Below are 115,343 nucleotides of genomic sequence, written 5' to 3'. Positions count from 1 at the left end.
ACTTAATAAATGCCTATATTCACCATGTACTGGTACAAAAAATTTAGGTTTTAAGAGTGCCTGAATTAATCTAAGCTCTTGCTCACAAGCATGGCCTGAAACATGTATATCCTCTATTGCTTCGTATATTACCTTAGCACCCTTTTCTGTTAAATCATCCACAACACTCGATACAGCCTTTTTATTACCTGGTATTGGCGTTGATGATATGATAACCGTATCTCCCTTTTCTAGTTGAATACTCCTATGATTGCCTGCTGCTATTCTTGTAAGCGCTGCCATAGGTTCTCCCTGGCTTCCAGTCGTGATTATTGTAACTTTATCATTTGGATATTTTTTAACGTCATTTAAATCTATTATCATTTCTTCTGGTATAAATAAATATCCTAGTGACATAGCAACTTCAGATATTCTTTCCATGCTTCTTCCACTAAAAGCAATCTTCCTACCATTTTTTATAGAAGCATTAGCAATCTGCTGCACTCTATGAACACTTGATGCGAAAGTAGCTACTATTACTCTTCCATCTGCCTTAATAAATAGATTATCTAAAGTTTCACCTACAGTCTTTTCCGACATTGTATAACCTGCACGAGTAGCATTAGTACTATCTGCCATTAAAAGCAGTACTCCTTTTTTTCCGAGCTGTGCATATCTCTGCAAATCTATAATTTCTCCATCAATTGGAGTAAAGTCAATTTTAAAATCACCAGTATGAACAATTATTCCTATAGGTGTATGCAAGGCAATTGACACACTATCTGCTATACTATGATTTGTTCTAATAAATTCAATATTGAAATTGCCTGTTTCTATTATATCACCTGGTTTAACCATATTTAATGTGCAATCACTAAGAATATTATGCTCCTCTAATTTACTTTCAATTAACCCTAAAGTTAACTTTGTAGCATAAATAGGAACATTAATTTGCTTCAAAACATAAGGTAATCCACCTATATGATCTTCATGTCCATGAGTTATAAAAAATCCCTTTATCTTATCCTTATTTCTTAGTAAATACGTTATATCAGGAAGTACAAGATCAATTCCAAGAAGTTCTTCATCCGGAAACGACATTCCACAATCTATAATTACTATCTCATCTTCATATTCAAAGACAGTTAAATTTTTTCCTATTTCCCCTAGCCCTCCTAGAGGTATAATCTTTACTTTGCTTTTAATTTTGCTTTTATTTATCATTTTATCTCCTAACTTGTAACTAAGTGCATAAATATATTCTAAGATTCAATTGAAGTTTTTCTAATAGAAATACAACTTCACCTACTTGTATCTTAGACGAATCTGTCCACTTAAGTGGCACAATATTCCTTCAAGATGAAGCTTGTATACGCAAAGATACAATGAACTTTTGAGTACAAAAATAGAACTTAATTATCATTAAATTTTTTAATATTAATTTTTTGTGTTATAAATTTTTCATAATTCCGAAGAGCAATATCATCCTGCTAAAAGTTTTCACTTTTATAAAAGTTATTTTATCTAAGCATTGAATTAATAATAGTTAATTTTGCAAAGATTAAAAATATCTTACAGTAGTTGCACCTTATTTATTTTATAAATATTATGGTTATCATAAAAAAACTTGAATAAATACAAATTCATGACAATAAAACCAAATCTACTATATTCATTCATCTTTTTTTAATATTATTACTTCCGCGTATTTTAACAAAATTACTTCTTTCTTAAATCTTATCATAAATATTACTATATAGTCAATTTTCACTAGTTAAATAATTTATAATTAATGAAATTATTTTCAATCTATTTATTTTCTTCCGCGACTTTATCATATATAATATTTAGAAAATATAAGTGACATAGTTACAAACATAAATTATCCCCCCAAAAAAAAGAGAGAATAAACTAATTTCTAGTCTTTCTCTCTGTGCAATACTTAAGCATAAGATTCACAAAAACCATCAAATATAAATGTCTTATTGCCTGCTTAATACTTCAGATATAAATTTGTCTTTTCCTACTCTATCCATTACCGTTGAAATTCTTTCTCCCTTGTAATGTTCCCTGTAATTTTGTAATAAAAAACCTAATCCTTTTAGCTCTTTTTGCCTTTTTCATTTATTCATATTGTAAAGTTCTTTGTTATCGCAGTAATAAATCCACTGTACATTCTTATTTTGATTTCTAGGTATAGAACCACTCAATTCTACATTTAATAGAAATGTAAAATATTCTTTTAAAAACTAAATTTTAAATTTATCTATTGTTAATCTTAAATCCTCTGCAATTGTAGATAATTTCTCACCTGCGTTTGCAATTTCCTGAATTGTTGCAGATTGCTCTTCCATCGATGCAGCTGTCTCTTCTGTTCCAGCGGCATTCTCTTCAGAAATAGCTGCTAGATTTTGTGTTAATTCAATAATTTTATCTTTATTTTGCGCCATTAAACCTGTAGAATTATTAAGTTTTGCAATTATGTCTTTTATAACATCTATCGCTTCTGCTATTCCTTCAAATTTTCCTTCTGTTGCTTTAACACTACCTGCTTGTTCCTCAACAACCTGATTTGTTTGTTTCATCAAATCAACTGCACTTTGTGATTTTGCCTTTAATTCATTTATTATAGTTTTAATGTCATTTGTAAAGTTATTTGATTGTTCTGCAAGCTTTCTTATCTCATCTGCAACAACTGCAAAACCTTTACCAGCTTCACCTGCTCTTGCTGCTTCTATTGCAGCATTTAAAGCTAAAAGATTTGTCTGTTCTGCAATACTTTGAATCATAGTACTAGCACTTTCAATTTTTTCTGCACTTTCATTATTACTCATTATAATATTATAAACATTACTTGATGCATTACTATTTTCTTGTGTCTTAGTAATAAGTTCTTTCAAAATATAAAAGCCTTCTTCTTTTCGCTTTTCAATTTGAACTGCTGCAACATTTAGTTCTTTTGTATAATTTGAATCTTGCTCCAATAAAGTACCTAATTCTTCTATATTATTTGCTACTACTTCTGTATCTGTAGCTTGATCAGATGCCCCTTTTGCAATTTCATCAATAGTTTTGGCAACTTCCTCCGATGCAGTAGCCGCTTGTTCTGAAGTAGCAGTTAATTCTTCTGATGATGCAGCAATATGCTCTGTTGTATCTGCAGCTTTTTGAATAAAGTCTGCTACATTTTCTCTCATAGTTTTAAGAGATCTTATCATTTCACCAGTTTCATCTTTTCTATTTATGTACTTGTCATTTAGCTGATTATCTTTTGAAAAATCTAAATTTGCAAAATCTTTTACTCTACCTGTAACTGCTATAATAGGCTTTGTTATGCTGCTAGAAACAAAATTAGCTAAGATGCTTACTAATATTAATATTGCTATTGCTGAGATTACTACTACATTCATTATTTCTTTTGCACCAGAATCTAACTCTTTTTGAGTAATAAATGATGCTAATATCCAATCAGTTCCTTCCACTTTATATGGATTTACAAGATATTTTTCTCCATTAATCAAAACTTCAAACGGGTTTGTTTGATCAGTTAAAAGTTTATCTAACCCATCAATGCCAACTTCCTGTACTTTTTTAAAATTATTTTGAGGATTTTTTCCATCGGCCATTATTTCACCTGTATTATGTATAATCATTGAAAATCCTGTTTCCCCAAACTTCATTTGATTTAACATATCACTAATTTTAGATTGCTTCACATCAATGCCTATTGCTCCTATAAATTTTCCATCTTTATCTGTAAATGACCGAGCATTGCTTGTAAGCATTTCAGATTTAAAAATATATGGCTCTGTTCTAATAATCTTTCCATTTTTATTCTCAGCCTCGATATACCAAGGTCTTTTTACTGGATCATAACCTGCAAATGTAGTAGTTTCTGGCCATTGTATATATCTTCCATCCTTAGTCCCTAGATATATATAACTTGTTCCTTCGTGGCTATTTCCATATTGCTCAAATACTTTGTATATTGCTTTTTCAAGTTCTCCATTAGTAGAAGGTTTCATTTGTGTTTCTTCTTTTGTGTCTTTATAAGTAGTTATGCTGTCATCTGCCGTCATTACTAAAGGATTTGTCGCAAGCATATCAAGATTTTTATCTACTTGATCATAGAAAATATTGATTGCCTGAGAAACTGTATTCATTTGTTGTTTTGAATTACTTAAATAATCAATATAATTCTTTTTATTTACTTGATAAACCGCTATTCCACTTATACTTACAACCGTCATTAAAACAACTAATACTGTGGATATTAAAATCCTTCCCTTTATACCGCCCAAAATTTTATTCATAAACATCCCTTCCCTTTTTACAAAAATTCAATTTTTCTATAATATAATTCTACATTCGACTTTATTTTCCTTTTTTAAAAACGTATTTTTTGTGATTATTTAAATATTTTAAACTTTTTAATATACCTATAATATAGTTCTAAAAATGTAATACTTTTGAATAGCTATTTCTTTTGCTGTGTCATAAATCAACTTTGATTGTTGTATTAATGGACCAAATCAATAGCAGATAATATTTCAAATTAATATTTATGTTTACATATCTATCTTTTAAACATAAAGCACATTTAGTGAACAATATATTCTTGATTCACTAAATGTGCCTGCTATCGGTTTTATTCATTTTTATAATCGCCCTTAAATATTTCCTCAAAATTATCCATATATTCTTTATATTCATGTATAGTAAACTCAGGTTTAAACTCTTCCTTAATTCTTTTAGCTTCCTTTGCTTTTTCTTTTAGTAATCTATAGGCTGTTAAAGCCATGATTTTTGCAGTAGCAATATAAGCTATTTCATCATTCGCTACCTTGAAATATTCTGAATATTATTATATTTTCCCTTGAATTTTAGCTAGCTCCTATATTAATGATAATTGATCTAACATACAAAAGCTCAGTGCCACTTATTATAAATTAGATTAACATCCTTATTAAATTATCGCACCCTAGCATATTCTAGGCAGCATACTTCCCTCTAAAGGTGATAATAATCTCTTTCCACCAAATCCATTTTCTATAAATATATTCTGATTAGACTCTTTAACAAATTTGCCTATAATTCTCGCTCCTTTTCCTTGATCAATTGAGCGAATTATATCAAGTACTTTTTTGGCTTCGGTTTCTTTTACAACTAGTACCATTCTTCCCTCACAAGCCATATATAATGGATCTAATCCTAAAAGATTATTTATAGCCTTAACACTTTCACTAATTGGAATTTCCTTTTCTATTAGGTGTATCCCAAGCTTGCAAAGTGATGAAAATTCATGCAATACAGTAGATAATCCGCCTCGAGTTGGATCCCTCATTATTTTTATAGACGGAAACTGTTCCTTAAGTTCTTCTATAAAAGGAAATAGTGGTGCACAATCACTTTTATAGTCTCCTTTAACTTTTAAGTTATATCTCTCTACTGCAATTGTTGTTCCATGCTCGCCAATTCCCCCAGTTACTATAATTTTATCTCCTTCTTCAATAGGTTTTACTTCATATCCGTTAATTATATATCCGATTCCGCTAGTATTAATGAATATTCCATCTACGCTTCCTTTTTCAACTACCTTTGTATCTCCTGTTACTATCTTAGCTCCACATTCTAAACAGGTTTGCCCCATAGACTTAACAATTTCTTCAAGGCTTTGCATTGAAAATCCTTCTTCAATTATAAAACTCGAACTTAAATAACAGGGTTTTGCTCCAGATACAACTAAATCATTAATAGTACCACAAACTGCAAGCTTTCCTATGTTTCCCCCAGAAAAAAACAGTGGCTTTACCACAAAAGAATCTGTGGTGAAAGCCATTTTTCCTTGTACCGCTGTAAATGTTGCTGAGTCTTGCTCTTGTAAAAGAATATTGTTATTAAAATACTTGTAAAAAAGCTGCTCAATTAATATTTTTGTATGCTTTCCTCCATCACCATGAATAAGCTTAATCAGTTCATTCATTTATTCCACTCCCCTATACTTATAAAAAATAGAGCAAGATCCCTCCGTAGATACCATACAAGGTCCTATTGGATGCTCTGGTGTACAACCTTTTCCAAAAAGCTCGCATTTATTAGGTAATTTCTTCCCCAATAAAATTTCACTGCATGCACAAGTTCTAATATAGTTTTTCTCAGAAGTCTTACTTAAATTTATTCCAAATCTTTCAGAAGCATCATACTTTTTATATTTCTCCCTCAAAGTAAATCCAGAATCTTTAATAACTCCTATTCCTCTCCATTCATGTTCGCAATATGTGAATACTTCACTCATTAATTCATTTGCTCTTTTGTTTCCTTCTTGGCTTACACAAGTTTTATATAAATTTTCAAATCTTTTTTCAGTTTTATTTTGTTGTTTCGTCAAAAAATATAAAGCAGTAGCAATATCTAAAGCTTCAAAACCTGCAATTACTGCTGGAATATTATATTCCTCTACAATAAATTTAAAATAATCTGCTCCCTTTACTGCTGCTACATGTCCTGGACACATTAATCCATTTATATTGTGATTAGGCTGCTTAAGTATATAATGGAGTATTGGCTCCATTCTTTTCATTCCTATTAAAAATGAAATATTTCTTATATTTTTTTCCTGTGCTATCTTTACAGCTAAAGCAATTATAGGAGTTGTAGTTTCAAAGCCTACTCCAAGAAAAACTATTTCCTTATCTTTATTTTCTTCTGCAAGTGCTATTGAATCTAAAGGTGAATATAATACGTTAATATCTTTTCCTTTTTCTCTTTGCTTAATTAAATTTTCTCTACTTCCATTTACTCTCATCATATCCCCAAAAGTACTTAAAATCACATTTGAATTCTTAAGTAATTCTATAGCTGCATCTATATAACCTTCTGGAGTGACACAAACTGGACATCCTGGTCCTGACAGTAAATTTATATTACGATTAACCAATTGTCTAATTCCAAGTTTTGAAAGTACTTGAGTATGAGTTCCACAAGCTTCCATGACATTAAACTTTTTGACTGGAGACTTTTGAATTTCGTTAAGAATATTTTTAATCAAGATTTCTTTATTCATACTTTTTCCTCGCTATTAAGTATTGATTGAAATATACTTTGTAATTCTTCAAAATAATCCTTGTCAATCTTTTGAATAGCACAGCCTGCATGAACTAAAACATAATCTCCCACTTTTAGTTCTTCAATAAGCTGAATATTAATTCTACTCTCTAATCCCATAATATCCATTATTGCACTATAGTTATCTATGTTTCTAACTTGTGCTGGAATTGCAAGACACATAAACTTACCTTCCTTCTTTATTCACACTTATAAAAATCGTAAATCAATCTGACAACCTATTTTTCTAACATAGCATCAGTAGATAAACTTAGTAAATACAATATGAGTTCACTTTGCTTCTTGGTCCTATGAAAAATATACATCACAAATTTGAATATATTATTTTTCTTCAATAATTGCATTTGCAACATGGAGCTGGCCAAAAGAAATTCCCTCATCATTAGTTGGGATTTGTTCATTATAAAACACTTTAAATCCTTGCTTAATCAGATTTACATATATTCCTTTTAAAAGATAATGATTTTCAAAAACACCCCCACTAAGAGCAACTTTATCTATATGCTCCTTTTCTCTAAGCTTACAAACTAAATCACATGAAGCTTTAATAAGTGAGTTGTGAAATTTAGACGATATCTTAGAAATCAATTCCTTTTTCTGAATATCCCCCAAGATTCCTTCAATAATGCTTTTGTATTGAATATTAAAAATGCCATTTGCCTCTTTAATATCCCATAAATAACTTTCTTTAATTTTATAATCAATAATATTTTCTAATTCTATTGCTGCCTGTCCGTCATAAGATATACTGTTTCTGATTCCGCATAAGGCTGCTACTGCATCAAATAATCTTCCAACACTTGAAGATAAAAAACAATTTATTTTTAAATCTAAAGCTTGTTTAACTACTTTAATTTTTTCATTATCTACTCCTTGAATTATTTTTTCTGGATCATAACCCAAAGCATATAAATAACTTGAAGCACATCTCCAAGGTTCTTTTATAGCTTGTTCTCCTCCTTGGAGATTTACATATTTCAATTGCCCTGCTCTTTTAAATACGCTTCGATTTCCAACCAAAAATTCGCCACCCCATATTGATCCATCAAGTCCAAATCCAGTACCATCAAATATAATTCCAATTACAGAATCATAAATAGAATGTTCAGCCATGCAGCTAACCATATGAGCATGATGATGCTGTACTTCTATTTTTCTCATTTTCTTTTCCTTTGCATATTTAGTACTTGAGTATGCTGGATGCATATCGTACGCCGATACTTCTTCATTAATATCAAATAAATTGCAAAAATGTTTTAGTACATATTTAAAATTCTTATAACAATTAAATTCTCCTAAATCACCTAAATACTGACTTAAATATGCGTATCCATTTTTAGAAACACAAATAGTACTTTTCTGCTGCCCTCCAACCGCTATAATATCATTTTTAACTCCTGTTTTTAATGAATAAGGTCTATATCCTCTTGCACCACGAATAACCTTTTCTACTTCACCTATGACTTTTACAACAGAATCATCAACCTGTACGTAAATCTTCCTGTCATTCATCAGAAAATAATCTGACACTGTATTTAAATGTTTTAGTGCTTCTTCATTTTTATATTCCATTGGCATACTGCTTATATTTCCACTAGTCATAACCAAAAGATCTAACTTTCCATTAAATAATAGATAATGAAGGGGTGTATACGGAAGCATTACTCCTAGACTATTTTGCTTTGGTGCTATAACCTCTGGCAATATGAAAGGATATCTCTTCTTTAAAATTACAATGGGTCTCTTATTGCTGCTTATTACTTCCCCTTCTTTATCTGATATATAGCAAATCTCTTTGATAACATCAATATCTTTAGCCATCAAAGCTAATGGTTTATCTTTCCTTTGCTTTCTACTTCTAAGCAAGTTAATAGCTTGCTCATTTCTTCCATCACAAACCAGATGAAAGCCTCCAATCCCCTTAATCGCCAATATTTTTCCTTCCTCAATAAGTGAAATAGTTTCTTTAATAGGATCTTCACACTTAACCTGATCTCCACGATTATTTGTTAAAAAGAGCTTCGGCCCACATTTTTCACAGCAATTTGGCTGTGCGTGAAATCTTCTACTGAGTAGATTTTCATATTCCTCTTTGCATTCATCGCACATAGAGAAGTCTTTCATAGTAGTATTCTGCCTGTCATATGGCAAAGCTTTGATAATTGAATACCTAGGTCCACACTGAGTGCAATTTATGAAAGCGTATTTACAACGAAGGTTTCCTTTACTTCGAATATCTTCTAAACATTCATCACAAACTGCTATATCCGGTGAAACAAATCTCATTTCATTCTTTTGTTCAGCGCTTTCCCTAATAACAAATTTTTTATCGATATTTTCTTTAATTATGAATTTGTTTTCATCTAAACACGAAGTGGCACCTAAATGGTTTTTAATTAAAGTGCACTCAACTCTTTCTATTTTTGCAATACTCGGAGGTTTTTTTATAACATTAAGCATAAACTGTTTTATATTTTCCCTCTTACCTAAACAATCAATCAATACAGCACCACCTATATTTTGAACAGATCCATAAATTTCAAAATCTTTTGCTTTTTCGCATACAAAGGGACGGAATCCAACCCCCTGAACAATCCCGTAAATTTTTACTATATATCTCATATATTAAAGACCTTCTCTATTTATATTTTATGATCTATCTCATTAAGTAATTTTCATTCTATATATTGTTTTTTATACAAAAAAGCAAACTCAATATATTGTATAATGCACTACTAGAGTGACAGCCCCTTGTTCTAGTTTTTACCCTGATCCTATCTAACGATGTATTGGGATAATATCGAGTTTCCAATATAGGCTTCTAATTTTCATTTTGTTCGCCTTGAATGCTTTTAAGAATTGCAGTTTGATCCTGTATATCTTCTCTCTGAACATTAATTTTTGTCCATTTTCCAACCAAATTCGAATCAAAATTCTGAAGATGTTCATAAAGATTTTCCTCATTAACATGACTTCTGTGATTTACAATAACAGTGAATGTTTTAACTTTATTAATATTATTAGTTGCACATATATTCTTTAATTCCTCAGAAATCTTACTTAATAAAATAGTATCATGCATATTTTTCACTATCCCTTCATTTATTTTTTGACTGTAAATTAAGTATATATATTTCAATTTCATCTAAAATCTTTTTAGAAATAACTTCTAATTTTTCTTGTAATTCTTCACTCAATCCAAAGCCAATTTCAACATCATTGACCTCAATTCCATAAATTTGCCCTTTAGCATTAGGATAAAAAAGTTTTAATAAATCCAAGAAATTATAACTATGCTGAGAATATCCCTTTTTTTTAGAAACAAAATCATCTAACTTCAAACGAGTAATTTCACCTGGGCTCTTTCCATAACATGCAGCATCTAAAATAAATATATAGTCATCTTCTTTTACACTGGCAATACTGTATTGAACATCGGTTTCTCCATAAATAAGTTTAATATTCTTTTCTAAAAGCTTTGATTCTATCTTTTTTGCCACTTCAATTCCTATACCGTCATCCCTCATTAAAACATTTCCAATCGCAATCACTTTAATGTTAGAACATGTATTTTTCATAATATATATTTCTCTACCTTCCTAAACTATAGACATATTTTCAAACCAAAACCTCTACTATTTCTGTATCACCTGCTGATCCAATCAAATGAGTTGCACAAGATACACACGGATCAAATGACCTAACAATACGACCAATCTCTATAGGCTCTCTAATGTTATTTAACTTAGTTCCAATAAGCGCATTTTCTATAGTTCCAGGAAGATTTGACTCATCTTTAGGTGATAAATTCCATACAGTAGGTGTTATGATATTATAATGATTAATAACATTTTTATCTATCTCAATCCAATGACCAAGTGCGCCTCTAGTAGTATCAGTTAAACCTACCCCATAAGCTTTTTCTGGAATATTATAAGTTTTTTGATTATTCGGCTTTAGTTCTATCCTTTCAATAAGCTTATTCATTATTCCTAGAATCTTTTCTGTTTCCAATACTCTTGCAACATTTCTGTCCATACATGAATGTCCATTCGTGTATTGTCCACTTACTATCAATCTTGCTAAAGGACCTACCTCCATAGGCGACCCTAAATAACGAGGAGCTTTTATAAAAGTGTACGCTTCTAATTTAGATAAATCTACTTCTTCCAACCCTTCGTCCTTTTTATACCACGAATAATGGATTTGCTCTGTGATTTTATCTGGTTCTAAAGGATATTTCACATTATCCTTCATCACTCCTGGTTTAACATAAGTAATCTCAGGATCTTCATATTTATCAAATACTCCATAAGTCATAAAATACGGATAAGATTGTCCTTTTTTAAAATAATCAGAGTAATATTTAGAGATAATCCCTACATCTTCTTTCATTCTATTTTTTACAAAAGATTCTATTTTTCTAATAATACTTTTTACTTTTTCTAGCTTATATGAATCTATATCCACAGTAACTCCGCCTACAAAAATTCCATGGTTATGAGGAGCTTTTCCTCCTAAAAGCGCTAATCCTTCATGAGCTAATCTACTGAATTCAATACTTTTTACATAATCCTCTTCTATCTTTTTATTTATTTTATCTGGTAATCTGTAATCAGTATATTGTTGTTCTTCTATTAGTTTTATGCTTGATATCTTTACATAGCTTGGCATAGACAAAAGGTAAAAATGTCTTAAATGATTTTGTATAAACTCAAAGCCATGTAAAATATCTCTAATATAATTATCATTTAAACTAACTGTTACTTTTAATGCATCTTCCAACGCTAAAGTAGAAGCCATTGAATGAGCTGTAGAGCATATTCCACAAATTCTCTCTGTGAAATATACAGCATCTAAAGGTGACCTTCCTTTTAACATTTTTTCAAATCCCCTAAAAAGTAATCCACTAGCATTTGCTTTAGCAATTGTATTTCCTTCCACTTCTGCTTTTATTTCTAAAAAACCACTGATTCTTGTTACTGGATCTATAGTTATTGTTTTGCCCATAACTCCTCCTAATACTTTACGAAAGGTTCCATTCCATCTGGAAATTGTGAATTTGCGCATCCAATACAATTTGTATTATCGCCAATAGGCCAGTTAACGTATCCATTCCATTTTCTCCTCGGGCAATCAGTTTTTGTGACAGGCCCTTTACATCCTAGTTTAATCATGCAACCTTCTTCACCAAACTTTTGTGCAAATATACCTTTATCAAAAAATCCTCGTCTTGTACAATTATCATGAATTGTAACTCCATAGAAAAGTAATGGTCTTCCATCACTATCTAATGCAGGTACACCATAACCAATCAAATGTGCTAAAGTACCTACTACCCAATCTGGATGGCAAGGACAACCTGGCAGTTTAATAACTTGTCGATTTAAAACTTCCTGTACACTTTTACTTTCTGAAGGGTTTGGTTTTGCAGCCGATATGCCCCCATGAGAAGCGCAAGTTCCTACTGCTACAACATACTTTGCTTTTCCGCCAGCTAATTGTATTGCATCTAACGCTGTGATATTTGTCCCATTATAATTTGCTACAATGTTGTAACGCCCCTTTTCTTTTGTTGAAACTGCCCCATCCACTAATAATATAAACTCTGTATCTAGCGTTTCTAAAAACTTTTCAAAAGCAAGCTGCCCTTCTAATCCCATAAGTGTGTTGTTATAAGTAAAATTCACCATGTCATTTAAAATATCATAAATCCCTGGATTTTCACTATTAAGTAAGGAAATTATATTTCCTGAGCATCCTGTCACTTCAAGCCATATAGCATTCATCTTTTTAGTCTTTTTATCTTTTAGCATTCCTACAACATCGTTTGCAAGTCTCTTTGCCGTATGAATCTTAGCTTTTGTAAGTGGACATACTTTTCCACTAGTCAATTTAATTCCTCCATAATTTATTACTTCTTTCCTCTTATTAAAAAATTAGAACTTTTCGTTTTCTATAGCAATTATCACTAATATAAGCTAAATTATGTACTGGTTTTAGATTCCAAATACGTTCAATCATTTCTACAGCTAAAGTATATGATTATAATAATTTAAAAATGCTATACTCTATTCCCAATCCTTAACTTTATAAGATTTAATTCCTTTCGATAGTACTATTATTTAAATAAATCACTTCGGAATTTCTCCTATAAGAATCAGCAAAACATCACATATATTTTTTAAATTATAATCAATGTTTTGACAAAATTTTATTATTTATTGTGGTTATTTTTACATTTTTATGAAAATTGTATTGTTATATTTTATTTTTATCCAATTTTATTGTATAATATATCCGTAGGATTATATTATGTAAATATGAGAGGAGTTTTTATTATGGTAGAAAAAATGTTTTGTTATCAATGTGAACAAACTGCTGGGGGTAAGGGATGTACTAAAATAGGTGTGTGTGGTAAAACACCTGAGATCGCAGCAATGCAAGATTTATTAATTTATCAATTAAAAGGAATCAGTGTGTACGCAAAAGAACTTTTAAATAAAAATGAAAAGGTTGACACATCAGTCGCCTCTTTTGTTGAAGATTCCCTATTTATGACATTAACTAATGTTAATTTTGATCCCAAAGCTCATCTTATCCAACTTAAAAAGTCCCAAGAAGTTAAGGAAGCTTTAAGAGAAAAGGTTAAATCCGAAAATATCAACTCTCCTGAAGCATTATACAACTTAAGCGATTCTAAAGAATCTATGCTTGAAGACGCTGAAAAAGCTGGAATAATGTACGATAAGAATTTAGACCCAGATATTCGTTCTCTTAGAGAAACTATAAAATATGGTTTAAAAGGTATTGCAGCTTATTCTCATCAAGCTAGATTTATAAAATATACTAGCGACGAAGTAAATGACTTCTATTTTAAAGCTTTAGCAGCTTTAACTGATGATAGTTTAGCTCTTGAAGATTTAATTAAATTATCAATGGAAACAGGTACTATGAGTGTTAAGATTATGGAGGTTCTAGATACAGCTAATAATAATAGCTATAGTTCTCCATCACCTACAAAAGTTAATGTAAATACTAAAAAAGGTCCATTCATAGTAGTTTCTGGACATGATCTAAGAGATCTAGAAATGTTACTTAAGCAAACTGAAGGTAAAGGCATAAATATTTATACTCACGGAGAAATGTTACCTTCACATGGTTATCCTGAATTAAATAAGTATCCTCATTTAGCAGGTAACTTCGGAAGTGCATGGCAAAATCAACAAAAAGAATTCGATAATATACCTGGTTGTATTTTAATGACAACAAACTGCTTAATGAAACCAAAAGATTCTTATATAGATAGAATCTTCTCAACAAGTGTTGTTGGATTTGATGGTATCAAACATATAGAAAAAGATAAAAATGGATATAAAGATTTTTCTGAAATAATAAATAAATCACTTGAACTCGGCGGCTTCACAGAAGACGAAGAAGTTAAAGAAATTTTAGTAGGCTTTGGACATAAGGCAACGTTAAGTCACGCTGAAACAATTATTAATGCAGTTAAAGATGGAAAAATTAAACACTTCTTCTTAATTGGTGGATGTGATGGTGCAAAACCTGGAAGAAATTATTATACAGAGTTTGCTGAAAAGATTCCAAGTGATTGTATTATTCTTACTTTGGCATGCGGAAAATATCGTTTCAACAAGTTACAATTTGGTGAAGTTGCAGGACTTCCAAGATTGCTTGATGTTGGACAATGTAACGATGCTTACTCAGCAGTTAGAATAGCTTTAGCTTTAGCTGATGCATTTAACTGCACAGTTAATGATTTACCTTTATCAATAGTATTGTCTTGGTATGAACAAAAAGCTATATGTGATTTACTAGCATTACTTTCATTAGGCGTAAAAGGAATATATATCGGGCCAAGCTTACCTGCTTTCTTAACTCCTAATGTATTAAATTTCTTAGTTGATAATTTCGATCTTAAACCAATCAGTACTCCTGATGAGGATTTAAAACAAATATTAGGCTAAACTTTAAAGTTGGACAAGTATTTGAGCTATTGCAAAATGCATAAAGCCACTGTATGAAATTAAAAACCATGCAATAAGGGAGATAGATCTCCTTATTGCATGGTTTTTGTCATTCCTATTTTGCTATTAATTTTCCAAAGTCTATACACCTTTCTTCATCTTCACCCTCTGGAGATTCTTGAACTGTTAAACCTTCACTTATTAATATAGCTCCATATGATTCCATTCTCTTTTCCCACTCTGTCATCCATTCACCATTTCCCCATCCCCATGAGCCAAAAAGTGCAACTTTTTTTCCTTGAATGTTTCCTTCTAATGATTTAACAAAAGGCTCCATTTCACTCTCATCTAATTCCTCAGATCCATAAGCAGAACATCCTAAGATAAGTATTTCTTCATTTTTAATATCATCTAGAGATGCGGCTGAAACTTCTACTAATTCAGCTTGTTTAGCTTCTGATTGTACCCCTTCTAAAATTAAGTTTGCCATTTTTTCTGTATTTCCTGTTTGACTAAAATATATAATTTTCATATAACTTCCTCCAATCACTTTTCACTTAAAAATTTATTTTTTATCTATTTCTTGATATAAGTATAACTTTATTAATTTAAATAAAATGTGATTGAAATCAAATCGAGAAAAAATCTGATATACGCAAGTTTGATATCTATATAAAAGTAAATATTCATTATTACATTAATAAGCAATAATAAATATTTATTTTATATATAATTCTTCAAACCTTCTTCATCTATAATAATTATTGTTTTTGTTCCCATTATTTTTATTAAATTTTCATCTTCTAATTTTTTCAATTTCCTGCTTATGGTTTCCCTCGTCACCCCAATATAATTAGCCATATCTTCCCTTGATATAGGTGATTTTACAGAAATATTGCCTCCAACATTTTCTCCATACTTCTCCTTAAGCTCTATAATTAAATAAGCCATTCTTGAATCAACATCATTAGTTGCTAAATTCTGAACAAGATTTTCAACTTTTGATAATCTTTCTCCTACTGTTTCTAATACCTTTATTCCAATCTCAGGATTCTTCATCATTATATCTTTCATTTCCTCCTTAGTAAGAGTACATATTTTAGCATCCTCTATAGCTTTAGAATTAAATCCATATTTAGATGGTTTTATAAGTTCTAATTCCCCAAAGAAATCTCCTTCTGAAAGTATATGTAGTATCTGTTCCTTACCATCCTTAGTATATTTATATAATTTTATTTTTCCTTCATTTATAAAATAAAGTGTATTAGCTATATTACCTTCAGTAAAAATAACATCGCCTTTACTAAATTCTTTATGATTAATTTTATTTACAATCTCCACTAATTCGTCTCTATTTAAATTCTCAAATATTGGAACCTTACTAGCACAAAGTCCTCCTCTGCAATTATTGCAGCAATTACCACAGTGAATACTCATAACAAATCCTCCTACATATAAGATATATCTACAAATATTATCTTACTTTAAGTTGTGTCACTTGTATATTTAATCCTAACTAAAACCACCTAAACAATATCCTCATTAGTATTATTATAATGAAAAACTCATAAAAACTTAATCTTAATATTTTGATTTGAATCATATTTTTATAATTGAGATAGGTATACAATAAAAACATCGAAAGACAACAACATAGAAAATTAATTGAAATATAAAAATAAATAAAAATTATGGAGGTTTTATATTATGGAACAAAACATTATGCTAGGTAAAAATATATTTTGGGTTGGTAAGGTAGATGATAGAGATGTGCCTTTTCATAGATTGACTTTAACTAAAGGAACTACTTATAACAGTTATTTATTAATGACAGAAAAGCCTACAGTAATTGATACTGTTGATATGAGTTTTGGAAGAGAATTTGTACAAAACTTAAATAATAAGATTGAACTTGATAAAATTAAATATATTGTAATTAATCATACAGAACCTGATCATTCTGGTGCCCTTGGAAGCTTAGCAGCCAAAGCAAAAAATGCTGTAATTGTATGCACAGAGCCAGCTGTAAATGAACTTAAAGAGATGTACAGGCTTCATAATAGAGAATTTTTAGTTGTAAGTGATGGTGATACTTTAGATATAGGAGGTAAAATTCTTAAATTTATACAAACACCATATCTTCATACTGAAGAAACTATGATAACTTATTGCGAAGATAATAAAATTTTATTCCCTTGTGATATTTTCAGTACTCATGTAGCCAATTATGAATACTTCAATGACTTAGCTCAAGTAGACATAAAGGAAGACTTTATTACTTATTATAAATTGATAATGCATCCTCACAGAAGATATGTTCAAGAAATGATTGAAAAAATCAAAGATTTAGATATAAAGATGATAGCTCCTTCTCATGGATTTATTATTAGAGATGAAGTCCAAAGCTTTATAGATATCTATGATAATATGAGCAAAAATACAGAGCTAGATAAAAAAGCACTTATTCTATACTCTACTATGACAGGGAATACAAAAAAGATTGCAAATATTTTTAAAGAAAAGTTTGAAGAGCAAAATATAACTTCAGAGCTTATTGATGTAAATAAAGATCCAATGGATAATATAATGAATGCTATTAATGAAGCTGACGCAATCTTCTTTGGCAGCTCAACTAAATATGGTGACATGATTGGCAATATGGAAGAGGTACTAAAAAATCTTAAAACTCTAAACTTAGAAAACAAGCTAGGCGCAGCATTTGGTTCTTATGGCTGGAGTGGAGAGGCTATAGAGGTTATACAAGACTATTTAAATAAAACTAATTTAAAAGCATTAAATACTTCTGATATAATTAAATCTACTGGTATGACTGATATAGAATTACCTCTAAGAATTAGATTTTCATCAAAAGAAGACAACCTAAAGAGCATTGATAGAATAGTTACTTATACTAGTGATTTATTATTTAGTACAATTTAAAATAAGGCACATGAAAAGAAATAAAGTGCCCAAAGTTGCCGTAGATATTTTTCATCTATAATCTCCATCAAAAGGATCTTGTGAGATTAGGCACAAAACATCCTTTCTTTCCTAAGATCCTTTTGATATTAAATATAACATTAATTTGCTTAGCATATGTGTCTCACCAACTATTTAAGCAAACTATTATTAATATTTAAAATTCTTCTAACACTTTCTGACCAAAATTCTTTCCAAAGGCTATGCACTCTTCAAGTTCGTCATCATTTGGCATATATTTAAACTTTAATCCATCTTCAACAACTTTAATTTTAGCCTTTGTTAAATAGTTTGTAAGAATATCTGTTGATTCTCCACCCCATCCATAGCTTCCAAAAGCTGCACCTACTTTCTCATTAAACTTCAATCCAATTAAGTCTTCAATAAGAGGTAATAAAGAAGTTAAAATTCCATTATTAACTGTTGATGATCCTAGTATTATTCCCTTTGATTTAAAAACTTCGGCTAATATATCACTTTTATCTGAAGTAGCGACATTGAATATTTTATATTCTACCCCTGCTTCTCCTAGGCCTTTGCCTATAAATTCAGCCATTTTATGAGTAGCCCCCCACATTGAGTTATATGCAACCACTACGCTTTTATTTGATTTTCCAGCTGCCCACTCATAATATTTTTCCACTATCATCATTGGATCTTTTCTCCAAATGATGCCATGAGCTGGAGCTATCATATCTACAGGTACTCCAAGTTTTTTAAGTTCATCTATTTTTTTTGTAACCAATTTACTAAAAGGAGTAAGTATGTTTGCGTAATATTTAAGAGCTTCCTGATTAACTTCTGTTTCATCTACTTCATCATTAAAAATACTTGAAGATGCATAATGCTGTCCAAATGCATCATTAGAAAATAATATATTTTCTCCAGTAAGATATGTAAACATACTATCAGGCCAGTGAAGCATAGGAGCTTCTATAAATACAAGATTATTTTTACCTATATTTATCTTCTCGCCTGTAGAAACAACCTTAAAATTCCACTCCTTATGATAATGCTTCTGTATTGACTCTAAACCTTTTTTCGAAACAAAAACTGTTGCATTAGGAATATACTCCATTAATGCAGGCAATGCTCCTGAATGATCAGGTTCCCCATGATTCATAACAACATAATCAATCTTTGATATATCAGTTACCTCTCTCAAATTTTCAAGAAACATCTCTGTTAAAGGTTCCCATACAGTGTCTATAAGAACCGTTTTTTCATCTTTAATAAGGTATGAATTATATGTACTTCCTCTATGGGTAGATAATTCATTTCCATGAATATGCCTTACCTTCCAATCAGTGGCTCCAACCCAATATACTCCATCTCTAAGTTCCTTCATGCTAATTCCTCCCATTTGTTAAATTCTATTTCATAAGTTCTATAAAATGTATAATTCAACTCTTAATATACGTAATTTTCTGATAGATTATACTTAGAACTTGCAGTACTAAAATTAAAAAATATAGTATTCTAATGATGCTCACCCTGTGGGTATAAATTCAACAAAATTCAGGTGGAGTTACCCCCCACCTGAAAAGTTTCACTTTATTCTAAAGAGAGCAAAAGGCAACTAGATTTCTAGTTGCCTTTTTTGTTGCTAATAATCTCAATAAATTCATCTATTGAATATTTAGCTGATTCATTAATATTAACTTCTATTTCATTTTCTATAAGACTTTTAATCACCATGAATTTCTTATTGTCACCTAATACGATAGTTCCAACTATATGATTATTACGTATAAGTATTTTATAGTACTTATGTTCATTATCCGATCCTTCAACCAATGAATCTATATCTTGATCTCCTTCAATATATCCCATTGAAAACACAGATATTCCAAAAGCGCTTAATGAAGTCACTGGTGCTGAAGGTTCAAAAATTAAACCTTGATTACATATATTCGCTCCTGCAACTTTACCTTGCTGCATTGCCATACTCCATAATCCATAGACTCTACCGTTAAATTCCGAAACATCTCCTGCGGCAAATATATCTTTCATATTAGTCTGCATTTTGTTATTTACTACTATCCCCTTATTCACCTCTAAATCAGTATTTTGGGCAATTGAAACATTGGGCATAATTCCAGTGGAATAAATAACCATGTCACAAGCGCCTTGCACTCCAGACTTAGTTATAAACCCTTTGACCTTTTCTTCCCCAAATATTTCTTGTACTTGAGTATCCAGCATTACTTCAATATTTTGAGCTTCAATTGATTGCTTTAATTTATCTGACACAAATTCATCTAACTGACGAGGCATCAAACGTGAAGCAAATTCTGCAATAATAACTTTTTTTCCACCTTCAGATAGTATATTAGCAATTTCTAAGTTCTGAACTCCCCCTCCAATAAGAAGTACTCTCTTAACATTATTTAAATACTCTAAAATTTTTAAAGCTCCATCTAATGTTCTTAAGTTAAATACACCTGGCTTATCTATGCCTTTAATTGGGGGCGTAAGATTACTTGCTCCATTTGCTAAAAGCAGTTTAGTATAAGGCACACGGGTTCCATCTTCAAGAATTGCTTCTTTATTTTTTGTATCTATACCTGTAACCTTATTATCACAATAAACCCGAATATTATTATCCGTATACCATTTCTTTTGTTGAATTAAGAGCTTATCTTCCTCCAAATTGCCTAAAAGCCCTTTAGAAATCTTAATTCGATAGTATGGATAAAACTTTTCCTCACCAAATATAACAATTTCACTTTGCTTATCTATTTCTCGTATTGCTTTAGCTGCTGAAATGGCTGCAATACCACTACCAATAATAACTATCTTTTCTTCCAAGAAAAACACCTCTTTTTTGTTCATAAAAAATATATGAATGTCCTAATTAGGTTCCTTTTATTATACCTATCAGCTCGCTATATTATACTCCTAAACTTATGTAATCATATACACAAAACCTATTTCTTTGTAATAGCGACTCTCCACACCTCAGGCCCTTGTTCAATATATTCCCACTCAAATTGCTCCAGAAGTTCAATTATAAACTGATAATAAAGTGGTCTAGGGTCATGATCATTTATAAGTTCCATCTTCTCACCATGAATTAACCCTTCAAAAGTTTTAAAAATCATTGGATGTTTATCCTTTGGTTCATATATTCTAGCATCTATAGTTGCAGTATAATTCGACATAATTAATTCCTCCTAAATTTGTTTATTTGTTACTAAGATTTATTTCACTCTTTAATCTATTATAGCTTTATTTATTCAAATAAAATGTGATTAGAATCAAATAAGATTTTAAATATCTAAAAATACGTTTGCTAATTGTATCCTTTCATTAGTTCCCCACTCAATATATCCCCGTAAACAAAAAAAATATATACATAATTAATTCCTAAATAGGAAAAGTTAATATGGAAATTAATAAACGTTTGAAAGAAAATAATAAACTTGTATTTCTATAAATTTTCTTTCATATATGAAAGTTAAAGGAGTGAAATTTTAGTGAGTGAAAAAATGCTAGAAGAATTAGAAGGTTTCAATGGAAGAGTAAGTTATCATGATTCTGTAGAAGAAATGGTAAAAAGAATAAGAGCAGATAAGTTATCAAATGTATTTGATAGATACGCTTCGCAAGAAAAGATAAGATGCTCATTTTGTCTTAAAGGGGTAAGCTGTCAACTCTGTTCAAATGGTCCTTGTAGAATTAACGAAAATGGTGGCCAGGATAAAGGTGTCTGTGGAATAGACCGTAATGCTATGGCTATGAGAAACTTTCTCTTAAAAAACATAATGGGAGCTGGTACATATAGTCATCATGCTTATGAAGCTTTTAGAACGTTAAAATCTACAGGAGAAGGAAAAACTCCATTTAAAATTACTGATGTGGATAAACTTAAATGGATGTGTGAAAAAGTTGGAATCAATACAAATCAAGAAGTTAACCAAATGGCAATAGATTTAGCAGTATTACTTGAAGATCAACAAAAGATAGATACAGAAGATAAAAATATTATGGTTGAGGCTTTCGCACCTAAGAAGAGAAAAGAAATATGGAAAAAATTATCTATATATCCAGCTGGTACAGTACATGAAGAACAAAACTGTGTAGCTAGCTGCCTTACAAACGTAGATGGAAGTCATGTTTCTTTAGCAATGAAAGCACTTAGACTTGGTATAGCTACAATTTATAATACTCAAATCGGTCTTGAAATGGTTCAAGATATACTATTTGGAACTCCTAAACCACATGAAGTTAACATGGATTTAGGAATTATGGATCCAGATTACGTAAATATAGTATTTAACGGGCATCAACCTTGGCCTGGAGTTGCAACACTTTTAAAAGCACATTCTTCAGACGTTCAAGAAAAAGCAAAAGCTGCTGGTGCAAAAGGTCTTAGAATAGTTGGTTCTATTGAAACAGGTCAAGAATTATTACAAAGATTTGAAATGGATGAAGTTTTTGTAGGACATATGGGAAATTGGATTACTATAGAACCATTATTAGCTACTGGTACTGTGGATGTTTTTGCAATGGAAGAAAACTGTTCTCCACCTGCAATAGATATGTATGCTGAAAAATACCAAGTAACTTTAGTATCTGTAAGTACTATAATTGATTTACCAGGTATTAAACACAAAATTCCTTATGAACCTTCCGAAGTTGATAAAATGGCCGATTCACTAATTGAGCTAGCCATAGAAAACTTTAAAAAAAGAAAAGAGAGAAAAATCGAGCCACTAGTTCCAAAGAAAACTCAAAAGGCTATTGCTGGTTTCTCTACCGAAGCTGTTTTAGGTGCCCTTGGAAACAAACTTGATCCATTAGTAGATGTTATTGCTGCTGGAAAGATAAAAGGAGTTGTAGCTCTTGCAAATTGCTCAACTTTAAGAAATGGACCTCAAGATTCCATGACTATAAATCTTACAAAAGAGCTTATAAAAAGGGATATATTAGTTGTTAGTGGTGGATGCGGAAATCATGCTCTTGAAGTAGCGGGTCTATGTACTGTTGAAGCCGCAAATGAAATGGCTGGAGAAGGCTTAAGAGAAGTATGTAATATGCTAAAAATCCCTCCAGTATTAAGTTTTGGTACTTGTACAGATACAGGAAGAATTTCTATGCTTGTAACTGCTCTTGCAGATCACTTAGATGTTGATGTGTCAGAACTTCCAATAGCTGTTACAGCTCCAGAATGGATGGAACAAAAAGCAACTATAGATGGAATTTTTGCACTAGCTTACGGTACTTATACTCACTTATCTCCTACTCCTTTTATGACTGGCGCTCCTGAATTAGTAGAACTTCTAACAGAAAAAGCAGAAGATGTAACTGGTGGTAAGATAGCCCTAGGTGATAATCCTGTTGAAGTAGCTGAAAATATCGAAGCCCATATTATTGCAAAAAGAAAAGGTATGGGATTAAGCTAATATATTCTACAAATAAAATTCATTAAATTGATAATTAATCCTCAAATCTAAACATAAGTAGAACTTTCTTTGACTATTTAAAATGTTCAAAGAAGGCTCTACTTATTTGGATTTTTGTTACTAATAAAATCTACATTCTAAAATATCACATAAAACATTACTCTTTAGGCGTAAAACTACAATATCCTATTTCATCACATCTATTCTTCATATCATCCCATATTTCATTATCTTTTATTGCTTCTATTGCTGTAGGATACAAAATACAATTTTCCTTAAATATGTGGTCTCTTAAGTTAAATATGATATATTTGGCTGTGTCATCGACTTTTTCTTTTACTTCTTTAAACTCAGGTTTAGAAGCTGTTTCTGCTATTTCTTTTAAAAACTTCTTCTTCTCTCTTAAATCATCATGTTCCATTCTCATTATTCTAGTTGGACCAGTAATTTTTCTCTCTTCCATCTCTGAAAACAAAACTTGCTCTTCTCTTAAATGATGCTTTTCCGCATCCAAAATGTTATCAATAACAGTTTTCAATAAATCAAATTCTTTTGCGCAGCTATCATAATTATCTGATTTTTGAATTCTCGAATTAATCTCCTCAAGTTCTGTTAAAAATTCAAGAATTTTCTCATGCTCAATAATAAATGTATCAACAACATGTCCTGGCCTAATTTTTGTTTTAATTTTATCAAGTTCATCCTTTAAGACTTCCATGTGAATATCACAAAGATGCCTTAAATCTTGTGGGTTCATTCCTTTTTCTATTAAATTTTGTTCTGCAATTGATAACTCAATTGGATTTATATCTGAAACAATTTCTAAAGCTTCTTTTCTTAGTTCATCTGAAACTCCATGCTTATTTAATCTTTCTAAAACATCTGTTAGCTCTTTAATTTTTGTAGTATTCATTTCTAATTCCTCCTACATATCTTTATTATTTATATGTTAATTCTATGAGAATTTCATTTATAAACATGTGATTCAAATCAAAATCAAAAAATATTTAAACAACAATTGAATTATGCTGAAATAACTACACATAAACATTAATTTTTTTCCTATATTTTTTCTATTCTCATACTATTCTCTCCTTTATCTAATTTATATTTTAATATTACCTGTTTGGGTAATATAATTCTTTATATTATATAATCAGTTTATAATCTGTAATGTAAACAAATATACTTTATATTACCTTTTCACTATAAAACAGCCTCTTTAGTTACTAGTTAAGTGATTTATATCACGGCACTATTATCATTTATGTTATAAAGTTATATAAAATAAAGTTTTAGGAGGAATATAGCAATGGAAAAAATAAATGTTAACTATGAAAAAATGTATTACGGATTTCCTGTAATTCTTATAAGCTTTTTTGATAAAAATGGTGTTCCAAACGTAACTACACTTTCATCTTCCTATAGCCTTAAGGATATGGTAGTTCTTGGCTTTAGTAGTAAAGGATATGCAATTAATCAAATCAAAGAAGTTCGTGATTTTGTAATTAATATCCCTGACAGTTCCCTTAGAAAAGAAATTAGCTTTTGCGGAACTAAATCTGGTCATGAAGTTCAAAAGTTTGACGCTACTGAATTAACTTATTCTAAATCTAAAATTATAAATGCACCAATAATTGAAGAATGTCCAATTACTATAGAATGTACTTTAACTGATGTTATAGAAAAAGATGCCTATGCAGGTATTACTAATATTCTTGGAATTATAAAGGGCAGGCTTATTTCAAGGGAATATTTAGATGATGAAAACAGATTAAAGATTTCAAAATTTGATAACCTTTTATATTTTGGGGATGGAATAAACAAAGGATACAGATATATTAAAAATGAGCAATAAGATAAGGAGGGAGCTATATGTCTTATGAAGCTATTTGGTCTAAAAATCAAAGACTAAATGACATAGAAATTATAAAACTTGAAAAGGATGGCTTAGATGTAATTGGAACTATAATTGATAAATATTCGAAGGAAGGTTATGATTCAATAACGCCTAAAGATATGAATAGATTTAAATGGGCTGGCGTTTACGAACAAAAGCCAAGAGAGGGATACTTTATGATGAGAGTTCGTATTAATTCTGGAATAATGACTTCAGAGCAAGCAAAAGTTTTAGCAGAGATTGCTAAAGATTATGGACGTGGAATTGCAAACGTCTCTACAAGAGGAGCTATACAGTTTCACTGGGTTCAGGTAGAAGATTTACCTTCTATTTATGAAAGATTAGAAGCTTGTGGCCTAAGTCCTTTTGAGGCTTGTGACGATTGCCCTAGAACAATAGTTGGAAATCCTCTTGCTGGAATTGATAAAGATGAACTTATGGATACAACTGAACTTGTAGAACAAGTTAATAAATTCTTCTTATTAAACAGGGATTTTTCTAATCTTCCAAGAAAATTTAAAATATCAATATCAGCTAGTATACATAATGCAGCTCATGCACAAATTAATGATCTTGCCTTTACTCCAGCAACAAAAAAAATTAATAATCAGGACGTAATTGGTTTCCACGTATGGGTTGGAGGAGGACTTTCAGCAAGCCCCCATTTAGCACAAAAACTAGATATATTTGTTAAACCAGAAGATGTGCTAAAGGTTGCTGAATGTGTATGTACTATTTTTAGAAATTATGGATATAGGGAAAAACGTACTCGAGCCCGCTTAAAGTTTTTAGTAGCTGACTGGGGAGCAGAAAAATTCAAGAATAAATTATTAGGATTCACTGGGGATATGCCAAGCTCAGGTGATGATAAATTAGCTTCATGGAATGCCTCTTATTATTTTGGAGTACATTCCCAAAATGAAGATAGCAAAAGCTATATTGGTGTTAGTTTACCACTTGGAGAAATTACTTGTGATCAACTTTTAGAACTTGCCCATATTTCAGAAAAATACGGAGATAGAAAAATTAGAACTACACTATCACAAAATTTAATTATTACAGGTATAAGTGATGAAGAAATACCTTCTCTATTAAAAAAAGATGTATTTAAACAACTTTCTCCAAATCCAAGTATTTTTACAGGATACACAGTTTCTTGTACGGGTAAAGAATTCTGCAATTTAGCCATTGTTGAAACAAAAAAACGTGCTAAAGAAGTTATCGAATATCTTGATTCTAAAATCAAACTAGATACACCGTTACGTATCCATTTTACAGGTTGTCCCAATTCTTGTGGACAAAAACATATAGCTGATATTAGCCTTCAAGGTGCACTAATAAAAACTGAAGATAGCTGCGAGGAAGCCTTTACCATATGGCTTGGTGGTACACTAAACAATGGCGGGCAGTTTGCAGAAAATCTAAACTACCGTGTAAAATCTACTGAGGTTCATATAGTTCTTGAGAAAATAATAACTTTCTTTGAAAAAAGTAAGTTAGAGAATGAGACTTTTAATGAATTTATCGCAAGAGTAGGAATTAGTAAAATCACAGAAAACATATAAAAACCTAATTAAAGCAGAACCAGTGAGATATGTTTATGTCCCACTGGTTTAATATTTTATTCTTTCTTTTTTCCAACAGCTGCAAGATATATAATAAATTCTTCATCTCCATCTAACCTCAAAAGAGTGTCTATCATCTTTTGATCATAAATTCCTATAGCACATGCACCTGCTTTGATTGATTCACTGGATAAATAAAGATTTTGGCATACATGGCCAACATCTATTAAAATCTTTTTATGTGCCGTAATATCAAACTTCCATTCTGAACGATATGGAGTCGTGCTCCAAGCAAATAAAACAGCAGCTTTCTTTGCAAAGTTAGGTACAAAAGGCTGGTCTAAAGTAATTTCATCTATTTTATTGTCAATTTCATCCAATTCAAACATGAATAAAAGTTTATGCTCTACTGGTAGATATCTATAAATACCTTTTTGTATCCCATCAACATTCATAATAAATAAATATGTTTCAAAAGAATGCGTTGCCCCACTACAAGGAACTGTTCTTAAAGTTAAACCAGCTTTATTAGTTTCAGTAATTCCTTGAGTAGCCCATAATAGATATGACAATTCTTCAAGATTCATAGACTTTTCAGCATAAAGCCTTGTACTTCTTCTATTACCTATACACTTATAAATATTAGAATTCGTTACAGTTTCTTCACTTACCTTTGGTAAAACAACAATTTTAGATTGTGAATCATAAGATTTTATGCTATCTGGCTGGGGTATGCCTTTCATTTTATCAGTTTTTATATTTTTGAATTCATCAAAATTAGACTTCAAAAAATTTCTCTGCTTTTCACATCTTGTCATAAAAATTCTCCTATCCTATCTTTTGGAAAATATAATATCATAATACTGAAAAATAGTATGTATCATCAGTTACGTTTATTGTTCTATAAGACGCAATTATTTCTATATTGTGATGTTATTTACCAAATCATTTTATACAAAACATTCTTTACTATTTAAATCATATTAGCATCCTCCTAAACAATATCCATAATTAAATTCTTTATAATTTTAAAAGTTTTTTATAAAAATGACTTGCAATATATATCTTTTAGATATATATTGGATATATCTAAAAGATATATTGGAGGAAATAAAAATAATGAATGAACTTTTTATTTTAGGCGAATTAATGGAAGAACCACAAAGTGGTTATGATCTACGTAATGCCTTACAAGCTTCTTTAGGACGTCATCGCAAAGTCAGCTATGGAGTAATTTATCCATTGCTTGAAAAATTAGAGAATGATGGTTTTTTAGAAATAACTAACGTAGAATCACACGGAAAAAATAAGAAAATGGCTACAATTACGGAAAAAGGAAAAGAACGTTTTTTTGAGCTAATGAAAATGCCTGTTCCAAGTGGAGCCCATACTGCTGATATATATTTAATTAAACTTGATGTAATGCAGCACCTTACACTAGACCAACAAATGCAACTATTGGATCAATTCGATCAAGAACAAAGAGAGATAATTGAAGATACGCAATTTGCACTAAAAAAATTAGCTGAGGAAAATTCAAAAGATCACTGGTATGCAAGTAAAAGATTTGAATTACGACTACAGCAGGCAAATGTTGCAATTGATTGGATTAAAGAGTTTAAACATGAACTGAAGAAAGAATGGTGATAAGAATGACAAAAGAAATAAAAGTAGCTTTATTAATGGCTGCTAGTCTCTTTATGGAGATTTTAGATGGAACAATCGTAACAACTGCACTACCTAAAATGGCCCAATATTTTCATACGGGTTCATCAACAATTGCTTTACTCGTTAGTGTGTATTTGATCACAGTTGCGATTTTTATTCCCTTAAGTGGATGGATGGCTAATCAATTTGGGAAAAAGAAAATTTGGATTATTGCTGTCATCCTCTTTACCATTAGTTCCTTAAGCAGTGCACTAGCGCCTAATTTCTCTTTCCTTTTGATAATGAGAATTATACAAGGAATTTCTGGTGCATTGATGACACCTACCGCAAGGCTGATTGTGCTAGAAAAAACACCAGCTTCACAGCTATTAAAAATGATTAGTTACTTAGTTTGGCCTGCACTAATCGCGCCAGCAATAGCACCTTTAGTTGGTGGATTTATTGTTACCTACTGGAACTGGCAATGGATTTTTTTAATTAATGTACCAATAGGTTTAATTACAGCATTAATAGGAGCAAAATTAATTGATACTGATAAAGTAAAAAATAAAACTTCATTTGATCTCATAGGATTTATAGAAATTGCACTTTCATCAGGCATAATTTTAGTTGGAGCAGAAATAGCCACTCACGGAAAAGATTATTGGCTTAGCGCGCTAGGATTAGTAATTTTAGGAATAATACTTGGATTTATAGTTTTCAGGCACTTAAAAAAATCAAATAATCCACTATTTTCACTTGATTCACTAAAAATAACTTCTTTTAGAATATTCCAAACAAGTGGATCTGTTCTATGGCTATGTGTTGGAGCATTACCGTACATATTAACAATTTTTTTACAAACAGTCTTTCAATGGTCAGCAGTAAAAGCCGGAAGTTACGTGTTATTTATTTTTGTTGGAAACATTGGAATTAAACCTTTTACAAATATAATTATTCGTAAATTAGGCTATCGCGGTGCACTATTATCATCATTTGGAATGGTGTTTATTACATCAATTGCTTTAGCATTCATTCAAATTAATACTTTTCCTGCTTGGATAATGTTTCTTGCGCTAGTTTCAGGTGTAGGACGTTCATTAGCCTTAACTGCTTACAATGGACTAAGCTTTTCTGAAATAGCCCCTCAAGATCGGAATAGCGCAAATACTTTGAATGCCGTAGTTTCAACATTAGCACAAGGAATGGGTATATCAATTATTACAGTTGTTGTTAATTTACTACAAATTTTCTTTTCAATTACTATCTCTTATAAATTAGGCTTTGTTTTCCTTGGTCTATTAATGTTATATCCAGTAATTGAAGTAATATTTTTACCCAAAAACATTGGACATGCTACAATTAGTTAATTTTATTTACTTATGCTCTTTCCTTTCAAAAAACTCAAGCGTTCATTAAGCATGCTATTATAAAATAAGCAGTTGGAATGTATATCTTCCAAAAATTGTGTTAATAATTAAGATATGATTTCCTATTTTCAATAAATAAAGAGATAGCTTTATTATCATTTACTGATATGTTTGCTATCTCTTTTTATTGCACTAAAAAAACTAGTTACGTTAATTTACATACTTCTTTATTTGGAAAGTTCATTTTCAAAATCACAGGAAGCAACAACTTTATATCCTAATGATCTTAGATTTTCTAGCAAGATTATTACTCCTGTAATATACTGTTCTTCCTTTATCCCCTCTGCAGGTCCAATATCAAGATAATACTTTGAGTATAGAAAACCGTCTTCTTCTTTAATACTTTTTTCTTCACTAAAATCTTCATTATTTCTCAATTCTATTTCCATTAAATCTGAAATGATTGTCCATCTTTTTTTACTACCCATTGTTATTTTTTCAATTAAGCTCAGTATGACTTCTCTTTCTTCATCAGTATTGATGAAGATTTTACAGTACGAACTTCTATATTTACTCATATTATCACTCCTTCATAACAAAATATTATCTAATATGTACTCAATACAAGTATACATTAATAAATAAGGTACGTAAATATTTTGAAAATAGACTCTAATTATCCATTTAATCAAAAAGAACTTGATTTTAAACCAAGCTCCTTTTAAATAAATATAACTATAATTTATCTATAATTTTTTTCTGAACATATCGAATAACATCGCCTCTGCTTATAACTCCAACTACTTTTCTATCTTTATCTACAACAGGTATCTTTTTAAAATTATGTTTAGACAAGACAGACAAAACTTTTTCCATAGTATCTTCCGGAGAAACACAGTAAATATCTCCTTTTTTTGCAATGCTCATAATATTTTTATTCTTAATTAATTCTATCCCTTCTTCTAATTGTTCCTTTGCTACATAAAACATATAGGAAATCATGTCATACATTTTTCCCACTTTTGGATTTATGCTTCGTATTATATCACCATCACTCACTATACCTACAAGTATTCCTTGGTTGTCCACTATAGGAACTCCACCAATTCTGTTTACAACTAATGTATTCATAACATCTTTTATCGTATTTTCTTTCTTTGCAACAATTACATCGGTAATCATAAAATCTTTTACTTTCATATTTAATTTCCCCTTTTATTAATACTTACTATTCTTTTTATTATATGAATCTAGTTGTCCTATGTCTTAATGGTATTATATAAATATTTAAAGTCAGCTTCAAATAACTTTTTATATTTATATAATAACCCTAGAATAGTTTGACTTTTTTAGTGCCTAAAATCATAAAATTTTATAAACTTTTAGTTTTACCACTTAATGCATCAAAATTAAATTATGAAGATTAGAACTACTACTCTACTCAAACCTCCACAGCCTGCACTTCACTCTTAGAATCTCCAACGTTCTTTTTAGTTCTCATAAATAAAGTGAACATTAATGCTGCGACAACTGCCGCTACCGTAACCATAACAGCATATTGTATCCCTCCTATGCTTGTGCCCTTGAATAATTTGCACTAATTTAGGCACTGTGCTTGCTCTAGCTGAGCCTTGAGACATACCATAATTACAATCCTCCATACTCAGTTACTCTTAGTAAACAGCCATAATAATTAAATAGCTTTTACTATAAATGAGTATTTTTAAGATTGCTATATTAAAATATACTTATGCAATAAATCAAAACCATGTATAAGTTCATTTATCGATCTGAGTATATATGAGTTTCTAGAAATATAAATCATTAATTTCATTGATGTAAACACATTTACTTTATTCTATAAGCAACCCACCTAGAAAATCTTCCTATAATTTCAAATGAAACTATATTGCATAGCAACTCAGTTAGTTTTCCAAACTTCCTATAAAGAAAATTAAAAGCTAAAAATGGAATCCATTGTTTTTTAGATTTAGGCAGTCTCTTCATTATATTTTTAAAAGTATATACTTCTTTATATATCCATAGGTAGCCGTTATATAATTCTTCTGCCGTCATATTCTTTGGTTTGTATACGACATGTGAAGTATTATAATTAGATAAATTATGATCTACTATTCTATTTTCCTTTAATAATGATGAGTATAACTTTGTGCCAGGATACGGAGTCATTATATGAGATGTTACTGTTTCTATTTTATTTTTAACTATCCACTCTAATGTACTCTTAAATATTGACGCATCATCTTCATCTAATCCAAAAACAAAGCTTGCATTTATCATTATTCCTCTTTTATGAATTTCATCAACAAGTTTCTCATATCTGCTTACACTATTTTGAACTTTATGTACACTTTCTATTGACTTACTATTTATACTTTCAAAACCTATAAAAAGGCTTTGGCAACCTGCTTCTTTCATATCATCTAATAATTCAGGCATGTCCACTATATTAGAAGTAACTGCCGCATTCCATTTTAACTTTAGAGGTTTTATTTCCTTTAATAATTCCTTAGTCCATTTAGGATTACCGATAAAGTTATCATCAATAAACATAATGTGTTTTGTTTTTAATACCTTAATATCTTTAATTACATCTTCTATTGGTCTATTAATATAAGTTTTAATGGAGTTAGTGCAGCTATTATAGCAAAAATCACATTTAAAAGGACAGCCTCTGCTTGTACTGATTATATTAGTATATAAATATTTCTTATTATCTATCATGCCATAGTCAGGCGACACTATTTCATTTCCATTAATATTTTCCATATCACAATATATTTTTTTAATTGAATTAGTTTCTATATCCTTAAGAACTTTCTCCCAAACTCTCTCAGCCATTCCTATAATTATTGCATCAAAGCTGTTTACAGCTCCTTCTGGATCTGCTGTTATATGTATACCTCCTGCAATTACTTTTACCCCACGCTTTTGGAATTCCTTTGATATTTCTACTGCCCTATTCATAACATCTACAGTAACAGTTATTGCAACTAAATCAACATTTTCATCAAAATCTATCTTCTCAACATTTTCATTTTCAATAATAACCTTATGTTCTTTAGGCGTAAGATTTGCTATTGTTAATAATGCTAATGAAGGAGACATTCTCGTCTTTAATTTTGTATCCATGGGCCTTGGTAGCATTGCAGGTTGAATTAATTTAATCTTCATATTGCCTCCTTAACTAAAATCCACTTAACATCTAATCAATTTATTACTATGGCATCTTTTTTCAAAAATATTAGCAAAGACTGCACTCACACTAGTTGAAAAAATGACTAATAATGCAAATAGTATGATTCCTGGAGCGTCGTCTCCATCTGCCATGAGAAATAAGAGTGGCATGGCTATCACATATAAAAGACTGATTGTAATTCCACAGCATCTTATATTCTTTAAAGTCTTTACAGATAATTCCGACAAGGCTTCGTTCTTATTAGCATAGCCTATAAATTTTATAGTCTGATAAAGTGCAAATAAGAATGGTGTCACCGCCCCATACAAGCCGATAAAACCAAGATATTGCAAATAGGCTGATACCAAGATTACTCGCGATAATCCTGTTGTTACCATAGGTAATAAAAATATAAACAAAGTAAGAATCGAACCTCCAATAAAAACAGCTACATTTAAGAAAATTTTTGAACTTCGTTTCATAAAAAAACCTCCTGTATTCCTTATCTTTTGTACAAAAATCGTTAATATTTGTATCTCACTTTTAACTTTTATATATCATTTCTAAATTCTAAAATATCACCTGGTTGACAGTCTAGAGCTTTGCATATTGCATCTAAAGTTGAAAATCTAATAGCTTTTGCCTTGCCATTTTTAAGTATAGAAAGATTAGCCATTGTTATTCCAACTCTCTCAGTAAGCTCGGTCACACTCATTTTCCTTTTAGCTAGCATAACATCAATATTTATTATAATCGCCATATTATTCTCCTCCTGTATTCCTCATTCTGTACATCGAGATTATTAATCTTGATGTCTTACACTGTTAAATCATTTTCTGATTTTATGTCTATGGCTTCTTTTAAAAGCCTTTGAAGAACAGCGGCAAAGACTGCGATTACTAACGAAGCAAAAATAGGTACCATTCCAATTATTATGAGACCTGGGGCATCGTCTTTCTCTGCTACAAAATAAACAAATGGAAGTACTACCACATATAATGTAGATATTATAATTGCACAGTATTTTATATACTTTAACGCCTTTACAGATAACTCAGAAAACGCTATGTTTTTATCAATATACCCTAAAAGTTTTAAAGCCTGATACAGGGCTGCAAAGAACGGCAAAACTGATACAACCATACCTGTTAAAATTGGATATATGATATTTGCATAGTCTGGATTTACTGGATTATTAGTTAACCTAATTGCTCCAAATATGCACAAAGCAAGAACTGGAACTGCAATAAGAATAACAGCGATCTTTAAAAAGATTGTTGAACATCGTTTCATAAAAAGCACCTCACTTTTAAATTATACATATAAGATACCACACTCTTTATCGTTTATCAATAAATTTTTATTATATTTCATTGTCTATTTATTTAAAAACAAGAAAAAGCCAGTCTGCCAAATTAAGGTTAATTGAAGGAAGATATGCCACCTTGTAAGACTAAAATTTATATCTATACTAGATACAATAAGGTTTTCGACATTCCAAATTTTTATTATCTTCTATGCAAAAAAGAACTGCCAACTGACAGCTCTTAAATCAAAATTTTATTTTTCTTATATATTCTTAATAAACTTGGCTGGAACTCCAGCATAAACTGTATTATCTGGAACATCTTTAGTAACAACCGAACCTGCTCCAACAACAGAATTTTCTCCAATCGTCACTCCTGGGCAAACTGTTACTCCAGCTCCAAGCCACACATTACGTTTAATTTTTACGCTTCTAAGAATGACTCCGCGTCTATTTTTAGGATCTAATGAGTGATTAACTGATAATATTTTTACATCAGGTCCAATAAGAACATTGTCTTCCAATTCAATCCCTCCTAAATCAACAAACATGCACGATTTATTAATAAATATATCTTTTCCTAATCTAATATTAACTCCAAAATCTGTGTTAAATGGCGTTAACACTTGTACAGAACTGTCAATTTCCTTACCAGTAATATTGGTTAAAATATTTCTGACTTCTTCAGGTGTTTTATATCCTGTATTTAATTCAGATGTCAACCTTAAAGTATTCTCGACTACTTCATTGATTTCAGTAAATATAGTATCCTTATTTGAAATAAACTCACTTTTTTGTATTTTCTCTAATAATTCTTTATTCATTGTTTCCTCCTTAAAACTTATTCTATTCTTTAGGAAATTATAACTGTGTGGAAAAAATCTCCGACTCCACAGTCGCCTGCAATTTTTTATTGTACGAGAACTTAATTTTAATAGAATCCATTCATTTTTATTTAGAACATATTTTTTTCTTATCCAATAAGCTCTAATATTATAAAATTCATTATACATGCTAAAGTTAACTCTAGCGCAAGTACTTTTGTTACTAATTTTGAAGAACCCAATTTATAATTGTTAATTATCCTTATAAATTAGTCTTCCTTAAATATACCTGATTTATATGCAAGTGATTTATTGATAATTTATGCCACTTACTTCATGGGTACTTCCTAAACAAAAAAAGTGCTATATCTTATGATATTTAGCACTTTTTCTATAACATCTTCTTATTTATATATAAATTATTTCTACTCCTGAAAAACTAACATCTCCAACTAACGTTAATGTATTTGTCGATCTCTCATTGTTTCTATTTTTTTCATCAACAGAACCTAAAAATACATTAGTCTTATTATCAACCTTCCAAGTTCTTGGTATATATAACTCTACTCCTGAAAAAGAAGCATTAACTCTTACTATAGCATTTTCGCTGCTCATAACTGCATTATCAAAATACACCTTCATAGCTCCAAATGAACAGTTAAGATCAGCTTGTTCAAATTCATTTGTATTTATATATTTAATACAAGCTCCAAATGAATTTCTAAATATAATATTACCTTGATCTTCTATGTCAATTTTTTCGAATTTATAATCCTCATGAACATGATTATGATGAATCCAGTTAACATGTTTATGAAAAATCATGGAAAGGCCGATGCTACCAAATAGTGCTGATATAAGCACAGTCCAAGGGGTAATAGCTGTAATTCCTAATTGTCTAGCATAGATTATACAAATAAATGCAATTGGAAATAGAATACCTGAAAAGTTAAGATGAGGTATACTTTTTGCTATGATCACTACTAAAAAAACTGTTAATATTAAACTAAATGCATTTATATCTGGGAAGTATCCAAGTTTACTTATAACCATAAAAATACCTGCTAGTATAAATAAAATTCCCCAGAAGACTCTTTCTTTTTTCATCATTATTTCCTCTTTTCTAATAATTTAATTTTTAATGGCTTGTAATAATATCTTGAAACATACACCTGTTTGTGAGTATTTTGAAATTCAACTCTGCTTGATGATGATATGCTTTTTGTTATGGAGTAAATATGATTTGTATTTAGTATTGTTGATTTTGAAACTCTCATAAAATATCCTGGCAATAATTCTTCAAGTTCATATAGCTTATACTTTACGTTATATATATTATTAATGGTATGTGCACAAATACCACTTTCTTCAGTTTCAAAAAACAAAATTTCTTTCAGTGAAAGATAATACTCTGTTTCTCCTTTGTAAAACGTTATATGCTTTTTTTCTGATAACATCTCACCAAGCATAATTTGAATATTTCTAACCTCTTCATTTAATTCATTACATTTAATAATAACTTCATTTTCTTTAATTTCATTATCAAGTTCAACCCGTATTTTCATATTTTCACTCCCCACATCTTTATTATATTGGCTGACTTTTACCTTGTAAACACGATAGCAGTAAGTGGTTAGTTATCACTTGTAAGTGGTATATTTTTATATGTTTTGTGCATAGTCTTTGATTTTTCTAAGCTTCACTTATTATTTGTCTAGAATAATCTTTAGAAAAAATAACTCTTTTATGCCTTTTCTTCTTAATTTTCATAAAAACTATTGTTTAGGGAATTCTATATTAAGAAAATTTAAAGATGAAAGGAAGATTATAATGACTCCAATTACAATAGGTGCAGATGCACCAGATTTTAAAGCAAAAGATAATAAAAAGCAGGATATAAAGTTATCTGATTTTAAAGGAAAAAAAGTACTTCTTTCTTGGCATCCTATAGCTTGGACACCAGTATGTACAGATCAAATGCGAGCATTAGAGACTAATTTCGAAAAATTTCAAAATCTCAACACTGTTCCACTTGGATTTAGTGTAGATTCTCAGCCTTGCAAAGAAGCATGGGCAACAGTTCTTCAAATTAAGAACGTTAGTCTTCCATCAGACTTTTGGCCTCATGGTAAAATAGCTTGTGACTATGGAATATTTGATGAAACTAAGGGAATATCAGCACGTGCCAACATAATCATAAATGAAGAAGGCAAAGTGCAATGGATAAAAGTTTATCCATCAGAACAACTTCCAGATATAAATGAAGTTTTACAAGTTTTATCTAATAACCAATAACAAATTAATTGAGCAATTAAATGATTTGTTATTGGTTCAGTAATGTCGTAATTGCATTCATGTATTATTCTTTAGCATATTGTCTAAGCATGAATTGTAAAATTGTACATACTTAAAAATCCAAGGTTAATGAACCTTGGATTTTTTATTATATGAATTTATATACAAACTCTTTACTTGAAAAATTAATTTTACTTAAAATTATTTATCTTTGTTTAAATTACGCCAATCACCATCATATCCATTGCTGCCAAGCCACTTATAAGTTTTCACTATTTCATTATTCTTTATTTGGTATATTGAAAGTCCGCCTTGATGTGGTACGCAATATACATTTTTAGTATTTTTACCAACCATGTATCCACAGAATTCAACATCATGAGAGCCTGTAAGGCTAAACACATATACATCCTCTACTGGCAGATTCCATTTATCGCTGGCTATGAACTTTTTAATATTCCCTTCAAGATATCTTTTGGTCAGCTTAGCTCCATAAGCATCATTCATTTTTGAAATATAATTACTGTCTTCTTTTAATATTAAATTTCTTGCTTCCTCAGCTTCCTTGGATGGCTTAATCCAAGTTCCATCTTCATCTAATTCATATCCATCAATTACAGTACCATGTGCCATAGCTCCATCTTGATAAAAATAATGCCAAGTATCATAATAATTATCTTGCACCCATCCGGTTTTCATGTATCCATTTGAATCAAAATAATACGTCTTTCCATTAATGTCTCTCCATCCCTTAGCATATGAATTTCCTTCCGAATACCACCATCCATTATTATCTTGTCTCCATTCAGCACTGGCTCCAATTGGACTTAAAACTAATACTGAAATTGCTACTAACGCACCAGATATTAACTTTCTCATTTTATTTCCCCCATATTTATTCATAACACGATTTTATGTTATTTATTATATTTATAAAATATTACTAATCATATTTTATGAATATAGAGTGAAATTTATGAGCTTAAACGGCTATTAAGATAATTACCATTACTTCACTTTGATTTCACATTCCTTTCTCTAAGATTGGCATTATTCCAGCATATTCTTAAGAATATATATGGTTTAGAATATATATTCCAGTATTCTTTAGAATATCTATTCTAAAGAATACTTATTTTTTTGCAACATATGTATGTTGCAATTTACAATGAACATTTCACGATTATGGCTAAAATTCTCGCAATATTTTTAGAATTATGATGAAGAATTATTTTTGCAATATATATATTATAAAAATCTTTATCAAAAAACTTTCTTAGCTTTAAACGTTAGCTGGCTCATCTATTTGAATTGAGTTTAGAATTTTCATAAATTCATCACCCATTATGGTTTCTTTGAAAATAAGATGTGATGATATTTTGCCTAAAGCCTCCATATTAGCCTTCAAAAGATTTCTTGCCTTTTCATAGGATTTACTAATTATATCCATGACCTCACGATCAACTTCAGCAGATATTTCATCTGAACAATTTCTTACTGGTCTACCATCAAGATATCTATTTTGAATTGATTCAAGTCCTATCATTCCAAATTTCTCTGACATTCCATACATTGTTACCATTTGCCTTGCAATACTAGTAGCTCTTTCAATATCATTTGAAGCACCTGTAGTTATTTCATTAAACACAAGTTCTTCAGCTGCTCTTCCTGCAAGCAGAACAACTATTTGTTCTAATAATTCATCTTTAGACATGAGGTACTTTTCTTCCTCTGGCATCTGCATAGTATATCCGAGTGCACCCATTGTTCTTGGCACAATCGTAATCTTATGAACTGGTTGAGTCTTTTTCTGAAGTGCCGAAGCTAATGCATGTCCAACTTCATGAAATGCAACAAGACTTTTCTCATTCTCAGTCATTAATCTATCTTTTTTCTCCTTACCTGCAATTATAGTTTCGACAGCTTCAAATAAATCATCCTGCCTAACCTTATCTCTTCCCATTTTTACAGCTCTTAAAGCAGCCTCATTAACCATGTTTGCAAGGTCTGCTCCAACGGCACCCGCAGTGGCAAGTGCTATCTCCTTTAGATTTACACTTTCATCCATTATTATATTCTTGGAGTGAACCTTTAAGATATTTTCTCTTCCCTTAAGGTCTGGTTTATCTACTATAACTCTACGATCAAAACGTCCAGGTCTTAATAGCGCCTTATCAAGGACTTCTGGTCTATTAGTGGCTGCAAGAATAACAACTCCCTTTGAAGAATCGAATCCATCCATTTCAGCAAGCAACTGGTTTAAAGTCTGCTCTCTTTCATCATTTCCACTCATATTACCTTCTCTACTCTTACCGATTGCATCAATTTCATCAATGAAAATAATACATGGTGCTTGTTTTTCCGCTTGCGAAAACAGATCTCTAACTCTTGAAGCACCGACACCTACAAACATCTCTACAAATCCTGAACCAGAAAGTGAGAAAAATGGAACCTTTGCTTCTCCTGCTACAGCTTTAGCAAGTAATGTCTTACCTGTACCTGGAGGTCCTACAAGAAGTGCGCCCTTAGGCAGCTTAGCTCCTATCTTTGTATATCTTTCCGGTTTATGAAGAAAATCAACTATCTCCTTAAGAGATTCTTTAGCTTCTTCCTGACCTGCTACATCTTTAAATGATACTCCTGTAGTCTTTTCAACATATACCTTAGCATTACTTTTTCCGAAGGACATGAATCCTCCACCACCACCCATTTTTTTGCTCATAGATTTCATAAACATATTACCTAGCAAATAGAATATAATAAAAGGTAAAATCCATGAAAGCGCAAAACTTATTATTGGAGATTCGGTATTTTTAACTGGTGTAGTAAACTTTACATCTGAACTATACAGTTTGTCTACAAGTTGAGGATAGTCTAAGTTACCAGTATAATATAATTTTTTATTTGCAACTGAAGCCTCCTCCTCACTTTTTGGTGTTATAACAAGCTTATCAGTATAAATTTCAACTGATTCGATTTGCTTATCATTTACCATTTTAAGAAAATCACTATAATCAATTTGTTTATAGTTTGACTGTGAAACAAAATAGATAACTATATTTATTATCAATGTTACAATAATCGCTGCTGAGATAAACTTGGGTAAGCCTTTTTTATTTTGAAACATAAAATTTCCTCCTTTAATATTAGCAAATTACAGCCTTAACTAAATGGCCTGTATTGTATAACTTTAATATGATTCATACAATATAATCTATTATTCTCTCTCACTGCTTCCCATGAATAAAAATACAAGGTGAAGCAAATTTGCAACAGCTGTTAATGCAGAAGCAACATAAGTCATAGCTGCTGCATTTAGCACTTTTTTTGCAGGAGCTATTTCATTGAAACTAAGTATCCCTTGGGATTCTAACTCTGATATTGCTCTTTTACTTGCATTAAATTCTACTGGTAAAGTTACAAAATAAAATGCTACCGCTCCGGTAAAAAACACTATACCTAGTTGTGCAAGCAAAGGAATTTGAAATATTAATCCAAAAATCGCCATATATGGTCCCGCCATAGAACCTATATTTGCAATTGGTACAAGTCCACTTCTTAAAGAAAGTGGTGCATATTGTACTTTATGTTGTATTGCATGTCCTGTTTCATGGGCTGCAACACCTATAGCTGCAACAGAATTGCTGTAATATACTGATTCAGATAATCTTACTACCTTTTTTCCAGGATCATAGTGATCTGTTAAACTACCTGCTGTCGGAAGTACAGCTACATCATAAAGTCCATTTCTATCAAGAATCCTCCTTGCAACATCTGCACCAGTAAATCCTCTAGCATTGCCATAATTGCTATTTTTATCAAAGGTTCCTTTTACTTTAAATTGACAATAAAGCGAAAAAGCCAATGCCGGTAAAACTAAAATAATATAATAAATGTCCATTTTTATCCCTCCAATATAATAATTTTATGATTTTAATTAAACAAAAAAGACCTTTGATCTGATTCAGTAATAACTAAATCTTATCAAAGGTCTTGCTTTCCATTTGGAGTATAGAACCAGGCAGTTTTAATTGCCGGTTGTTGGCTCTATAGCTTATAAGCTACTCCCCTAAGTTATATGAAGTATATCATACCTTATTATATGGTGTCAATACATATCAATTCAAAATTTTCTATTTTGTTTTAATTTTCACTACATTCCGACATTTTATAAATCCAAATAATTATCTAGGCACTAGAGAAAGTGTTCAATCCTCAATAAATAGGCTCATAGTTTTATAACATTAATTAATCACAATATATACTACTAACTTATTTTATTGATGCCTCATAGATCTTCTTAATTGATTTGGATATTGTTTCATTAAATTCTTCTTCAGTTTGCTGAGCAGTCAATCCTTGAGATAAAGCTCTTGAAAAGCTAGCGATTAGCCCATTATTACGTGCTAGTCTTTCATTTGCTTCAGTTTGACTATAGCCTCCTGACAAAGCAACTACTCTGACAACATGAGGATCATCTATTAAGTCACTATAGAAATTATCCTGAGTTGGTATTGAGAGCTTAAGCATTACTTTTGTTTCTTTATCAAGTTTTGATAATTGCTCTAAAATTTCAAGTTTTAAAAGTTTTTCAGATTCTTCCTTATCCGTGCTATGGATGTCAACTTCTGGTTCAATAATAGGAATAAGACCTGCTTCTACAATTTGTTTACCAATTTCAAATTGCTGATCAACCAATATTTTAATTCCGTGAGCATTTGCTTCTTTAATAACTGAGCGCATTTTTGTTCCAAAAATATTTTTTTCTACTGCTTGCTTTAAAAGGTCATTCAAATTATTTATTGGTTTCATGAGTTGGACACCATTTTCAATTTCAGTTAATCCTTTATCAACTTTTAGAAAAGGTACAATATTCTTTTGCTTCCAAAGATAATCAGAAGTATATTCATTATCAATAGTACGATACATTGTATCTTCAAATAATATAGCCCCCAAAATATATTCTGAAGTAAATGCTGGACTCTTTATTATTCGTTTTCTCATTTCGTGTACTAAATCAAACATCTCTTCCTCATTAGAATAACTATTTTCTTGAACCCCATATTCAAGTAATGCTTTTGGAGTACTTCCACCACTTTGGTCTAGAGCCCCAATAAATCCTTTACCTGTATGTATCCGATTCATTTGATTTTCATTCATCTAATTCTCCTCCTTCTCTTTGTCTTATATTGAAATCATATCTTACTTTTTATTATAGTATCTTTCTATATTAATTATGCGTTTGCTAATGTCATAAATTTAGGTACCCTTCTAATAATTATCACCTTTCGTTATGATCCTTATCTTTTACTTACTACGGCACACTCGAAAACCTTGATCCGGAGCCTTACCACTTGCATCATACTTACCTCTAAACGCTGATTCTCCACAAGTAACATCGCCAATCCAGCCTCCGCCTTTAGTTACTTTTACAGATACACTACTAATATCCAAGCCTTTATACCCGTCCCAGCACCATTCTCTTACATTACCAGACATATCGTATAGTCCTAATTCGTTAGGTTTCTTCATACCTATAGATTTTGTTTTGTTATTATTATTTTGTATTTCAGGCCAATTCCAATTCCCTGTTAAATACTTATCTCCAGCATTTCTACAATACCAGGCAACTTCATCTGCATTATTGCTTCCGCTGTATATATAATTCTTACTCATCTGACCTCCACTTGCAGCATATTCCCATTCCTCCTCTGTTGGCAAGCGATAACCATTAGCTCCTTCATTAGCCGTTACTGTCCATTTTATATCATCATTATTATTCTTATTATCATGATCCTTTTTATCTTTGTCTATATTGTAATACGGCTTCAATCCCTCTTTTAAACTCCTTTTATTGCAGTATTCAATAGAATCATACCAGCTCACCATTTCTACAGGTAAATTATTGCCTTTAAATTGTGATGGATTGCTTCCCATGATTTCACTCCACTCCTTTTGAGTAACTTCATACTTACCTATATAAAAATCCGATAACTTTATGTTTTTTCCATAATAATTTGACTTTGTATTTACAAAATCTCCACCTTTGACCAATATAAGATTATCACTTATTTCTTTTGAACAAGCACTAACAAAAACCATTATTATCATTAAAAGAAATATTAATAATTTTCTCATTAATATACCTCCTTCAAATTCATATAAAATTTATGTGAGATAATATCTCAAAGTTAATTTTCCTAACTGAATGTTTAGGGCCGTTCATCTTTCGAGAAACGACCCCTGAAATATTAAGACTTATTAATCAAGCCTTAAAGGTAATATTTAAGCAATATACAGGTAAGTATTTTCAATCTATAAATCTGCTAACTATAATTCTAATCAGCCTTAAAAATGAGTAAAAATTTTTTAATAATTTCAAATCGCTTAAGTATAAATCATCTCTATATTTGTAGACAATCTATTCCCATACTGTTACATTAGCACTTCCACTACTTTGATATCCTTCTGTTGCTATCATCTGATAAGCCCAACTAGAGCCTAAAGCCATTCCTTTACTTCCCCATGCATCAGCGTGATTTTTCATAGTAATGGTATTATTAGTACCAATTGATCTCTTAGATTGTCTAACACTCCAGAACTGTTGAAAAGTTGTAACTCCATCGATAGAAGGTGCATTAGTTCTAGTAGCAGTATATATATCGTATGTGCCTCCATCACTAGTTACAGTACCCTTGTAATTTCCAGTTGGTCTATAAGTTCCCCAGTCATCAACGACGTAATATTCTATAAGTGAGTTCCTTGTCCATCCATATAATGATAAATAACCATTACCTGAAGGTGCAAATTGACCAGCATTATAGTTTATTACCCTAGTGTATGATCCAGCATTCCAGCCTTTACCAACAACAAAGTTGCCGCAGTTACTCCAATTAACGCTATAATTACCGCCAGATCCATTGACAGCGTTTACTGTTCCACCACCGTCTGTCCAATTTTGCCAGTAGTCTGTTGCTGCTGCATATGCGTTTACGTTTACAACAGAAAGTGCAAGAGTGCAACACATTAATGACGCTAAAAATAATTTTAATCCTCTTTTTTTCATTTTCATTTCCCCCTTTTGATTGTAACCTTTAAGTTACATTACACCATAAAATAGTTTTATTTCTTCTACTTTCCTGTATACTACTTGAATATTACCGTTTCTTTTAATCACTCACTTTCACTTTTTTATAATGTGCTGACATTTCCAGTGTTTACCCCAATGATATTTTGTTGATAAGTTAATTAAGATTTGATAATAATAAAATTAATTTTTCTGAAAAGAACTCTGAATTATTAGAATAATTTTAAAGTTAATTTGAATCGGTTACATAATTATTTTATCTAATTTACATCTAATTAAAAACATAACAAATTATAGAATTTATACAAATTTTTATATATATTTCATTTTATCGCTTGCATCAATTAGCATAATATAAGACATATCCATTTAAATCTAATAATCTCATGTAGAAATATTTATATCTAAATTGAAATAACTTAGCAAATCTCTTAAAAAGACTAAAAATTTAATATAAGTTACAGTAACTATAAATAAAGCTCAGAGAACTTCTATCATTCCCCTGAGCTTTATTAAAAATTTAATTCGCTTTATTATCGTTATTTATAAATTCATATATAGAATAATTAATTATTTTTAGGATTAACTAATAAACTGAATACTTTTGTATAAATTACGCATAACTAATTTCAGAAGATATTAAAATAATTAATTTAATTTGGTAAAACACTTAAATACGCTCCTTTAGAGGAGCCTATTTTCATCAATAAACTTCGTTTTTAAGATACCATAAAAAGGAGAGTCTTTTATGAAAAAATCTACTATAGTGCTTTTTATATTTTTATTATTGTCATTTGCTAATTTAACACAAAGTGCCAGTGCAGCTTCCATAGTTTTAAATCAAGGTATTTATAATGTAAGGGATACTAACCTAACAATAGGATCTCCTATGACGGCTAAAATTAGTGATCCTAACGGAAGAGTTATCATTTTCGTAATTGACAATAATCAATACATAAGAGAGCTTACAAGGCTAGATTCTCAATCAAAAGAACATACTCTGAAGCCTTTTGACTATGGATATTCAGTTATAATTTTTGGAAATACTTCTGTCACGTTTTCTTAAAAAGTTTTCGTAATTCCTATTACAAATCTTTTCTACAATAGGAATATAGGCATATTATGATTTTAGAACAAAAAGCAGTAGTTAAAATTCCTAATCTACTGCTTTCAAATAATACTCACTCAGCATAGTATACTTAAATAATATATCTTATAATTTTACTAACCCATAATTTATATTAAAATTTCTTAAAAACTTCTTTTTTTTGCACCACAAACTGGACACTTCTCTACATTATCTCCAATTTCAGTGAACCCACAGATTGGACATATATAAATTGATTCTTCTCCTATATCTTTCCCATTTTTTGCAACATCTTGGGCCTCTTGAAATAACTTAGCATGAATCTTTTCGGCTTCTAGTGCAAAATTAAATGATCTATGAGCATCTTTCTCTTCCTGAAAATTAGCAGTTTCTAAATATACTGGATACATCTGTTCAACTTCATGTATTTCACCATTAATTGCACCTTGAAGATTTTCAACTATGTTTGTATGACCAAATATTGCTCCAGCTGTAACTGTGCTATCTCCAACTTGATTCTTTAATACGTTAAAATGGTTTTTAGCATGACACCATTCTGCATAAGCAATTCCTTTAAAAAGTCTGCCTATATTAGGATACCCATCTTTTTTAGCACTCTCTGCCCAAATAGTATATCTCATATGAGCCATACTTTCTCCTCCGTATGCTGACCGTAAAAAATCTGCAGTCATTGCATTTTTAACTGACATTATTACATACATCCTTTTATCTAAATATATCAACATTATCTAGTATATTAATTATTTCTAATAATAATTACTCTATATGAATTATGAAAAAGCTTTTGTAAATAATATAAAAGGTGTGAGCTCAATATACAAACTGAATTTACAACAAAAGAGCATACTGTAATATGGAGCTTAAAATACTACAAAAAAATTTCACATATTTATTTTTAAGTTAAAACCATATTAAAAGTTATAATTTATATTGCTTTTTGTATCAACTTTCTATATATTGGGAATAAAATGCAAATTTAACTTTAATTGATCTGAAAGGAGATTAAAAAATGTCTACTAGAAAGCATTTATTTAAATTTTTATTGATAACATTTATAGCACTTATATGTAATTTATCAATATGGTATTTTATGGACTCAGAAAGAGCTTTAGAATTTTTAGGCGGATATATTATTGAGCTAAGTCTTAGTGTTGATAACTTATTTCTTTTTCTTCTTATATTTTCAAGTTTTGGAATTAGTCCAAATCATCAGAAAAGAGTTCTAAGCTATGGGATTTTTGGTGCTATCATATTAAGATTTATATTTGTTATTTTAGGTATTGCTGTTATAAACACCTTTAAGTGGATCTTATATCTATTTGGCATACTTCTTATTATAAGTGGAATAAAGATTATGATTAACAAAGAAGATGATGTATCTTTTGAAAATAGTAAATTAATAAAACTACTAAAAAAAATAGTGCCTGTAACTAAAGAACTTCATGGTGAAAAATTTTTTGTAAGAATAGATAAGGTTCTTCATGCCACCCCTTTATTTGCATTGCTATTTTTAATTGAGGGTTCAGATTTACTATTTGCAATAGACTCAATACCAGCTATATTTGCAATAACAACTAACCCATTTATTATATATTCTTCAAATATTCTAGCTATACTAGGACTTAGAAATTTATACTTTATTCTTGAAAAACTTCATAGTACTTTTGAGTATGTTAAATATGGAGTTGGTGTAATACTTATATTTACAGGCATAAAACTTGCAATTTCATTTAAGTATCACATCTCCGTAGGAATTTCGATTATTATAATTGTCTCTATCCTTCTAATAAGTGTAATTTCATCTATAATTATAAGTAAGATAAAACAGTAATCCATAATTATTAAGGTTTTTTAATTAGAATTTTAAATGTAATTTACTATGACAAGATGATATAAAGATATTGTTATTCTGCAATATCCTTATATCATCTTTTTCATAAACAAAGAAATTACGCCGCGTCCATTTAAGGATAGCACTCTGAACTCTTCTTACTTCGTAAAACCGCTGAATTAACTGAATTTTGTTATCGGAAACCTTTATACTTTCTTAGAAGAACAAAATCGCATGAGACTGTCTAAATGAAGATTTTTTGCACATCTACCTTCTTAAGCGTATGTGAGAAAAATCTAGCAGGCCAATAGATTTATTTTTTATTCTTTTACAGTTCTTTTCAAGCCCACTTGAATATAAATTCCTAGAGAATAAAAAAATGCAGCCAATTTAATGACTGCACTTAATGGGATCTAAAGTAAAAATTGAAGATAATTCAACTTTTACAAATACATTTTATCATATTTATCTATAAATTTTAAGAAATAAATAAAGCAGTAGTAAAATTTCTTCTACATACTGCTTTTAGTTTCATTCTATTGGCCAATTGCTCCCATTAATGCTACAACATCATCTTCACTTGGTAGCCAAACACCACCTTCTTTAGTTAATGTTATTGTTATTGTCTGTGGTTCTTGTTTTAATATACCAGACGCCATACTGCCTCCGATAAGCTTAAAAGATTCTGTATATATCTGTTGTTTAGTCATTGAAGGATTTTCAGTAACTTTTTTCATTATTTCACTCTGACCATTTTCAGTGATTTTCTGCATATCAAATCCTTTTATTTTAACTTGAACTTTAGCTGTGTTCTTATCTGTTGATGAAGAGACTACTTCATATTCTATTTTAGTTAATCCTGTAATAATATCCTTCTTAAATGAAGTTTTTATATCATCTGTTAGAATACTTTCATCCAAACCTGAATTTTCAAAACCTCTCATCATTCCATCATCAAAACTATTTCTAAATTCAGTATAATCTTTTTCCTTCATCCCTATCTTATCCATATTCGTTTTATCATCTTTTAAAAGTAGGTCTAAAAATATCTTAGCACTTTCTTCTGGAGTCGCTTTCGTTCCGCAACCTACTAGCATAATTGTTGCCATCATAACGGCTAACAATAATACAGAAATTCTTTTGAGTTTTTTCATTATTATCCCCCTAAAATGTAGTATTTAATTTGATATAGTAACACATTAATTACCATATCTTTAATATTTTATTATACTTTTCAATTAATTTCAACATTTATTTCATATTAATTCAATGTTTAGAAATATGTGTAAACAATTACTATCAAATAGAAAGAGACAAACTAGGCGTTCCTACCTAGAATGCCTTAAGTAGCTTCATCAATTAATTTTCTGCTGGCCTTAGTCATATTGTTTAACATTTATTAACTGTATCTAATATATTAAAAGTAAATGAGGTGTTTATGATGCCAAATAATGAAAATGAACTATTTTATATCATTGGCGCTATACTTACTATATTAGTAAACGTGCCAGAGATCATAAGACAAATAAACATTAATTTAAAATTCAATGAATCTATAAAGCACCATAAAATACTATGATTAAAATGCAAGAAAAGCATTTAGAATAATTCTAAATGCTTTTCACTTTCTAAAATGAATCTATCTATAATTACAACATTTTCTTAGTTAATTACAGAAACATTCATTTTTACTACCTAATATTTCATAATAAAAAGCATTACTTCTAAATTAAAGTAATGCTAAAGAGACATATTTTCTAATTCACAATTAATAGATATATTAATTGTTATCTTTTTCTTGATGATATTGGGTAATTATAATCTTGAGTAAAATGATATCTGCCTGGATTTTCTGGTTGATTTACTGAATTTTTTTCTTCTTCTTCAAGTTCTGCTGCCATATTTTGTCTTAAATGTTTTTCATAATATATTTTTTCTTTATCAGTTAAATTCTTCATACTTATATCACCTCCATTTTTATTGTTTTCTTTTGCGAGATTAATATACGCCAGTATAAACTAATAAACTGCATTAAAATAGACACCTACAAATTATATGTAAGTGTCTATTTTATTTACAATTAGAATTAAGTGCAAATTACTATCAAAAAATAAATTAACTATGTTTCTAGTATTATTTAAATCTTATACTTTAATTTCTTTTTTATCTCATCGTTAATCTATTATCTTTGATGTATATTTGCATTATTTCTCCTATATATAGTCATTTTAAATAACCTATATTCTAAATTTAGTTATAATCTTTCTCAATTCCTCAGACATTTGAGATAGAAGTTTACTAGATGATGCGATTTCTTCAACAGATGCTAATTGTTCTTCAGCAGCTGCTGATATTGTTTGAGTCTCATCAGCTATCTTACTACTTATATTTTTAATATTATTTACTGAATCAACAGATTCTTTAGTTCCAACAGTTATTTCAGTGATAAAATCTGATATTTCGTGAATCTGACTAGATATTTCTATTATCATTTGAAGGATTTCCTGAAAACTTGTTCCTGCAACATCAACAATATTTGCTCCTGTTTTAACTTCTTTTGAGTTTTCATTCATAACTGTAACTGCACTAGTTGTTTTATTTTGTACGTCATTAATAATTCCAGCTATTTCTTTAGTTGCCTCTTGTGATTGTTCTGCTAACTTTCTAATTTCTTCTGCTACTACACTAAAACCTTTCCCGGCTTCCCCAGCCCTTGCAGATTCTATTGCCGCATTTAATGCTAGAAGATTTGTTTGTTCTGATATACCTTGGATTGTATCAAGTATTTGTCCAATTTTCACTGATTTCTCTTCAAGCTCGCTTATAATGAGAGATGTTTCACTAGTCTTTTTCTCTATTATTTCCATTTGGTTCATTGCCTTCTCTACTGCATCTTCACCAGCATTTGCTGATATTTTTGCCTTATCTGTTAAAGATGAAACAGATTTTGTATTTTCAGATACTACATTTATCTTATTAGATATGTTTTCAACCACTTTGTTTGTACTATTAGCAAAAGAAAATTGCTCATCTGCTCCATGTGCCATTGTTGTTACTGCAGATGCAACTAGATTTGATGCATCTGCTGACTGTTCAGCACTTGCTGTTAGCTCTTCAGATGATAATACCAACTGTTCGGATGTATTGCCTAACTGTTTTATTAGTTCAACAATGTTTTGGGTCATCTTGTCTAACGCATTACTTACAACACCAAATTCACTCTTATCATTAAGACTTTCTTCTTTTATCTTTATAGAAAAATCACCTTGAGATAAAGCACCTATAAATGCTACAAAATCATTTAATCGCTTTGTGATACGTTTTGTTATTAATATTCCTAATAAAATTATTAATATTGAAGCTATAGCAACAATGCTTGAAAAGATTATTACTGCAATTTTAAAATTTGCTTTATCTTCTGCCTTTATTTTCTCAGCAATTTGTCTATTATGTTCTCCAAGTTCAACTAAATCAGCTAAGAAAGCATCAGCATATGATTCAACATTTTTTTCATAATATTCGTAAGCTTCTTGATTTTTGTTTTCACCAGCTAAATCTAGTGCAACTTTTCTACCTTCTCTATATTTAGCTAAATTACTATCAATCTGACTAACCTTGCCAGCCTCAAAATCATCTAATTTCATTTTTTTATAAAGCGCCATATAATTGTTAAATTCTTCAGCACGAGCATTTATATCTTTTGTTAAATTACTATTTTCATTTTTATCAGTAGTTACCATAATTCTAAAAATGTCAGCTGAGATAGCTCTTGCATGTACTCTAGACTCACTAAGCCATTCACTAGATAGCAGTCTTTCGCTATACATAACCTCCATACTTTTACTAGACGTTTGTAAAAAATAGTAACCGGTTATTCCAACTGCAAATAATCCTACTAAAGAGCAAATTATAAGCATTGCTAATTTTTTACCTACCTTTAAATTGTTAAGCCACGTCATTTTATTATCCCCCTTATCTTCATACTAGAATCTTAAATATAATTTCATTATTACAATATATTTATTATAATGATCAATTAAAAATAAAAGACCAACAAAAACTTAATATATTTATGGATTACTAAGTTTTAATTGGTCGGTTGCACAACTAGCTCCAAATTCTCAAAGTGCCCAGATATAGAGAATTTTTCATTGCTTCCAATTGTTCTATTTTTTATAAATACACTTACCTAATATATAGAAATATTATCATATTCATGTAAAAAAATCAATAATCGATAACATAATTGTCGAAATCAATTCCAGTAATTGCCTAAATTATTATCTAAACGTACTTTTTTAGATAGCTCTTAGTTAAATTAGTCTTATCATTATACCAATAAAACTCTATACTAATCTAGTAATAATTGATTATATTGAGTTCAAATAATATTCTAAATAATGGAACTTTAATTAATAAACATCCACTTCTATCCTGATAGAGAAAGGTAAATTATCTGTCAATATTTAAAAGGCTAATGCTATTTTAATTTAACAGCATTAACCTCTAAATTTTTTAGCATCATAATCATCTTTTTAATCGTGTACTAAATACTAATCCGTAATAAAACGATACCTCTATGTTAAAACATTATGCATTTCGCTTTTATTTTATAATATGTTACCTCATCTATTTTTGCGGCTTAGTTGATGTAATGAATTTCTTGTAATTTTCTAAACGCTTCTTATATTCCTCTGATTTCCTTAAGTTCATAGTTGTTTCAACTGTCTTTTTAATATCATCAGCATGAATAAATTTTCCTGATAATGTATCATGAGCATGGCTTAATTGTTCTTCTGGAAACTCAAATCTTACTTTACCTTCAACTATCTTAACTTCGCCTTCAATACCACATAAGCAGCATACAGCATGTGTAGATTCTCTATCTAAGAAGAAATTTCTGCTATGGCAATGCGGACATACACCTTCTTCACCCTTATAAGAGGAATTTTCAATATCTTTTGCAGCTTCTGCAATATTCTTTCCTATTTCATGAACTCTTGCAACTTTTTCATCATCTACGATTATTGCAGTAGACCATGGGAAAACTTCATTATTTATAACTTTCCACATAGGAGTTAATGCTTGAATTGCTGAATCACATTGGAATGCTGTAACCCAATCTGAGCCTCCAATTCCTATATAAGAAATCACTTTATCTTTTAAAATTTTTGGATCTGGAGCGTTACCTCCTGTTTCCTCTGCAATCTTAGTAGCTACAACATTATTCCCTCTATCCATTCTTGGTCCAAAACGATCTCTAATTGTTAAAAATGCACTTGGAGCCCCTTTACAAAAAATAGGGTTTGCAAAAATTATTCCATCTGCATCTAGCATTTTGTCTAATAACCAATCAAAGTCATCTTTTAAGACACACTTATTTCCTTTTCCTGTCATAAGTGAATTAACACAAGCTGTACAGCCTGTACAAGGCTTTATATCCAAATCTAATAAACGAACAAATTCAACTTCTGCCCCCATTTCCTTTGCTGCTATTAAAGCTTCTTTGCACATAGCATCATTATTTCCATCTTTTCTTCCACCTGAAATACCTAGAATTTTCATATTTTATACCTCCAATTATTTCGTTAGTATAAAATCTATACATAACGCTCATTCATTAATATTCTAGCATTGGATTATTACATAAAAAATTGAGTATTATATTTTGTTAACTGTAAATTTCTATTTATTTTCTAATAAATAATAAAGCTTCATAAAAGCCAGTTAAACTTTAACAGTAAAAATATTAATTTTTTACACTTATACTTTTTATTTCACTTTACTATATGTTATAATTCTTTCCTGATAGTGCTGTAAATTCATTAATCATATATAGACTAAGTTAAAATTTATACATTATCATTTATGGAGGTATTTTATGAATATAAATCAGGAACTTATAACTTTTAAAACTTCATCTCCTATGGAATTTTCTGTACTATCAATTGAAAACCTAGAACGCTACTGGCATAAAAGCCTAGAGCTAATATATATATTAGCTGGCAGCGTTCAAGTTCAGTGCCGTAATATGCAGTATACTTTACATGAAGATGATCTTATTCTTATAAATATGTTTGATGTGCATTCCTTATATGGGAGAAAATGTGAAGTATTATCACTAAAAATTGATATTTCTGCATTGGACCCTGAAATTTCTCGTTTTGCCCAAAATAGATTTGATTGTAATTCATCTATAGAAGCTGATAAAAAGAAATTTATACAACTAAAGCATCTTCTCGCCTTAATCGTAAGATCTAATGTTAACCCAGAAGATAATGTTGAACTCTTAAACAAATCATATATTTATAAATTGTTATACATACTAACTAGCACTTTTAAAGTAGAGGAATCTGCAAATTCAAATGATATAAATAAAAATTCAGAAAGAATAAAAAATATATTAAATTATATAAGCGAAAATTATAGAAATAAAATTTCCTTAAATACTTTATCGGATGAGTTTTATCTATCTATGCCATATATCTCAAAAATTTTCAAAGATTTTATAGGAATTAGTTTTAGTGAATACTTAATAGAAATAAGACTTTCTCATGCAATGAAAGATTTAGCTGACTCTAACTTAACAATTGAATACATTGCTGAAAAAAATGGTTTTTCTAATACGCGTTCCTTTGTTTCTTCTTTCAAAAGTAAATATTCATGTCTTCCAAGCTCATATCGAAAAAACATGGATATATATGATATTGACACAAAAAAGAATATGACGGAAAGTGTGAATTACTTTGTTTTACGCCATAATACTTCATTTAACCGTTTAGTGGATTATTTAAAACATGACGTTATTGTTCCAGAAGAAAATAAACGGAATACTACAATACGCGAAGTGAATCCAATTGATACTTCAATAAAGGGCGTACCGTTAAAGCATACATTTAAAACTCTTACTTGTATTGGGAAAGCAAAACATATTTTAATTTCTGAAAATCAAGATATACTCCGTGAAATGCAAAAAGACATCGAATTTAGATACATCCGTTTTCATGGATTATTAGATGATGAAATGATGTTTTACTCTGAAAATCAAAATGGTGAACCTGAGCTATGCTTCACTTATATTGATTTAGTAATAGATTTTCTTCTTTCAATAAAACTAAAACCTTTTATGGAACTTTCATTTATGCCAAAGCAACTGGCACTGAATCCTTCTCGCACAATGTTTTTTATTAATTCGATTATCAGCCTTCCTAAATGTATGGAAAAGTGGACTTATGTTATTGAAGAGCTTGCCAAACATTTTATTTATCGATATGGTAAAGAAGAAGTTGAATCTTGGCCATTTTTCTTATGGAATGAGCCAGATTTAATAAAAATGTTTGGCTTTGAAAATAACAATGACTTTCTTATTCTTTTTAAGGAAACATTTACTGCATTAAAGAATATTGATCCTTGCATTAGTTTTGGAAGTTCACCTGTTTTCTCTACCACATTGGCAGGTTCAAATGACTGGATGGATACTTTTATGAATTTCTGCAAATCAAATAGTTGTACACCTGATTTTCTAACTATGCATTTTTATCCCATGAGCTTTCAAGATGGCGATGCTACTGCTATTTCAAAAAAACTTCATTTAGAAATGCAAAGATATCTTGTATATACGGAATCTGAAAATTCTTTAAAAGAAAATATTCATTACATTAGAAAAAGAATTAAAGAAAAAGATTGGAAGACTGAAAAATTATACTTAATAGGTTGGAATTCTTCAATTTCTAATAATGAGCTAATAAATGATACCGCCTACAAAGCAGCTTATATTGCAAAAAATATATTAGAAAATTATGATAATCTTGAAAGTTTTGGGTATTGGCAAATATCCGATTTTACAGAAGAAGTAAAGATGAAAAACGAATTGTACCACGGTGGACAAGGTATTTTCACCTACAACGGAATAAAAAAATCTCATTATTATGTTTTTGAAATGCTCAATAAACTTAGTGATATATTACTTGAAAAAGGCGATGGTTTCTTTATAACGACAAATGGATCCTCGATTCAAATAGCCTTATACAATTACCAGCATTATTCAAAGCTATATGCAACAGGTGAAGTGTTTGATATGACTTTTACCAATCGATATACACCATTTCCTAAAACAAATATATTAAAAGTAATTCTTCCACTCATAAATCTTTCTGAAGTTTGTTATGAGATAACTGAAACTATCGTTAATAAAGATTATGGAAGCTCTTTTGATAAATGGCTTGAGTTAGGCGGATTGCCACTACAAAATAAAAATTATATTGATTATCTAAAATCTGTATCACTTCCGAGAATTCAAAAGAAAATTCTCCATACTAAAAATAATTCACTAACAATAACTGCTGAACTAGAACCACACGAAGTACGATTAATAGAACTAAAACCTATTTATATGAATATTAATTAATTATTTTTTCTTTAATTCAAGCCTATCTCTTAAAAAGTGGTTTTATAAACCTAAGGCACAAAAATCCTAAGTAGAATTAAAAATCTAATTCTGCTTAGGATTAATTTATAATCTTATCCCCTTATCTCTTATAACATTCTGCTCTAAAACAATTATATAAATCTCATTTTTCTCTCCGACTTCTATATACTTCTCCAATTCATTCTCAAATGATTTGAAACAAATGTCAAAGCTCCTCTTCACATTTTTTTATACATTCTTATAGAATCCTTCTAACATAGGCTATTGTTTACTAAAATCCCCCCACTCTTCATAATCCCATACATCTGTTGCAATATCTCTATAGAACTCCGGTTCATGGCATACTAAAATTATGCCTCCTTCATATTCTTTTAAAGCACGCTTTAATTCATTTTTAGCATGAATATCTAAGTGGTTTGTTGGTTCATCTAACACTAATACATTTGTAGGTTCATTAATAAGCTTGCATAATCTAACCTTGGCTTGTTCCCCTCCACTTAATATATTAATGGGGCTATCTATATGCTGTCTTGTCAACCCACACCTAGCAAGCTCTTTTCTTACTTCTGTTTGAGTTAAGTCAGGAAAATCACTCCAAACATCATATAAAACTGAAGTAGTAGTGTCCTCTTCAACTTCCTGCTCAAAATATCCTATTTTTCTATGCTCACTTAAGATAACTTTGCCACTAATGGGCTTTAGCACCCCAAGTAAGGTTTTTAGCAAAGTTGTCTTTCCTAAACCATTTGCTCCCGTTATTGCAATTTTTTGTCCTCGTTTCATTTTTAAGTTTAAAGATCTGCTTAAAGGTTTATTATATCCAATAATTAAGTTGCTTGCTTCAAAGACTATACTTTCTTGCATTGCCACACTTTTGAAATTAAAATGAGGTTTTATAACTTCCTTTTTTATTTCTATCCTTTCAATTTTATCAAGTTTCTTTTCTCTTGATTTAGCTTGCTTTGAAGTTGAGGCTCTTGCTTTATTTTTTCTTATATAATCCTCAAGCTTTGTAATTTCGTTTTGCTGCTCTTTATATTCAATTAATCTCTGCTCTTTTCGTATTTCATATAGTTTAATAAAATAATTATAATTCCCTTCATATCTTGTTAATGTTTTATGCTCAAGATGATAAACTACATTTATAACATTATTCAAAAAACTATTATCATGAGATATTAATATAAATGCATTTTCATAATTTAGTAAATAATCTTTAAGCCACTCAATATGCTCTTCATCTAAATGATTAGTCGGCTCGTCCAGCAGCAAAATATCTGGCTTTTGTAAAAGTAATTTAGCAAGTAAAATTTTAGTTCTTTGCCCTCCACTTAAAGCTGAAACATCTTTATCTAAAAGCTCATTAATCCCAAGCCCCGCTGCAGTCGCTTGTATTTGGGAATTTATGCTATAAAAATTGTTTTTGTCTAAGATTTCTTGCATGATCATAATCTTATTTAAAGTTTTATTCATTTCTTTCTCATTCATATTTCCTAGATCAATATATAAACTATTAATTTTATTTTCTATATCAAATAAATTTATAAATGCTTCTTTTAAAAAGTTTAATGCAGTAATTCCTTCTTTTAAGTCAACCAGTTGATCCATATATCCAATGCTAAATTTATTATTCCACTTAATAGTACCTTCATCGGGCAGTATTTGATCTGTGATTATTTTCATAAAAGTCGATTTTCCTTCACCATTAGCACCAATAAGACCAATATGATCTCCTTTTAATAACCTAAAAGATACATTGCTAAATAATATTCTATCGCCAAATGAATGGCTCATGTTTTCAATTGTTAAAATACTCATATTATACATCTCCTTGTGTTCTCATAATGAATGATATCATCATGTAATATAAAGACCAAGTTCACAAATAAATCTGTAATGTTTACAATCACGACATGGAGGAGATGAAATATTAAATTTCAAAACAATTTATAAATTTACATATATTCAAAGAAAACAATTTTTCTTTGAATATATGTTTATATCAAACTATTTTTCTAGAAAAATATATAAATATTTATAGTAAATATGCAGTTTTATAGGATTTTTATATCACTCCAATATAAAAAAAGGCATATTTTCCATAGTAATGACCGTGAAAAATATGTCTTTTCTTTTATATTAAGTAGAATTTTTTTGTTTCCTTATTATTCTTCTAATACTACTTTCAGTTAAAAAATACTGTTCACATAAAATTTTAACAGACATTCCAGATGAATATTTATTAAAAATTTCTTTATCTCTTGCACTAAGGTATCTTTTAGTTTCAGTATTTTCTCCCCATGATTTTTTATTTTCATTTTTTCTTGGTATATAGATATATCCGCCATCTGTATATTTTTGAATTAGTTCAATTATATTATATGGCAGTATATTTTGTGCTTTTTCATATTTCATAATTTCTTCGCTCCACTCTACATTTAATATCTAAATGAAGATGCAAAGACCTATTATAATATGAAAAACTTAATGTTGATATATTGGCTCCAGGCAAAAGTTTTTCACATATTATAATCTTTGCATGGAGCTAACTACTATTGTTAGAAACATCGTAAATTCACTTCCTTTTTATTCTATAATATTATATCACAATAACTTGTGTCAATTTTGACGCTTTGAGCTTCAAATGTAATCCGTATTCCTAAATCATAAGAAGATACTTCATTATAATTTATTTAGATTTGCTATCCTCTGGCACGCTAGTAGGATCTTCTATTAATGTTGTAAAATAATAATTATGCGTATGTCCATCATCATAACTTGTTTTTCCACTTAATAAGTGAACATGTTTTTTACCATTAAGATAAAGTGCCGGGCCAGTAGTATCATTTATTTCATGATAATGATCAGTAGAGGTATCTATAAATGACATTACTTTATGAACATGGGATTGTCCATATCTTATTGACGGTCCAGTAACACCTGCCATACGATGGCTATGTTCCATTCCTTCATCGTCCTTTACATAATCCACACTTGACTGAAATTCATGATTATGAGTCTCTTTTTTATTAGCTTGATTCTGATTTTGATTATTATAACTACCGTAGTTGTTATAATTGTTTTCCATTAAAACTTCCTCCAAATAAATTAAAATACTCCATATTATATTCATTTGGTTTTTGAAGGTGAAAATCATAACTTTTACTTAATAAATTTAATTCTCTTATCATATCCTTGTAGTAAAAATTAATTACTTTTGTATTACCAAACAATCTACCTCAACTTACTAAAAACATTATCGATATCTTTAGTTATTTTAATATCTATAAATCCATTATCCATCATACTTTTTAGTATTTCCATTGCTTTTTCGTGGGATAATCCCTTTCTGTATGGTCTCTCCTCAGTAAGTGCTTGATAGATATCAAGGCAACCCATAAGGCGTGAATTAAAGTCTATTTCTTTATCCATCATACCAAGAGGATATCCTCTTCCATTTAACTTTTCATGATGATTCGAAGCCCACTCAGTAATGTCCTCAAATCCTTTTATTTCTTGAAGTGCTAATCTAGTGTACTCTGGATGTTTCATTATAATTTTAAATTCCTCATCAGAAAGTTTGTCAGGCTTGTCTAACACATCATTTGGGACTGCTAGTTTACCAATATCGTGAAGATCTGCTGCAATAATTAACTTCATCTTTTCTTCTTGCTCTAAGTTATAGAAATCTGACATAATAGCAGCCTTTTCTGATAGACCTTGCGAATGCCTTTGAGTATAGCTGGATTTAGAGTCAATAATTTTTGACAACACATTAGTTATACTATGAATTTCTTCAAAAGATAATTCCAGACTATACTTTGGAATTTCTTTCTCTAATTCTATACTAATATAATTATTTTTTAAATTCTCCCAGAACTCCTCATCCTCAGCAACTTTAAAAAATGCTTTTACAATTCTTGGAGAAAATGATACGTTTTCTTGATGTCTTACAAATTCACAAACTTTATTTTGCATATCACGATTATTATTTTGTAAATCAAAACTCTTTTCTAAAGCGTCTGCGATTGCTATAATTTGCGACATCAAAGGAATCTCTTCTCCCCTTAAGTTAAAGAATCCCGTACCATCATACCTTTCATGATGGTACTTTATTATATTTTTCACATTAGTAAGCAATGGATAGTTTTTAATATTACTTTCTCCAATTGTACAATGTTCTTTTACACCTTCTAATAATGCTGCATTTTTTAATTCTTTTGTAGCCAATTTTTCATGCAGGCTATATTCACTTAATCCATTGTCATGTAGCATTGCAAGCGCAGCTACATCATGGAGTTCTTCAGAACTTAGCCCCATCTCTTTAGCGATGCTAATTGAAATATATGCAGTTCTTTTTCCATGGTTGGATGCCATTCCGAGAATATCCATTTCCACAAAGTCCAAAGCAAACGAAACGGCCATTAAAAATTCATTTAATCTAAATAACATAATTCTCCTCCTTGTTACATCAAACTTATCTTTTGTATAAAAAAAAACGAAAATAGTATAAAAATATTTTATACTATTTTCGGTACTTTTACCACAAAATTAGTTCCTTTACCAATTATGCTATCTACTGTTATATTTCCACCATGTGCTCCAACTATAGACTTAGAAATCGTAAGTCCTATCCCTGCTCCACCCGTTAATTTATTTCTTGACTCATCTGCCCTATAAAATCTCTCAAACACATAAGGTAAATCATCCTGTGATATTCCTATCCCTGTATCCTTAACGCTTAGCTCAATGTAACTATTATCTTCAGATATATTAACCTCCACTTTACCACCTTTTTGAGTATATTTTAAGGCGTTAGATATTAGATTAACTACAACTTGGCTTATTTTATCTTTATCTAGATATGCAACAATGTCTTTCTCATGAAAAATTAAAGATACGCCTTTATTTAAAAATTCATTTTCGAAGTTTAGAACTATATTTTTAACAGCCTCACCAATATTAAACTCCGTCTTATTTAAAACGAGATTTTCACTTTCATACTGTGCTAACTTTTCCAAATCTCCTACAAGACGCTTAAGTCTTAGTATCTCTTCATGGCAGCTTATAAGCCTCTCTGGAGTTGGCTCCCATACTCCATCTATCAATGCTTCCATATGACTTTGAAGAGTAGAAAGTGGAGTTCTAAGTTCATGGGAAACGTCTCTTGTTAATCTTTGCCTTAATTTTTCCTGTTCATTAAGAGAATATCCAAGACTATTAATAGTTGCAGTTAGTTTGTCTATCTCCTCAACATTTGATTTCTTCTCAATCTTTTGACTATAATCCCCTTTTGAAATCATCTCTGCTATATTTATAACCTTCAAAATTGGTCTGCTTAATCCTTCAGCCATTATCAATCCCAGTATTAATGCACATAATAAAGAAGCTGCTCCAACACCTATAAGTATTTTATTTAGTGTTTTTGAATACATTATGTCATTTTCATCATAATAGAAAGGGCCATAATGACCTATACTTATAGTTCCTACTTTATTAGAATTATTTATTATTGGGTATTCATCCTTAGAATATTCGCTTTCCCAGGTTGGAAAAATCTTTTCCATTGTACTAATCAAACGATTTTTAACTTCTTCACATTTAATATTATTGTAAGTTTCAGCATCCCATATTACTTTATTTGATGCATCTTTTACGGTAATAAATAGTCCATTTTCAATTGCACCAGCACCAATACTTTGAATTGCCTCAACATTAAAATTTGCACTATTGCTATACTCACGACTTATAGCTGCAACAATAATTTTATTGTCTCTTTCACGTTCTTGAATAACATAATTTTTAAATTGATTCACAAGAAAGAAGTGTGAAAGGATACTAATTAGTGCCACACAAATCATGGTTATAAATATGTATGAAAGTGAGAGCCTATTTCTAAGATTTCTCTTCATTAAATTCTCCTCCAAACCTATAGCCTGTTCCATGGACAGTAATTATATACTGTGGATCCTTAGGATTGGTTTCAATCTTTTGTCTTATATTTTTAACGTGAGTATCTACATTACGATCATATCCATCATAATCATCTCCAAGTGCCGTGCTTATTAGCTCTTCCCTTGTAAAAGTCTTATTAGGATACTTAAGTAAGGTCATCAATATTTTATATTGCCTTGAGGTAAGCGCTATATGCTCTCCATTTTTCCGTATTTCTTTCTTTAACATATCTATTACCAAATCATTTTCATTAAACGAAATTTCATTAGATAAAGGTACAACTTCTTCATTAAGTCTTCTAAATATAGCATATATTCTTGCTATAAGTTCTCTTGGACTAAAAGGTTTAGTTATGTAATCATCAGCACCCATATGTAATCCTGAAATTATACTCTTTTCATCAATTTTTGCTGTAAGCATTATAATTGGTACTCTAGATCTTTTTCTAACTATGCTGCAGATTTCTTCACCTGTCATATCTGGCAGCATTAGATCTAGAACTATTAAATCTGGATTAATCCTTTCAAACGTCTCCAATGCTTGATTACCATCATATGCTTCAAATACAATTGCACCTTCCTTCTCCAGATATGATTTTATAACTTCAACTATCTTATTCTCATCATCTACTATAAGAACCTTTTTCTCTTCCAGCATATTTTATCCCCTACCTAACTTAAATATCATAACTTATCCAGTCAATATATCCTTACTATATACTGCTTTTACTTAAGAGTATCGTATGTAATTTAGTTATTTGAAACGCTGCTGTTGTACCAAATACAATAATTACAACTTATGCTCCAGAAATTACAAATAAACTATTCTTAGATTCAATTCCTAGTTTATAATTTACTTTTATTTAACTATGATAACTTATCTCTATTTCTATATCAAATTAAGATTATATCCAGGCATACTTACATTCTGCCAAGATATAACCTTAATTCATAATCTCCCTATTAACAATAAATAAGAATTTCTATATTTTATCTTTTATTATATTTTCTACTTCTCTTAAATACTCCTTGCGGGTTTCATCCGGAACATAAGGAACTGCGCCAAAAAATCTATGACCAATAACTTTTATACCACAGAAATTAAATATCCCTATATCTGTAGTCTGTTCCATAGAGTTATGCATCCCATTTTCAGCATAAATTTCATTAGGAGTACCTGTTGTACAAAATATTAATGCTCTTTTTTCAGTTAATAGCCCTTTTGGAGCCCCATCTACATATTCATATCCAAATCCATAAGAAAATACTCTGTCAACATACCCTTTTAATACTGCTGGAAGACCTGCCCACCAAACAGGATATACAAACGTAATGACATCAGCCCATTTAACATGGTCTTGTTCTGTTTTTATATCTTCAGGTATGTTTCCACTTTGTAAAGCCTCGAAATCAGATGGTTTGAGAATAGGATCAAATCCTATTTCATAAAGATTTCTAACAGTCACATTATCCCCTTTTTCTTTTGATGCATTTTCTATACTATCAACTATTCCTCTGCAAAAGCTTTTTGGGTTTGGATGAGCAAATACAACTAAATGATTCATAATTAATTCCTCCTTAAATTTAAATACATTCTATTTTCCCTTGAAAAAATAAATATATTCTCTCTCTATTTCATGCCTATTAAGCATCTATTTAAATAGATATTTACGAAGAAATTTAATTATGTCTGTATTAGGAGAATTAATTATTTCTTACTGCTTGATTTAGTGCATCATTTACAGCCATTATAATTCCCTTACTTGTCATTGTCGCACCCGATACTGCATCCACCTCTGTAGATTGTTTTTCTATAATTTCACTCGGAATTACTGCTAAAGCTTCCTTTCCTTTTGTTTCATTATTAGATACAATCTCTACATTTGTGATTTTATCATCTTTTACTGTAACTGCTACTTTTAAATTTGGACTTTTACCTTGTCCAATTCCATCATAAGTTCCATCATTATATTTCCCTTGATTATTAGCTGTTGATGAAACATTTATTTCTGCTTGACTTAAAGCATTATTTACTGCTTCCATGATTCCTTTACTTGTCATTGTAGCTCCTGATACTACATCAACGCTTGTGGATTGTGTATCTATGATTTCCTTAGGTACTGTATTTAAGGCTTCTTTTCCTTTTGTTTCATTGTTAGATACTATTTCAACATTTGCGATTTTATCATCTTTTACTGTAACTGCAACTTTTAAATCTGGATTTTTACCTTGTCCAACACCTGTATATGTTCCATCATTATATTTCTTTTGCTTAACATCTTTGATTTCTGCTTGACTTAATGCATCATTTACTGCTTCCATAATTCCCTTACTTGTCATTGTAGCTCCTGAAACTACATCAACATCTGTAGATTGTTTTTCTAAAATTTTGCTCGGGATAGTATTTATTGCTTCTTTACCTTTTGTTTCATTATTAGATACTATTTCTACATTCGTGATTTTGTCGTCTTTTATAGTAACTGCAACTTTTAAATCTGGATTCTTACCTTTTCCTACACCTGTATATGTGCCATCTTTATATTTCTTTTGCTCAGATTTATTAATATCAGAACTACTTGCAGCTGTATTATTTGATGAATGATTAGTCATTCCGTCATTCATAACACCACCTAAAGCATTCACCCCTGTAAATGCAGCAATTGCAATTGCACTAGGAAGTAATGGATTGACATCTTCACCTAAAATATTTACTTTAGTATTTTTTCTAGGACAAACATCTATGCACTTAAAACAATTTATACATTCTCCACTGCTCACCTTATCCATTTCATAAAGCTTTATTCCCATTGAACAATTATTTGTACATATTCTACAAGGTCCACACTTATCTCTAAGTTTCTTTATTTTTAGAATTCTAGCCTTCGATAAGATTGAAAAGACAGCTCCAAGTGGGCAAAGATATCTACAGAAAAATCTTTCTATAAAAACTGCTCCAATTGCTATTATTGAAAGTATTATAAATCCTCCTGTATAACCTGCTATAGCACCCGAAATATTATCAAGCTGTGCAAATGCATCCCAAGGACTATAACTATCAAACGCTGTACTACCACTTGTCCAAATAACTACTATTATAAATAGTAAAATAACATATTTTAAATATTTTAATATGGAATCTACTTTTTCATTTACTTTGAATTTTGTTTTAAATACTTTTTTTGATATCATGTAGATAAAATCATTAATAGCTCCAAAGGTACAAAGCCATCCACAAAAGAATCTCCCAAGTACTATGGTTATAATAAAAATTGTAATCATTGCTAATAATTGAGGCCATACTGATATTACATCAAAATTTCCTTTAAGAACCATTGAGTATAGCTTTTTAAATTGATTAAAAATCACTGCAACTAATTCTGGCATTAAAATTAAAAATATAATTTGAGAAATTAATCTCAATCCTTGTAACTTTGATATTGCTTTTTTCATCGTCTCTCTCCCATTCTACTATTCATGTTAATAAATTTGTTTTTCTCTTATAGGCTATCCTTGTAATTAAATTCTGTATTGGTTATCTTAAAATTATTTTTTATTCCTGAGGTTGCATATACTTCTTTATTTTTAGTAATAAAAATAGCATCAATTCCTTTTAAAGATTCTATTAGTTTAATACTCTTTTCAAGCCCCATAATATAAACCCCTGTAGATAGTCCATCCCCATCAATGGAGTGATCAGAAATTATTGTTGAACTTATAATCTCACTTTCAGAAGGATATCCTGTTTTAGGATCAATTATATGGTGATATATTTTTCCTTCCTTCGTAAAATACCTTTCATAATTCCCTGATGTAACTACAGATTTATTTTCCACTCTAATAACTCCAATATGTTCTCCACGAGTATCAATAGGATTTTGAATACCTACGTTCCATAAGGTTTTATCAGGCTTTGTGCCCAAGGCATAAATATTTCCTCCAAGATCAATTAAAGCGCTCTTAATCCTATTATTTTTAAAAACTTTCTTTACTTCATCTGCAGCATATCCTTTAGCTATCCCGCCAACATCAATTGCTTGGTTCGGATGTTTTAAACCTATTGAAAGATTTTTTTCATCAAGAATTATATCCTCGTAATTAACGAGCTTAAGATTATTTGTAATTTCACTTTTACTTGGTATTCTAGGATTATCACTTCCTATACGCCATAGACTTACTATAGGCTTTATAGTTGGATCAAAAGTCCCTTCTGATAATCTGCTGTATTCCACTGCTTTTTTTATTACAAAGTAAGTATCTGTGCTTACCTCTTGACTTGATACTCCAGCATTTTTATTTATCATGGAGATCTCGCTAAATTCTTTAAATACAGACATCTTATTTTCTATAACATTAAGTCTATCTATAGCTTCTTGAATGGCTCTTTCTCCATTTCTTCCATCTACTCTTAATCTTATTATTGTACCAAGTCCATAAAATTCTCTTACAATAGTATCTTCATTTTCTTTCTTATTTTTATTAACTACATAAGCTGCAATAACTATTATAAGAACTACAATAACAATTCCTAAGAATAAATTTTGCTGAATTAATCTAATCAATTTTTAATAACCTCCATAATATAAGATTTTAATTTTTTAAAACCATTTAATTCTTTGAGTTTTCCTTCCATCTATACTTACAACTTCTGAACGTATTCTAACATTTATTTGTGTGAATTTTATGGGGATAGAAAACTTTAAAACAACATACATTGTTTCATTAAGACTAGTTACCATAAACAAAAAGAACCACCACATAAGGATGCATAGGCATCTTTATGTAAGTGGTATCATGGTTGGTATAGTATTTAGCATTTTTATGTTTATGTTACTTTCCTAGTAATTCATCAACTAATGCTCTATTGTTTTCTACGCAATGGCCACATCCAGTTCCTACTTCAGTTTTTTCTTGAACTTCTTCAAATGATTTTGCACCATTAGCAATGGCATTCTTTATATCTTGTACCTTAACATTTTTGCATCCGCATATTACTTTATCATCATCCATTATATCGTCTCCTTTAACTGTTTTTAGATTTAAATATGAGATCTTTTAACAATTGTTAGTTTTAACACTTTCATCTTTATTATGTATGCTAATATTGAAATTCAAAGCATGTTTAACTCGAAGTTCAATATGCATATCTTTGGCGCAAAAGCTTTGATTAATAAAATTTCACGAATTCAGCAGCTGGCTTTCTATATCCTCTAATTTTATCACTACTCTTGTCCATTTTTCCCATAGTAATCATTAAAACTGGAACTTCATTCTCTGGTATATTTAATAACTTACCAACCTTCTCGTTCTCAAAATAGATCATCGGGCATGTGTCCCAGCCTTTATTTTTAGCTAATAACATAAATAGCATTGCTGACAATGAGGCATTTCTTATAGCTTCGTCATGCTTAAATTCTTCTCCCCATCCCTCATAAAGACTATTGATAGTACTAATCATGATTTCATATTCAGTTTTACCAAGCATTCCAAGCATCATTGAGCCTTCATAAATTTTATCCGCTGATAAGTATGCATTTTTATCACCTGTAACAATTATAGTTGCCGAAGCAGTTTTTATTTTGTATTGTTTAAATGACGCATCATAAACTTTCCCCATAAGCTCTTTATCTTCTACAACATAATATCTAGCATGTTGCAAATTAAAAGCAGAAGGTGCCAATGAAAGTTCTCTAAATATATCATTAAAATCTTCTCTAGGTATTGTAATATTTTCAATAAATTTATTAGCTGATCTTCTTTCTCTTACAATTTTCAAAAAATCATTCATTATTAATCCCTCTTTTTATTCTTATACTATTTATAAAGTTCAACTAATCTCCCTCTGAAGATTAGCGGAACTTATACCCACAAGGCTCAACTTATCTATGGTCGTACCACTGTCCCCCCATTTAAAGAAGTGGTTGGTTACAGTTGCTAGACATCAGATAAAATCTTATCAAAGTTTTCCTGATAATCAATGTATATACTACTAATTATTACCTTGCTAATAATTGAGCAACTAATTCTTTATTACTTTCTATGCAATTACCACAACCAGTACCAACTTTCGTAATAGCTTGCACTTCTTCAAATGAATTTGCACCATTCTTAATTGCATTAGCTAAATCTTGTACTGTAACTTTAAAGCATCCACACACTATTTGATTTTCATTAATTTTCTTATCTAATAATAACTTATTAACTAAATCTTTGTTACCATTTACGCATCTGCCACAGCCTGTGCCAACTTTTGTAATAGCTTGCACTTCTTCAAATGAATTTGCACCATTTTTAATAGCATTTTCTAAATCTTGTTGAGTAACTTTGAAACATCCACATACTATTTTATTATTCTCTGCTTTATCTCCACATGTACATTTTTTTATCTTTGAAATTATTGATTTTATCATCTTTTTTATTCCCTCCATTATTTTAAATCATCATTTGTATTTTATATATTAATTTTCTTTCTTCATTTCTAAAATCAAAATATGAGATGTCTCTTTGGCTTTGATTAAAATATCTTCCTCAACTATTTCTATTCCATCTCTATCATTTAACTCAATATCATTTATTATAGAGTCGCCTTCTATTTGAACCAAATATGCCTGTCTTCTTTCATTAACTTTAAAATTAATTTCTTTTCCTTTATCAAGTTCTAAAGAATAAATATTTATATCCTGATTTATTTTTATTGGTGCATTTCCATTTTTACTTGAAACCATATGAAGCAACTTATTTTGTCTATCACTCCACTCAAATGTATAGTCTCCATAATTAGGCTTATAATCTTCCTTATCTGGGAATATCCATATCTGTAAAAATCTCAATTTATCTTTTCCTAAATTATGTTCACTATGGTATACCCCTGTGCCAGCACTCATGTATTGAACATGACCACGAGTTATTGTATTTTTATTTCCCATGCTGTCTCCATGTGTAAGTTCACCATTAACTACATATGATATTATTTCCATATTTCTATGTGGATGAGTATCAAATCCAGTGTTAGGTTCAACTAAATCATCATTTATAACTCTTAAAACGCCAAACTTTATATTATGTGGATTATAGTATTCTGCAAATGAAAAATGAAATTTGCTTCTTAACCATCCTAAATTACTACTGCCCATATTTCCACTATCAATTCTTCTTAACATTTTTTATCTACCTCCTTCAAATTTTAAATCATATTTCCAAAATATAATTTATGAATAAGTAATATATAAGAGTTAATAGTTAAAAAGTATTATTAACAAACTCGAAGAGTTTTATCCTCAACTCTTACTTCTTCACTCTTGTCTTAACTCCCTTACCCAATATAACTACTAATTAGTTAATTACTAATTAGTACTATTTATTTAAAAATTAAGGTGTAATTATACACCTGATAATTTCTTTAAGGTATTTATTAAATTCTTCTTTTCTTCAACACTTAAAGCGCTAAAAATTTCACTTAAATTATCTACATGCTTAGGGAAGAGTTCGCTCATAAGCTTTCTTCCTTTTTCAGAGATGCTTATCAAACTTGCACGTCTATCCTTAGGATCAGGACGTCTCTCAATTAAATTATCCTTAGCTAAGTTATCTATAACAACAGTCATATTTCCACCAGTTGAAAGAGTTTTTTCTAATATTTCACTGACTCTTAAGTCTCCTTTATGATACAGTACTTCAAGTACTCCAAATTGCGGAAAAGTTAATCCTCCCTCTTTTATAATTTTAAGTTCTCTTTTATTAACGCTTTGTATGCATCGGCTTAATGCTATTACAGCTTTTAAATTTAAATCATTTAATTCTCCATAAGTAACTTTATTCTTATCCATGGGTATAATATTATTACTAATTAGTAATAATGTCAAGACATCATATCAAAATAGTTTTCCAAAAAACACATAAAAGCCTCATTAGTTTTACCCAAATCAAAAAAAGCCATCTAAAATTCAAATATTTTAAGACAGCTTTTTTAACTTATAAATTATATATTTTAAGTAACAGACTTATCCTAGTATCTATAGTACAGTTCTACACTTCATGAAGACACTTATTAGTAGGGCTTTCTATCCAGATTCCCTCGTAATTATATCTTGAGCCATGACAAGGACAGTCCCATGTTAAATCATCAGCATTCCATTTAACTTCGCAGCCTAAATGAGCACACTTGGTTGATACTGTATATACTTTACCTTCATTGTCCTTATAAACTCCAGTCTTTTTACCCTTATATTCTATGATGCCTCCATGGCCATTTTCAATGCTATTTAAGGTTTCCTCTGGAAGATTCACCCTTTCTGCAATAAAGTTTTTTGCAGTTATAACAAGGTCCTTTGCAGCATTTTTCATAGATGCTGACATATCAAATCTTCTTGGTGAGAATATTTCAGAGAAGTCATTTTCATTTCCAAGAATCATATCACTTATTATCATTGCTGCAACCATTGAAGTAGTCATTCCCCATTTTTTAAACCCTGTTTCAACATACATATTAGGAGTTTTAGATGAGTACTGACCTATGTAAGGGATATTGTCTAAAGTCATACAATCTTGAGTTGACCAATGATATTTTTCTGTTGCGTTTGGATAAAATTCTTTGGCAGCTTTTCTTAATTCTTCGTATGCTCCACCTTCTTCGTTCTCCCCAGTTCTTCTTACTGCACCACTAAATAATAATAAGTTCTTATAATTTCTAAATGAATATCCTGTTTTATCAATACCTTTATACATTCCATTAACATCTTGCGCATTTTCTAAGGCTATAGCATATGCTCTTTCTTGATGCATTCTCATAAAATAGTAACCTGGAGTATTTAAGAATGGGTAATGTGATGCAACAACTATTTTATTTGCTTTAATTTTCTTATCATTCTTTGTAACTACAGTATTATCTTCAGTAATATCAAGAGCTACTGTATTTTCATAAATAGTTAGTTGTTCAGAAATTGGTCTTAAGAATTTTAGCGGATTAAACTGCGCTTGATTCTTAAATTTTAACGCCTTTTTAGCGCCTACAGGAATGCTTACTTCATCTACCAGTTCTGCATCAATTCCTAATCTTTTTGCTGCCTCATATTCATCTTCTAGACTTTGGATGTTATCTAAAGTATACAAGTATGCATCTTTATGTTCAAAATCACAATCAATTTTTTCTGCATCAATTATTTCCTTGTATCTCTTTATTGCAAGTTCATTAGCTCTAGCATATTGACTGGCACTTTCTTCACCAAATTCCTTAATGATACTATCATAAATTAAATCATGCTGAGATGTTATTTTAGCAGTTGTATTTTTAGTAACTCCTCCTGCTATACTTCTAGCATCAATTACAACAACCTCTCTCCCACTTTTATTTAACATATATGCTGTGAGCAGTCCTGCCATTCCTGCCCCTATTATAAGAACGTCACATTGAATATCTTGATTCAGAGTTTCTCTTTTTCTAAAATTAACCTCAGAACTCCATACACTTTCCATGTAAATCACCTCATGCTTAGTATTCCTTTTTTTTAGATACTATACACAGATTTCTATTAGTTCCTACAATTAATTTCAAACTTAAAATATTATTTATAATAAAAAACAGACTGCCAATTATTTATATCAGCAGCCTGCTTAAAATCTATTTTAAGTTTTGCATTTCAGTTAATAATTTATCTAATTCTCCTGATGCAGATGTTATTGTATTTGTATCTATTGGGTTTGCCTTTGCAGATGATTGTATTGCTCCCATAGGTACTTCGATTCTTTCGTAAAGTTTAGCATCTTTTTGTTTTACAATATCTTCACTAGTACTCCAGTACTTTTCTAATCTTGCAGCATATTTTGTAACTTTTTCTTCATTTACAGGTGATGTAAATTTCTTAATTTTAGCTAAAGCTGTTTTCATATCTTGAGGAGCTGTTGAGAAAGCAATAGATTTTTGTAATTGCTCTATTGTCTTATCTAAATCATCGATTGAAGCAGTTAATGATTTTGCATCAAGTGGATTTACTTTTACTCCTGCATTAATAGCTCCTAATGGTGATTCAACTTTTTCATAAAGGTCTTTGTTGATTTCTTTTATTCCATCTTCAATTGGTTTCCAATTCTCTTCTAATTTTTCAGATGTCTTAATAGCTTTGTCCTCTTCTTTGTTATTTAATTCCGAGTTCATTTCTTTTAACGCACTTCTCATATTATCAAGACCAGTTGCAGTTGCATCATTCTTTTGTAATTTCACTAATTCTGCATCTAGTTTGTCTATTGATTCATTTAAAACTTTTGTATCTAGAGGTTTTACCTTAGATGCTGCCTCAATAACTTCTAGTGGATCCTCAATCTTAACATATAAATCTAAATACTTGTCCTTTAAATCTTCTTCAAATTTATCTTCAAATTCCTTCCAAGAATTCTCTAATTTCGTACCACCTTCACTAACTTTATCTTCCTCTTTATTAGACACTTGAGTTTTCATATCTTTAAGAATATTTCTCATATTGTTACTTGCATCATTCATAGTAAATGTCTTTATTTCTTGTGATGATGTTTGTGTAGTACTTTCAGCTGGCTTAGCCTGCTCAGTTTTTTGCACTCCACACCCTGTTACTGTTATTGCTGTTCCTAATACTGCTGCTAATAATACGTTTCTTACTGATTTCATAAATAAATCCTCCTGCTAATTTCTTTTTCATATTTTTTCTTTTGTTTTAATTTCTTTTTAATTTGTTATGTAATGTCACTACTACTGCTATAACAACTAATAATACTTGAGGCACTACTCCTTGCCAAGTTGGATATACTGCAAGTGCAGATATTGTTGGCAACGCATCACTAGTAGTTGCTGATAATAATCCAGCTAGTTGAAGGCCATTGATTCCCATTCCTGTAAATTTGAAGCCTAAATAAAATACTAAAAGACTAGATACTAAGAAAAATGGCTTCATTGGAATACGTAAACCTATCTTTAGCATTAAAACAGCTATTATTATAAGTATTGCAAATCCTAATGCTATTCCTAAGAATAAATCACTTAACTTAATTGAAGATGCCATTCCAATGTAGAAAAGAACAACTTCAGTTCCTTCTCTAAATACTGCTAAAAACGCTAAAAATCCTAAAGAAAATAAGCTTCCATTAGCTAATGACTTATAACTTTTGTCCTGTATACTGTGATTACGTGAAGATACTTCCGATTTACTGTGTAACCAATAACTTACGTAAATAAGCATTACAGCTGCAAATACACCTGTCCATCCTGATATTAAGAAATTATTATTCCCAAATGTTCCTGATGTAAATAAAAGTTTAACCAAAACAGCTAGTACAATACTTACTATGCTTCCAATTACTACTCCACCATATATCCATGTTTTCTTATCTTCTTGGTCTGATTTCTTCAGAAAACCTAGTAAAGCAATTACAACCAAAAGCGCTTCTAAACCTTCTCGAAGTATAATTGTAATTACATCTACTATACCGTATGATGTATTTCCATCTAATAAAGATAAATATCCATGCATTCTATCAATAACTTTTATTGCTTTATCCTTTTGAATTGGATCTACTGTAAGATAAGCTTTTGCACTAACCATATCTCTTTCAGCATCATCATATACAGTCTTTGATTTTGTTAAAACTACTCCTTCTATATCAAGCCAAGATGAACTAAAAGTGTCCATAGTTTTAACTGCTTCATCATCATTTCCGCTTTCAATCTGACTCTTTGCTTTTTCTAAAAGTGAAACTAAATCTTTTATAGTTGCTGTTTCCCCTTTACTTTTTGTTTCTTGGATATTACTTTTTCCCTCTATAAATTCTTTATTAGTTTTTTCTAAATCTTCTAAAGCATTTATAATCTTATCTTTTTGAACTGGGTCTTGAGAAAGTAAAAACTTTACCATTCCCATTTTACCTTCAATATCTCCATAAGCTTGTTTCGATTTCTCCTTTACTCCATCTTCAAGATCAATCCAAGCTTCATTATATTCCTCATAAAAATCTTTTCCCTTAGAAAAATCATCTGCTTTTACAGCTTCAAGTGATTTTTCAATAAACTCATTGCTCTTAGACAAATCTGCCTTCGCATCTGCTGCGAGCACTTTGATTTCAAACATAGGTAGCATCAAAAATACCGCCAGTAACAATGTAAATAACTTACGCAACGATTATCACTTCCTTCTCTTTTGTAATTTTTATTATATGTAAAATATTTCTTATGAAATATAGGGTAATCCTCTATAATTTTTAATTTTCCATATAATCTTAGAAAAGATATTTAATATTAAAATTAAATCCACCTTAACTTTATTGAAAATATTTATCAATTAAACTCGATTATCATTATAAATTATGTCGAAAAATAATGCAAGATATTTATAAAATAAAAATATAAGGACAAAAAAGAAGTCTATACCTCTTGTGGGTAAAAACTTCAATGCTATTATACTAGAGTTTTCTTTTAGAACTCTAGTATAAAACTAAATTTATTCTTATTCCATATAATCAGCTTTTTTAAATATTTTGAGCAAGCGTAAATAGTGATTTGCTTCACGTAACGTATGATCTCCTAACAATGGTATTATTATAGATTTAATCTTACATTCCACTAATCCTTGAGTTCCTTGTGCCTTAAAATTCCTTATTGCCTTGGTCGCTTCTAGACTTTCATCTGTAACTTTAGAAATTGGTATTGATTGATTAATAGCTTCTCTTGCTTCTCTAGTCAATATATCAAACTGATGACCAAAGTTATTTGCTGTATTTATTAGCTCATCTTCAGTTGGATCTAGTAATCCTCGTATAAATTTTGAATGTTCAGCCATAATTCTATTCCAAAAAGCCTCTTGTTCATACGCCTCTCTCTCTATATTAATTTCTTCACGATTTTGTAACCTTTTAACTAAAGTAAAATAAAGTTTTGCTTCTCTCATAATATGATCAATGAGCAAAGGATAGTTAACTGTAAACACCTTACATGATAAAACATCCGATAATAGTCTAGATTTAAACCTTATTAAACCAGCTGTCAATTCCAATGCTCTATTGTTAATGGCAAATACTTTTTTCTCGAGTTCCTCATGATTATGTCTGCTAAAAGAATTACTCATTAATTCAGCTTCCACTTTAGTAAGATCAGTTGCAATTTTCACTCCTGTAAAATATGCTGACGCTTTTTCAGCTTCAAGTGTAAAAGGAGTTACTACTTCACCAGATTGTAGTACATCATCACTTACAACACCTTCTGAAGCAGTGATTACATCATATAAAAGATTGTCGAAGCCCATTCTAAAAGCATCTGCTTCTTCTATATAATTTGAATTCTTTGGTGTAAAGCCTATTTCCAAGAAAAATGAATGTTCCTTCATAATTCTCGCAAAGAAAAGATGTAATTCCAAGGATTGTCGTATAAAATTACCAGTTGATAACACGTTAATTTCTCCCATACAATAATTTAATATCAATTGTATTATATTATTTTTCTCTGCTAACTGTTACTTTCTATAATACTTTTTGAATTGAAAATTGTTTGGACATAATGAATTTAACTATAATCAATTGGAAGATGGTTTTAATAAAATAATCATGAAAATATATTTACGATTGGTCTTTATAAAATAAATAGAGCTATGATAATCTTCCATAACTCTATTATAGATTTCTATTGATTATGTTTTACATTGATTGTTGCTTAATTTAATATTAAGCTCTTTTCTTAATTTCTTCTTCACTTTCAACATCTAACGAATCATCTTTCTTAGCTGATGCTATATCACATACTTGACCAAAGTATGCAAACTTTACTCCAAAAAGATAAATCAGTAATCCCATAAGGGCTAAGTATAAAACAATATATATCGGTCCTAAGAACGCTGCTGGAACTGAATTATACACAGTTAATGTTCCAAAGAATATGAAGATTGCGCCAGCTACCCATTTTATATATATATCTGGTATATGTTTACACATCCATGCTCCCCCTAAAATTCCTATGCCATCTGCAATAAGCATTCCAACTGTGGTTCCCATTAAAATAAAAAGTGGCTGCTGATTTTCTGCCGCTATAGTTATTGTCATAAGCTGAGTCTTATCTCCCATTTCTGCTAAGAAAAATGCAATAGCTACTGTAACAATCGGACCAAATTTTACTTTCTTATTTTCTTCATCGTCTAATTTATCTCCACGTATTGTCCAAAGACCAAAGGCTAAAAAAGATACTGCTGCTATAATTTTCACTAAATCCATTGGAATTACAGAGCTTAAGTAACTTCCCACTGCAACTGCTAATGCATGATTTAAAATAGTTGCAATTAGTACTCCAAGTAATACTTGTTTAGCTTTGTACTTACTTACCATTGCCAGAAGCTGCGTCTTATCACCCATCTCTGCAACTACCACTAGTAATAATGCCTTAATAAATGATGCCATTTTTAATACCTCCAAATTATATTACTTATTAAACCTAGCTCTCCTTCTTTGTGTACTTTTTTATCAACTCAAACTTGATTTAGGTTACTTCTTTGATCCCTAGCTTAGATTGTCCAAAAGCATACTCCCAACCATAAGAATCACTGATACTATTTATTAAATAAAAAAATAAAGACCTTCAGCACAATAATGTGTTCTGATATAAGAATTTTTAATGAGCTAGATAAAAACTCTTATATCAAAACACAAATATTGCGCTAAAAGTCTCACTTAACTAAGATTAGTTACGATAAAGCCAGACCTAAGGTCAGTATGTTGACTTCATCACCTTTTTAAAGGCAGCTACTCCCTCTTAACTTTAAATCAAATTTTCATTAAGCTCATTTTACAGCAAGTCCCACTGACTGTCAATAAATCCATAATATAATTCGATTACTCATTTTATAAAAGTAATTAATATTTTTGGCACATATGCAACCAAGGTATTCTAATTCTTACTAAATTTATAGCAAATAGCAATTGACAAAAATGATTTTCATTATTAATATATACCTATACCCCCTAGGGTATAAAATTCAAAAAAAATTATTCGAGGAGGATGCTAATATGCGTCAATGTATGGATGTTCCAAAAATTCAAACTAGAATTAAAAAAATAGAAGGCCAGCTTAGAGGTATTTCAGAAATGATAAATAAAGATGTTCCTTGTGAAGATATTTTAATACAAATTAATGCAGCTAAAAGTGCATTACATAAAGTTGGTCAGGTAGTTTTAGAAGGACATTTACAACACTGCGTTCGTGATGGGATTGAACATGGTGATGCAGATAAAACAATCGCTGAATTTGCTAAAGCAGTAGAACATTTTTCAAGGATGGGATAGGTGGTAAAATGAATAAACTAAAATATTTTTTTGAAGATGAAGATAAACGCACTATGTTGTTTCTAATGTTATCCGCTTTCTCACTACTTATTAGCTTTTTACATATTTGGAGCTTTAAAATTGATATAGCTTGGGTGGCTATTATTTTATGTGGCTTACCTATTGTAAAAGGTGCCATTGAAGGACTTATAACTGAATTTGATATTAAAGCAGACGTTTTAGTTGCCATTGCACTGGTTGCATCTGTTTTAATTGGTGAAACTTTTGCTGCGGGTGAAGTTGCTTTTATTATGACATTAGGTGCCTTATTAGAGGAGCGTACTGTTGCAAAAGCACGTGCAGGTATTGAAAAATTAGTAAATCTTACGCCTCCGACAGCTAGAGTCATTCGTGATGGCATAGAAAATATCATCCCAGCTGAAGAAGTTAAAATTTCTGATATTCTTCGTGTACTCCCTGGTGAAACTATTGCTGTTGATGGTCTCATTATTTCTGGACAAACATCTATTAACCAAGCTGTAATGACAGGTGAATCTCTACCAGTTGACAAAGGTGTAGGTGATGAAGTGTTCAGCGGAACAGTTAACCAATTTGGTGCATTTGATATGAAAGCAACAAAAGTTGATGAAGATAGTTCCCTTAAGAGAATGATCAAACTTGTTGAATCTGCTGATGCAAGCAAAGCTAAAATTGTTGGAATGGCAGATAAATGGGCTACCTGGATAGTTGTAATTGCCCTTGTATCAGCGGCTGGTACTTGGTTTGTTACCGGAGAAATTATTCGTGCTGTTACGATACTTGTTGTATTTTGTCCTTGTGCTTTAGTTCTTGCAACCCCTACTGCTATTATGGCTGGTATAGGAAATGCTACAAAGCATGGTATTCTTATTCGTGAAGGTGACGCACTTGAAAGATTAGCAAAAGTAAAGAGAATTGCATTTGATAAAACTGGTACTTTAACATATGGAAAACCTGCTGTTGTAGCAATTGAAAGTTTTAATGAAAATATTAGTTCAGAAAAACTACTAGAGATAACAGCTTCTGCAGAACTTCGTTCTGAGCATCCATTAGGTAAGTCTATTCTTTCACATTTTAAGACTACATCAGGCTCGACTCTTGAAGATCCTCAAGAATTTGAACTTATTGCAGGTCGTGGTGTTAAATCAATAGTTACAGGTAATACGATTCTTGCTGGGAATACTGAACTATTAACTGAAAATTCTATAGAAATACCAAAAAAAATATTAGACAAGTCATCAACTTTTATAAAAGAAGGATGTACAGTTATCTATGTGGCTGTTAACTCACAAACTTCTGGTTTCATAGTTTTATCAGATACATTACGTAAGGATTCTAAATCCATGATTGAAAAACTGAACTCAATCAATGTAGAAAGTATCTTATTAACTGGTGACAATCCCCAAGCTGCTTCTCATATTGCGAAAAACGTTGGCATTACTGATATTCATTCTGAATGTTTACCAGAGGATAAATTGTCTGCAATCGAAGAATATCAAAATAATAACGAAATGATATGCATGATTGGAGATGGAATTAATGATGCTCCAGCACTTAAAAAAGCATATGTAGGTATTGCAATGGGTGGTATTGGAAGTGATATTGCTGTTGATGCAGCAGATATTGCTCTTGTTAGTGATGATATAAAATCTATTCCTCATTTGCTTAGTCTGTCACAAAAAACCATGACTACAATCAAATGGAATTTATCTCTTTCTATGTTGCTAAACTTTATAGCTATAATACTTGCAATGACAGGTATATTAAATCCAATACTTGGAGCATTAGTTCACAACTTAGGCTCAGTTGCAGTTATTATAAATTCTGCATTGCTATTAAACTTTAAAAGTGAATAGAAGATTTATATATTCTATTCTTGGTTTATAAAGTCAAACAAATCGAAATTAAAGTAATAATTTCGATTTATTTGACTTTTTCACTCATTATTATGAAAAAAAGCAACTCAGCTGTAATTCTGCCCCCGTAAAGTAGTGTAATTATCTAATACTACTAATAATCCACGATCCTTGTCCGTATTCTTTACAGAAAGAACGTGAATATTTTAAGATTATAGAATTCTCTCAAATGCTATTCTTTTATTCCCGTCTTCTAAATAAATTATTCCACAATACTGGAATTTGTTTTTCTTAAGCAGCTTTTGCATAGATATGTTTTCTTCGTGTGTATCTACTTTTATGCTATGTATTCCTCTATTTAAACAAAGCTCTTCCACGTTTTTAATAATTTCAGATGATAATCCTAATCCTTTATAAGTATTATCTACCGCTATTCTATGAATGACTGCATATTGATTATTAGTAATCCAGCCCCCTTCATAAATAGAATCATATGTTTTTTCTCCGTCAAAAGAAACCGCTGCCGTAGCAACGATATTATTATCTTTTGATAATATATAACTATGTTTATTATTAATATCGTTTCTTATTGTTTCAGGATTAGGATAATTATTCTGCCATTGATTAATTCCTTGTTCTTTAAAGTAACCTTGTGCCTGTTTAATAATTCTCATTATATCATTGATATCTCTTTCAACTGCTTTTCTAAATTTCATTTATATTTTTCCTTTCTTTATACAAACAAATTGATTAATCTTTCAATAAATATGGTTTATTCTCTTCTTTTAATGATAAATTCATATACTTATAATATTATCTTAATTTAGAATGCTTGTGTAATTTCAAGAAATTACAGAATAATTTAATAAACTCATCTTTCTTATTATTGAAGCCTAAGTCTGTGATTTTTGTAAAGTTACATCCCTTATAATATAATGCTTTTACTATTTTGTGAAGCGGTGAATCCTTTGAATAATTACTCATTGTGTATCCACCAATACCATTTTTAAGAGTTATATATTCAAAATCAATATATGGATGATAAAACAAACTAGCTAATGTTGCTTCATTTAAATTATTTATTCTATCAAGCATCTTATTAATACCGTCTTTCTCTTCCACATATCCTAAAGGTGTAGGGATATACAAAGTTCTGTGATTTCTAGGACTTTTAACTATTCTTTCCCCCCAGATACCTACAAATGATTCATAAACTATATCAAAATATTGTTCAAAAATACTTTGTTGAAATGCAGTAGCTGCATAGTGAGGTGTCTCAAAAAACTTAGCAGGCAGTTCCAATTTCTTTGCCGTATTAATAGCCGCTTCAACTCTTTTTCTTATACTTTTTTCATCATTATTCCTTTCTGCATTAAACTCAGTACCATCTGCGCTTACTTCATCACCATACTGATGAGTATAACCATGTAAACCAATTATTCCATTCCTATTCAGTAAATACTCCATTGTAAATAAAAAGTCAGCATTTGGCATACTATAGTCTTTTGATATATCATTGTCAATTCCATTTGGTGGATCAATAAATCTTGGTATCCATGCTATATGAAATTGTATGCCAGTTGAAAACATATAATCTGCAACTACTCTAAGTTTCTCTAAATTATCAGAATCCAAATACCTGCCGCCCGCTGTTATGTCTTCCAATCGAATTAAAGCAACTCTTCCATAAATATTTTTACAGCTCTTATACTCATTCCTATCCCAGTAAAGTGAAATACTACTCCTACTATAATCCCATCTAGATCTTATATTTAATAATCTGCACATATCAAATAACGATATATATAATACGCTACCAATCATAGTAAATTTATAATCATCAATATCATAATCTATATATATCAGCGATTTTTCTTTAATGATTATAGTCACTTTACTTTCCTTGATATTAATTCTACCTCCTATTTGGTTTATAAATTCTAGCATAGGTACAAAATAGCGATTAATATTTCTATATATAGGAATATTAAAATTCATCAGCTTACCTTCAAAATTTATCTTAAAATTGTTTTCTATTAAAAATAACTCTTTATCATAAACCATTTTATCTACTTCTTACAATAATATTACTTCATACATCTAAAGTATGTCTACAAACTTATAATGCCACCTATAAAATCTTTTAACGATAATTGGCAAAGAATATATTTTTTCTACTTTCACATAATAAATTTGATATATTTAAATTTTATAATATTATAATTGCGAAAGGGGTTCCTGAATTGAAAAAGTTTATTTCAATACTTTCCATTTTTTTATTTCTGTCATTTAGCATTAACACTGCTACTGCAGTAGCTCAAATAAATCAACCACGAACTTTTAAAGAAGGATTTTATAACCTAAGAGACCTAGGCCTTATGGAAAACGTCTCCTATAGCGTTCAAAATTTATCTGAATACAGAGGATTTATAGTTGTATTTGATTCTGAGCAGAAAATACAACAAGCTATATCCTTAGATTCACGCTCTCAAAAGTTTCCACTAAAACCCATTAGAAACAGTGATAGAATTGTAATATTAGGTCAAGGTGCATTAACTTTTTCTTAAAGAAAATATACCATTAATTAATTAATGGTATATTTTATCTAAATACTGTCCATAATTAAGATGCAATTTCATATAACAAAAAAGAGATAGCTCAATTATCTACCTAGTTTAAACGCTATCTCTATTTTTTATATATTCTTATTTTAAGTGTAAATTCATATATTATGGCCAATTATTTCTTTGTTTAGATCTTATATAAATTTATGGAAGTCAATTATTGAATTTTCAATATTTTTTGCTATCGGCAATTTAATAAAAAACGTGGTTCCTATACCTAATTCTGTTTTGAACCATATTTGCCCCTTATGAATGTTAGTAACAGTATGATATGCCATAAATAACCCTAACCCTGTACCACCACTTCTTCTAAATGAAAAAGGTTCAAATAGAGTCTCACTTAAATCTTCTGGTATACCTCCTGCTGTATCTTTAATTTGAATTATTATGAAATCTTCATATTTTTCTGTTAAAACCTTAATTTCTCCGCCATCATCCATTATTTGTACGGCATTATTTATAATATTTTCAATTGCTCTCTTTAGTAGCTTTTCAGACATATTTATGTGTTCATCTAAATTATTGTTGAGTGATAACTTAATTTTTTTATGTTCGCAAATAGGCTCAAAGGAACCTACAATCCTTTCTATTATTGGCATAACCTCCTGAGGTATAAGTTTTTCTGGCTTAAATATACTCAAAAGCTCTATAATCATATCATTCATCTCATCAGCTTGCGTTATTATTCTACTTAAATAATTATCAATCTTTGCTTTCTCAGAAGTTATCATTCCTAATTGCCCTAAGCCTCTAATTACTGACAATGGATTTTTAAGATCATGAACTGCTGTTGCAATTAACTCACTTGTTGCTTGTAAATTTATATGCTCTGCCGGAGATTTATTGTTATTATTATTTACATACATAATTGTTGATTCAATTGAATTTACACAAGCTATCAGTATATGAAGTCTTTCTGGCCGTGCATACTTAACCGGTACACTTATATCCATTGCACCAATAATTTTGTTATCATACTTTATAGGAACACCAATACATGCACATCCACCATAAACAGTCCCATAATGTTCTACTCCATAAACTAGAACTGGTTCTCCCGTTGCTAATGCTGTACCTGCACCATTATTTCCTATATTCTTTTCTGACCAACTTGCTCCAATACATAGTCCTGCTTTTTTTCCTCCAAGCTCTTCCGGGGTACCTCTATAATCAACAATCCATCCATCTTTATCTGATAAAGCTACAATATGAGGTATTCCAGTTAGACTCATAGATAAAGAATCCATATATAACCTTGAAACTTCAATAAGTTGTGAATTTTCTTTTATCTTTTTTTTTAAGTCTTTATCTGATAAGAATTTAAATTTTATTCTTTCAGGGTTTATCCCTAATTCACTACATCGTTTCCATGATTCCAATGTAATCTGTCTTGCAGTAGGATTATTATTTATAATTGATATAAAACTCTCCCACTCTTCTAAGCTATCATTTGTTTCCTGTAGACATTCCATTCCTACACCACCCTAATATTTGTTTTTTTGCATTTTAAATACCCACATTTATAATATTCGACATTTGGACTCATATTCCTCTTTTCCCATATAATTACTAGAAATTATAACTTTGAATTATACAGAAATTAGCTAAATAAAAAGTTGAATACATCTTTTTTACCCAATCTATCTTTTATAGTTATTCTCCAATTAACACTATAGATATAATTATACACTATTATGAGATAATATATATTAATTAATATTTATTATATAGTATATTAAGCAATAATAAATCTAAATTAGCAACTGCATTCTCTAACTATATCAGCTTGAAATGTTATGATAATATATATCTAATAAAGGTAGAATCTATTGACATTGATTTATTAAAATGTTAATCTAATTTTATTCAATTAAATTATGTTATATATTATTTAAATCAATTTTAATATGGAGGTTTGTTATGAGTTTAATCGGTCTAACTAAAGGTACAGATTTAGAAGAAAAAATTAATGAAATGTGGAAAGCTGAAGCAATAGGTGCTGCAACTTATCAAGCTTTTGCAATAGTAGCTCAAGAGAAAGGGTTACCTGAATTAGCAGAGGAATTAAAAAAAATTTCTGCTGATGAAGCTCGCCATGGTGGCTTATATGCAGCACTAAATGGTCATACAAATGAAAATTTGCATGATGCTTTAAGCACAATGTCTAGTGGTGAAATTTCTGCTGGTGAAAAAATAAAAGAATTATCTAAAGTTCTTGATAAATTAGGTCTTACAGAAGCTGCTCAGGCTGTACATACTGCCGGTGAAGATGAGTGTAGACATGGTAAGATTTTAAAAGAGTTAGTTGAAAAGTTTTTATAGCTTACACAATAAGGTAGTAAAGTTTTATGCTTCTCTACCTTATTTTTTCTTATACTATAAATCTTAGCATTATAATAAGCTTGATTCTCTATACATGTACATCATACTTTTCAATAATACTATCTTAACAAATCTTCTTAACTCAACCTTTCCCTCAATTCTCTTTCACTAAAAATTCATATTAACTAGGCTTTTTCCATGATCATTTGAAATTTTTACACTTGTATCAAAAAATCTCATTTTCGCTATTAACCGGTATCGTTGAATTAGATGTAATATTCATAATAAAAAAGTAAAAGATTCAATTTAAACCTTATTATTTTTAATAAATCACTTTAATCTTGTTAAAGTTTAACTACAAACTTATTTATAAATTTCATGCGGTATGTATGAAAACGAATAAATTTTATAAATATAGAAAGCCTATGAGTGTATAGTTAAACTAAACATATGGAGGCTTAAAATGAATGTATTAAAAAAGATGAAGTTAATTATTATAATCATTCTATTGTTATCAAATATAATTCCACATAATACATATGCTTTACAAAACTCCACTACTCCACCAAAACTTAAAGTAGCTGTATTTATAAATAATTTTGAAGATTTATTTCTTTATGAGATTAAGAAAAACTTAGAAGATATTCAAATTGAGAATGGAGACAAAGTTCAATTTACTTTTTTTGATGCAAAAGAAAATCAGGGTATTCAAAATGATAGCATTGAAAACGCACTTAATGAAGATTTTAACCTTTTTGTAATACGTCCTGTTAGTAAAAACATAAGCGATATTGAAGGTACTTTTAATAAAATACAACAAAAGAATATTCCATTAATTATTTTATACGAAAAAATTCCATCGATAGTAAACCTACTTAGACCTTACCGCAACAGATCTATTATTATTAATACAGATCTTGTTCAATCTGGAATACTAGAAGGAAAAATCCTTGCTAATGCTTGGAATGCAAATAAAGAAGTATTAGATAAAAATAAAGATAATATAATGCAATATATTCTTATAAAAGGTCCATCTGATAGTAATATAACAGCTATAAGAAACAAGTATTCAATTCAAGCAATAAATGAATCCGGAATAAAAACTCAGGAAATTTCATCGGTTACCTGCGATTTTTTAGAAGAATGTGCGAGAACTTCTGTGGAATCGCTGTTTTTAAACTACAGTAATAAAATTGAAGCAATAATTGCTAATAGTGATTCCATGGCAATAGGCGCTGTTAAAGGACTTCAGAAATATGGATATAATAAAGGAGATTCATCTAAGTATATTCCAGTTGTTGGAGTTGACGCCTTACCAGAAGCCCAGGATTTAATTGCACAAGGATTTATGACAGGTACTGTTAGGCAAGATCCACGCGAACATGCAAACGCGATTTATTCTATAGGAATGAATTTAGTTTCTGGCACTCCTCCTCTCAACGGTACAAATTATAAATTTGATGAAACTGGAATTGCAATTGAGCTTCCCTATTTTGAATATGTTAAATAATTATAAAGTTTTAACTATAACATTTAATATGTAAAATCTTTATCAGTATCCTACAATATTATAAAATTATATTTTTCATAAGTCCCTGCATAGGGACTTAATTTTTCGATTACTTTTACTAATTCATGGCATTTTCATTTCACTAATCTCAAATACGTGCTATAGTTTAGTATCTAATTCTTAATTAAGTGTATTCGCTTTTCTCTATAAATACTTATAATAAAAAAAACTATTATGATTAGTGCTGTTAATGTAATTTCTAAAGACCTATTTACTATCAACATCTCATTTATGGAGTCAAATAATATATGAAAGCTAACTTCCCAAAGTGAATAATATTTGAATAACCTTGCCACATTCAGTAAATCCAACATTTTTATATGCCTTGTTAGAAGAAGAATTTCTCAAATCTGCATAAAGAACAGGAGTTTTATGTTCATTAAGAATGATCTTACATAGTTCAGATACAACTTTTGCTCCAAATCCCTTACCTCTCATATCTGGTAAAGTATACACTCCATTAATTCTAACATTTCGCTGTGAACGATGCGCGATATTTGCCATGGAAATTATTTTGTCATCTATACCCCAAATATATAAGTTTTTACTTTCAATATATATTTTTGCAGTTTCTAATTGTTCTTCTGGCGTAGTTTTTTTTCCAAAACAATCATAGACAAATCCAGATAAAAATTCTGAAATAACAGTAATATCATTTATGGTAGCTTGTCCAAGGTAACCTTTACTCTGCTTTCCTTCAATTACAAATGGGCATTGAAATGACTCCATTTGCAAAGAAATAGAATAATTTTTATGCTTAACTTTAGAATAATGCTCAGCTAACAAAATTGCGATATCTGGTTTAGCTACAAAAGTCAGCATATTCACATCTCTATATAATTCAGCAAAATCATTTTTCAATTCTTCAACATCATCATTTGTAATATTATTTTCTGTCCATACCCAAGCTGGATATTTAAGAGCTGACTGTCCAATTATTATACTTCTATTCTTATTTGTAAACAAATATGGAGATTCACTTTCTCTTATTAAGTGTAGTAAATTAAACTGAACTTCATCATCAATAAATGGTTTAGAATCCAATATGCTATCTTTTCCAAAAAATTTAATTAACATTAATATATCCTCCATAAAATTCTTATAAATTTCCGCCTAATTTTAATTATCCATCATATATTACTTATAATATTTTTTAATTTAATACTGTTTAATACTCGCTGCTAATGAGCAAAGCAATATGAACTCTGATAAAAACTAGTATACAATGACTTGTAACTCATTAATAAACCTATCTAAAAAGATATTCACCTTATTTTTATCTGATTGGTTTCCATATAAATTAACGCTAAGTGTCGCCACATTATCAAATGTTGATACCGCTAACTGAAAATATGGATTATATTTGATTGAGCCTGTCATATAAGCCTCAATAATTTCAATATTACCGAAAGCAAACTTTTTCTTATCAATTACTCCTATATTTGTGAACGCAATAGGTGGATTCACAAATTTTTTCTCAACTATGCCCCTTGCGATCTTATAAGGAAAAATATCAAAGACTTTTTCTAGCATAACTATACTTTTAACGCAAGCTATATCAGATTTTTGTTTATTCATTACTTGTTTTACTTTATAAAGTGTTTCTTCGAATGTTTTACCGGTTTCCTCTCCTATATTACAGGTAAGATTTGTACATAAATTGCAGAAACTTTCTCCCTTATGATTGGGCAGATATTTTCTCAAAGCTACAGTACAAGGTATAGTCACGCATTTCCCAAACAATTGAAAGAGAACTCGTATATATGCAGTAAGCATAATATCATTCACTGTAGCCTCATGCTCTTTAGCGTAAGTTTTAATCATGCAAAATCTTTCTTTATTAATAGTACGAATTTCAATAAATGGATTACTAAGATCCACCATCTAATTGAAATTTCACATTATCATATGTGAATATATTAAATTTACTAAGCATGATTCTTAATTTATCTGTAACTGAAAAATTCTTAAGTATTTGTCTGATTTTTCGATTTCTTTCAGACATAATTTGATAACATTGATTATTTTCTATATTTAAATAAATATCGCTAAACATATATAAATATTCTTTAAACCCAGCAGCATCGCATAGCATATGATTCATTAATATACACAATGTATCATTTTCCTTACCCCGAATTAATTTTATATTCAATTGTGGACCATTAAGCGCATCTATTTCTTGATAAATATACTGGTAATGCATTTATCTCTATTTTGTATTTCTATAAATTCAACTATATCATTTGCAGTATAACTTCTCATTTCCCAATATGGCCTTCCTTGGGATTCATTATATCTACACCTAATCAAAGGAAAGATGTTAATAGAAATATCAACAGCCTTCTTCAACCGTTCTAAGTCAAGCTTTCCTGAAAACTTTGCTATGAAATGAAGAGTATGATCATTGATTTTTTTAACTTTAAAAAGATGTTGCAGAATATCCCATGCTTCAGCACTGTAACTTTGATAATAATTATCTAGCATTTTATACCCCCACTACACAATATATTTCCAATCACCATTTCCATTTATATCTAATTATATCATGTTTATCCAATGAGATATTATCTAATTTTTATGATGCCTCTTATTCTATAATCTTAGAATAAATTTTATATTTATACCAAACCTAGTACTGGGTATTATGATTCAAAACAGTTATGTGAATTGGAGGATTATTTAATGACTATATTTCGAAAAATAATAGTATTCATTCAAATTGTGTTAATTATATTCGTACTAATAAATATATCTCAAGTTAATACATTTGCTATTTCAAGTATAAGCATTAATAATAGAAAAGCAGCTAATGTTGCAGTTTTATTATATAGTTTTGATGATCCATATATGTTAGAAATTAAAAAGAGTTTAGAAGATATTGAAAATCAAAACAAAGATAAAGTTCATTTTACTTTTTATGATGGGAAAAATAATGTAGCTATACAAAATGAAACAATAGATTCTCTTCGTAAGAGTAATATTGATTTATTTATATTAAAGCTAGCTGATACGAAAGAAGAAACAATAAAAAACATTATGCTTAATATAAAAAATGTTCCAATAATTTTTATGGAAGTTGCTCCCGAAGTTGTATCAAATGTTTCCAAACTTTACAGTAAAGCTGTCTTTCTATATTCAACTTCAAGCCATGAGGGTATCTTACAAGGCAAAATTCTTGTGGATAAATGGAATACTGATAAGAGATTTTTAGACAAAAATAACGATAATATTTTGCAATACATTTTACTGAAAGGTGAAGCTAATAACCCATACTCTATTGAAAGAACAAATGATGTTATTTCAACAATAAATGGAGCTGGAATACAAACAGAGCAGCTTGCTCTAGTAAATGCCAATTGGTTTAGGGAATTAGCTAAAACTTCAATTAATAATCTATTTCTCAAATATGATGGTAAAATTGAAGCAATAATTGCCAATAATGATGCAATGGCACTAGGTGCCATCGAAGCGCTACAAAAATATGGGTATAACAAAGGTAATAAGAACAAAAATATAGCTATTGTTGGAATTGATGGTCTAGAAGAAGCGAAAAATTTAATAGACAAAGGATTAATGACTGGTACCCTTATTCAAAATACGAAAATGGTAGCTGAGGCCTTTTATAATGTTGGAATGAATTTAATTAACAATGAAAATCCTGTTGCAAATACATCTTACAAATTAGATAATGGAGTAATTACGATTCCAGAATCTTATAAGCCATATACAGGCAATACTAATATTACATAAATATTTTAAGTAAATTTATGGATGGTGCGTACTCTTTGTTCGTGCACGCATTATTTGCCACATTAGTCTGTAAACTAAATGCCGCTATTTATATCTATTCATAATATTTAAGAGAACTCCGACTAGAATACTATAGTAACTAACGTTATGTTAATGCAAATTAATAATATCTAACAATAAAAAAGCTAGTAGAACAATTATATTAATTATATAATCAGTTCTACTAGCCTTTTGTAATCTTATTAAATTTCTAAAGAGTCATCTTTAGACTCTTAGTATTATATTTATTACTTAAGACCTTGTTCGTAATCTTCAATCATATGTTTTACCATATATCCACCAACATATCCATTTTGTCTTGAAGAAAGGTTCCCTTTATCAATGTTTTCATAATCGCTTAATCCAACTTCTGAAGCAACTTCAGCTTTTAGTCTGTTTAATCCTGCCTTTGCTTCTGGTACTAATGTTCTATTTCTTCCACTATTATTTGATGACATATACATCAACCTCCCTTAATTAATATAAATTTTGTTTGGCATTAATATATTAACCATTATGACAAATTATAATCTATAAAAATACTAGTAAAAATAGTACTGATAGCTTGTATTAAATATTTTTCCCTATTAAAGAATTATATTGATATTTATAACTTAGACTTATGCAATAATCCACCGAAAGCAGAAACATTGTTATTTCGCAGGACTATGAAAATTTCGCTGAAAATGCTAAATTGCAGGTTGCACCACTAATGCTTGCTCCCAATTTCATTGTGACAAGCATTAGTGTAACAACCTACAATTAAGATCTTTTAACAGCTCATTTTCAATGCCTGCTGCATAAAAATGTTTCTCTACTTTCTCGTATTGTATTTATTGCAAAGTACAAATCAAATTCTTAAGTTGTTTATCTATATAATTAGATCATCTTAAATTATTCTTTTTTCAAAACTTAATATAAGCTAATCTTAATTAGACTAGTATCAATATATATCCAATATATATAACAAAATCCATAAATAAGGTTTTCCTATTAACATATTAATATATATATGCTAACATAATATACGTTGTAGTATTAAATACTTTAATACAATATACTTTTGAAACACGACAATATTGGAGGCATAATAATGGAATTAAAACATAAAACAAATACCTATAAAACTTTATTTCATTGGCATAGTTTTAGATTAAGACTTGTTATTGAAGGTATTGGGATAGGTATTACTGCTGGCCTATTGATTGTACTATACCGTTATGCACTTGAAAAAGCAGGAATTCTTTTAAATTATATTTATAAAAGTATATCTTCAAATTATATACTTGCACTTCCATGGATTTTAGCACTAATAGTTATAGGCTATATCGTTGGATTGATGGTTAAATATGAGCCAATGATCAGCGGAAGCGGCATACCTCAGGTAGAAGGAGTTTTGCTTAGAGAACTTGAAATGACATGGTGGAAAGTTATACTTGGAAAATTTTTAGGTGGAGTTCTTTCCATAGGTTCCGGACTCTCACTAGGAAGAGAAGGTCCATCCGTTCAACTAGGAGCCGCGGTTGGACAAGGCTTTAGTAAAATATTTAAAAGAATAAAGCTTGAAGAAAAATATCTCATTACAAGTGGTGCTAGCGCTGGATTAGCTGCCGCGTTTAATGCCCCTTTAGCAGGAACAATGTTTGCATTAGAAGAAGTTCATAAAAACTTTTCTCCTTTAGTTTTACTTTCGGCTTTATCTTCCGCCCTATCAGCTGATTTTATAGCTAGTGAATTCTTTGGATTAAAGCCTGTTTTTAACTTTAAAAGATTAGATTCAATACCTCTTAAATTTTATTTTTATATAGTTCTACTAGGCATTGTTTTAGGCCTTCTAGGTGTTCTTTTCAATAAGCTACTCTTGAAAACTCAAAACCTATATACAAAACAAAAATGGCTAAAAAAAGAGCTACGAATAATAATACCTTTGTTAATTTCAGTTTTCCTAGGGCTTTTATTGCCACAGGTTTTAGGCGGCGGGCATGAACTTATAAGTTCACTTATTATTGAAAATCCATCTTTGATAGCTTTAGTAATTATTCTTATAGTAAAGTTTTTGTTTACAATGGTAAGTTTCGGCTCTGGAGCCCCTGGCGGAATCTTTCTTCCACTGCTTACTATCGGAGCCCTGATAGGTAATATATATGGAATTATACTAGTACATTTTGCACATATTGATGATATTTATATCACTCAGTTTATAATTCTTGCGATGGCAGGATATTTCACAGCTGTAGTAAAATCCCCCTTAACTGGAATTATACTAATTACTGAGATGACAGGTTCTTTCAATCATTTGCTTTCTTTAGCTCTTGTCTCTATATCTGCATATATAGTTGCTGATATCTTGGCATCAAAGCCTGTTTATGAAGCATTGCTTGAAAAATTTCTACAAAATCTAGGTGAACATATTTCTATAGGTAACAAAAAAGTTAAATCTATATTAGAATTTCCAGTATGTATGGGATCAAATTTAGACAGTAAACAGATTAAAGAAGTAAACTGGCCCTCTAATTGCTTGCTAGTTGCAGTTAAACGAGGCGAAAATGAAATCATCCCTAAAGGAGATACTACTATTTTACCTGGAGATTATCTGATTGTACTTACAAATGAGGACAAAGTTACTAAAATAAATGATAGATTAATAAATATGACTGAATGCTGCGAAATACAAAAGTCTATTAATTAATAAAATTCATTTTCAATCCATACTATGTTCTGCTTAGAAGTTCAAAGTAATTAGGCATTACTCTTTAAAAAAACTGATTATTAAATACTATTAATAGTAACATCTTATTTGAACTAAAATCATAATAAGCTAAGATTTTTAAATATAAAAATCTTAGCTTATTATATTCCTGAAATTATTCAATTTCACATTACCCATAATTTTCATTCTTATTTCTATTTCTCCTTGATACATGAAGCTTTTTATTAGCATATATTCCTGCATAAAATACATCGCTAATATTTTCAATATTTTGCTTTTTTAACTCCTTATGAATCCAATTCTTATCCACTCCCACACTTTTCAAATTTTCTTCTATTATTTCTCCATCAATTATTACATCTTTCATAAGTCCTTCACTTGTACTTTTAATGTTCATCTGAGATGGAGTAAGAGGTTTTTTATCAGCTTTTGGGAGCACAGATAACTCTCCATCAGTTTCCATTATTGCAAATTCTACATCTGCCAAACTGAATGCATTCTTTTCTCTCATCTTCATCATTAATTCATTGACTGTTAATTTCATATTCTTCATATTTTCCTCAACAATATTTCCATTTTCAACTACAGTTACTGGTTCTGAATTAGCCAACTTTCTTATTTTAAAACTCTTAATATCCAGATGTGCACTTCCAATACTTAATGTTGATATAATTATTAGCGCTATAATTGATGATAAAAATGTACTTTCTGACCCTATCATAGCATTTGCAACTAATGATCCCATTGACATGCCTACAATGAAATCAAAAAGTGTCATGTGAGAAATAATTTTCCTTCCCATGACCCTCGCTAATATTAATGCTAGTGCATAAACAGCAATACTTCTCAAAGTTATATTAACTATAGAATAGTCCATTCTCATTTCCTCCTAATAATAATTCACATATGATTTCCTTATATTTTTATATAAATTTTGTAATTCATAGTAATACTATTTTAGTATGTGTTAAAAAATAGAATCTATTACTTAAAAATCCTCTTTAAAATTAACATTTAAAGTTTGATACTAGCTTAACCTTTAATCTATAAACTGTATTTATATAATATTTCTTTAATATGAAAAAAAAGGACATCCAAGATGATTTTTAATCACTTTGAGATGTCCTCTTTACCTATAAGCTCTTAACTATTTAAATATTTTATCTTCTGCCTTATTAACCAAATATTTAAACCAATAAGTATATAATTCCGGCTTCTCTACAATATCCTTCTTAATCTCATTAATATCACCCCACTTAAAATCATCAACTTCATCTTTATTTACAATTACTTCTCCATCATATTTCCCAATAAATACATGATCATATTCATTTTCAAAAAGATCATTTTCAAGTTTTACTTTGTAAATAAAACTAAATACTTCTTCAAGTTCACATGTAAATCCCATTTCTTCCCTAAGTCTTCTATGAATCGCATCATTTAAACTTTCACCGTATTTTGGATGACTACAACATGTATTTGTCCAAAGACCAGGCGAATGATATTTTTTTACATTTCTTTTCTGTAATAATAATTGATTTTTAGAATTAAATACTAATATAGAAAAAGCTCTATGTAATGTTCCTTTACGGTGAGCCTCCATTTTTTCAATTGAACCTATTTCGTTATCAGACTCATTTACAGCTATTATATATTCTGCCATTTAATTTCCCCTCCCATTTATACTATTATAATCAAAACTTACATCATTAAAGCGATTGTATTTTGCATATAAACTTAAAAGTATTTTCCACTAACTATTATATGAATTTAGTTTACTACGCTAACACTATTGTCTTCATTTATTAATTTTTTATAATCTTTTCCCCATTCACACATTGCACTTAAAATGGGTTTCATACTTTCTCCAAAAGTTTATTGCTCCGCAGCAATACAAAATATGCTTTTAGCAGCAGAAAGCTTAAACATTGGTTCTTTTTGGATTGGCCTCATAACATTTTTCTTAAGATTAGAAGATGAAGCAAAAAAACTCGGTATTCCAGAAGGATATGAAGCTTATTATGGTGTAGCTTTGGGATACAAGTCATTAAACAAAGAAATAATTGCTCCTAAGAGAAAATTAAATGTAGTGAGTTATATACGATAGCTAAATTATTTCACAAATATCAGCAACGATAAATTTCTGTATAAAAAACTATACTAGGAATAATCCCTAATATAGTTTTTTATAAAATATCATATTCTAACTTACCAATTTATTTCAAGTCCTACACCTACTTCTCTAATAGGTATGGATTTATGTATTTCTGCCTTAACAATAAATGAAGTACAATGGCAGGGATACAATTCCTTTATATTGTTTTCTTTTAAATATTCTATAGTTTTACTTACTTGTTCATTTACTTCAAACAAATGGAATCCCCCTATTATTCCCAATACTCTAGTATCATTACATACTTGTTTTGCATATTCCACTATATTGCATATGCCACTATGGGAACACCCTGTAATAATATAGATTCCCTTGTCACTTTTATATACAAGTGCTGTATCATCCAGTACATAATCATCTGTCACTGTTTCTGCATTAATTTTCTTACCAATAGGCTTCCTATTTTCAAAATTATTTATCTGAGGTATTTCACCTAAAAAAATTATATTTTTACTAACTTTCTTAGACTGGCTCGAAAGAATTAATTTACATTTTTCTTTTAGTTCCTTTTCTAAAATTGGAGAACATATCTTTAAATTCCCAATTACCTTTTCTTTAAATGCATCTGGATGAGCAACTATATTAATATTGCTTATACTATTTTGTTCAAAACAATATTGTAGTCCTTTTGTATGATCATCATGTCCATGTGAAATTACAATAACATCTATATTTTTTAAATCTAAACCAAACTTATATGAATTTTTGATAAATAGATCAGAGTACCCTACATCTAATAATAGTTTTGTATTTTCATCTTCAATATAATATGAAACAGCCGGTTCTCCACAATAGTACTGGTCAATATACGTATTGTTATCTACTAAAACTTTTAACTTCAATCACATCCCTCCTCCATTTAATGTAATTATTTATATTCATTAAATTCTTATTTTTCTACATTTTCAATCAATTTAATTCAATAATGCCTATAACTTCAATACTTATTCCTTCTTAGTCATTGCATATTTTGTAAACGCCATATACTTAATTATTAAATATAGATGTTTTATCTATTACATTCACCCTAAATAACGCATAGTCTATACGCCAATTAATTTCTTAATCTCATTTAATAAAACAGGAAAATCAGTATATCCATCACGAGCGATAAAATGCTTTCCTGATGGAAGAATAATAAGATTTGCATCCAACTCTTCTGCTAATTTTTGTGTTGCATCTGTAGGAACAATATCATCATCTGTTGCAGTAATAGCTATTATTGTTGGAATTAATCTTTTTATTTTAGCAACATCAAGCGGACTATCTACAAATTCTTGAATACCTTCTGTTTGTTCATTCATAGGATTTTTATTTATGAAACCGGAGACAAATATTGCGCCTTTTATTTTTATGTTTTTCTCTAGAATATAGCGCAGTACTGTAATACATCCAAGACTGTGGCCAATTAATATAGTATTTTCATCAATATCAATAATACATTTATGAAGATGCTTAAGCCAAGGTTCAAGATGTGGATCTCCCGAATCAGGCATATCAGGAATATTAACCTTAATAGAGATATCTTTAAATTGTTCTTTCAACCACGGAAACCACTCAGATTCACTAGAAGATGTATAACCATGGACAACATATATATTAGTGGATTTCATTTTCTAATTTCTCCTTATATAAATATTGTTTAATCCAAACTACTGCCTATTCAATCTATTATATATAATCATATATTTATCTCTATGTTCTTCTCATTACATAGAGATACCCTATTTTAAATTTAATATTTTATACTTTTCATAAAGGAAATTTATATCAAGAATCATTTAATTCCTAGATATTAATATATCCTTTCAAATAGAAAACTGCCTCACCAGATATTTCTACTTGATCATCTAAAGCTCTACAATATAAGGTTCCACTTCTACTAGATAATTGGCGTGCTACAAATTTATCTTTATTAAGAATTTTCCTCCAGTATGGTGTTAATGTACAATGTGCTGAACCAGTTACTGGATCTTCACCTATTGCAGAATCTGGAATAAAGTATCTTGATACAAAATCCACATCATTTCCTTTTGCTGTAGCTATTATTCCAAATGCATTTATTTTTCTTAACTTTTCCACATCTGGATTAAGGTTACGAATATCTTCTTCTTTTTCAAAAACTGCCATATAGTCTCGTGCTTTATATAACTCCAGAGGTTTCTTGCCTAATGCCTCAACAAATTCTTTTGTAATATTGCACTTTTCACCTTCCCTTGACGGAAATAACATACTGAGTAGCGTATTTTTCTTAACGACCTTTAATACTCCACTTTTTGTATTAAAACTTATATCATTTAAATCCTTTTCTAAGTATTGAAATATAACATAAGCAGCAGCTAAGGTAGCATGACCACATAAGTCTATTTCAAACTCTGGTGTAAACCACCTTAATTCATATAAGTCTGCTTTCTTAACAAAGAAAGCAGTCTCTGATAAATTATTCTCCCTAGCTATTTCCTGCATTATATTATCATCAATCCATTGTTCTAATGGACATACTGCTGCTGGATTTCCTCTAAATAATTCATTTGTAAATGCATCAATTTGGTAAATTGGTATCCTCACTTATATCTCCCCATCAAATTAATTTATAGATTGAATTTAAAAATATTTTTTAAGATTCTCTTGCGAAAGGTAGAAAATTCTTTTATACTAAATAATCCTAAAAGCATTAACGCGTATAATTGTTTAACGTGAAATTAAGTAATTGGTTTCATACTTTATTTTTTATAAAAGACTGCTTCTGCAGTCCTTTTACTACTTATTATCTAGTATATAGATAACAGCTTTGCATTTTTTCCGCTAATCCCTTAGAATTTCACTAAGACATGGAATATACTGCTGTATAAACTATTTAACTCATTTTTCTAATAGTTTCATCAATTGAAATACATTCCGCATATCTTCCATTCCATATAAATTCATTGTAGTATTCATATGTTTGCTCCGCTGACATGAATTTATTATCAACAGTTGTATTTGCATAAGCAGGGACTATCATATTGAAGCCATGCTCAAATCCACATTTTATAGTAGCATCAACGCAGAGATCTGTTTGAATTCCTACAATTACTATATCTTTTTCATCTTTATCTATTAAATACTCTAGTAGGCCTGTCCCTTTAAAAGCACTATTTACTTTTTTGTCAAATATTTTTTCGTCACTAATTGGCTGAAATCTTTCATATATTTCAAAACCATCAGTTCCTTTTGTCAATTCGCTCCCAGGACCATCATCATGACGTATATATATTATTTCAATATCTTTTTTCCTTGCTGCACTAATTATTTTTTCTACATTAGATACAAATGTACTAAAGTTATATAATTTATCGTTTGTTATTAATTTTTGTGTATCAACAACTAATAAAACCATTTTTATTCTCCTTTTATAAATCATTATTTTCTTTTATTCCAATTATAAAAATCTTTTAGATCTTCTTTACGTTTCTGTGATAACTCTGTTTTCCTAACACCATGAATTGCACCTTCCAGTGCAAGCAATCTATGGATGCACGCAGAATCATCAATTTCTTGTATCATCAGCCATACCTGCTCTGCTCCAATATCTTTTAATTCATCATAAGTAAATATCCCTACTTCATTTAATTGCCTTTCAACTTCTTTGCCGATGTTAGGTAGCTTTAATAATTCTCCCATGATAAAACATCCTCTCAAACTTGCTAATAAAAACCAAATACATTTTCAAGAAACCTAGATAATTTTTTCTATTTTTAAGTATAGCAAAAAGCTTAACATATTTCATCTGATTTTTTTAATTCATATTCAAATATATTTTTTAAGATGTGACCTTCTGAATCATCCTTTTTCATAATTTATATTCGCCACAATATCCTCTGATTTAACTTCAATATAGACTCCTAGGACGTAGAAAAGAAAGGGAATCTCACCTGTTGCATCTGGATTCCCTTCCAATACTCAAGTAAATTATCAATTTGCCCTATGGTTCAGAATATACATTCTAATATTCTTAAGAATATATATTTTTTAGAATATTACCATATTTATTCTTCAGAATATACCCTATTTAACTATGTCCTACAATGGCCTAATAGTTGTTGCAAAATCAAATCATACAAAGCTAAATTTATTCTTTTCCGTTAATGCTTTCTCCTAAACAGCACATTTACTCCAAAACGTAATTGAATTTTATAAAAAAGATATTGTACAGCTACTAAAAAATAGCTATACAATATCTCAATATTACTTTAAATAAATTTAAAACTTTAATTATTAATATTAGAACACTTGTATTCTAGTATTTTTTTTAACGCTGTCCCACTGCTCTGATGACATCGTATTAATTCAGCTTCATTTGCAGTATTAGATAACACACATTGTATCATTTTATGTGATACGGTATTTGTGAACAATACAAGTAGATCAGGCTTTCCAATTTGCTTTTTCAAATTACCTTGCATTTGAGTAAAGACCTTTGCTTTACAATTATAATTCTTACATATTTTTTTATATTCACAGACCATTCGATCATGTCCGCCAATTATAACAATACTCATTTCTATCTCCACCTCTCTTATTTAACTATAGAATAATATTTTTAAGTGAATTTACTTTCGGTAATTCACAAATATAATTTCCTTCAACTATTATGTTTTATCTACTATTAAAAATTTCAGACTTCATCTCATCTATTACTAATTAATATTCTATTTGTAGTTAGTCTCAACTAACCCGATATTATATTTATATAATGCCCTTATTTTGCAATAACATACTTACATAAAGCTACCACAATAATTCAAAACAATTACATTGTTGGATAATAAGACAATATCAGTTAGTTTAAACTAACTGATATTAGTTTAATATATTCTATTAAGATTGTCCAGTTAATTAATTAATTTCCTCATAAAATTATCAGCTTCTTTTATATGTTCTTCCCTCTTATAAGTTTGATGTTAACTATGCAGTATGATATACTTACTTCATTAAAAATTTAATTTTTAACTATATAGATTTTATAGAAAGAGGGTCTTTACATGACTATAAACGAATCAGTTGAGAACTATTTAGAAACAATTTTAATTTTAAGCCACAAATCAAATGCAGTCCGTTCTATTGATGTTGCTACCGAGCTTAATTTTAAAAAATCAAGCGTAAGCGTTGCTATGAAAAATCTTCGCGAAAAAGAATATATAGCTATAACAGATGATGGAAATATAGTTCTCACTGACGCAGGTAAAGAAATAGCAAATATGGTCTATGAAAAGCACACTTTTCTTTCTAACTGGTTAAAATCTATTGGTGTAGATGAGAAAGTTGCTGTTGAAGATGCATGCAGAATTGAACATGTTATAAGCAATGAGAGTTTTGAGGCTATGAAGAAATATGTAAATAAAAATACTTAAACAATAGATAACCAAAAAGTGGAGAGCCCTTGCTCCCCACTTTAATAAGTTTAAATTGATTTAACTAAAGCTCCACAATCTTTGTTGCAACATTTTTGCAAAACTCACTGTCATGTTCTACAAAAAGTAGTGTTGGTGAATATTCAAGCAACAACTCTTCTATCTGCATACGAGAAATAACATCAATGAAATTAAGGGGTTCATCCCAAATATACAAGTGAGCTTTTTCACAAAGACTTTTTGCAATCAGTACTTTTTTCTTTTGCCCACCACTAAAGGATGATATATCCTTCTCAAATTGCTCTCTTGAAAAATCGAGTTTTCTCAAAATTGCTTTAAAAAGGCTTTCATCAATGATGTTTTCAAGTGCATAGTTAGTCAAGTTTCCCTTAAGATAAGAAGTATCCTGTGACACGTATGATATTTTTAGTCCGCTGCCTTTTCTAAAAGTACCTGTATATTTTATATTCTCATCACAAATAAGCTTGATAATGCTTGATTTTCCACTTCCATTTTTACCTTTAAGTGATATTCTTTCACCTTGTTCAATACTAAAGCTAATATCTTTGCAAACCATTGTGTCTCCATAAAAGATTGAAACTTTTTCTAATTCCACAAGCTTATTTTTATGATAAGAAAGTTGAGATATTTTCAAGCTGTCTGAGCTTTCAATGTTTTTTAAAAGCTTAGATTTTTCTTCAATTGAAGATTCTCGTCTACTTTCAATTGACTTAGAACGTTTCATCATTTTAGCAGCCTTATGTCCAACATAGCCTTTATCAAGCTTAGAGCCAGAGTTAGTTGTTCCTTTTTTCGATTTTTCCACTTCATTTGACCAACTACTAGTTCGCTTAGCAGATTCCGATAAACGATTAATATCTCTCCTAAGCTTTTCATTTTCTGCCAACTCATATCCATCCTGTCTCTTTTTATTTTCCCACCAACTTGAGAAATCACCTTTCTGTATTTCTATATTGGTCTTATTTATTGAAAGAACATGGTCTATACAATTATCTAAAAAGGCCCTATCATGTGAAATTAAAATAAATCCTTTCTTTTTTCTTAAATAATTACTAAGTTTTTTTCTAGCTTCAGCATCCAAATGATTTGTGGGTTCATCAATAAGTAAAAACGAATTTTCCTTCAAAAACATAGCAGCTAACAATGCCTTGGTCTGCTCTCCTTTTGATAAAGTATAAAATTGTCTATATAGAATATCATCATCTATATCTAACATGGATAATTCTTTCATTATTTCCCAATCCATTGAATTTGGACTAATTTCCTTTATAACATCTATTGTAAAATTTTCTTCTTCTTCTACCTCATACGGAAAGTATTCAAAATTTACGTTGGTCGAAATATTTCCAGTATATTCGTATTTTCCAAGTAAAAGATTCAAAAAAGTAGTCTTTCCTCGTCCATTCCTTCCGGTAAATCCCAATTTCCAATCAGTATCAATCTGGAAACTAACATTTTCAAAAATAGTATCGTAATTCCCATCATAAGAGAAGGTAAGGTTTGTAACATTTATTAAAGACATTCATTTGTCCTCCTTTGTAATTAGTTTATTATTAATCAAAATAACAAAGTCGGAAAATTTGGCGACTGCTTCTACTTCATATAAATATAAACGTCGCTTGAAGTATCCGGCTTTATATGAAGATTGTCATGTGTTAGATTTGTATCTTTATTTTCCATGATACTTTTCACCTCCTTATAATCATAATCTATAAAAAATAAGAGCCGCAAGAAATTATTATTCTTACAGCTCATAAATATACGTAGTTCAGCTAATTAGTATAGCGCAACATAAAAATATATATTAAGAGAAAATAGAATAACTTTCTTGCATATGTACAACAAAATAAACAGAGTCCACTCGTTCACTCCTCTATTATATTGCACTTTAAAAATTAGCAAGAAAATTTAATCATCATTTCACCTCAAATTTCAAATTTAATGATATTGTACCACCATGAATAAAAAAAATCAACATAAGATATTTCTATGTTGATTTTTTTCGCTATTATTGCTTTGGTATTAACCAAATTCTTGGAAAGCAGCTTTTAGGGATTAACCACTTAAGAACCCTCACATTATAAAAACCTCTATAGCAAAAATTTATTTACTATAAAATCTAAAATGTAGCAATTATCTTGTCATTTTTCTCACCTGTTTTTTTATATATTTTAATATTTTCAGACTATAGAACAAAATCCGCTTAGCAGACTATATGTTTCTGCAGCCTCCAAAAGTTATCTACAGATTTGATTATAATTCCCTAAAGAATTAAAAAAGAGTTATAAGAAAATCTTATAACTCCTAAAATAATCAAAACTATCTTCTATTATTTTGTTGTTTTCTAGCTCTTCTACAATCAGGACATCTTACTGGTTCGTTGTCAAATCCTTTTTCTTTGTAGAATTCTTGTTCTCCAGTTGTGAAAACAAATTCATTTCCACAATCTTTACATACTAAAGTTTTATCTTGCATATTCAATTCCTCCTTCTAAAATTAAAGATTAATATCGATTCATATAATTCTCTAAAAGGAGAAATCCATACTATCTATAAAAAACCTTTTTCTTTTTCTTACAAAATTTATTATAACAGCTTTTATTTTAAATAGCAACCTTTTATTTCATTAATTGCATATTTTTTTGTATTTATAATTTATGAATGGTTAAACTATAAAAAAAGATTGTAAGATAACTCTTAATATAATACTTATAACTAGCACTTTAAACATTCATAAATCTACTGTAGTATACACTACATTTCATTTAAAGTATAGTGTTTTTATATGGAAACACTATGAAAAATTTAATTTGTTTTCTTAAATACAGAATCCTAAATTTCGCTATACTTAAATTAATTTCTATAAAGAAATAATAATCCTAAATTTTAAATTTCTTCGATACTAATCACTTTTTCTTCACCGTTAATCATATCTTTAATTTTAACTTGTTTACTTAGCTCTTCATCTTCACCAACTAATATCACTTTCTGTATCCCCAATTTATTTGCATAGTTAAGTTTTTTCTTTAATTTATCATCTTCAAGATATATTTCTACATATTTTTCTTTATCAATTAATTTTATATATATCTCAGTGCAATATTCAAGCGTATCACCAATTGGTATTATTAAATATTCCATTGATTTTTCTACCTTGTAGCTATTAAGAAATTCTATTTCTTTTAATACAAAAAATAATCTTGTAAGTCCGATGGATATACCTACTCCAGGTAATACTTTATCTGTGTAATTTTGTGCTAAGTTATCATATCTTCCACCTGAACATATAGAGCCATATTTTTCATTTTCCATTAAAAATGTTTCAAATACTGTCCCTGTATAATAATCTAGCCCTCTTATTATTTTTAAGTTAATTACATATTCATTATCTTCTACACCAAAAATCTTCAGCATTTTTTTAACTGCTTCAAGTTCTTCTAAACCCTTTTTAAACTCCTCTGAATTGAAATTTAAATTCTTTAGTTGATCTAATATATTTTCATTACTTCCATCTAAATTTATGATTTTATTAATAATATCTGCTTTTTCTATTCCAATTAATTCATTTAATGATTTCTTAAACTCCTCATCTCCTATTTTATCGTATTTATCAATTAATATTAGAACTTCAGTTGCATTAACAATCTCTAAATCATTTAAAACAGCTGATAATATCTTTCTATTGCTTATTTGAAATTTATATTTTTTTAAACCGATAGCCTTAAATCCTTTAGAAACCATACTTATTACAAATGCATCATTATTAATACTAAGCTTGTTATTACCTATAATATCAATGTCACACTGATAGAATTCCCTGTATCTTCCTCTCTGATTTCTTTCACCTCTATATACCTTTCCAATTTGATACCTTTTAAATGGAAAGGTTAATTCATTAAAATACTGTGCTGAATATCTTGCAAAAGGCACTGTTAAATCAAATCTCAAAGATAAATCGTTACTTCCCTTGTTGAATCTATAAACTTGTTTTTCTGTCTCTCCTGCACTTTTAGCTAATAATACTTCAGACTTTTCGATGACTGGAGTATCAATTTCCAAAAATCCATTTTCTTCATATACTTTAGTTATTTTTCTTACCATGTCTTTAAATATTTGTTGCTCCTTGGGCAATAGTTCCATAAATCCTGGTAATATACTTGGTTGTATTTTATTATTCTTCATAATCTTAATCTCCTTTTAAATATTAATTCTTATATTTGATAAATGAATTGTTTTATATTTTGCTTTAAATGACAAAAAGCCATGCAGGCATATATCCTACATGGCTTAACAAACTATTACTGACATTTAATTTATCATCACCAGCAGATACAAGCCTACGAATTATAGACTTGTATCTGCCTATTTAACATACCAAGTCTTACTGGTGATGATGTATGAAATTTATTTTTTTCATATTAAATGCTTTCATAATATTTTCTCCTAAATTTTAATTTCTATCATTATACAATATGCTAATCTTATTTTCAATAGTAATTTCACCGTTTCCAACTGATTTATAATACTATAATAATCATTCAAAGTGATAAACTTCCTGTCATAAACTAAAGAAATCAAGACAAAATATATTTGTTAGCTAAATTAAGTCTATCAAAATTTTACTAGTTTATAAGAAGTGAAAGGGGAACATAAATTATGGTTAGAAATGCATACGACGTTAAAGGTCTAAAGATACTAAATTCAGATGATTCAGTACAAAATTCTGTTAGTAGCGTTTACTCTGGCAGTGCTAAAAAGTCTGCTTCTAAAAAAGGTAATATAACAAGTTCTACAGATTCATCAGATAGTTCCAAGTAAAACTAATTGTATTAAGGTGAAAGCATATAATAATTCAAATAAAATTCCAATCCATAAAAATGGCCCGTATAACCTTCATTAAGATAACATATAAATTATCAAATGAAGTTTATATGGGTTATATACAATATAATTTAAATAATTTAGATTTTTTGAAAGTTCATGTACTTCCAAATACTTATTATCTATTACTAAATATAGATTTTCACAATAAGTTATTGACGACATATCGTTTAATATCCTCTACCAAAACTTCAAGTGTACAACTAATCTATTCTGGCAGTTAATTTAAGCTAATCTAATGACTTTTTACTTCCTTTGATTTCTATTTCTACCTTACTTTGATGATCTTTTCCAATTCTCTTGTATTCGCTAATCATCATAATAGCAGTTAGAATAAATACAATTCCATCAGTTATCGGAACAGCTGCCCATACACCTTCAATTCCAATTAACATTGGTAATACAATAACAAGTGGAACAATTAATGCAATTTGTCTTAATATAACTAATACGCTTGCATTTTTTCCTTTTCCTATTGATTGGAATGCTGTCACTGACATAATCCAAAAGCCTAAAATCGGAAAAATAATATACATCAATCTAAAATTATTTATTCCTTCAGAAACAATTGAACTATCTTTTATAAATAATGAAAGTATCTCTTTTGGAAAAAGCTGAATTGGTATCCAGAAGCATAATGCCAGAATTGTTGCACCAGCCACAAATACGTTTATACTTTTCTTTACTCTATCATACTGTTTTGCTCCATAATTTGTACCAACAACTGGTTGCAAGCCCTGTCCCATTCCCCATAGCGGAATAAACGAAAATGCTAACACACGTAATGCAGCTCCAATTAAAATAATTTCTGAATCTCCTCCATAAGTTGAAGCTATTTTATAAATCACTACTTGTTGTATAAACATCATTATTTGCATTAACATGGCTGAAAATCCAATTGAAAATATTTCTGGAAGCAAATCAAATTCAATTTTAAAGCCATGAAAACGCACACTTTCACTTTCTTTTATAAAATAAATCATCGTAATAACAGCTTGTATAATTTGCGACAATAAAGTTGCAATAGCTGCTCCTTCCACTTGGTGATTAAATAATATAATCATAATAGGTGCAAGGATAATATTGGTGATTGCTCCAATCGCCATAAAAATCATAGCTTTTTTCATTCGTCCCTCAGCACGCATGATCATATTAGCACTTTGAGCAAAGTTTATAAAAAATGAGCCTATAAATACTATGCGCATATATCGCACTGCTAAATCCAATATTTCTCCATTTGCACCACTAATTAAGAGCACCTCTCGTGCAAATACCACTCCTATTACAGTTACAATTGCTGAAAGAATAAGTATAAGTACCAATAAATTTCCCATTATTTTATTTATAATATCGCTATCTTTTTTCCCAATAGCCCTCGACAAAACAGATGCAGATCCCATACCAATTAAGGTTGAGATTCCACTATTTATTAAAGTGAAAGGATAAGCTACAGACACTGCCCCCATAGCATTTGTCCCAATCATTTGTCCTGCATAAATAGCATCAACAAATGAATATAAGCCAATTACAAGCATTCCAAGTACCGCAGGTACGCAAAGCTTTATCATAAGTTCAATTGGCTCCTTTGTTAACAATTCTTCTCTCATATCATTCAATTATAATTCCTCCATTCATTACTACAATAATATATCTTAGAAATCCTTTAGGGATTTCATCCTCTCATCCAATAATTCTTAATTCTAAATGTGAGCTTGAGCCATTTATTGTGCCAAGCTCCATCCCTCTGCTTTTTTTCTAATATTTATGAATCTATTATAAAGCCCCTCTTGATTAATTAACTGCTTATGTGTTCCTTTTTGAATTACTTTTCCATCACTAATTACCAAAATCTGATCTGCATTTTGAATTGTTGCAAGACGATGTGCAATAATTATAATGGTTTTTCCATTAGTTAAAGCATTAATAGCTTCTTGAATATAATGTTCATTTTCTGGATCAACACTTGCTGTAGCTTCATCAAGAATAATAATAGGTGCATCCTTTAAAATTGCTCTTGCAATTGAAATACGTTGTTTTTGACCTCCTGATAAAGACGCTCCGCCTTCTCCAACAACCGTATTATATTTATCTGGAAATTCCATTATAAAATCATGGCAGCGTGCTTTTTTAGCTGCTATTATCACTTCTTCAATTGATGCAGATGGATTTCCAAAACGGATATTATTCAAAATGGTATCTTGAAACAAATATACTTTTTGAAATACCATACTTATATTAGATAATAAGCTATCGCAGGTAATATCCCTTACGTTTACTCCTCCTATGCTTACAGCTCCCTGCTGTACATCATAAAATCTTGCAATCAAGCTACATATTGTTGATTTTCCACCTCCAGATGTACCGACAATTGCAGTTGTTGTATTTTCAGGAATAAAAAATGACACATCTTGAAGAACATTTTTTTTATCATATGCAAAACTAACCTTATCAAAACATATATCATAGGAATCTAATACTACAAGCTTACTATTTTTATCAATAGGTTCTACATTTTTAACCCCATCTACACGATCAAGAGATGCATCAATCATTCGTATCATATTTGAAGAATTCCCAATCTGCTCAACATGACCATAAATTATAAATGAAAAAGTAATCATCATAAGCATGGTAGGCACTTCCATAGAGCCATTTATAGCAAATATTCCAGATGCAAAAATTATACCTACAGATGCAAGTTTAAATATAAATATATAAAAAGATGTCACTGGCACAAATTCCTGCTCTATTCCATAATTTGTTTTACGGCTTTTTTCAAATGCATTTTCTATGCTCTCTTTAGCAATTCCATCCTGTTTAAAAGCTTTTACAATTGATATACCTCTGATATATTCAATTATGGCCGTTACTAATCCAGCTTGATTTGCTTGACGTATTGGCGCTACAATTCTGCTCCTTTTGCTTATATAAATCATTACTAAAGACGTTAAGATTATTCCTCCAAGCGTGATTAAACCAATTCTAAAATCAAAAAACATTAAGCATAACGAGATTGTAATTGAACTAATATACCCATTTACGACTTTATTAATTAATTTCATTGCGTTATTTTCAACAAATGAAAGATCTGTTGTTACAGAAGAAGTAATTTCTCCCGTATCTTTCTCACCAAAAAATCCCATTGGAACACGCTTTAAGGTATCACCAATTTTAAGACGCTGCTCTGCAAACACTTCATACCCTATGCTTTCTTGTGAAGTAGCTACTAAATATGAAAACAACATTCTGCCTAAAACTGCAAAAATCATATATCCTAAGCAAAACCATACTTGATTAATTGTTATAACAGTTATGCCTTCAATGTTTTCAATAATTAATTTTAAGACATATGAAGCTCCAAGAACTGGCAAGGTTGAGAATAATGCCTGCATTAATGCATAAATAAAGCTGATATACATGCGTTTAGAGTTATCACCGGATAAATCAATGATTCTTTTAACTACTTTTAACATCTAACTCCCCCCTTATTCAAATTCTGATTTCTAGTTAATTCTTTTCCTGCTGCCCACTTTTTAGAATTAATATGGGCATTCCACATATCACAATATAGTGCACAAGCTTTAAGGAGGTTTTTATGATTCCCATTCATTACAACTTTTCCATTTTCCAGAACCACAATATTATCTGCATCTTTTACTGTTGAAAGACGATGAGCTATTACAAGAAGAGTTTTACCCCTAGTTAATTCAGAAATAGACCTCTGTAACTTATCTTCATTTTCTGGATCAGTAAAAGCAGTTGCTTCATCTAATATAACAATAGGTGCATTTTTTAATATAGCCCTTGCAATAGCAATACGCTGACGTTCTCCTCCAGATAATTTTCCGCCTGCATCACCAACATTTGTTTTATATCCGTAATCTAATTTACTGATAAACTCATCGCAGCAAGCTAGTTTTGCTGCTTCAAAAACTTCTTCATCTGATGCCGATGGATTTCCAAGACGTATATTTTCTAATATTGAATAATTAAACAAAAAATTATCTTGAGTTACAAAACTAACTATATCCATAAGCTGTTCTAAAGGTATATCACATAAATTAATGCCTCCAATTGTAATTTCTCCTGCTTTAACATCCCAAAATCTAGCGATAAGTCTTGCTACTGTGGATTTTCCACCACCTGATGGACCTACAAGAGCAGTAAATTTTCCTTGGGGCAAAGTTATGCTTACATTATCTAAAACATTATTTTCTTTACTCTCATCATAAGAAAAAGATACATTTTTCATCTCAACATCATAATTTTTAAATTTTACCTCTTTAGTTGTTGATTCTAATTCTTTTAATTCTAAAAGATCATTTGTTGCCTGCACTGCATAATTAATAATCTGCATTTCATTTATAAAATCTGATAATTTTAAAATAGGTTCAATTATTCCAAGTGAAAGAATTATACAAATTGCAAAAGATGCAGCTGTTATTTCTTTTTCCATGTAAAGATATAAACCTATAGGCAGTACCCCTAGCAAGGTTGATGGCAAAATTGCTGCTGCAGAAGATGTGTATTTCCAAGTACTCTTAAACCAATCCAATGTGTAATCCCTAAACGATATAACAGCATTTTTATACTTTTCATACGAACTTGTAGATTGATTAAATGCTTTAATTACCTCTATTCCTTCTATATACTCTACAATAGTAGAATTCATATAATTATTAGCTTCCATGTACTTATCATATTTTTTCTTATAACTCTTCATCACCATTAGATACGGTATCATTCCAAGAGGAATGGTGATAAGTGCTGCTAATGCCATACGCCAATCAATATAAGTTATATATATAAAAATTCCTATTGGTATTAACATATTTGAAGTAAATTCAGGAATCATATGAGCAAGCGGTGTTTCCATTTTTTCAATTTCATCTACCATAACATTTTTTAGCTTACCAACTGTCTCTCCCATAACACTCCCAAGCGGTGCATACATAAGTTTGGTTGCAACTCTATTTCTCATGTTTTTTAATATATGAAACGCAGAATTATGAGATAATAATGTTGATATTGTGAACAAAAAAATTTTCATAAAGTATCCCAAAAGACATATTGCTGCCCAAAATAAAATACTTTCCCATGTTTTAGTATCATTGAAGAACATAACGATTATATTAGCAGCTCCAAAATACGGCACCATTCCTGCTGCAACACTTGCTATTCCACAAACAACAGATAATATCATTAAGTGCTTATGTTCCTTTGCTAAGGATAAAATAATAGAAATCCATGATTTTTCTTTCATATAAACTCCTCTTTTCTTTAATACCCAAAAACCTATTTCGTAGTATTAACTTTTAATTAATAATTTTTTATATCTTAAATTCACATATACAATTTTCATAAAAGCATATCCATTTTAGACGCATACACTTGTTAAATAAAATCATTTTTGATATCATTTAAGTATAATATATTACTTTCTATCTAATAACTATGATATATTATCAAGTTATAACCGGTCAATCGATTTGGAGTCGTTCGTCTTTTCATGATACAACTTTGTCTGATCGTGCTATTATTGTAAAAGGAGAATTTATATGAAAAATATTTTAAAGGAATTACATGAACCATGTCTCAATCAGTATGGTTTTGAAAGAGTTGAAAATGTAGAAGGTTTTAATGATATAGGAATATGTTATAAAGTCTCTTCTGATATAGGAACAGGTTATTACTGGGTTTATGCAAAAGAAAATCTTTTTTCTATATCAATTCATGATCTTGTTTTATATGAAGATTATTTTATGAAATACCAGCAGCCAAGATATCTAAGTATAAGTTATTATGATTCTGTCTCTGGAGAAGAGTTAAGACCTTATAAGCGAATTAATGCTAATTGTATACGCAGCCGCATTTCTGAAAATAATTTATATCAGGCTATATATCATAAAAGCATCCCTATTAGTTCTATAGATATTGATATTTCGCCTGATTATTATGAAGAATATTTAAATAATAAATATCCAAAAGGCTTCCCAAATTCAAAAAATACGTTTTTAAGTATTGATGGTCTAACAGATTTTCCAGAATTAATATTTTCTCTTAGGCAAATAAGAAATTTTAAAGGTTGCGGGGATGTTGCCGCCCTTTATTATGAAAGTAAAGTAGCAGAAATCATCTCATTAATTGCTGAAAAAAGTACATCTTTAACTGACTTAAAACTTGACAAAACCTTATCAAAGCAGGATATTGAAAGATTAGAATCTGCACGTTCATATATTGATGACCATTTTGCCTTTGAAATTTATTTGGAAGACTTGGCCAAAATTGCTTATATGGGCACAACTAAATTAAAATATTCGTTTAAAAAAGCATACCATTGTACAATTACAGAATATATCCAAAACAAAAGAATGGCACAAGCTGAGCATTTACTTAGCAACACCGATTTTACAATAAGTCAAATTGCACAAATTGTCGGCTATAACCATTTTGGACGTTTTTCTAATTTATTTAAACGTTCTACTGGTTTACTGCCTTCTGAATACCGAAAACTGGTGACAAAAAGCTAAAAATACAATAATGCTGCTGCTTAAAAATCTTCTCTTTAAGGCAGCAGCATTTTTATTGAGATTATTTCATTTAGTAAAATACTTACTATTATTCCAAAAATCAGTTACAGGTCTGAATTACTCTGTCACATGTGATTTCTAAAAACTCTTCATCATGAGTTACTATGAATATAATATGCCCCTCTTTTGATAAACTTTTAATAAGCCTGCTGACCGTACACATATTTTCATAATCCAAGCCACTTGTAGGTTCATCAAAAATCAAAATCTTCTTATCTGCTAATATACCCGTAACAATAGCAAGCCGCTGTTTTTGCCCGCCTGATAATGCCATAGGGTGATTTTCTTTATACATCTCCAAATTAAATTCTTTTAATAAACTTAATACTCTATTATCTTCTACTTTCTTTTTTGATAACTTGCATTCGTCCCACACACTTTCTGCAAAAAGCTGATGATTTACATCCTGCATAATCATATAACAAACTTTGTTTCTTTTTTTTGGAGATAAAAAGATTTCATTGAGCTTTATCTTTCCATCACCTTCTTTAATTAAACCTGCTAAACACCTCATCAATGTTGTTTTTCCAACTCCATTATTGCCCAATACCCCAATAACTTCGCCTTCCGCTGCTGAAAAATTCATATCTTTAAAAATATACTTTTTATCATTTTTATACGATAGTCCCGATACGATTAAATTTGGTTTAGCTGTTTTTAAATAATTTGAAAGTTTAGTCACTATTGGCTTTATTGTCCTAAGCCCCATTTTTATTCGCTGATTTTCATCTAAATTTAAAAATTCTTTTCTTTTAAATACTTGAGATACCTTACCATCTTCCATATAAATAACTTTATCTATTAAGTCCGCTAAGTAATAAATCCGATGTTCTGCAATGACTATTGTTTTTCCGCTTTCTTTTATTTTTTTAAGCTGTGCTTTCAATATTTTTATAGCATTTATATCAAGATTAGCTGATGGTTCGTCCAAAACATAAACCTCAGGATTCATTGCATATATTGCAGCAAAAGCAAGTGCTTGTTTTTCACCGCCTGACATTTTGAAAATATTTCTTCCTAATAACCTGTTTATTTTTAAATCACTAATCGTGTCTGAAATCCTCTTTTTAATATATTCTGGTTCCATCCCTCCATTTTCTAATCCAAAAGCCAACTCACTATCAGAATCTATATTAAAAAACTGAGATTTAGGATTTTGAAAAACAGATCCTATCTTTGAAGATAATTCATACATTTTTGAATCTGCAATATTCATTCCAGCTGAAATAACCTTTCCTTCTAACACGCCTTCTATAAAGTGTGGAATTAACCCATTAATAACTTTTGTTAATGTTGTTTTTCCACATCCACTTTTACCACATAACAAAACACATTCTCCTGATTCAATATGGAGATTTATATTTTTTAGATTGTATCTGCTTTTTTCTGAATACTTAAATGAGACATTGTTAATATCTATCATAAAATACCTCCCAAATGGAGCATTGAACCTGTGATAAAAACAATCCCCACGGCAATGCATAAATAATCTTGCAGATGAAAACTCATATCAACAGAACTTGTTTTTGGTTTTGGATTTTCAATTCCTCTAGTGATTGCAGCAGCGCTTAATTCTTCTACAGTATTAACCGCTGAAATTAAAATTGGTACGTAAATACATTCTACTTTTCTTCTCAATCCTCTTACTTCTCTCATTTTCATTGCATCTCTTATATGCACAATCTCCTCTTTTATAGCTGGAAAATAACGTATTGTAATGGATAATGGAATAATGACCTTTTGAGGAATATTCCATTTTCTTAGTGATAAAATAATCAATCGTACTGGTACTGTTTTTATTATTAATTCTCCTATCATCATACACGGAATAAGTTTTCTAGCATAAACAGCTAAAATCGAAAACATGATTGCTAAAAAAGTCGGCATGATTTCTATTAAATAATATTGAATAGCTAATAATATTATAAAAAATACACACCACTTTATGGCTGATTTTCTGCATCCACAAAAAGATAGTAATATTGCAATTGCCATTATTTCAGACGCTTCTATATATACAGAAGAATTTGTAAATGCGACTATATTTGCAATAAATATAAGTAATATTTCCGTCCTTGGATCAATACTCAAACATTTTTTCTTTAGTCTAGACATATTTAAATAATACCTGCCTTTATAAAATGTTTTTTTAGCATGCTTCTGCCAATTATCCCACCTGCTAAGGCTAATATAAATGTTGAAATTATCATTCCAATTAACATTCCAGAAGAAGTGAGATTCCTCAATCCGTCCACATAACTGCTAGACATTCCCTGATCAATTATGGATTCAAAAAAACTATTTCCAAATAACCAAATTGGAAGTGGTGAGCCTACCATCCCAAGAGAAAAAACCGCGTATGCTATTAAATTTCCTGTAAAACTTTTATACCCAAACATATATCGAATTAATTCTGCAATAATACTTGAACTTGCAAAAGTTAATAATAATACCACTGTAAATTGTCCTGTTGCAAAATAAATGATTGCTGTGATTGCTGCCATAATCACTACAGGTCCAAATTTTTGAACTTTTTCTATCATCAACATAAAAATAACTCCACTAAGCAGTGCAATAAATGCAGGCATAAATATCCATATAATCGGTGAAATCCCGCCACAAATCATAATAATAAGATTAATAACAAAATAAATTGCAGAAAACACCCCAATAGTAACTAAGTCTTTAACTTGTAATTTGCTAGTATCTTTTTTTAACATTTTCTTTCCTCCCTATACCGTAGACCATTCTAAATTTTTAATATTAAATTAACTTCATTTAATGCTTCAATAAAATCCTAAAAACTTTTATAAATGAAATATAAAATGAATTTCATTCTCATTATTTCTTTTTTCTTTGACTTATAACAATTCTTAAATCAGAGATTTTAAAAATCATATTATTTTTTCGTAATAAGTAGACATAATACTATCTACTAATTCTAAAAGATATTTTTCCCCTAAAGATTGTACAAAAAAATGATCTCCAGGGAATTCTTTAATTTGAAACGATCCATCTGTTACTTCACTCCAATATTTCATAACTTCTACGCTTGCTTCTTTATCATCTGCACCTGCATGAGCAATAACTGGAACATTGATTTTTTCACCATGATAGCTGTAACTTTCACTTATTTTATAATCACTTTTGATAATAGGTAATATAAAATTTAATAGTTCTTTATTTTCTAAAACCTCTTTAGGTGTTCCATTTAATCTTGCTAATTCTTGAATAAGTGCTTTATCCCCCATGTGGCTTCTATATTTAGATGGATCTTTTTTATGAGGTGCATGACGTCCTGCTACTATTAATTTCTCTGGCTTTTTTCCATGAAGCATCTGAAGTTTATATGAAACTTCAAATGCTATTGCTGCTCCCATACTATGTCCATAAAAGTAAAATGGCTTTTCATCAATTATTTTTAACAAATTAGGAAGCAGTTCATCAATTAATTTATCAAAACTTTCTATACAGGTTTCCAATATTCTAGTACCCCTGCCTGGTAATTCTACTGGTATAAATTCAAATGGACAGTCTGCTTTAGCCCAATTTTTATATACCAATGAACTTCCTCCTGCATAATAAAAACAAATGACCTTGCCTATTTTTTCATAGTTATTACTACTGCTAAAAGGAAACCATTCTTCTACTTTATTCATTTAAATTCACATCCACTTCTTAATATAAAGCTTAAATATAAAGCTGATTATTTTGATTCAGCTACATATCTATTTAGTACTTCTTAATATGCTATTAAATATAAAATTTTTCATTCCAATCTTCTTCTATAAGCTTCTTGATAAAAACAACATAATCATTAAACATTTTATCGATTATTTCCTCTTCAAATGCCTGGTCAACATAATCCCATATAAATGTTATAGCCCCATTTCTCTCATATACTTGATGATCAAGAGATACTTGTGGTGTCTGGCTGATTGAATATATTTCCTTCATATTATTTGATACTTCATCGTAGTTTTTTATAGATTCTCCAAATAAAAGACTTGTAAATACAACTGGCATTATTGCTTTACCTGGTGTATCTTTAGATAATGTCCTTAAGAGATTTAATCCATTATAAGTTCTATATTCGATAGCTTTCCATAATAAATTTTGTAT

106 protein-coding genes, 1 pseudogene and 2 riboswitches (2 of these 109 cut by a window edge) are annotated in these 115,343 nt (G+C 29.8%); of the genes and pseudogenes, 22 read left to right on the top strand and 85 right to left on the bottom strand.

The window, feature by feature from the left end; translation table 11 throughout:
• From T483_RS0123455 to T483_RS0123405, 11 genes are all read right to left on the bottom strand, one after another.
• A protein-coding gene (locus T483_RS0123455) for a ribonuclease J (protein ID WP_026889012.1) crosses the window boundary here: on the bottom strand, window positions 1-1,203 show its 5' portion. The gene continues 474 nt to the left of window position 1, outside the view; only the first 1,203 of its 1,677 coding nucleotides appear in the window; the start codon lies at window positions 1,201-1,203; its stop codon lies beyond the left edge, outside the window.
• Window positions 1,204-2,228: 1,025 nt separating this feature from the next.
• Window positions 2,229-4,292: a methyl-accepting chemotaxis protein gene (locus tag T483_RS0123450; RefSeq protein WP_026889011.1), complete on the bottom strand. Its 2,064-nt coding sequence runs from the start codon at window positions 4,290-4,292 to the stop codon at window positions 2,229-2,231.
• Between the two features lie 335 nt (window positions 4,293-4,627).
• Window positions 4,628-4,780, bottom strand: a complete 153-nt coding sequence (locus T483_RS31295) for a hypothetical protein (RefSeq protein ID WP_155268537.1) — start codon at window positions 4,778-4,780, stop codon at window positions 4,628-4,630.
• Between the two features lie 180 nt (window positions 4,781-4,960).
• Window positions 4,961-5,962: a hydrogenase expression/formation protein HypE gene (gene hypE, locus T483_RS0123440; RefSeq protein WP_026889010.1), complete on the bottom strand. Its 1,002-nt coding sequence runs from the start codon at window positions 5,960-5,962 to the stop codon at window positions 4,961-4,963.
• Window positions 5,963-7,042, bottom strand: coding sequence for a hydrogenase formation protein HypD (gene hypD / locus T483_RS0123435; protein ID WP_026889009.1), 1,080 nt, complete (start codon window positions 7,040-7,042; stop codon window positions 5,963-5,965).
• Complete coding sequence (locus tag T483_RS0123430) at window positions 7,039-7,266, bottom strand: HypC/HybG/HupF family hydrogenase formation chaperone (RefSeq protein ID WP_017209200.1); 228 nt, start codon at window positions 7,264-7,266, stop codon at window positions 7,039-7,041. The genes hypD and T483_RS0123430 overlap by 4 nt, the downstream gene beginning before the upstream one ends.
• Window positions 7,267-7,425: 159 nt before the next feature.
• Window positions 7,426-9,726, bottom strand: a complete 2,301-nt coding sequence (gene hypF / locus T483_RS0123425; RefSeq protein ID WP_026889008.1) for a carbamoyltransferase HypF — start codon at window positions 9,724-9,726, stop codon at window positions 7,426-7,428.
• 199 nt (window positions 9,727-9,925) lie between these two features.
• A complete protein-coding gene (locus T483_RS0123420; RefSeq protein WP_026889007.1) occupies window positions 9,926-10,186 on the bottom strand; it encodes a hypothetical protein in 261 nt (86 codons plus the stop codon).
• 16 nt (window positions 10,187-10,202) lie between these two features.
• Window positions 10,203-10,682 (bottom strand): hydrogenase maturation protease, encoded by a 480-nt coding sequence (locus T483_RS0123415; protein ID WP_026889006.1) that lies wholly within the window; start codon window positions 10,680-10,682, stop codon window positions 10,203-10,205.
• Window positions 10,683-10,722: 40 nt separating this feature from the next.
• Window positions 10,723-12,114, bottom strand: coding sequence for a nickel-dependent hydrogenase large subunit (locus tag T483_RS0123410; RefSeq protein ID WP_026889005.1), 1,392 nt, complete (start codon window positions 12,112-12,114; stop codon window positions 10,723-10,725).
• Window positions 12,115-12,122: 8 nt separating this feature from the next.
• On the bottom strand, window positions 12,123-12,998 hold the full coding sequence (locus T483_RS0123405) for a hydrogenase small subunit (protein ID WP_026889004.1): 876 nt from the start codon (window positions 12,996-12,998) through the stop codon (window positions 12,123-12,125).
• A 447-nt stretch (window positions 12,999-13,445) separates the two neighbouring features.
• Between T483_RS0123405 and hcp the strand changes: the two genes are divergently transcribed.
• Window positions 13,446-15,092, top strand: coding sequence for a hydroxylamine reductase (gene hcp, locus T483_RS0123400; RefSeq protein ID WP_026889003.1), 1,647 nt, complete (start codon window positions 13,446-13,448; stop codon window positions 15,090-15,092).
• 115 nt (window positions 15,093-15,207) lie between these two features.
• Here hcp and T483_RS0123395 read toward each other — a convergent pair whose 3' ends face one another.
• Window positions 15,208-15,624, bottom strand: a complete 417-nt coding sequence (locus T483_RS0123395) for a flavodoxin (protein ID WP_026889002.1) — start codon at window positions 15,622-15,624, stop codon at window positions 15,208-15,210.
• 191 nt (window positions 15,625-15,815) lie between these two features.
• Window positions 15,816-16,529 (bottom strand): Crp/Fnr family transcriptional regulator, encoded by a 714-nt coding sequence (locus tag T483_RS0123390; protein ID WP_026889001.1) that lies wholly within the window; start codon window positions 16,527-16,529, stop codon window positions 15,816-15,818.
• Between the two features lie 270 nt (window positions 16,530-16,799).
• Between T483_RS0123390 and T483_RS0123385 the strand changes: the two genes are divergently transcribed.
• The gene (locus T483_RS0123385) at window positions 16,800-18,032 is read left to right on the top strand and encodes an FprA family A-type flavoprotein (RefSeq protein ID WP_026889000.1); all 1,233 of its coding nucleotides are present in this window, start codon (window positions 16,800-16,802) and stop codon (window positions 18,030-18,032) included.
• Window positions 18,033-18,228: 196 nt separating this feature from the next.
• Here T483_RS0123385 and T483_RS0123380 read toward each other — a convergent pair whose 3' ends face one another.
• From T483_RS0123380 to T483_RS0123370, 3 genes are all read right to left on the bottom strand, one after another.
• Window positions 18,229-19,419: a flavodoxin domain-containing protein gene (locus T483_RS0123380; RefSeq protein WP_026888999.1), complete on the bottom strand. Its 1,191-nt coding sequence runs from the start codon at window positions 19,417-19,419 to the stop codon at window positions 18,229-18,231.
• A gap of 239 nt (window positions 19,420-19,658) precedes the next feature.
• The gene (locus T483_RS0123375) at window positions 19,659-20,906 is read right to left on the bottom strand and encodes an NAD(P)/FAD-dependent oxidoreductase (protein WP_242841916.1); all 1,248 of its coding nucleotides are present in this window, start codon (window positions 20,904-20,906) and stop codon (window positions 19,659-19,661) included.
• A gap of 95 nt (window positions 20,907-21,001) precedes the next feature.
• A complete protein-coding gene (locus T483_RS0123370) occupies window positions 21,002-21,235 on the bottom strand; it encodes a DUF2249 domain-containing protein (RefSeq protein WP_026888997.1) in 234 nt (77 codons plus the stop codon).
• 315 nt (window positions 21,236-21,550) lie between these two features.
• Here T483_RS0123370 and cooS point away from each other — a divergent pair, with 315 nt between their 5' ends.
• Entirely contained in the window at window positions 21,551-23,479 is a 1,929-nt protein-coding gene (cooS, locus tag T483_RS0123365) for an anaerobic carbon-monoxide dehydrogenase catalytic subunit (RefSeq protein ID WP_026888996.1), read from the top strand.
• A 157-nt stretch (window positions 23,480-23,636) separates the two neighbouring features.
• Here the strand turns inward: cooS and T483_RS0123360 are convergent, their stop codons facing one another.
• Window positions 23,637-24,392, bottom strand: a complete 756-nt coding sequence (locus T483_RS0123360) for a DUF438 domain-containing protein (RefSeq protein ID WP_026888995.1) — start codon at window positions 24,390-24,392, stop codon at window positions 23,637-23,639.
• 399 nt (window positions 24,393-24,791) lie between these two features.
• On the opposite strand from T483_RS0123360, the gene T483_RS0123355 reads away from it, so the two are divergent.
• Window positions 24,792-25,337, top strand: coding sequence for a flavin reductase family protein (locus T483_RS0123355; protein WP_026888994.1), 546 nt, complete (start codon window positions 24,792-24,794; stop codon window positions 25,335-25,337).
• Window positions 25,338-25,354: 17 nt separating this feature from the next.
• Window positions 25,355-26,944 (top strand): nitrite/sulfite reductase, encoded by a 1,590-nt coding sequence (locus T483_RS0123350; protein ID WP_026888993.1) that lies wholly within the window; start codon window positions 25,355-25,357, stop codon window positions 26,942-26,944.
• A gap of 56 nt (window positions 26,945-27,000) precedes the next feature.
• Here T483_RS0123350 and T483_RS0123345 read toward each other — a convergent pair whose 3' ends face one another.
• The gene (locus tag T483_RS0123345) at window positions 27,001-27,762 is read right to left on the bottom strand and encodes a SagB/ThcOx family dehydrogenase (protein WP_026888992.1); all 762 of its coding nucleotides are present in this window, start codon (window positions 27,760-27,762) and stop codon (window positions 27,001-27,003) included.
• A gap of 229 nt (window positions 27,763-27,991) precedes the next feature.
• Here T483_RS0123345 and T483_RS0123340 point away from each other — a divergent pair, with 229 nt between their 5' ends.
• Together T483_RS0123340 and T483_RS0123335 are read left to right on the top strand one after the other, a co-directional pair.
• On the top strand, window positions 27,992-28,591 hold the full coding sequence (locus T483_RS0123340) for a PadR family transcriptional regulator (RefSeq protein ID WP_242841915.1): 600 nt from the start codon (window positions 27,992-27,994) through the stop codon (window positions 28,589-28,591).
• A 5-nt stretch (window positions 28,592-28,596) separates the two neighbouring features.
• Window positions 28,597-29,961 (top strand): MFS transporter, encoded by a 1,365-nt coding sequence (locus T483_RS0123335; RefSeq protein ID WP_026888990.1) that lies wholly within the window; start codon window positions 28,597-28,599, stop codon window positions 29,959-29,961.
• A 227-nt stretch (window positions 29,962-30,188) separates the two neighbouring features.
• Here the strand turns inward: T483_RS0123335 and T483_RS0123330 are convergent, their stop codons facing one another.
• The 9 genes from T483_RS0123330 to T483_RS0123285 all read right to left on the bottom strand — a co-directional run bounded on the left by T483_RS0123330 (window position 30,189) and on the right by T483_RS0123285 (window position 36,855).
• Window positions 30,189-30,539: a hypothetical protein gene (locus T483_RS0123330; RefSeq protein ID WP_026888989.1), complete on the bottom strand. Its 351-nt coding sequence runs from the start codon at window positions 30,537-30,539 to the stop codon at window positions 30,189-30,191.
• Between the two features lie 157 nt (window positions 30,540-30,696).
• Window positions 30,697-31,161 carry a CBS domain-containing protein gene (locus T483_RS0123325; RefSeq protein ID WP_026888988.1) on the bottom strand — a complete coding sequence of 155 codons (465 nt, stop codon included), beginning with the start codon at window positions 31,159-31,161 and terminating at the stop codon, window positions 30,697-30,699.
• 648 nt (window positions 31,162-31,809) lie between these two features.
• Window positions 31,810-33,156, bottom strand: a complete 1,347-nt coding sequence (locus tag T483_RS0123315) for a B12-binding domain-containing radical SAM protein (protein WP_026888987.1) — start codon at window positions 33,154-33,156, stop codon at window positions 31,810-31,812.
• Between the two features lie 24 nt (window positions 33,157-33,180).
• Window positions 33,181-33,642 carry a DUF2975 domain-containing protein gene (locus T483_RS0123310; RefSeq protein ID WP_026888986.1) on the bottom strand — a complete coding sequence of 154 codons (462 nt, stop codon included), beginning with the start codon at window positions 33,640-33,642 and terminating at the stop codon, window positions 33,181-33,183.
• 68 nt (window positions 33,643-33,710) lie between these two features.
• A complete protein-coding gene (locus T483_RS0123305; RefSeq protein ID WP_026888985.1) occupies window positions 33,711-33,920 on the bottom strand; it encodes a helix-turn-helix domain-containing protein in 210 nt (69 codons plus the stop codon).
• 56 nt (window positions 33,921-33,976) lie between these two features.
• Complete coding sequence (locus tag T483_RS0123300; RefSeq protein WP_026888984.1) at window positions 33,977-34,453, bottom strand: DUF2975 domain-containing protein; 477 nt, start codon at window positions 34,451-34,453, stop codon at window positions 33,977-33,979.
• Window positions 34,454-34,729: 276 nt separating this feature from the next.
• The gene (locus tag T483_RS0123295) at window positions 34,730-35,290 is read right to left on the bottom strand and encodes a DapH/DapD/GlmU-related protein (protein ID WP_026888983.1); all 561 of its coding nucleotides are present in this window, start codon (window positions 35,288-35,290) and stop codon (window positions 34,730-34,732) included.
• 408 nt (window positions 35,291-35,698) lie between these two features.
• Window positions 35,699-36,397, bottom strand: a complete 699-nt coding sequence (locus tag T483_RS0123290) for a LiaF transmembrane domain-containing protein (RefSeq protein WP_026888982.1) — start codon at window positions 36,395-36,397, stop codon at window positions 35,699-35,701.
• Window positions 36,398-36,399: 2 nt separating this feature from the next.
• The gene (locus T483_RS0123285) at window positions 36,400-36,855 is read right to left on the bottom strand and encodes a LytTR family DNA-binding domain-containing protein (protein ID WP_026888981.1); all 456 of its coding nucleotides are present in this window, start codon (window positions 36,853-36,855) and stop codon (window positions 36,400-36,402) included.
• 265 nt (window positions 36,856-37,120) lie between these two features.
• Between T483_RS0123285 and T483_RS0123280 the strand changes: the two genes are divergently transcribed.
• Entirely contained in the window at window positions 37,121-37,585 is a 465-nt protein-coding gene (locus T483_RS0123280) for a redoxin domain-containing protein (RefSeq protein ID WP_026888980.1), read from the top strand.
• A gap of 201 nt (window positions 37,586-37,786) precedes the next feature.
• Here T483_RS0123280 and T483_RS0123275 read toward each other — a convergent pair whose 3' ends face one another.
• The 6 genes from T483_RS0123275 to T483_RS0123250 form a co-directional block, all read right to left on the bottom strand.
• Window positions 37,787-38,464 (bottom strand): cell wall-binding protein, encoded by a 678-nt coding sequence (locus T483_RS0123275; protein WP_026888979.1) that lies wholly within the window; start codon window positions 38,462-38,464, stop codon window positions 37,787-37,789.
• Between the two features lie 403 nt (window positions 38,465-38,867).
• Entirely contained in the window at window positions 38,868-40,712 is a 1,845-nt protein-coding gene (ftsH, locus tag T483_RS0123270) for an ATP-dependent zinc metalloprotease FtsH (protein WP_026888978.1), read from the bottom strand.
• 90 nt (window positions 40,713-40,802) lie between these two features.
• Window positions 40,803-41,486 (bottom strand): zinc metallopeptidase, encoded by a 684-nt coding sequence (locus T483_RS0123265; RefSeq protein ID WP_080697129.1) that lies wholly within the window; start codon window positions 41,484-41,486, stop codon window positions 40,803-40,805.
• A 371-nt stretch (window positions 41,487-41,857) separates the two neighbouring features.
• Complete coding sequence (locus T483_RS0123260) at window positions 41,858-42,745, bottom strand: fructose bisphosphate aldolase (protein ID WP_026888976.1); 888 nt, start codon at window positions 42,743-42,745, stop codon at window positions 41,858-41,860.
• A gap of 147 nt (window positions 42,746-42,892) precedes the next feature.
• Complete coding sequence (locus tag T483_RS0123255; RefSeq protein ID WP_026888975.1) at window positions 42,893-43,723, bottom strand: formylglycine-generating enzyme family protein; 831 nt, start codon at window positions 43,721-43,723, stop codon at window positions 42,893-42,895.
• Between the two features lie 283 nt (window positions 43,724-44,006).
• Window positions 44,007-44,651 (bottom strand): glycoside hydrolase family 11 protein, encoded by a 645-nt coding sequence (locus T483_RS0123250; protein ID WP_012059233.1) that lies wholly within the window; start codon window positions 44,649-44,651, stop codon window positions 44,007-44,009.
• Window positions 44,652-45,420: 769 nt separating this feature from the next.
• Here T483_RS0123250 and T483_RS0123245 point away from each other — a divergent pair.
• Complete coding sequence (locus tag T483_RS0123245) at window positions 45,421-45,738, top strand: hypothetical protein (protein ID WP_026888974.1); 318 nt, start codon at window positions 45,421-45,423, stop codon at window positions 45,736-45,738.
• A gap of 185 nt (window positions 45,739-45,923) precedes the next feature.
• On the opposite strand, the gene T483_RS0123240 is transcribed toward T483_RS0123245, so the two are convergent.
• Window positions 45,924-46,469, bottom strand: coding sequence for a rubrerythrin family protein (locus tag T483_RS0123240; protein ID WP_026888973.1), 546 nt, complete (start codon window positions 46,467-46,469; stop codon window positions 45,924-45,926).
• A gap of 320 nt (window positions 46,470-46,789) precedes the next feature.
• Between T483_RS0123240 and T483_RS29760 the strand changes: the two genes are divergently transcribed.
• Window positions 46,790-47,611 carry a TerC/Alx family metal homeostasis membrane protein gene (locus T483_RS29760; RefSeq protein WP_051560534.1) on the top strand — a complete coding sequence of 274 codons (822 nt, stop codon included), beginning with the start codon at window positions 46,790-46,792 and terminating at the stop codon, window positions 47,609-47,611.
• Window positions 47,612-48,147: 536 nt separating this feature from the next.
• Here T483_RS29760 and T483_RS0123230 read toward each other — a convergent pair.
• From T483_RS0123230 to T483_RS0123210, 4 genes are all read right to left on the bottom strand, one after another.
• Window positions 48,148-48,765 carry a DUF5105 domain-containing protein gene (locus T483_RS0123230; RefSeq protein ID WP_026888972.1) on the bottom strand — a complete coding sequence of 206 codons (618 nt, stop codon included), beginning with the start codon at window positions 48,763-48,765 and terminating at the stop codon, window positions 48,148-48,150.
• A 633-nt stretch (window positions 48,766-49,398) separates the two neighbouring features.
• A complete protein-coding gene (locus tag T483_RS31290; protein ID WP_026888971.1) occupies window positions 49,399-49,569 on the bottom strand; it encodes a hypothetical protein in 171 nt (56 codons plus the stop codon).
• Between the two features lie 279 nt (window positions 49,570-49,848).
• Complete coding sequence (locus tag T483_RS0123215) at window positions 49,849-51,570, bottom strand: methyl-accepting chemotaxis protein (RefSeq protein WP_026888970.1); 1,722 nt, start codon at window positions 51,568-51,570, stop codon at window positions 49,849-49,851.
• Between the two features lie 125 nt (window positions 51,571-51,695).
• Window positions 51,696-51,779, bottom strand: a riboswitch (cyclic di-GMP riboswitch).
• Between the two features lie 461 nt (window positions 51,780-52,240).
• On the bottom strand, window positions 52,241-53,176 hold the full coding sequence (locus T483_RS0123210; RefSeq protein ID WP_026888969.1) for an NAD(P)H-dependent oxidoreductase: 936 nt from the start codon (window positions 53,174-53,176) through the stop codon (window positions 52,241-52,243).
• Between the two features lie 316 nt (window positions 53,177-53,492).
• On the opposite strand from T483_RS0123210, the gene T483_RS0123205 reads away from it, so the two are divergent.
• Window positions 53,493-56,018, top strand: a complete 2,526-nt coding sequence (locus T483_RS0123205) for a GH39 family glycosyl hydrolase (RefSeq protein WP_026888968.1) — start codon at window positions 53,493-53,495, stop codon at window positions 56,016-56,018.
• A gap of 282 nt (window positions 56,019-56,300) precedes the next feature.
• Here T483_RS0123205 and T483_RS0123200 read toward each other — a convergent pair whose 3' ends face one another.
• From T483_RS0123200 to T483_RS0123100, 20 genes are all read right to left on the bottom strand, one after another.
• Window positions 56,301-57,857: an ABC-F family ATP-binding cassette domain-containing protein gene (locus T483_RS0123200; RefSeq protein ID WP_026888967.1), complete on the bottom strand. Its 1,557-nt coding sequence runs from the start codon at window positions 57,855-57,857 to the stop codon at window positions 56,301-56,303.
• Window positions 57,858-58,178: 321 nt separating this feature from the next.
• Entirely contained in the window at window positions 58,179-58,454 is a 276-nt protein-coding gene (locus tag T483_RS0123195) for a CD3324 family protein (protein ID WP_026888966.1), read from the bottom strand.
• Window positions 58,455-58,728: 274 nt separating this feature from the next.
• Window positions 58,729-59,127, bottom strand: coding sequence for a YmaF family protein (locus tag T483_RS0123190; RefSeq protein ID WP_026888965.1), 399 nt, complete (start codon window positions 59,125-59,127; stop codon window positions 58,729-58,731).
• A 146-nt stretch (window positions 59,128-59,273) separates the two neighbouring features.
• Complete coding sequence (locus T483_RS0123180) at window positions 59,274-60,491, bottom strand: HD-GYP domain-containing protein (protein ID WP_026888964.1); 1,218 nt, start codon at window positions 60,489-60,491, stop codon at window positions 59,274-59,276.
• Window positions 60,492-60,559: 68 nt separating this feature from the next.
• Entirely contained in the window at window positions 60,560-61,951 is a 1,392-nt protein-coding gene (locus tag T483_RS0123175; protein WP_026888963.1) for a sensor histidine kinase, read from the bottom strand.
• Window positions 61,935-62,651: a response regulator transcription factor gene (locus tag T483_RS0123170; RefSeq protein WP_026888962.1), complete on the bottom strand. Its 717-nt coding sequence runs from the start codon at window positions 62,649-62,651 to the stop codon at window positions 61,935-61,937. Before T483_RS0123170 ends, T483_RS0123175 begins: the two co-directional genes overlap by 17 nt.
• Window positions 62,652-62,976: 325 nt before the next feature.
• The gene (locus T483_RS0123165; RefSeq protein WP_026888961.1) at window positions 62,977-63,558 is read right to left on the bottom strand and encodes an NAD(P)H-dependent oxidoreductase; all 582 of its coding nucleotides are present in this window, start codon (window positions 63,556-63,558) and stop codon (window positions 62,977-62,979) included.
• Window positions 63,559-63,697: 139 nt separating this feature from the next.
• Window positions 63,698-65,443 carry an FMN-binding protein gene (locus T483_RS0123160; RefSeq protein WP_026888960.1) on the bottom strand — a complete coding sequence of 582 codons (1,746 nt, stop codon included), beginning with the start codon at window positions 65,441-65,443 and terminating at the stop codon, window positions 63,698-63,700.
• Between the two features lie 47 nt (window positions 65,444-65,490).
• Window positions 65,491-66,552, bottom strand: a complete 1,062-nt coding sequence (locus T483_RS0123155) for an FAD:protein FMN transferase (RefSeq protein WP_035790511.1) — start codon at window positions 66,550-66,552, stop codon at window positions 65,491-65,493.
• Window positions 66,553-66,588: 36 nt separating this feature from the next.
• Complete coding sequence (locus T483_RS31285; RefSeq protein WP_155268535.1) at window positions 66,589-66,735, bottom strand: hypothetical protein; 147 nt, start codon at window positions 66,733-66,735, stop codon at window positions 66,589-66,591.
• A gap of 85 nt (window positions 66,736-66,820) precedes the next feature.
• Entirely contained in the window at window positions 66,821-67,000 is a 180-nt protein-coding gene (locus tag T483_RS0123145; protein WP_026888958.1) for a (2Fe-2S)-binding protein, read from the bottom strand.
• 157 nt (window positions 67,001-67,157) lie between these two features.
• Window positions 67,158-67,778 carry a nitroreductase family protein gene (locus T483_RS0123140; RefSeq protein WP_026888957.1) on the bottom strand — a complete coding sequence of 207 codons (621 nt, stop codon included), beginning with the start codon at window positions 67,776-67,778 and terminating at the stop codon, window positions 67,158-67,160.
• 208 nt (window positions 67,779-67,986) lie between these two features.
• Window positions 67,987-68,400, bottom strand: a complete 414-nt coding sequence (locus tag T483_RS0123135) for a (2Fe-2S)-binding protein (protein WP_026888956.1) — start codon at window positions 68,398-68,400, stop codon at window positions 67,987-67,989.
• A 48-nt stretch (window positions 68,401-68,448) separates the two neighbouring features.
• Window positions 68,449-69,150, bottom strand: coding sequence for a pirin family protein (locus T483_RS0123130; RefSeq protein WP_026888955.1), 702 nt, complete (start codon window positions 69,148-69,150; stop codon window positions 68,449-68,451).
• A gap of 219 nt (window positions 69,151-69,369) precedes the next feature.
• Window positions 69,370-69,816 (bottom strand): MarR family winged helix-turn-helix transcriptional regulator, encoded by a 447-nt coding sequence (locus T483_RS0123125; RefSeq protein ID WP_026888954.1) that lies wholly within the window; start codon window positions 69,814-69,816, stop codon window positions 69,370-69,372.
• Window positions 69,817-70,015: 199 nt separating this feature from the next.
• Window positions 70,016-71,461 (bottom strand): FAD-dependent oxidoreductase, encoded by a 1,446-nt coding sequence (locus tag T483_RS0123120; RefSeq protein WP_026888953.1) that lies wholly within the window; start codon window positions 71,459-71,461, stop codon window positions 70,016-70,018.
• A 145-nt stretch (window positions 71,462-71,606) separates the two neighbouring features.
• Window positions 71,607-72,626: a hypothetical protein gene (locus T483_RS0123115; RefSeq protein ID WP_026888952.1), complete on the bottom strand. Its 1,020-nt coding sequence runs from the start codon at window positions 72,624-72,626 to the stop codon at window positions 71,607-71,609.
• Between the two features lie 46 nt (window positions 72,627-72,672).
• Window positions 72,673-74,127: an FTR1 family iron permease gene (locus tag T483_RS0123110; protein ID WP_026888951.1), complete on the bottom strand. Its 1,455-nt coding sequence runs from the start codon at window positions 74,125-74,127 to the stop codon at window positions 72,673-72,675.
• Window positions 74,128-74,454: 327 nt separating this feature from the next.
• Complete coding sequence (locus T483_RS0123105) at window positions 74,455-75,393, bottom strand: DUF2935 domain-containing protein (RefSeq protein ID WP_026888950.1); 939 nt, start codon at window positions 75,391-75,393, stop codon at window positions 74,455-74,457.
• Window positions 75,394-75,664: 271 nt separating this feature from the next.
• The gene (locus T483_RS0123100) at window positions 75,665-76,390 is read right to left on the bottom strand and encodes a TMEM165/GDT1 family protein (RefSeq protein ID WP_026888949.1); all 726 of its coding nucleotides are present in this window, start codon (window positions 76,388-76,390) and stop codon (window positions 75,665-75,667) included.
• A gap of 245 nt (window positions 76,391-76,635) precedes the next feature.
• A riboswitch (yybP-ykoY riboswitch) is annotated at window positions 76,636-76,753 on the bottom strand.
• A gap of 243 nt (window positions 76,754-76,996) precedes the next feature.
• On the opposite strand from T483_RS0123100, the gene T483_RS0123095 reads away from it, so the two are divergent.
• Both T483_RS0123095 and T483_RS0123090 read left to right on the top strand, forming a co-directional pair.
• Window positions 76,997-77,272 carry a metal-sensing transcriptional repressor gene (locus T483_RS0123095; RefSeq protein ID WP_026888948.1) on the top strand — a complete coding sequence of 92 codons (276 nt, stop codon included), beginning with the start codon at window positions 76,997-76,999 and terminating at the stop codon, window positions 77,270-77,272.
• 8 nt (window positions 77,273-77,280) lie between these two features.
• The gene (locus T483_RS0123090) at window positions 77,281-79,146 is read left to right on the top strand and encodes a heavy metal translocating P-type ATPase (RefSeq protein WP_026888947.1); all 1,866 of its coding nucleotides are present in this window, start codon (window positions 77,281-77,283) and stop codon (window positions 79,144-79,146) included.
• A 212-nt stretch (window positions 79,147-79,358) separates the two neighbouring features.
• Here T483_RS0123090 and T483_RS0123085 read toward each other — a convergent pair whose 3' ends face one another.
• Both T483_RS0123085 and T483_RS0123080 read right to left on the bottom strand, forming a co-directional pair.
• On the bottom strand, window positions 79,359-79,862 hold the full coding sequence (locus tag T483_RS0123085; protein ID WP_026888946.1) for a GNAT family N-acetyltransferase: 504 nt from the start codon (window positions 79,860-79,862) through the stop codon (window positions 79,359-79,361).
• Window positions 79,863-79,959: 97 nt separating this feature from the next.
• Window positions 79,960-81,210: a DUF2334 domain-containing protein gene (locus T483_RS0123080; RefSeq protein WP_026888945.1), complete on the bottom strand. Its 1,251-nt coding sequence runs from the start codon at window positions 81,208-81,210 to the stop codon at window positions 79,960-79,962.
• 179 nt (window positions 81,211-81,389) lie between these two features.
• Between T483_RS0123080 and T483_RS0123075 the strand changes: the two genes are divergently transcribed.
• The gene (locus tag T483_RS0123075; protein ID WP_026888944.1) at window positions 81,390-81,713 is read left to right on the top strand and encodes a hypothetical protein; all 324 of its coding nucleotides are present in this window, start codon (window positions 81,390-81,392) and stop codon (window positions 81,711-81,713) included.
• A gap of 191 nt (window positions 81,714-81,904) precedes the next feature.
• Here the strand turns inward: T483_RS0123075 and T483_RS0123070 are convergent, their stop codons facing one another.
• Window positions 81,905-83,242 carry an ATP-binding protein gene (locus T483_RS0123070; RefSeq protein ID WP_026888943.1) on the bottom strand — a complete coding sequence of 446 codons (1,338 nt, stop codon included), beginning with the start codon at window positions 83,240-83,242 and terminating at the stop codon, window positions 81,905-81,907.
• Between the two features lie 448 nt (window positions 83,243-83,690).
• Here T483_RS0123070 and T483_RS0123065 point away from each other — a divergent pair, with 448 nt between their 5' ends.
• Together T483_RS0123065 and T483_RS0123060 are read left to right on the top strand one after the other, a co-directional pair.
• On the top strand, window positions 83,691-84,092 hold the full coding sequence (locus tag T483_RS0123065; RefSeq protein ID WP_026888942.1) for a ferritin-like domain-containing protein: 402 nt from the start codon (window positions 83,691-83,693) through the stop codon (window positions 84,090-84,092).
• Window positions 84,093-84,555: 463 nt separating this feature from the next.
• On the top strand, window positions 84,556-85,602 hold the full coding sequence (locus T483_RS0123060; protein ID WP_026888941.1) for a galactose ABC transporter substrate-binding protein: 1,047 nt from the start codon (window positions 84,556-84,558) through the stop codon (window positions 85,600-85,602).
• Between the two features lie 315 nt (window positions 85,603-85,917).
• Here the strand turns inward: T483_RS0123060 and T483_RS0123055 are convergent, their stop codons facing one another.
• From T483_RS0123055 to T483_RS32270, 4 genes are all read right to left on the bottom strand, one after another.
• Window positions 85,918-86,739 carry a GNAT family N-acetyltransferase gene (locus T483_RS0123055; protein WP_026888940.1) on the bottom strand — a complete coding sequence of 274 codons (822 nt, stop codon included), beginning with the start codon at window positions 86,737-86,739 and terminating at the stop codon, window positions 85,918-85,920.
• Between the two features lie 138 nt (window positions 86,740-86,877).
• Window positions 86,878-87,486 carry a hypothetical protein gene (locus T483_RS32280; protein ID WP_242841914.1) on the bottom strand — a complete coding sequence of 203 codons (609 nt, stop codon included), beginning with the start codon at window positions 87,484-87,486 and terminating at the stop codon, window positions 86,878-86,880.
• Window positions 87,487-87,532: 46 nt separating this feature from the next.
• The gene (locus T483_RS32275; RefSeq protein WP_242841913.1) at window positions 87,533-87,817 is read right to left on the bottom strand and encodes a hypothetical protein; all 285 of its coding nucleotides are present in this window, start codon (window positions 87,815-87,817) and stop codon (window positions 87,533-87,535) included.
• A 20-nt stretch (window positions 87,818-87,837) separates the two neighbouring features.
• On the bottom strand, window positions 87,838-88,149 hold the full coding sequence (locus T483_RS32270; protein ID WP_242841912.1) for a hypothetical protein: 312 nt from the start codon (window positions 88,147-88,149) through the stop codon (window positions 87,838-87,840).
• 198 nt (window positions 88,150-88,347) lie between these two features.
• On the opposite strand from T483_RS32270, the gene T483_RS0123045 reads away from it, so the two are divergent.
• The gene (locus T483_RS0123045) at window positions 88,348-89,415 is read left to right on the top strand and encodes a galactose ABC transporter substrate-binding protein (protein ID WP_026888939.1); all 1,068 of its coding nucleotides are present in this window, start codon (window positions 88,348-88,350) and stop codon (window positions 89,413-89,415) included.
• 287 nt (window positions 89,416-89,702) lie between these two features.
• Here T483_RS0123045 and T483_RS0123040 read toward each other — a convergent pair whose 3' ends face one another.
• Complete coding sequence (locus T483_RS0123040) at window positions 89,703-89,912, bottom strand: alpha/beta-type small acid-soluble spore protein (RefSeq protein WP_026888938.1); 210 nt, start codon at window positions 89,910-89,912, stop codon at window positions 89,703-89,705.
• Window positions 89,913-90,547: 635 nt separating this feature from the next.
• On the opposite strand from T483_RS0123040, the gene T483_RS0123035 reads away from it, so the two are divergent.
• Window positions 90,548-92,143 carry a ClC family H(+)/Cl(-) exchange transporter gene (locus T483_RS0123035; RefSeq protein WP_026888937.1) on the top strand — a complete coding sequence of 532 codons (1,596 nt, stop codon included), beginning with the start codon at window positions 90,548-90,550 and terminating at the stop codon, window positions 92,141-92,143.
• Between the two features lie 190 nt (window positions 92,144-92,333).
• Here the strand turns inward: T483_RS0123035 and T483_RS0123030 are convergent, their stop codons facing one another.
• A complete protein-coding gene (locus tag T483_RS0123030) occupies window positions 92,334-93,041 on the bottom strand; it encodes a YetF domain-containing protein (protein ID WP_026888936.1) in 708 nt (235 codons plus the stop codon).
• A gap of 270 nt (window positions 93,042-93,311) precedes the next feature.
• A complete protein-coding gene (gene idi, locus T483_RS0123025) occupies window positions 93,312-93,827 on the bottom strand; it encodes an isopentenyl-diphosphate Delta-isomerase (protein WP_026888935.1) in 516 nt (171 codons plus the stop codon).
• Window positions 93,828-94,028: 201 nt separating this feature from the next.
• On the opposite strand from idi, the pseudogene T483_RS29750 reads away from it, so the two are divergent.
• Window positions 94,029-94,271 (top strand): annotated as a pseudogene (locus T483_RS29750) (nitroreductase family protein); the annotation flags it as partial.
• Between the two features lie 101 nt (window positions 94,272-94,372).
• Here T483_RS29750 and T483_RS0123010 read toward each other — a convergent pair.
• From T483_RS0123010 to T483_RS0122980, 6 genes are all read right to left on the bottom strand, one after another.
• Window positions 94,373-95,179 (bottom strand): MBL fold metallo-hydrolase, encoded by an 807-nt coding sequence (locus T483_RS0123010; RefSeq protein ID WP_026888934.1) that lies wholly within the window; start codon window positions 95,177-95,179, stop codon window positions 94,373-94,375.
• 201 nt (window positions 95,180-95,380) lie between these two features.
• Entirely contained in the window at window positions 95,381-95,950 is a 570-nt protein-coding gene (locus T483_RS0123005) for an RBBP9/YdeN family alpha/beta hydrolase (protein WP_026888933.1), read from the bottom strand.
• Between the two features lie 175 nt (window positions 95,951-96,125).
• Window positions 96,126-96,905 (bottom strand): PhzF family phenazine biosynthesis protein, encoded by a 780-nt coding sequence (locus tag T483_RS0123000; protein WP_026888932.1) that lies wholly within the window; start codon window positions 96,903-96,905, stop codon window positions 96,126-96,128.
• Between the two features lie 289 nt (window positions 96,906-97,194).
• Window positions 97,195-97,716, bottom strand: a complete 522-nt coding sequence (locus T483_RS0122995; protein WP_026888931.1) for a cysteine hydrolase family protein — start codon at window positions 97,714-97,716, stop codon at window positions 97,195-97,197.
• Window positions 97,717-97,739: 23 nt separating this feature from the next.
• Window positions 97,740-98,000, bottom strand: a complete 261-nt coding sequence (locus T483_RS0122990) for a TfoX/Sxy family protein (protein ID WP_026888930.1) — start codon at window positions 97,998-98,000, stop codon at window positions 97,740-97,742.
• A gap of 587 nt (window positions 98,001-98,587) precedes the next feature.
• Entirely contained in the window at window positions 98,588-98,878 is a 291-nt protein-coding gene (locus T483_RS0122980; protein WP_026888929.1) for a DUF2325 domain-containing protein, read from the bottom strand.
• Between the two features lie 483 nt (window positions 98,879-99,361).
• On the opposite strand from T483_RS0122980, the gene T483_RS0122975 reads away from it, so the two are divergent.
• Complete coding sequence (locus T483_RS0122975) at window positions 99,362-99,730, top strand: metal-dependent transcriptional regulator (RefSeq protein ID WP_026888928.1); 369 nt, start codon at window positions 99,362-99,364, stop codon at window positions 99,728-99,730.
• 64 nt (window positions 99,731-99,794) lie between these two features.
• On the opposite strand, the gene T483_RS0122970 is transcribed toward T483_RS0122975, so the two are convergent.
• From T483_RS0122970 to hisS, 3 genes are all read right to left on the bottom strand, one after another.
• Window positions 99,795-101,273, bottom strand: a complete 1,479-nt coding sequence (locus tag T483_RS0122970; protein ID WP_026888927.1) for an Lsa family ABC-F type ribosomal protection protein — start codon at window positions 101,271-101,273, stop codon at window positions 99,795-99,797.
• Between the two features lie 797 nt (window positions 101,274-102,070).
• Window positions 102,071-102,226, bottom strand: coding sequence for a zinc-ribbon domain-containing protein (locus tag T483_RS0122960; protein ID WP_008425645.1), 156 nt, complete (start codon window positions 102,224-102,226; stop codon window positions 102,071-102,073).
• Window positions 102,227-102,636: 410 nt separating this feature from the next.
• Window positions 102,637-103,932, bottom strand: a complete 1,296-nt coding sequence (gene hisS, locus T483_RS0122955) for a histidine--tRNA ligase (protein ID WP_026888926.1) — start codon at window positions 103,930-103,932, stop codon at window positions 102,637-102,639.
• Window positions 103,933-104,406: 474 nt separating this feature from the next.
• On the opposite strand from hisS, the gene T483_RS31780 reads away from it, so the two are divergent.
• Window positions 104,407-104,568 (top strand): hypothetical protein, encoded by a 162-nt coding sequence (locus T483_RS31780; protein WP_196244916.1) that lies wholly within the window; start codon window positions 104,407-104,409, stop codon window positions 104,566-104,568.
• Between the two features lie 293 nt (window positions 104,569-104,861).
• Here the strand turns inward: T483_RS31780 and T483_RS0122945 are convergent, their stop codons facing one another.
• The 3 genes from T483_RS0122945 to T483_RS0122935 form a co-directional block, all read right to left on the bottom strand.
• Window positions 104,862-106,247 carry an MATE family efflux transporter gene (locus T483_RS0122945; protein WP_026888925.1) on the bottom strand — a complete coding sequence of 462 codons (1,386 nt, stop codon included), beginning with the start codon at window positions 106,245-106,247 and terminating at the stop codon, window positions 104,862-104,864.
• A gap of 105 nt (window positions 106,248-106,352) precedes the next feature.
• Window positions 106,353-108,104, bottom strand: a complete 1,752-nt coding sequence (locus T483_RS0122940) for an ABC transporter ATP-binding protein (protein ID WP_026888924.1) — start codon at window positions 108,102-108,104, stop codon at window positions 106,353-106,355.
• Window positions 108,098-109,894, bottom strand: a complete 1,797-nt coding sequence (locus T483_RS0122935; protein WP_026888923.1) for an ABC transporter ATP-binding protein — start codon at window positions 109,892-109,894, stop codon at window positions 108,098-108,100. The genes T483_RS0122940 and T483_RS0122935 overlap by 7 nt, the downstream gene beginning before the upstream one ends.
• A 295-nt stretch (window positions 109,895-110,189) precedes the next feature.
• On the opposite strand from T483_RS0122935, the gene T483_RS0122930 reads away from it, so the two are divergent.
• Window positions 110,190-111,161 (top strand): helix-turn-helix domain-containing protein, encoded by a 972-nt coding sequence (locus tag T483_RS0122930; protein WP_026888922.1) that lies wholly within the window; start codon window positions 110,190-110,192, stop codon window positions 111,159-111,161.
• 100 nt (window positions 111,162-111,261) lie between these two features.
• Here T483_RS0122930 and T483_RS0122925 read toward each other — a convergent pair whose 3' ends face one another.
• The 5 genes from T483_RS0122925 to T483_RS0122905 all read right to left on the bottom strand — a co-directional run.
• Complete coding sequence (locus T483_RS0122925) at window positions 111,262-112,644, bottom strand: ABC transporter ATP-binding protein (protein WP_026888921.1); 1,383 nt, start codon at window positions 112,642-112,644, stop codon at window positions 111,262-111,264.
• Complete coding sequence (locus T483_RS0122920; protein WP_026888920.1) at window positions 112,641-113,336, bottom strand: energy-coupling factor transporter transmembrane component T; 696 nt, start codon at window positions 113,334-113,336, stop codon at window positions 112,641-112,643. Before T483_RS0122920 ends, T483_RS0122925 begins: the two co-directional genes overlap by 4 nt.
• A gap of 2 nt (window positions 113,337-113,338) precedes the next feature.
• Window positions 113,339-113,941 carry an MptD family putative ECF transporter S component gene (locus tag T483_RS0122915; protein ID WP_026888919.1) on the bottom strand — a complete coding sequence of 201 codons (603 nt, stop codon included), beginning with the start codon at window positions 113,939-113,941 and terminating at the stop codon, window positions 113,339-113,341.
• A 174-nt stretch (window positions 113,942-114,115) separates the two neighbouring features.
• The gene (locus T483_RS0122910) at window positions 114,116-114,880 is read right to left on the bottom strand and encodes a thioesterase II family protein (protein WP_026888918.1); all 765 of its coding nucleotides are present in this window, start codon (window positions 114,878-114,880) and stop codon (window positions 114,116-114,118) included.
• A 94-nt stretch (window positions 114,881-114,974) separates the two neighbouring features.
• Window positions 114,975-115,343, bottom strand: the end of a protein-coding gene (locus T483_RS0122905) for a hybrid non-ribosomal peptide synthetase/type I polyketide synthase (protein WP_026888917.1). The gene runs 7,512 nt beyond the window's last position; 369 of the gene's 7,881 nt are visible here — the last part of the coding sequence; its start codon lies off the right edge, out of view; it ends in the stop codon at window positions 114,975-114,977.

Source organism: Clostridium beijerinckii HUN142 (assembly GCF_000621745.1).
Lineage (GTDB): Bacteria > Bacillota > Clostridia > Clostridiales > Clostridiaceae > Clostridium > Clostridium beijerinckii_A.
Note: the sequence above shows the minus strand (reverse complement) of the source record. Positions and strands in the feature narration are given on the sequence as shown.

What these genes read in the sequence shown, in the direction of transcription:
- T483_RS0123230 (WP_026888972.1), bottom strand. Translation starts at nt 48,765, where the DNA reads ATGAAAAAACTCAAAAGAATTTCTGTATTATTGTTAGCCGTTATGATG.
- T483_RS0123420 (WP_026889007.1), bottom strand. Translation starts at nt 10,186, where the DNA reads ATGCATGATACTATTTTATTAAGTAAGATTTCTGAGGAATTAAAGAAT.
- T483_RS0123415 (WP_026889006.1), bottom strand. Translation starts at nt 10,682, where the DNA reads ATGAAAAATACATGTTCTAACATTAAAGTGATTGCGATTGGAAATGTT.
- T483_RS0123335 (WP_026888990.1), top strand. Translation starts at nt 28,597, where the DNA reads ATGACAAAAGAAATAAAAGTAGCTTTATTAATGGCTGCTAGTCTCTTT.
- T483_RS0123100 (WP_026888949.1), bottom strand. Translation starts at nt 76,390, where the DNA reads ATGGCATCATTTATTAAGGCATTATTACTAGTGGTAGTTGCAGAGATG.
- T483_RS0123045 (WP_026888939.1), top strand. Translation starts at nt 88,348, where the DNA reads ATGACTATATTTCGAAAAATAATAGTATTCATTCAAATTGTGTTAATT.
- T483_RS0123430 (WP_017209200.1), bottom strand. Translation starts at nt 7,266, where the DNA reads ATGTGTCTTGCAATTCCAGCACAAGTTAGAAACATAGATAACTATAGT.
- T483_RS0123325 (WP_026888988.1), bottom strand. Translation starts at nt 31,161, where the DNA reads ATGAAAGTAAAAGATTTTATGATTACCGATGTAATTGTTGCAAAGAAA.
- T483_RS0123265 (WP_080697129.1), bottom strand. Translation starts at nt 41,486, where the DNA reads ATGGACATTTATTATATTATTTTAGTTTTACCGGCATTGGCTTTTTCG.
- T483_RS0123065 (WP_026888942.1), top strand. Translation starts at nt 83,691, where the DNA reads ATGAGTTTAATCGGTCTAACTAAAGGTACAGATTTAGAAGAAAAAATT.
- T483_RS31780 (WP_196244916.1), top strand. Translation starts at nt 104,407, where the DNA reads ATGGTTAGAAATGCATACGACGTTAAAGGTCTAAAGATACTAAATTCA.
- hypF (WP_026889008.1), bottom strand. Translation starts at nt 9,726, where the DNA reads ATGAGATATATAGTAAAAATTTACGGGATTGTTCAGGGGGTTGGATTC.
- T483_RS0123035 (WP_026888937.1), top strand. Translation starts at nt 90,548, where the DNA reads ATGGAATTAAAACATAAAACAAATACCTATAAAACTTTATTTCATTGG.
- T483_RS0123450 (WP_026889011.1), bottom strand. Translation starts at nt 4,292, where the DNA reads ATGAATAAAATTTTGGGCGGTATAAAGGGAAGGATTTTAATATCCACA.
- hcp (WP_026889003.1), top strand. Translation starts at nt 13,446, where the DNA reads ATGGTAGAAAAAATGTTTTGTTATCAATGTGAACAAACTGCTGGGGGT.
- T483_RS0123275 (WP_026888979.1), bottom strand. Translation starts at nt 38,464, where the DNA reads ATGAGAAAGTTAATATCTGGTGCGTTAGTAGCAATTTCAGTATTAGTT.
- T483_RS0123210 (WP_026888969.1), bottom strand. Translation starts at nt 53,176, where the DNA reads ATGAAAATTCTAGGTATTTCAGGTGGAAGAAAAGATGGAAATAATGAT.
- T483_RS0123070 (WP_026888943.1), bottom strand. Translation starts at nt 83,242, where the DNA reads ATGGAATGTCTACAGGAAACAAATGATAGCTTAGAAGAGTGGGAGAGT.
- T483_RS0122970 (WP_026888927.1), bottom strand. Translation starts at nt 101,273, where the DNA reads ATGTCTTTAATAAATGTTACAAACCTTACCTTCTCTTATGATGGGAAT.
- T483_RS0123180 (WP_026888964.1), bottom strand. Translation starts at nt 60,491, where the DNA reads ATGTTATTTAGATTAAATGAATTTTTAATGGCCGTTTCGTTTGCTTTG.
- T483_RS0123285 (WP_026888981.1), bottom strand. Translation starts at nt 36,855, where the DNA reads ATGAAAATACGGGTTGAACTTGATAATGAAATTAAAGAAAATGAAGTT.
- T483_RS0123380 (WP_026888999.1), bottom strand. Translation starts at nt 19,419, where the DNA reads ATGAAGGAACTTAGAGATGGAGTATATTGGGTTGGAGCCACTGATTGG.
- T483_RS0123295 (WP_026888983.1), bottom strand. Translation starts at nt 35,290, where the DNA reads ATGAATAAAGAATTATTAGAGAAAATACAAAAAAGTGAGTTTATTTCA.
- T483_RS0122910 (WP_026888918.1), bottom strand. Translation starts at nt 114,880, where the DNA reads ATGAATAAAGTAGAAGAATGGTTTCCTTTTAGCAGTAGTAATAACTAT.
- T483_RS0123165 (WP_026888961.1), bottom strand. Translation starts at nt 63,558, where the DNA reads ATGAATCATTTAGTTGTATTTGCTCATCCAAACCCAAAAAGCTTTTGC.
- T483_RS0123385 (WP_026889000.1), top strand. Translation starts at nt 16,800, where the DNA reads ATGGAACAAAACATTATGCTAGGTAAAAATATATTTTGGGTTGGTAAG.
- T483_RS0123360 (WP_026888995.1), bottom strand. Translation starts at nt 24,392, where the DNA reads ATGAATACTACAAAAATTAAAGAGCTAACAGATGTTTTAGAAAGATTA.
- T483_RS0123245 (WP_026888974.1), top strand. Translation starts at nt 45,421, where the DNA reads ATGAAAAAATCTACTATAGTGCTTTTTATATTTTTATTATTGTCATTT.
- T483_RS0123060 (WP_026888941.1), top strand. Translation starts at nt 84,556, where the DNA reads ATGAATGTATTAAAAAAGATGAAGTTAATTATTATAATCATTCTATTG.
- T483_RS0123260 (WP_026888976.1), bottom strand. Translation starts at nt 42,745, where the DNA reads ATGAATGAAAATCAAATGAATCGGATACATACAGGTAAAGGATTTATT.
- T483_RS0122960 (WP_008425645.1), bottom strand. Translation starts at nt 102,226, where the DNA reads ATGCAAGATAAAACTTTAGTATGTAAAGATTGTGGAAATGAATTTGTT.
- T483_RS0123290 (WP_026888982.1), bottom strand. Translation starts at nt 36,397, where the DNA reads ATGAAAAAAGAAAGAGTCTTCTGGGGAATTTTATTTATACTAGCAGGT.
- T483_RS0123350 (WP_026888993.1), top strand. Translation starts at nt 25,355, where the DNA reads ATGTCTTATGAAGCTATTTGGTCTAAAAATCAAAGACTAAATGACATA.
- T483_RS0123195 (WP_026888966.1), bottom strand. Translation starts at nt 58,454, where the DNA reads ATGAAATATGAAAAAGCACAAAATATACTGCCATATAATATAATTGAA.
- T483_RS31290 (WP_026888971.1), bottom strand. Translation starts at nt 49,569, where the DNA reads ATGAAGAATTTAACTGATAAAGAAAAAATATATTATGAAAAACATTTA.
- T483_RS0123085 (WP_026888946.1), bottom strand. Translation starts at nt 79,862, where the DNA reads ATGAAATTTAGAAAAGCAGTTGAAAGAGATATCAATGATATAATGAGA.
- hypD (WP_026889009.1), bottom strand. Translation starts at nt 7,042, where the DNA reads ATGAATAAAGAAATCTTGATTAAAAATATTCTTAACGAAATTCAAAAG.
- T483_RS0122990 (WP_026888930.1), bottom strand. Translation starts at nt 98,000, where the DNA reads ATGGGAGAATTATTAAAGCTACCTAACATCGGCAAAGAAGTTGAAAGG.
- T483_RS0123095 (WP_026888948.1), top strand. Translation starts at nt 76,997, where the DNA reads ATGCGTCAATGTATGGATGTTCCAAAAATTCAAACTAGAATTAAAAAA.
- T483_RS0122995 (WP_026888931.1), bottom strand. Translation starts at nt 97,716, where the DNA reads ATGGTTTTATTAGTTGTTGATACACAAAAATTAATAACAAACGATAAA.
- T483_RS0122920 (WP_026888920.1), bottom strand. Translation starts at nt 113,336, where the DNA reads ATGTCTAGACTAAAGAAAAAATGTTTGAGTATTGATCCAAGGACGGAA.
- T483_RS31295 (WP_155268537.1), bottom strand. Translation starts at nt 4,780, where the DNA reads ATGGCTTTAACAGCCTATAGATTACTAAAAGAAAAAGCAAAGGAAGCT.
- T483_RS0123205 (WP_026888968.1), top strand. Translation starts at nt 53,493, where the DNA reads ATGAATATAAATCAGGAACTTATAACTTTTAAAACTTCATCTCCTATG.
- T483_RS0123115 (WP_026888952.1), bottom strand. Translation starts at nt 72,626, where the DNA reads ATGAAATCAGTAAGAAACGTATTATTAGCAGCAGTATTAGGAACAGCA.
- T483_RS0123300 (WP_026888984.1), bottom strand. Translation starts at nt 34,453, where the DNA reads ATGAAACGATGTTCAACAATCTTTTTAAAGATCGCTGTTATTCTTATT.
- T483_RS0123355 (WP_026888994.1), top strand. Translation starts at nt 24,792, where the DNA reads ATGGAAAAAATAAATGTTAACTATGAAAAAATGTATTACGGATTTCCT.
- hisS (WP_026888926.1), bottom strand. Translation starts at nt 103,932, where the DNA reads ATGAAGAATAATAAAATACAACCAAGTATATTACCAGGATTTATGGAA.
- T483_RS0123120 (WP_026888953.1), bottom strand. Translation starts at nt 71,461, where the DNA reads ATGGAAAGTGTATGGAGTTCTGAGGTTAATTTTAGAAAAAGAGAAACT.
- T483_RS0123175 (WP_026888963.1), bottom strand. Translation starts at nt 61,951, where the DNA reads ATGAAGAGAAATCTTAGAAATAGGCTCTCACTTTCATACATATTTATA.
- T483_RS0123160 (WP_026888960.1), bottom strand. Translation starts at nt 65,443, where the DNA reads ATGAAAAAAGCAATATCAAAGTTACAAGGATTGAGATTAATTTCTCAA.
- T483_RS0123390 (WP_026889001.1), bottom strand. Translation starts at nt 16,529, where the DNA reads ATGAGTATTCACTGTGGTAATTGCTGCAATAATTGCAGAGGAGGACTT.
- T483_RS0123090 (WP_026888947.1), top strand. Translation starts at nt 77,281, where the DNA reads ATGAATAAACTAAAATATTTTTTTGAAGATGAAGATAAACGCACTATG.
- T483_RS0123315 (WP_026888987.1), bottom strand. Translation starts at nt 33,156, where the DNA reads ATGAAGATTAAATTAATTCAACCTGCAATGCTACCAAGGCCCATGGAT.
- T483_RS29760 (WP_051560534.1), top strand. Translation starts at nt 46,790, where the DNA reads ATGTCTACTAGAAAGCATTTATTTAAATTTTTATTGATAACATTTATA.
- T483_RS0123130 (WP_026888955.1), bottom strand. Translation starts at nt 69,150, where the DNA reads ATGTTAAGAAGAATTGATAGTGGAAATATGGGCAGTAGTAATTTAGGA.
- T483_RS0122975 (WP_026888928.1), top strand. Translation starts at nt 99,362, where the DNA reads ATGACTATAAACGAATCAGTTGAGAACTATTTAGAAACAATTTTAATT.
- T483_RS0123135 (WP_026888956.1), bottom strand. Translation starts at nt 68,400, where the DNA reads ATGATAAAATCAATAATTTCAAAGATAAAAAAATGTACATGTGGAGAT.
- T483_RS0123215 (WP_026888970.1), bottom strand. Translation starts at nt 51,570, where the DNA reads ATGACGTGGCTTAACAATTTAAAGGTAGGTAAAAAATTAGCAATGCTT.
- T483_RS0123170 (WP_026888962.1), bottom strand. Translation starts at nt 62,651, where the DNA reads ATGCTGGAAGAGAAAAAGGTTCTTATAGTAGATGATGAGAATAAGATA.
- T483_RS0123310 (WP_026888986.1), bottom strand. Translation starts at nt 33,642, where the DNA reads ATGAAACGAAGTTCAAAAATTTTCTTAAATGTAGCTGTTTTTATTGGA.
- T483_RS0122940 (WP_026888924.1), bottom strand. Translation starts at nt 108,104, where the DNA reads ATGTTAAAAGTAGTTAAAAGAATCATTGATTTATCCGGTGATAACTCT.
- T483_RS0123375 (WP_242841916.1), bottom strand. Translation starts at nt 20,906, where the DNA reads ATGAACAAAAAAGAGGTGTTTTTCTTGGAAGAAAAGATAGTTATTATT.
- T483_RS0122980 (WP_026888929.1), bottom strand. Translation starts at nt 98,878, where the DNA reads ATGAGTATTGTTATAATTGGCGGACATGATCGAATGGTCTGTGAATAT.
- T483_RS0123040 (WP_026888938.1), bottom strand. Translation starts at nt 89,912, where the DNA reads ATGTCATCAAATAATAGTGGAAGAAATAGAACATTAGTACCAGAAGCA.
- T483_RS0123145 (WP_026888958.1), bottom strand. Translation starts at nt 67,000, where the DNA reads ATGGATGATGATAAAGTAATATGCGGATGCAAAAATGTTAAGGTACAA.
- hypE (WP_026889010.1), bottom strand. Translation starts at nt 5,962, where the DNA reads ATGAATGAACTGATTAAGCTTATTCATGGTGATGGAGGAAAGCATACA.
- T483_RS0122930 (WP_026888922.1), top strand. Translation starts at nt 110,190, where the DNA reads ATGAAAAATATTTTAAAGGAATTACATGAACCATGTCTCAATCAGTAT.
- T483_RS0123080 (WP_026888945.1), bottom strand. Translation starts at nt 81,210, where the DNA reads ATGGTTTATGATAAAGAGTTATTTTTAATAGAAAACAATTTTAAGATA.
- T483_RS0123190 (WP_026888965.1), bottom strand. Translation starts at nt 59,127, where the DNA reads ATGGAAAACAATTATAACAACTACGGTAGTTATAATAATCAAAATCAG.
- T483_RS0123140 (WP_026888957.1), bottom strand. Translation starts at nt 67,778, where the DNA reads ATGAATGATTTTTTGAAAATTGTAAGAGAAAGAAGATCAGCTAATAAA.
- T483_RS0122915 (WP_026888919.1), bottom strand. Translation starts at nt 113,941, where the DNA reads ATGTTAAAAAAAGATACTAGCAAATTACAAGTTAAAGACTTAGTTACT.
- T483_RS0123255 (WP_026888975.1), bottom strand. Translation starts at nt 43,723, where the DNA reads ATGAGAAAATTATTAATATTTCTTTTAATGATAATAATGGTTTTTGTT.
- T483_RS0122925 (WP_026888921.1), bottom strand. Translation starts at nt 112,644, where the DNA reads ATGATAGATATTAACAATGTCTCATTTAAGTATTCAGAAAAAAGCAGA.
- T483_RS0123280 (WP_026888980.1), top strand. Translation starts at nt 37,121, where the DNA reads ATGACTCCAATTACAATAGGTGCAGATGCACCAGATTTTAAAGCAAAA.
- T483_RS32270 (WP_242841912.1), bottom strand. Translation starts at nt 88,149, where the DNA reads ATGCTAGATAATTATTATCAAAGTTACAGTGCTGAAGCATGGGATATT.
- T483_RS0123250 (WP_012059233.1), bottom strand. Translation starts at nt 44,651, where the DNA reads ATGAAAAAAAGAGGATTAAAATTATTTTTAGCGTCATTAATGTGTTGC.
- T483_RS0123410 (WP_026889005.1), bottom strand. Translation starts at nt 12,114, where the DNA reads ATGGGCAAAACAATAACTATAGATCCAGTAACAAGAATCAGTGGTTTT.
- ftsH (WP_026888978.1), bottom strand. Translation starts at nt 40,712, where the DNA reads ATGTTTCAAAATAAAAAAGGCTTACCCAAGTTTATCTCAGCAGCGATT.
- T483_RS0123200 (WP_026888967.1), bottom strand. Translation starts at nt 57,857, where the DNA reads ATGAGTATTTTAACAATTGAAAACATGAGCCATTCATTTGGCGATAGA.
- T483_RS0123340 (WP_242841915.1), top strand. Translation starts at nt 27,992, where the DNA reads ATGACTTGCAATATATATCTTTTAGATATATATTGGATATATCTAAAA.
- T483_RS0123005 (WP_026888933.1), bottom strand. Translation starts at nt 95,950, where the DNA reads ATGAAATCCACTAATATATATGTTGTCCATGGTTATACATCTTCTAGT.
- T483_RS0123240 (WP_026888973.1), bottom strand. Translation starts at nt 46,469, where the DNA reads ATGTCAGTTAAAAATGCAATGACTGCAGATTTTTTACGGTCAGCATAC.
- T483_RS0123330 (WP_026888989.1), bottom strand. Translation starts at nt 30,539, where the DNA reads ATGAGTAAATATAGAAGTTCGTACTGTAAAATCTTCATCAATACTGAT.
- T483_RS0123345 (WP_026888992.1), bottom strand. Translation starts at nt 27,762, where the DNA reads ATGACAAGATGTGAAAAGCAGAGAAATTTTTTGAAGTCTAATTTTGAT.
- T483_RS0123125 (WP_026888954.1), bottom strand. Translation starts at nt 69,816, where the DNA reads ATGGATAAGAATAAAGTTACTTATGGAGAATTAAATGATTTAAATTTA.
- idi (WP_026888935.1), bottom strand. Translation starts at nt 93,827, where the DNA reads ATGGCAGAATATATAATAGCTGTAAATGAGTCTGATAACGAAATAGGT.
- T483_RS0122935 (WP_026888923.1), bottom strand. Translation starts at nt 109,894, where the DNA reads ATGAAAGAAAAATCATGGATTTCTATTATTTTATCCTTAGCAAAGGAA.
- T483_RS0123395 (WP_026889002.1), bottom strand. Translation starts at nt 15,624, where the DNA reads ATGAAAATTATATATTTTAGTCAAACAGGAAATACAGAAAAAATGGCA.
- T483_RS0123030 (WP_026888936.1), bottom strand. Translation starts at nt 93,041, where the DNA reads ATGGACTATTCTATAGTTAATATAACTTTGAGAAGTATTGCTGTTTAT.
- T483_RS32280 (WP_242841914.1), bottom strand. Translation starts at nt 87,486, where the DNA reads ATGATTAAAACTTACGCTAAAGAGCATGAGGCTACAGTGAATGATATT.
- T483_RS0123305 (WP_026888985.1), bottom strand. Translation starts at nt 33,920, where the DNA reads ATGGCGATTATAATAAATATTGATGTTATGCTAGCTAAAAGGAAAATG.
- T483_RS0123055 (WP_026888940.1), bottom strand. Translation starts at nt 86,739, where the DNA reads ATGTTAATTAAATTTTTTGGAAAAGATAGCATATTGGATTCTAAACCA.
- T483_RS0123370 (WP_026888997.1), bottom strand. Translation starts at nt 21,235, where the DNA reads ATGTCGAATTATACTGCAACTATAGATGCTAGAATATATGAACCAAAG.